The 95,839-nt window shown below is 62.8% G+C and carries 84 protein-coding genes and 5 pseudogenes; 33 read left to right on the top strand and 56 right to left on the bottom strand.

All coding sequences use genetic code 11. The annotated features are described in order from the left end of the window. Nucleotides 1-185: 185 nt before the first annotated feature. A complete protein-coding gene (locus ACVOLL_RS11125) occupies nucleotides 186-920 on the bottom strand; it encodes an SURF1 family protein (RefSeq protein ID WP_481512961.1) in 735 nt (244 codons plus the stop codon). Between the two features lie 57 nt (nucleotides 921-977). Between ACVOLL_RS11125 and ACVOLL_RS11120 the strand changes: the two genes are divergently transcribed. Then, nucleotides 978-1,196 (top strand): twin transmembrane helix small protein, encoded by a 219-nt coding sequence (locus tag ACVOLL_RS11120; protein ID WP_312916472.1) that lies wholly within the window; start codon nucleotides 978-980, stop codon nucleotides 1,194-1,196. A 46-nt stretch (nucleotides 1,197-1,242) separates the two neighbouring features. On the opposite strand, the gene ACVOLL_RS11115 is transcribed toward ACVOLL_RS11120, so the two are convergent. From ACVOLL_RS11115 to ACVOLL_RS11090, 6 genes are all read right to left on the bottom strand, one after another. Then, complete coding sequence (locus ACVOLL_RS11115) at nucleotides 1,243-2,118, bottom strand: cytochrome c oxidase subunit 3 (protein ID WP_481512960.1); 876 nt, start codon at nucleotides 2,116-2,118, stop codon at nucleotides 1,243-1,245. Between the two features lie 22 nt (nucleotides 2,119-2,140). Beyond that, on the bottom strand, nucleotides 2,141-2,731 hold the full coding sequence (locus tag ACVOLL_RS11110) for a cytochrome c oxidase assembly protein (RefSeq protein ID WP_481512959.1): 591 nt from the start codon (nucleotides 2,729-2,731) through the stop codon (nucleotides 2,141-2,143). After that, complete coding sequence (locus tag ACVOLL_RS11105; RefSeq protein ID WP_481512958.1) at nucleotides 2,728-2,865, bottom strand: hypothetical protein; 138 nt, start codon at nucleotides 2,863-2,865, stop codon at nucleotides 2,728-2,730. Before ACVOLL_RS11105 ends, ACVOLL_RS11110 begins: the two co-directional genes overlap by 4 nt. 11 nt (nucleotides 2,866-2,876) lie before the next feature. Further along, nucleotides 2,877-4,487: a cytochrome c oxidase subunit I gene (gene ctaD / locus ACVOLL_RS11100; protein ID WP_481512957.1), complete on the bottom strand. Its 1,611-nt coding sequence runs from the start codon at nucleotides 4,485-4,487 to the stop codon at nucleotides 2,877-2,879. A gap of 62 nt (nucleotides 4,488-4,549) precedes the next feature. Next, on the bottom strand, nucleotides 4,550-5,491 hold the full coding sequence (gene coxB / locus ACVOLL_RS11095) for a cytochrome c oxidase subunit II (RefSeq protein WP_481512956.1): 942 nt from the start codon (nucleotides 5,489-5,491) through the stop codon (nucleotides 4,550-4,552). A gap of 17 nt (nucleotides 5,492-5,508) precedes the next feature. Further along, nucleotides 5,509-5,982, bottom strand: a complete 474-nt coding sequence (locus ACVOLL_RS11090) for a DUF2244 domain-containing protein (RefSeq protein WP_481512965.1) — start codon at nucleotides 5,980-5,982, stop codon at nucleotides 5,509-5,511. 292 nt (nucleotides 5,983-6,274) lie between these two features. Between ACVOLL_RS11090 and putA the strand changes: the two genes are divergently transcribed. Next, nucleotides 6,275-9,493 (top strand): bifunctional proline dehydrogenase/L-glutamate gamma-semialdehyde dehydrogenase PutA, encoded by a 3,219-nt coding sequence (putA, locus tag ACVOLL_RS11085; protein ID WP_481512955.1) that lies wholly within the window; start codon nucleotides 6,275-6,277, stop codon nucleotides 9,491-9,493. A gap of 352 nt (nucleotides 9,494-9,845) precedes the next feature. On the opposite strand, the gene ACVOLL_RS11080 is transcribed toward putA, so the two are convergent. Then, nucleotides 9,846-11,294 carry an outer membrane protein transport protein gene (locus ACVOLL_RS11080; RefSeq protein ID WP_481512954.1) on the bottom strand — a complete coding sequence of 483 codons (1,449 nt, stop codon included), beginning with the start codon at nucleotides 11,292-11,294 and terminating at the stop codon, nucleotides 9,846-9,848. 200 nt (nucleotides 11,295-11,494) lie between these two features. On the opposite strand from ACVOLL_RS11080, the gene ACVOLL_RS11075 reads away from it, so the two are divergent. Further along, entirely contained in the window at nucleotides 11,495-12,187 is a 693-nt protein-coding gene (locus tag ACVOLL_RS11075) for a rhomboid family intramembrane serine protease (protein ID WP_481512953.1), read from the top strand. A 151-nt stretch (nucleotides 12,188-12,338) separates the two neighbouring features. On the opposite strand, the gene ACVOLL_RS11070 is transcribed toward ACVOLL_RS11075, so the two are convergent. Beyond that, nucleotides 12,339-13,751: a S41 family peptidase gene (locus ACVOLL_RS11070; protein WP_481512952.1), complete on the bottom strand. Its 1,413-nt coding sequence runs from the start codon at nucleotides 13,749-13,751 to the stop codon at nucleotides 12,339-12,341. Between the two features lie 116 nt (nucleotides 13,752-13,867). Further along, nucleotides 13,868-15,094: a murein hydrolase activator EnvC family protein gene (locus ACVOLL_RS11065; RefSeq protein ID WP_481512951.1), complete on the bottom strand. Its 1,227-nt coding sequence runs from the start codon at nucleotides 15,092-15,094 to the stop codon at nucleotides 13,868-13,870. Between the two features lie 166 nt (nucleotides 15,095-15,260). Between ACVOLL_RS11065 and ACVOLL_RS11060 the strand changes: the two genes are divergently transcribed. Both ACVOLL_RS11060 and ACVOLL_RS11055 read left to right on the top strand, forming a co-directional pair. Next, complete coding sequence (locus tag ACVOLL_RS11060; protein ID WP_481512950.1) at nucleotides 15,261-15,914, top strand: DUF4097 family beta strand repeat-containing protein; 654 nt, start codon at nucleotides 15,261-15,263, stop codon at nucleotides 15,912-15,914. A gap of 61 nt (nucleotides 15,915-15,975) precedes the next feature. Next, entirely contained in the window at nucleotides 15,976-17,685 is a 1,710-nt protein-coding gene (locus tag ACVOLL_RS11055; RefSeq protein ID WP_481512949.1) for a M28 family metallopeptidase, read from the top strand. Between the two features lie 66 nt (nucleotides 17,686-17,751). Here ACVOLL_RS11055 and rarD read toward each other — a convergent pair whose 3' ends face one another. Together rarD and yedA are read right to left on the bottom strand one after the other, a co-directional pair. After that, the gene (gene rarD, locus ACVOLL_RS11050) at nucleotides 17,752-18,663 is read right to left on the bottom strand and encodes an EamA family transporter RarD (RefSeq protein WP_481512948.1); all 912 of its coding nucleotides are present in this window, start codon (nucleotides 18,661-18,663) and stop codon (nucleotides 17,752-17,754) included. After that, entirely contained in the window at nucleotides 18,660-19,562 is a 903-nt protein-coding gene (gene yedA, locus ACVOLL_RS11045) for a drug/metabolite exporter YedA (RefSeq protein ID WP_481512947.1), read from the bottom strand. The genes rarD and yedA overlap by 4 nt, the downstream gene beginning before the upstream one ends. A gap of 199 nt (nucleotides 19,563-19,761) precedes the next feature. Here yedA and ACVOLL_RS11040 point away from each other — a divergent pair, with 199 nt between their 5' ends. Next, nucleotides 19,762-21,096 carry an MFS transporter gene (locus ACVOLL_RS11040; protein ID WP_481512946.1) on the top strand — a complete coding sequence of 445 codons (1,335 nt, stop codon included), beginning with the start codon at nucleotides 19,762-19,764 and terminating at the stop codon, nucleotides 21,094-21,096. A gap of 274 nt (nucleotides 21,097-21,370) precedes the next feature. On the opposite strand, the gene ACVOLL_RS11035 is transcribed toward ACVOLL_RS11040, so the two are convergent. The 4 genes from ACVOLL_RS11035 to ACVOLL_RS11020 all read right to left on the bottom strand — a co-directional run bounded on the left by ACVOLL_RS11035 (nucleotide 21,371) and on the right by ACVOLL_RS11020 (nucleotide 25,953). Then, nucleotides 21,371-23,023 (bottom strand): M28 family metallopeptidase, encoded by a 1,653-nt coding sequence (locus ACVOLL_RS11035; protein WP_481512964.1) that lies wholly within the window; start codon nucleotides 23,021-23,023, stop codon nucleotides 21,371-21,373. Nucleotides 23,024-23,316: 293 nt separating this feature from the next. Further along, on the bottom strand, nucleotides 23,317-24,249 hold the full coding sequence (locus ACVOLL_RS11030; protein ID WP_481512945.1) for an MBL fold metallo-hydrolase: 933 nt from the start codon (nucleotides 24,247-24,249) through the stop codon (nucleotides 23,317-23,319). Nucleotides 24,250-24,334: 85 nt separating this feature from the next. Then, nucleotides 24,335-24,628 carry a hypothetical protein gene (locus tag ACVOLL_RS11025; RefSeq protein ID WP_282273156.1) on the bottom strand — a complete coding sequence of 98 codons (294 nt, stop codon included), beginning with the start codon at nucleotides 24,626-24,628 and terminating at the stop codon, nucleotides 24,335-24,337. Between the two features lie 23 nt (nucleotides 24,629-24,651). Further along, nucleotides 24,652-25,953 carry a tryptophan--tRNA ligase gene (locus ACVOLL_RS11020; RefSeq protein WP_481512944.1) on the bottom strand — a complete coding sequence of 434 codons (1,302 nt, stop codon included), beginning with the start codon at nucleotides 25,951-25,953 and terminating at the stop codon, nucleotides 24,652-24,654. 121 nt (nucleotides 25,954-26,074) lie between these two features. Between ACVOLL_RS11020 and ACVOLL_RS11015 the strand changes: the two genes are divergently transcribed. After that, on the top strand, nucleotides 26,075-26,902 hold the full coding sequence (locus ACVOLL_RS11015) for a hypothetical protein (protein WP_481512943.1): 828 nt from the start codon (nucleotides 26,075-26,077) through the stop codon (nucleotides 26,900-26,902). Between the two features lie 213 nt (nucleotides 26,903-27,115). Here the strand turns inward: ACVOLL_RS11015 and ACVOLL_RS11010 are convergent, their stop codons facing one another. The 5 genes from ACVOLL_RS11010 to ACVOLL_RS10990 form a co-directional block, all read right to left on the bottom strand. Continuing rightward, nucleotides 27,116-27,337 carry a CsbD family protein gene (locus tag ACVOLL_RS11010; RefSeq protein WP_282269033.1) on the bottom strand — a complete coding sequence of 74 codons (222 nt, stop codon included), beginning with the start codon at nucleotides 27,335-27,337 and terminating at the stop codon, nucleotides 27,116-27,118. Nucleotides 27,338-27,525: 188 nt separating this feature from the next. Continuing rightward, the gene (locus tag ACVOLL_RS11005) at nucleotides 27,526-27,663 is read right to left on the bottom strand and encodes an entericidin A/B family lipoprotein (RefSeq protein ID WP_481510314.1); all 138 of its coding nucleotides are present in this window, start codon (nucleotides 27,661-27,663) and stop codon (nucleotides 27,526-27,528) included. A gap of 54 nt (nucleotides 27,664-27,717) precedes the next feature. Beyond that, nucleotides 27,718-27,870, bottom strand: coding sequence for an entericidin A/B family lipoprotein (locus tag ACVOLL_RS11000; protein ID WP_481512942.1), 153 nt, complete (start codon nucleotides 27,868-27,870; stop codon nucleotides 27,718-27,720). Between the two features lie 144 nt (nucleotides 27,871-28,014). Beyond that, nucleotides 28,015-28,935, bottom strand: coding sequence for an arginase (gene rocF / locus ACVOLL_RS10995; protein ID WP_481512941.1), 921 nt, complete (start codon nucleotides 28,933-28,935; stop codon nucleotides 28,015-28,017). Nucleotides 28,936-29,117: 182 nt separating this feature from the next. Continuing rightward, the gene (locus ACVOLL_RS10990; protein ID WP_481512940.1) at nucleotides 29,118-30,746 is read right to left on the bottom strand and encodes a mechanosensitive ion channel family protein; all 1,629 of its coding nucleotides are present in this window, start codon (nucleotides 30,744-30,746) and stop codon (nucleotides 29,118-29,120) included. Between the two features lie 206 nt (nucleotides 30,747-30,952). Here ACVOLL_RS10990 and ACVOLL_RS10985 point away from each other — a divergent pair, with 206 nt between their 5' ends. Then, entirely contained in the window at nucleotides 30,953-32,161 is a 1,209-nt protein-coding gene (locus tag ACVOLL_RS10985) for an NnrS family protein (protein ID WP_481512939.1), read from the top strand. Here ACVOLL_RS10985 and ACVOLL_RS10980 read toward each other — a convergent pair. The 22 genes and pseudogenes from ACVOLL_RS10980 to moaA form a co-directional block, all read right to left on the bottom strand. Next, nucleotides 32,158-32,351, bottom strand: a pseudogene (locus ACVOLL_RS10980) (transposase); the annotation flags it as partial. The gene ACVOLL_RS10985 and the pseudogene ACVOLL_RS10980 sit on opposite strands and share 4 nt — an antisense overlap. A gap of 165 nt (nucleotides 32,352-32,516) precedes the next feature. Continuing rightward, the gene (locus tag ACVOLL_RS10975) at nucleotides 32,517-33,371 is read right to left on the bottom strand and encodes a hypothetical protein (protein WP_481512938.1); all 855 of its coding nucleotides are present in this window, start codon (nucleotides 33,369-33,371) and stop codon (nucleotides 32,517-32,519) included. Nucleotides 33,372-33,562: 191 nt separating this feature from the next. Beyond that, a pseudogene (locus ACVOLL_RS10970) lies at nucleotides 33,563-34,024 on the bottom strand (IS5 family transposase); the annotation flags it as partial. Between the two features lie 157 nt (nucleotides 34,025-34,181). Continuing rightward, nucleotides 34,182-34,847, bottom strand: coding sequence for a sulfate/molybdate ABC transporter ATP-binding protein (locus ACVOLL_RS10965; protein WP_481512937.1), 666 nt, complete (start codon nucleotides 34,845-34,847; stop codon nucleotides 34,182-34,184). Continuing rightward, the gene (gene modB / locus ACVOLL_RS10960; protein WP_481512963.1) at nucleotides 34,837-35,520 is read right to left on the bottom strand and encodes a molybdate ABC transporter permease subunit; all 684 of its coding nucleotides are present in this window, start codon (nucleotides 35,518-35,520) and stop codon (nucleotides 34,837-34,839) included. The genes ACVOLL_RS10965 and modB overlap by 11 nt, the downstream gene beginning before the upstream one ends. A gap of 2 nt (nucleotides 35,521-35,522) precedes the next feature. Further along, a complete protein-coding gene (gene modA, locus ACVOLL_RS10955; protein ID WP_481512936.1) occupies nucleotides 35,523-36,263 on the bottom strand; it encodes a molybdate ABC transporter substrate-binding protein in 741 nt (246 codons plus the stop codon). Between the two features lie 21 nt (nucleotides 36,264-36,284). After that, nucleotides 36,285-37,061 (bottom strand): helix-turn-helix domain-containing protein, encoded by a 777-nt coding sequence (locus tag ACVOLL_RS10950; protein WP_481512935.1) that lies wholly within the window; start codon nucleotides 37,059-37,061, stop codon nucleotides 36,285-36,287. Between the two features lie 7 nt (nucleotides 37,062-37,068). Continuing rightward, a complete protein-coding gene (locus ACVOLL_RS10945) occupies nucleotides 37,069-38,280 on the bottom strand; it encodes an oxygen-independent coproporphyrinogen III oxidase (RefSeq protein ID WP_481512934.1) in 1,212 nt (403 codons plus the stop codon). 44 nt (nucleotides 38,281-38,324) lie between these two features. Beyond that, nucleotides 38,325-39,656, bottom strand: coding sequence for an MFS transporter (locus tag ACVOLL_RS10940; RefSeq protein ID WP_481512933.1), 1,332 nt, complete (start codon nucleotides 39,654-39,656; stop codon nucleotides 38,325-38,327). Nucleotides 39,657-39,679: 23 nt separating this feature from the next. After that, nucleotides 39,680-40,570, bottom strand: coding sequence for a peptidylprolyl isomerase (locus tag ACVOLL_RS10935; protein WP_481512932.1), 891 nt, complete (start codon nucleotides 40,568-40,570; stop codon nucleotides 39,680-39,682). A 3-nt stretch (nucleotides 40,571-40,573) separates the two neighbouring features. Then, nucleotides 40,574-41,268: pseudogene (gene narI, locus ACVOLL_RS10930) on the bottom strand (respiratory nitrate reductase subunit gamma). Then, nucleotides 41,265-41,945, bottom strand: coding sequence for a nitrate reductase molybdenum cofactor assembly chaperone (gene narJ, locus ACVOLL_RS10925; RefSeq protein ID WP_481512931.1), 681 nt, complete (start codon nucleotides 41,943-41,945; stop codon nucleotides 41,265-41,267). The pseudogene narI and the gene narJ overlap by 4 nt, the downstream one beginning before the upstream one ends. Then, entirely contained in the window at nucleotides 41,942-43,486 is a 1,545-nt protein-coding gene (gene narH, locus ACVOLL_RS10920; RefSeq protein WP_481512930.1) for a nitrate reductase subunit beta, read from the bottom strand. The genes narJ and narH overlap by 4 nt, the downstream gene beginning before the upstream one ends. Further along, nucleotides 43,486-47,241, bottom strand: a complete 3,756-nt coding sequence (locus tag ACVOLL_RS10915; RefSeq protein ID WP_481512929.1) for a nitrate reductase subunit alpha — start codon at nucleotides 47,239-47,241, stop codon at nucleotides 43,486-43,488. Before ACVOLL_RS10915 ends, narH begins: the two co-directional genes overlap by 1 nt. A gap of 69 nt (nucleotides 47,242-47,310) precedes the next feature. Further along, on the bottom strand, nucleotides 47,311-48,729 hold the full coding sequence (locus ACVOLL_RS10910; RefSeq protein WP_481512928.1) for a NarK family nitrate/nitrite MFS transporter: 1,419 nt from the start codon (nucleotides 48,727-48,729) through the stop codon (nucleotides 47,311-47,313). A gap of 148 nt (nucleotides 48,730-48,877) precedes the next feature. Continuing rightward, nucleotides 48,878-49,249 (bottom strand): DUF7009 family protein, encoded by a 372-nt coding sequence (locus ACVOLL_RS10905; protein ID WP_481512927.1) that lies wholly within the window; start codon nucleotides 49,247-49,249, stop codon nucleotides 48,878-48,880. Further along, nucleotides 49,246-49,812: a molybdenum cofactor guanylyltransferase gene (mobA, locus tag ACVOLL_RS10900; RefSeq protein WP_481512926.1), complete on the bottom strand. Its 567-nt coding sequence runs from the start codon at nucleotides 49,810-49,812 to the stop codon at nucleotides 49,246-49,248. Before mobA ends, ACVOLL_RS10905 begins: the two co-directional genes overlap by 4 nt. Beyond that, on the bottom strand, nucleotides 49,790-50,290 hold the full coding sequence (locus tag ACVOLL_RS10895; RefSeq protein WP_481512925.1) for a molybdenum cofactor biosynthesis protein MoaE: 501 nt from the start codon (nucleotides 50,288-50,290) through the stop codon (nucleotides 49,790-49,792). The genes mobA and ACVOLL_RS10895 overlap by 23 nt, the downstream gene beginning before the upstream one ends. Nucleotide 50,291: 1 nt before the next feature. Then, nucleotides 50,292-50,552, bottom strand: a complete 261-nt coding sequence (locus ACVOLL_RS10890) for a MoaD/ThiS family protein (protein WP_313171153.1) — start codon at nucleotides 50,550-50,552, stop codon at nucleotides 50,292-50,294. After that, the gene (locus tag ACVOLL_RS10885) at nucleotides 50,549-51,811 is read right to left on the bottom strand and encodes a molybdopterin molybdotransferase MoeA (RefSeq protein WP_481512924.1); all 1,263 of its coding nucleotides are present in this window, start codon (nucleotides 51,809-51,811) and stop codon (nucleotides 50,549-50,551) included. Before ACVOLL_RS10885 ends, ACVOLL_RS10890 begins: the two co-directional genes overlap by 4 nt. Continuing rightward, on the bottom strand, nucleotides 51,808-52,806 hold the full coding sequence (moaCB, locus tag ACVOLL_RS10880) for a bifunctional molybdenum cofactor biosynthesis protein MoaC/MoaB (RefSeq protein ID WP_481512923.1): 999 nt from the start codon (nucleotides 52,804-52,806) through the stop codon (nucleotides 51,808-51,810). Before moaCB ends, ACVOLL_RS10885 begins: the two co-directional genes overlap by 4 nt. A gap of 8 nt (nucleotides 52,807-52,814) precedes the next feature. Next, on the bottom strand, nucleotides 52,815-53,795 hold the full coding sequence (moaA, locus tag ACVOLL_RS10875) for a GTP 3',8-cyclase MoaA (protein ID WP_481512922.1): 981 nt from the start codon (nucleotides 53,793-53,795) through the stop codon (nucleotides 52,815-52,817). A 195-nt stretch (nucleotides 53,796-53,990) separates the two neighbouring features. On the opposite strand from moaA, the gene ACVOLL_RS10870 reads away from it, so the two are divergent. After that, nucleotides 53,991-54,395 carry a ribonucleotide reductase subunit alpha gene (locus ACVOLL_RS10870; protein WP_481512921.1) on the top strand — a complete coding sequence of 135 codons (405 nt, stop codon included), beginning with the start codon at nucleotides 53,991-53,993 and terminating at the stop codon, nucleotides 54,393-54,395. Nucleotides 54,396-54,439: 44 nt separating this feature from the next. Here the strand turns inward: ACVOLL_RS10870 and ACVOLL_RS10865 are convergent, their stop codons facing one another. Beyond that, on the bottom strand, nucleotides 54,440-54,766 hold the full coding sequence (locus tag ACVOLL_RS10865) for a hypothetical protein (protein WP_481512920.1): 327 nt from the start codon (nucleotides 54,764-54,766) through the stop codon (nucleotides 54,440-54,442). Nucleotides 54,767-55,381: 615 nt separating this feature from the next. Here ACVOLL_RS10865 and ACVOLL_RS10860 point away from each other — a divergent pair. Next, the gene (locus ACVOLL_RS10860; protein ID WP_481512919.1) at nucleotides 55,382-56,821 is read left to right on the top strand and encodes an aldehyde dehydrogenase family protein; all 1,440 of its coding nucleotides are present in this window, start codon (nucleotides 55,382-55,384) and stop codon (nucleotides 56,819-56,821) included. Nucleotides 56,822-56,885: 64 nt separating this feature from the next. Here the strand turns inward: ACVOLL_RS10860 and ACVOLL_RS10855 are convergent, their stop codons facing one another. Continuing rightward, nucleotides 56,886-57,509, bottom strand: a complete 624-nt coding sequence (locus tag ACVOLL_RS10855; RefSeq protein WP_481512918.1) for a TetR/AcrR family transcriptional regulator — start codon at nucleotides 57,507-57,509, stop codon at nucleotides 56,886-56,888. 150 nt (nucleotides 57,510-57,659) lie between these two features. Between ACVOLL_RS10855 and ACVOLL_RS10850 the strand changes: the two genes are divergently transcribed. Together ACVOLL_RS10850 and ACVOLL_RS10845 are read left to right on the top strand one after the other, a co-directional pair. Beyond that, on the top strand, nucleotides 57,660-58,505 hold the full coding sequence (locus tag ACVOLL_RS10850; protein WP_481512917.1) for a universal stress protein: 846 nt from the start codon (nucleotides 57,660-57,662) through the stop codon (nucleotides 58,503-58,505). Nucleotides 58,506-59,095: 590 nt separating this feature from the next. Next, nucleotides 59,096-59,527, top strand: coding sequence for a CBS domain-containing protein (locus tag ACVOLL_RS10845; protein WP_481512916.1), 432 nt, complete (start codon nucleotides 59,096-59,098; stop codon nucleotides 59,525-59,527). A 204-nt stretch (nucleotides 59,528-59,731) separates the two neighbouring features. Here ACVOLL_RS10845 and ACVOLL_RS10840 read toward each other — a convergent pair whose 3' ends face one another. Beyond that, a complete protein-coding gene (locus ACVOLL_RS10840; protein WP_481512915.1) occupies nucleotides 59,732-60,997 on the bottom strand; it encodes a glutamate carboxypeptidase in 1,266 nt (421 codons plus the stop codon). A gap of 440 nt (nucleotides 60,998-61,437) precedes the next feature. Here ACVOLL_RS10840 and ACVOLL_RS10835 point away from each other — a divergent pair, with 440 nt between their 5' ends. Further along, entirely contained in the window at nucleotides 61,438-62,973 is a 1,536-nt protein-coding gene (locus tag ACVOLL_RS10835; RefSeq protein WP_481512914.1) for a TerC family protein, read from the top strand. Nucleotides 62,974-63,181: 208 nt separating this feature from the next. Next, nucleotides 63,182-63,667 carry a TspO/MBR family protein gene (locus ACVOLL_RS10830; RefSeq protein ID WP_481512913.1) on the top strand — a complete coding sequence of 162 codons (486 nt, stop codon included), beginning with the start codon at nucleotides 63,182-63,184 and terminating at the stop codon, nucleotides 63,665-63,667. A 41-nt stretch (nucleotides 63,668-63,708) separates the two neighbouring features. On the opposite strand, the gene ACVOLL_RS10825 is transcribed toward ACVOLL_RS10830, so the two are convergent. From ACVOLL_RS10825 to ACVOLL_RS10815, 3 genes are read right to left on the bottom strand one after another with little or no spacing between them, the layout of a single operon-like run. Continuing rightward, the gene (locus ACVOLL_RS10825) at nucleotides 63,709-64,392 is read right to left on the bottom strand and encodes a Rossmann-fold NAD(P)-binding domain-containing protein (protein ID WP_481512912.1); all 684 of its coding nucleotides are present in this window, start codon (nucleotides 64,390-64,392) and stop codon (nucleotides 63,709-63,711) included. Nucleotides 64,393-64,412: 20 nt separating this feature from the next. Beyond that, nucleotides 64,413-65,087 (bottom strand): ChrR family anti-sigma-E factor, encoded by a 675-nt coding sequence (locus tag ACVOLL_RS10820; RefSeq protein WP_481512911.1) that lies wholly within the window; start codon nucleotides 65,085-65,087, stop codon nucleotides 64,413-64,415. Continuing rightward, nucleotides 65,084-65,707 (bottom strand): sigma-70 family RNA polymerase sigma factor, encoded by a 624-nt coding sequence (locus ACVOLL_RS10815; protein ID WP_481512910.1) that lies wholly within the window; start codon nucleotides 65,705-65,707, stop codon nucleotides 65,084-65,086. Before ACVOLL_RS10815 ends, ACVOLL_RS10820 begins: the two co-directional genes overlap by 4 nt. Before the next feature lie 132 nt (nucleotides 65,708-65,839). On the opposite strand from ACVOLL_RS10815, the gene ACVOLL_RS10810 reads away from it, so the two are divergent. The 9 genes from ACVOLL_RS10810 to ACVOLL_RS10770 all read left to right on the top strand — a co-directional run bounded on the left by ACVOLL_RS10810 (nucleotide 65,840) and on the right by ACVOLL_RS10770 (nucleotide 73,899). Beyond that, the gene (locus tag ACVOLL_RS10810) at nucleotides 65,840-66,613 is read left to right on the top strand and encodes a hypothetical protein (protein ID WP_481512909.1); all 774 of its coding nucleotides are present in this window, start codon (nucleotides 65,840-65,842) and stop codon (nucleotides 66,611-66,613) included. A gap of 77 nt (nucleotides 66,614-66,690) precedes the next feature. After that, entirely contained in the window at nucleotides 66,691-67,647 is a 957-nt protein-coding gene (locus ACVOLL_RS10805) for an acyl-CoA desaturase (RefSeq protein ID WP_481512908.1), read from the top strand. A gap of 1 nt (nucleotide 67,648) precedes the next feature. Further along, nucleotides 67,649-68,926 (top strand): NAD(P)/FAD-dependent oxidoreductase, encoded by a 1,278-nt coding sequence (locus ACVOLL_RS10800; protein WP_481512907.1) that lies wholly within the window; start codon nucleotides 67,649-67,651, stop codon nucleotides 68,924-68,926. Next, on the top strand, nucleotides 68,923-69,690 hold the full coding sequence (locus ACVOLL_RS10795; RefSeq protein ID WP_481512906.1) for a DUF1365 domain-containing protein: 768 nt from the start codon (nucleotides 68,923-68,925) through the stop codon (nucleotides 69,688-69,690). The genes ACVOLL_RS10800 and ACVOLL_RS10795 overlap by 4 nt, the downstream gene beginning before the upstream one ends. Continuing rightward, on the top strand, nucleotides 69,687-70,946 hold the full coding sequence (locus ACVOLL_RS10790; RefSeq protein ID WP_481512905.1) for a class I SAM-dependent methyltransferase: 1,260 nt from the start codon (nucleotides 69,687-69,689) through the stop codon (nucleotides 70,944-70,946). The genes ACVOLL_RS10795 and ACVOLL_RS10790 overlap by 4 nt, the downstream gene beginning before the upstream one ends. A 1-nt stretch (nucleotide 70,947) precedes the next feature. Then, nucleotides 70,948-71,496: a DUF2878 domain-containing protein gene (locus ACVOLL_RS10785; protein ID WP_481512904.1), complete on the top strand. Its 549-nt coding sequence runs from the start codon at nucleotides 70,948-70,950 to the stop codon at nucleotides 71,494-71,496. Continuing rightward, complete coding sequence (locus ACVOLL_RS10780; RefSeq protein WP_481512903.1) at nucleotides 71,493-72,278, top strand: DUF1295 domain-containing protein; 786 nt, start codon at nucleotides 71,493-71,495, stop codon at nucleotides 72,276-72,278. The genes ACVOLL_RS10785 and ACVOLL_RS10780 overlap by 4 nt, the downstream gene beginning before the upstream one ends. Then, complete coding sequence (locus ACVOLL_RS10775; RefSeq protein ID WP_481512902.1) at nucleotides 72,275-73,351, top strand: SAM-dependent methyltransferase; 1,077 nt, start codon at nucleotides 72,275-72,277, stop codon at nucleotides 73,349-73,351. The genes ACVOLL_RS10780 and ACVOLL_RS10775 overlap by 4 nt, the downstream gene beginning before the upstream one ends. 38 nt (nucleotides 73,352-73,389) lie before the next feature. After that, nucleotides 73,390-73,899 carry a lipocalin family protein gene (locus ACVOLL_RS10770; RefSeq protein WP_481512962.1) on the top strand — a complete coding sequence of 170 codons (510 nt, stop codon included), beginning with the start codon at nucleotides 73,390-73,392 and terminating at the stop codon, nucleotides 73,897-73,899. Between the two features lie 164 nt (nucleotides 73,900-74,063). On the opposite strand, the gene ACVOLL_RS10765 is transcribed toward ACVOLL_RS10770, so the two are convergent. Next, nucleotides 74,064-75,281, bottom strand: a complete 1,218-nt coding sequence (locus tag ACVOLL_RS10765) for an FAD-dependent monooxygenase (protein ID WP_481512901.1) — start codon at nucleotides 75,279-75,281, stop codon at nucleotides 74,064-74,066. 136 nt (nucleotides 75,282-75,417) lie between these two features. Between ACVOLL_RS10765 and ACVOLL_RS10760 the strand changes: the two genes are divergently transcribed. Further along, the gene (locus ACVOLL_RS10760; RefSeq protein WP_481512900.1) at nucleotides 75,418-76,335 is read left to right on the top strand and encodes a LysR family transcriptional regulator; all 918 of its coding nucleotides are present in this window, start codon (nucleotides 75,418-75,420) and stop codon (nucleotides 76,333-76,335) included. On the opposite strand, the pseudogene ACVOLL_RS10755 reads toward ACVOLL_RS10760, so the two are convergent. The 6 genes and pseudogenes from ACVOLL_RS10755 to ACVOLL_RS10730 form a co-directional block, all read right to left on the bottom strand. Continuing rightward, nucleotides 76,254-76,559 (bottom strand): annotated as a pseudogene (locus ACVOLL_RS10755) (Arm DNA-binding domain-containing protein); the annotation flags it as partial. The gene ACVOLL_RS10760 and the pseudogene ACVOLL_RS10755 sit on opposite strands and share 82 nt — an antisense overlap. A 1,116-nt stretch (nucleotides 76,560-77,675) precedes the next feature. Continuing rightward, nucleotides 77,676-77,830, bottom strand: a pseudogene (locus tag ACVOLL_RS10750) (transposase); the annotation flags it as partial. A gap of 253 nt (nucleotides 77,831-78,083) precedes the next feature. Then, the gene (locus tag ACVOLL_RS10745) at nucleotides 78,084-79,013 is read right to left on the bottom strand and encodes a trypsin-like serine protease (RefSeq protein WP_481512899.1); all 930 of its coding nucleotides are present in this window, start codon (nucleotides 79,011-79,013) and stop codon (nucleotides 78,084-78,086) included. A 17-nt stretch (nucleotides 79,014-79,030) separates the two neighbouring features. After that, nucleotides 79,031-80,407, bottom strand: coding sequence for a hypothetical protein (locus ACVOLL_RS10740; RefSeq protein ID WP_481512898.1), 1,377 nt, complete (start codon nucleotides 80,405-80,407; stop codon nucleotides 79,031-79,033). A 1,291-nt stretch (nucleotides 80,408-81,698) separates the two neighbouring features. After that, nucleotides 81,699-82,664 (bottom strand): arsenic resistance protein, encoded by a 966-nt coding sequence (locus ACVOLL_RS10735; RefSeq protein ID WP_296248033.1) that lies wholly within the window; start codon nucleotides 82,662-82,664, stop codon nucleotides 81,699-81,701. A gap of 138 nt (nucleotides 82,665-82,802) precedes the next feature. Then, entirely contained in the window at nucleotides 82,803-83,168 is a 366-nt protein-coding gene (locus ACVOLL_RS10730; protein ID WP_296248031.1) for an ArsR/SmtB family transcription factor, read from the bottom strand. Nucleotides 83,169-83,302: 134 nt separating this feature from the next. On the opposite strand from ACVOLL_RS10730, the gene ACVOLL_RS10725 reads away from it, so the two are divergent. The 9 genes from ACVOLL_RS10725 to ACVOLL_RS10685 all read left to right on the top strand — a co-directional run bounded on the left by ACVOLL_RS10725 (nucleotide 83,303) and on the right by ACVOLL_RS10685 (nucleotide 95,475). Continuing rightward, the gene (locus ACVOLL_RS10725) at nucleotides 83,303-83,494 is read left to right on the top strand and encodes a DsbA family protein (protein ID WP_296248029.1); all 192 of its coding nucleotides are present in this window, start codon (nucleotides 83,303-83,305) and stop codon (nucleotides 83,492-83,494) included. 820 nt (nucleotides 83,495-84,314) lie between these two features. Beyond that, nucleotides 84,315-85,970 (top strand): phosphoethanolamine transferase, encoded by a 1,656-nt coding sequence (locus ACVOLL_RS10720; RefSeq protein WP_296248027.1) that lies wholly within the window; start codon nucleotides 84,315-84,317, stop codon nucleotides 85,968-85,970. A gap of 60 nt (nucleotides 85,971-86,030) precedes the next feature. Further along, nucleotides 86,031-86,402, top strand: a complete 372-nt coding sequence (locus ACVOLL_RS10715; RefSeq protein WP_296248024.1) for a diacylglycerol kinase — start codon at nucleotides 86,031-86,033, stop codon at nucleotides 86,400-86,402. A gap of 138 nt (nucleotides 86,403-86,540) precedes the next feature. Beyond that, on the top strand, nucleotides 86,541-86,879 hold the full coding sequence (locus tag ACVOLL_RS10710; protein WP_296248022.1) for a hypothetical protein: 339 nt from the start codon (nucleotides 86,541-86,543) through the stop codon (nucleotides 86,877-86,879). A 59-nt stretch (nucleotides 86,880-86,938) separates the two neighbouring features. Further along, complete coding sequence (locus ACVOLL_RS10705; protein WP_296248020.1) at nucleotides 86,939-88,192, top strand: TolC family protein; 1,254 nt, start codon at nucleotides 86,939-86,941, stop codon at nucleotides 88,190-88,192. Continuing rightward, on the top strand, nucleotides 88,189-89,436 hold the full coding sequence (locus ACVOLL_RS10700) for an efflux RND transporter periplasmic adaptor subunit (protein ID WP_296248018.1): 1,248 nt from the start codon (nucleotides 88,189-88,191) through the stop codon (nucleotides 89,434-89,436). The genes ACVOLL_RS10705 and ACVOLL_RS10700 overlap by 4 nt, the downstream gene beginning before the upstream one ends. An 11-nt stretch (nucleotides 89,437-89,447) precedes the next feature. Then, nucleotides 89,448-92,675 carry an efflux RND transporter permease subunit gene (locus tag ACVOLL_RS10695; protein WP_296248016.1) on the top strand — a complete coding sequence of 1,076 codons (3,228 nt, stop codon included), beginning with the start codon at nucleotides 89,448-89,450 and terminating at the stop codon, nucleotides 92,673-92,675. A gap of 77 nt (nucleotides 92,676-92,752) precedes the next feature. Further along, nucleotides 92,753-94,747 (top strand): heavy metal translocating P-type ATPase, encoded by a 1,995-nt coding sequence (locus ACVOLL_RS10690; protein WP_481512897.1) that lies wholly within the window; start codon nucleotides 92,753-92,755, stop codon nucleotides 94,745-94,747. Between the two features lie 2 nt (nucleotides 94,748-94,749). Then, nucleotides 94,750-95,475 (top strand): response regulator transcription factor, encoded by a 726-nt coding sequence (locus ACVOLL_RS10685; protein ID WP_296248012.1) that lies wholly within the window; start codon nucleotides 94,750-94,752, stop codon nucleotides 95,473-95,475. Nucleotides 95,476-95,839 lie beyond the last annotated feature (364 nt).

Genomic DNA, 95,839 nt, shown 5'->3' with positions numbered 1-95,839 from the left:
CTCCAAGTCCCACCCCTTCACCTTAGGTGAAATTGAGGGGGAAATTAACCGGCAAAAGCAGAACCCACATCGTTGCAAACTGCCCCAACCCTTGCGCGAATCGCAGGCGAGGGATCGCGTGGGGTGCTTTGGCTTTGGCTTTGGCTTTCGCGTTGGCTTTGGCTTTGGCTCGAACCAGCTCCAACCTACCCCCCATTCCCAACTCCCGCCTTCCGCCGCTTCTTGAACTGCAACACCAGCGCAATCAACAACACTGCCAAGGCCATCGCGAACCATTGCACCGCATAACCAAGATGCCGCGAAGGCGGCAAGGTATTGGGCAGCAGGTCCAGATCACGCGCATAGCCCAGCGGCAACGCCGGGTCCAACCGAAGTACCTTCGGCGCCAACACAGCACCACCCAGCCCGAGCTGCGCGGCAATGGCAGGCAGATCGATCCGCGTCGCCAGCCAGGTCTGCGGTTGCGTCGCTGCGGTCAATGCAGGGCCCAAGGCGATACCGGTTGCTGGTGCAGGCGCCCACAATCCCTGCAGTGCCTGCGTGCCCTGCTCCGCGCGAATCCTCGGCATGCTGCGGTCAGCAGGCAGCGGCAACCAGCCAAGATCGACCAGCACGACGGCTCCATCGGCAGCGCGCGCAGGCTGGTAGACCTTGATGCCGGCGCGGCCTTCTCGCAGCTGGTTGTCCAGCAGCACACTGCCGGGCAGGAACTGCAGCTGGTCGCGCACCCAATGCAGGGAATCCGGCGTGGCCGCCGCCCGGGCAAGGCTGAGCGCAGCATCGCGGCTGGGCGGCAACTGCGCAAGCAGGGCTTCTTTTTCGTGTTTGCGCTGCAGCTGCCAGCCGCCCAAGGCGCAGAACACGACCGCCACCAGCACCGCTACCAGCCAACCAAAAATCGCCGTGTGCTGTCGCGTCATGACAAGCTGCCGCCAAGCAGGTGATATAGCACTGCCTTCCCACTGAACGAGCCACGCATGAATGATTCGTTGAAGACCCTGTTGGTGATCGCGTTCTTGATCGTCATCGTCTGGAATCTTGGAGCCGGCCTCTATTACCTGATGATCGATCGCGGCCAGACCAAACGGACGGTCAATGCGTTGACACGGCGTATCGCGCTGTCAGTGGTGCTGATTCTTCTTGTCGCGCTTGGCATCTATACGGGTTGGATCAAGCCGCATGGTGTTGGCGGCTGAACATCGCAACAGCCGCACTGTTGTGCAGTGCGGCCGCGGAGCCGCGTTACAGCACGTATACGAACAGGAACAGCATCAGCCACACCACGTCGACGAAGTGCCAGTACCACGCGGCGGCTTCGAAGCCGAAGTGGTTGTCGCGGCTGAAGTGGCCCTTGGCTGAGCGGAACCACATCACCAGCAGCATGATGGTTCCCAGCAGCACGTGTGCGCCGTGGAAGCCGGTCAGCATGAAGAAGGTGGAACCGTAGATGCCCGAGCCCAGGGTCAGGTTCAATTCCTTGTAGGCGTGGATGTATTCCTCGGCCTGGAAGAACAGGAACACGCAGCCCAACACCACCGTCGCACCCAGCCAGATCAGCAGCTGCTTGCGGTTGCCCGCCTTCAGCGCGTGATGGGCGATGGTCAGGGTCACGCCCGACGTCAGCAGGATCAAGGTATTGAGCAGCGGCAGGCCCCAGGCCGGAATGGTCTGGAAGGCGCCACCGATATCGGCCGGGCCATTGGTCGGCCACGCCGCCGAATAGCCATCCCACAGGTACTCATTGGTGAGCACGCCATGGCCTTCACCACCGAGCCAGGGCAGGCCCATGTTGCGGGTGTAGAACAGCGCGCCGAAGAAGGCGGCGAAGAACATCACCTCGGAGAAGATGAACCAGATCATCCCCATCCGGAATGAGCCGTCGACCTGGTGGTTGTAGTTGCCACCCACCGATTCGCGGATGACATCACCGAACCACAGGAAGAGGGTGAACACCAGCATCGCCACGCCGGTGAAGAAGGTCCAGCGGCCCCAGCTGGCGTCGTTGAGCCAACTGGCTACCCCGACCATCATCACCAGCATCGCGATCGATCCTACAAACGGCCATTTGCTGCTGCTTGGCACGAAGTAGACGTTGGGATCAGGCGTGTTATGGGCCATGGCGTTGCTTCCGGGTCCGTGATCAGGGAGCTGCGTGTGCGGCGGCCGCGGTGTTTGCCGGGGCCAGCCGTTCGGTCAGCGCATCATTCTTGTAGAAGGTGTAGGACAGGGTGATCGTGTTGACGTCGGCCGGCAGATCCGGGTCGACGATGAAGCGCACTGGCATCTCGCGCTGCTCGCCGGCCTGCAGGGTCTGCGCGGTGAAGCAGAAACATTCGGTCTTGTTGAAGTAACCCGATGCGCGTGCTGGCGCCACCGACGGCACCGCGCTGCCAACCAGTGCGCGCTCGCTGTCGTTGCGGGCAAAGTACAGGGCTTCGTTCAACTCGCCCGGCACCACGTCCATCGTCAGTTTTTCCGGATGGAAGGCCCACGGCAGTTTGGAATTGACGCCGCCGTCGAACTCCACCCGCACCGTGCGCTTGCCATTGGCCGCATGCGCGTTGGTTTCGTGCGTGGTCGCGCCGCGCTCCAGGCGTACGCCGAACACTTTTTCGCAGGCGATGCGGTATAGCGGCACCAGCGAGAAGGTCAGCACGAATACCGCGAACGCCACACCGATCAGCCGGCCAAGACCGGCGTTCGGCTTGGGTGCGGGCGCCGGCGTGGTCAACTCGCCAGCACCCCGGACAGGATGAAGCCGACATAGACCGCTACCGCGATCAGGCCAACGATCAACGCGGTGCGCCGCGAACGGCGCCTGCGCAGGGCCATTTCTTCAGCCTGGAAATGTTCGTTGCTGCTCATTGCCAGCCTCCTCAGTGCGTCACGTCGTCATGCGCCAGATCGCCCGGCTTGATCACCGGCGGCACGGTGAAGGTATGCGCAGGTGCCGGTGACGGAATGGTCCACTCCAGGCCGCGTGCGCTTTCCCAGGCACGTGCTTCGGCGCGCTTGCCGTTGCGCAGCGAGGCAAGAAGGATCGCCGCCATCATGAACGGCGTGGCGAACATGCCGAACGCGCCGATCGAGCTGATCAGGTTCCAGTCGGCGAACACCGGGTTGTAGTCGGGGATACGCCGCGGCATGCCAGCCAGACCGAGGAAGTGCTGCGGGAAGAACAGCAGGTTGACGAACACCATCGTCCACCAGAAATGAAACTTGCCCCAGAACTCGTTGTACATGCGGCCGGTCCACTTCGGCCACCAGTAATACACCGCGGCGATCAGCGCCAATACCGCGCCGGTCACCAGCACGTAGTGGAAGTGCGCCACCACGAAGTAAGTGTCGTGGTACTGGTAGTCGGCCGGCACGATCGCCAGCATCAGGCCGGAGAAACCACCGATGGTGAACAGGATCACGAACGAGATGGAGAACAGCATCGGCGTCTCAAACGTCAGCGAGCCCTCCCACATCGTGCTGACCCAGTTGAATACCTTCACCCCGGTCGGAATGGAGATCAGCATCGTGGCGAACATGAAGTAGATCTCGCCACCCAGCGGCATGCCCACCGTGAACATGTGGTGCGCCCACACGATGAACGACAGGAAGGCGATGGCGGCGGTGGCGTAGACCATTGCCTGGTAGCCGAACAGCGGCTTGCGGCTGAAGGTCGGCAGGATCTCGCTGACCACGCCGAACGCCGGCAGGATCATGATGTAGACCTCGGGGTGACCGAAGAACCAGAAGATGTGCTGGTACATCACCGGGTCACCGCCACCGGCGGCGTTGAAGAAGCTGGTGCCGAAGAACTTGTCGGTCAGCAGCATGGTCACCGCACCGGCCAATACCGGCATCACCGCGATCAGCAGGAAGGCGGTGATCAGCCAGGTCCAGCAGAAGATCGGCATCTTCAACAGGTCGATACCCGGTGCGCGCATGTTGAGCACGGTGGCGATGATGTTGATCGCACCCATGATCGAGCTGACACCGGCCACGTGGATGGCGAACACGCTGAAGGCGACGTTGTAGCCGCCCTGCAGCGACAGCGGCGGATACAGGGTCCAACCACCAGCCGGTGCACCGCCGGGCAGGAACAGGGTCACCAGCAACATGCCGAAGGCCACCGGCAGCAGCCAGAACGACCAGTTGTTCATGCGTGGCAGCGCCATGTCCGGCGCGCCGATCTGCAGCGGGATCATCCAGTTGGCGAGGCCGACGAAGGCCGGCATCACCCCACCGAAGATCATCACCAGTGCATGCACGGTGGTCATCTGGTTGAAGAATTCAGGCTTGACGAACTGCAGGCCGGGTTGCGCCAGCTCCAGCCGGATCACCACGCTCATCGCCGCACCGACGATGAACATCGTGAAGCTGAAAAGCAGGTAGAGCGTGCCGATGTCTTTGTGATTGGTGGAGAAGAACCAGCGCTCGAAGAAGCCCTGTTGGTGCCCGTGGTGATCGGAGTGGTCCACTGCGGTATTCGCCATTGCAACTACACCTCGTTATGCGTTTTCAGGCATCGCGCCGGCAGCACCGGCACGCAGTGGTATCAGGCACCGGCCGCCGCAGGCGCGGCGGGTGTAGCGACAGTCGGGCTTGCTTCGGGAGCCGCTGCAGGCGCCGGTTCGGCAGCAGGTGTGGGTGCCGCCTCGGCAGGTGCAGCCGGTGCCGGCTTGCGTGAGGCCAGCCAGGACTTGAACTCGTCCTTGGACACGGCCTTGACCACGATCGGCATGAAGCCATGGTCCTTGCCACACAGCTCCGCGCATTGGCCGCGGTACACGCCTTCGGTTTCGATATTGGTCCAGCGCTCGTTGATGAAGCCCGGCACGGCATCCTGCTTCCAACCCAGCGCCGGTACCCACCACGCGTGAATCACGTCGTCGGAGGTGATGACGAAACGGACCTTGGTATCTACCGGCAGCACCAACGGGTTGTCCACGTCCAGCAGGTAGTGCGGGTCGCTGGCCATGGTCGGCACGCTGCCGCTCTGCCGCACTTCGTCGGACTTGCGGTCCAGGCGGCTGGTGAAGACCACGTCCTCACCGAGGTATTCGTACTTCCACATCCACTGATAGCCGGTGATCTTCACCGTCATCTCGGAATCGCGGGTGTCATACATGGCGATCAGCTTGGCCGTGGCCGGCCAGGCCATCACTACCAGGATGATGATGGGGATGACGGTCCAGATGATTTCCGCCTTGGTGTTGTGGCTGAACTGCTTGGCCACCGCGCCCTTGGACCTGCGGAACTTGAACATCGCGTAGGCCATCGCGCCGAACACCAGCACGCCGATGACGGTACACACCCACAACGCCACCATATGTGCGTCCCACGCCATACGCGAGGTATGGGTGACGCCCTTGCCCATATTGAGCTGCCATTCCTTGGGATCGGCGGTCTGCGCCCATGCTGCCTGCGCCGACAGCATCATCGCTGCCGCTGCCAAACCGTGTTTCAACTTCGCGCCCCACACGCTGCTTTGCTTCATTGCCTAGACCCTTGACGTCATCGGTTGCTGCCATTGCTGGCTGCGAGCAAGCCTTCAAGTGTCACCGCAAGTTCCCGACGTTCCACGGGCGCGAGGAAACTCCCCACTTCCACCCATTTGCCGCTGGAAACCAGCAGGACCCGTTCCTTCCCGGTCACCACCCGCACCCAATACGGGTGTGCGCGGAATACCGGCGAAACTCCGGCTGCGGGAATCACTTCCACGCAGTCCGGTCCTACCCGGATCTCTTCCCGGCGATTGCTGCTGCGCCAACACGCGCGCAGGGCAGCGGCCACCAGGAAGCCATGCAACAACGCGAAGACAGGGGCCAGTACGTTCCCGGACAGCCAAGCCAGGCCGGCCGCGAACACCATCAATCCTGCCAACGCCGCAAACAACTGGACGAACTGCCGAGCACTGAGTGCCCGTGGGGGGTGCAGTAACAACTGCGTCCCTGAGCCATCGGAATCTTGCCGAAGCACCTGGATCATCGCAGCCGCGTCCATACCGCGGAAATCGAGTTCGATGGTAGCCCTGCCCGCACACGCCCGGCAAGCTTCCATTCATCATCGTCATCAATGCTGCAGTGCACATCAAAACTGTGCCCATATCGTCCCAGCACGTCGATTTAATTGCCGGAATCGGCACAATTAAAACCAACTCGTTAAGTATTGCGAAAGTGCCCACACACCAGTGCTTTCAAGCTGCCAACAGATGCCCGCCGGGGACTAGGAAATCCGCCACCGAAGATTAAAATGGCCGAATCCAACTGTGGCCGAGCGCATGAACGCAACACCTTCTCCTGATGTCGCCTCCCCTACGTCGCCGGCCCCGCCGCTGCTGACGCCTGAGCTTCCGCCGGCGCCGCCCGCGCTGCGCCAGGCCATCACTGATGCCTGGTTGAAAGACGAAGCCAGCCACGTGCGCGAACTGCTGGAGCAGGCGCGCCTGCCGGCCGCCGAACAGGCGCAGGTACAGGCCACCGCTGCCGACCTGGTGCGCCGCGTGCGCGCCCGCGCCAAGAACCAGGGCGCGATCGAAGCCTTCATGCGCCAATACGACCTGGGCAGCGAGGAAGGCGTGCTGCTGATGTGCGTGGCCGAAGCCCTGCTGCGCATTCCGGACCAGGAAACCGCCGACAAGCTGATCCGCGACAAGCTGGGCGAGGCCGACTGGAAGCGCCACATGGGCCAGTCAGACTCGGTGCTGGTCAACGCCTCGACCTGGGGCCTGATGCTGACCGGTCACCTGGTTGATCTGGCCGATGCCACCAAGCGCGATGTGCATGGCGCGTTCAAGCGTCTGATCGGCCGCGTTGGCGAACCGGTGATCCGCCTGGCCGTGCGTCAGGCCATGAAGATCATGGGCCACCAGTTCGTCATGGGCCGCACCATCGACGAAGCGCTGTCGCGTTCGCACAAGGGCGACAACAGCAACTACCGCTACTCCTTCGACATGCTCGGCGAAGGCGCGCTGACCATGAAGGACGCGCTGCGCTATCTGGAAGACTACCGCCGCGCCATCCACGCCATCGGCAGCGACAACATCGCCCGTGGTGGCAAGGCCGACGGTGACGTCACCACCTCGCACGGCATCTCGATCAAACTGTCGGCGCTGTACCCGCGTTACGAGCACGCCAAGCGCGAGCGCGTACTGAAGGATCTGGTGCCGGGCGTGCTGGAACTGGCGCAGCTGGCCAAGTCCTACGGCATCGGATGTACCGTCGACGCCGAAGAAACCGACCGCCTGGAACTGTCGCTGGACATCATCGAGCGCGTGGTCAGCGATGCCTCGTTGAAGGGCTGGGAAGGCTTCGGCATCGTCGTGCAGTCCTACCAGAAGCGCACGCCGTACACGATTGATTACCTCGCTGACCTGGCCCGTCGCATCGGCCACAAGCTGCAGGTGCGTCTGGTCAAGGGCGCGTACTGGGATGCGGAAATCAAGCGTGCGCAGATCGAAGGCCTGCCCGCCTACCCGGTGTTCACCCGCAAGCAGAACACCGACGTGTCCTACATCGCCTGCGCCAAGCGCCTGTTTGGCCATAGCGACGCGATCTACCCGATGTTCGCCACCCACAACGCGGCCACCATCGCCACGATCAAGCAGATCGCCAAGGGCGGCGTGTACGAACACCAGAAGCTGCACGGCATGGGTGATGACCTGTACGCCGAAGTGATTCCGGCTGACCGCTTGAACGTGCCCTGCCGCGTGTACGCACCGGTGGGCTCGCACGAAGACCTGCTGCCGTATCTGGTGCGGCGCCTGCTGGAGAACGGCGCCAACTCCAGCTTCGTCAACCGCATCACCGATGAAGACGTGTCGATAGACGACCTGATCCGCGATCCGGTCGAAGCCGTGTCTTCGTTTGCTTCCATCCCGCACCCCAAGATCCCGCTGCCGGTTGATTTGCTGCGCAGCCAGAACCACGACAGGACCAACTCCATGGGCATCAACCTCGCCAACGACAACGAACTGCGCGCCCTGGCCGAGCAGCTCAACGCCGCCATCAAGCCGTGGCAGGCGACCCCGCTGGTGCAGGGCGTGGCCCCGGGCACGCCGTCGCAGCCGGTGGTCAACCCGGCCGACAACCGCCAGGTCGTCGGTCACTGGCAGGCTGCCGACGCCGCCACCGTGCAGAAGGCACTGGCCAATGCCGTGGCCGCACAGCCGGCCTGGAACCGCACCCCGGCCGCCAGCCGCGCCGCCATCCTCGAGCACGCCGCCGATCAGCTTGAAGCGCGCATCGCCGAGTTCATGGCACTGTGCGTGAAGGAAGCCGGCAAGAGCCTGCCCGACGGCGTCGCCGAAGTGCGCGAAGCAGTCGACTTCCTGCGTTACTACGCCAAGCAGGCACGCGAGCAGTTCGGCGCCGCCGAAAAACTGCCGAGCCCGACCGGCGAAAGCAACGAACTGCAGCTTCACGGCCGTGGCGTCTTCGTCTGCATCAGCCCGTGGAACTTCCCGCTGGCGATCTTCCTCGGCCAGATCAGCGCCGCACTGGCCGCCGGCAACAGCGTCATCGCCAAGCCGGCCGAGCAGACCAACCTGATCGGCTATTACGCAGTGAAGCTGCTGCTCGACGCAGGCGTGCCGGAAGGCGTGCTGCAGTTCCTACCGGGCGACGGTGCCACCGTCGGTGCCGCGCTGACCGCCGACCCGCGCGTGGCCGGCGTGGCCTTCACCGGATCCACCGAGACCGCCCGCGCCATCAACCGCGCCATGGCTGCACGCGATGCCGCCATCGGCGTGCTGATCGCCGAGACCGGCGGCCAGAATGCCTTCATCGCCGACTCCTCGGCACTGCCGGAACAGCTGGTCAAGGACGCGATCGGTTCGGCCTTCACCTCCGCCGGCCAGCGTTGCTCGGCAGCGCGCGTGCTGTTCGTGCAGGATGACATCGCCGACAAGGTGATGGGCATGCTGTCCGGTGCGATGGCCGAACTGAAGGTAGCCGATCCGGGCGAGCTGTCCACCGACGTCGGTCCGGTCATCGACGCCGATGCCCTGCAGATCCTCAAGGATCACGCCTTGCGCATGGACGCCGAAGCGCGCCTGATCGCAGCCGCACCGCTGTCCGATGCGGCCGCGCACGGCACCTTCTTCGCCCCGCGTGCGTACGAGCTGAAGGATCTGAATCAGCTGCACAAGGAGATCTTCGGGCCAGTACTGCACGTGATCCGCTGGAAGGCCGATCAGCTGGATGCGGTGATCGACCAGATCAACGCCACCGGCTACGGCCTGACCCTGGGCGTGCATTCGCGCATCGACGAAACCGTTGATCGCATTGCAGCGCGCGTCAACGTCGGCAATGTCTACGTCAACCGCAACCAGATCGGCGCGGTGGTCGGCGTGCAGCCGTTCGGCGGCCAGGGCCTGTCCGGCACCGGCCCCAAGGCCGGCGGCCCGCACTACCTGCTGCGCTTCGCCACCGAGAAGACGGTAACGGTGAACACCACCGCCGCCGGTGGCAACGCCTCGCTGCTGACCCTGGGCGACTGATTCCAGTTGTATTGTGATCAAGAAAAACCCCGCGCAAGCGGGGTTTTTCTTTGTCCTGCGAAAAGCCTACCCCTCCCCACCCCTCCCCTTCGCTGCGCGAAAGGGAGGGGGCTGTAGTGCCGAGCCATGCTCGGCAGAGGCTTTTTCCCGGCAACGCGTCAACCTTGCAGGAGCGGCGGAAGCCGCGAAGCAGATGGTCTATCTGATTGCAGCGGCATCGGTGATTTCATTGATGCCAGCTTCGCGGCTTACGCCGCTCCTACAAATGCACGATCGCCTGCAGTGCAATCGGCGCCCAAACAAAAAGCCCCGCTTGCGCGGGGCTTTCTGCATGCATCAATTACAGGTCCGCTTAGAACTTGTAGTTGATCGAAGCAGCGAGGATGTCGCCGCCCACGTCGTACTTGCCCTTGACCACGTTGCCAGTGGCCGAGGTCACGTTGATGCCCGGCTCATTGGTGAACAGGTGGGTGTAACCGAAGTTGAACTCGGTCTTCTCCGACGGGGTCCAGCCCAGACCGAACGACAGCCACTTGCGGGTCACGTCCGGCACGCGCACGTCGCGGTGCGAGATGCTGGTCGGCGACTCGTCATAGGCCACACCGCCGCGCAGGGTGATGGTTTCCGACAGCTTGTACTCGGTACCGATCGAGCCAAAGGTGGTGTCGTTGTAATGGAAGCCCAGAACGCTGTCCGGCTGGTTCGAAGCGAAGTCGACGGTCACCTGGTCGAACGCGGTCTTCCATGCGGTGCGCGACACGTCGCCCATCACGGTCCAACGGTCGTTGATGCGGTGGGTCACGCTCATCGAGATCGAGGCCGGCAGGGTCACCGTGGCCTTGCCCGAGGTGTCCACGAACAGGCCGCTACCCGGCTGACCGAGGGCAACCGAAACATTCTGCGGAACGGTGAAGTTGGCCTTGCCACCGGTGATCTTGTGCTCGACCTTGGAGCGGTACGTGAAGGCAATGTTGGTGTCTTCAGTCGGGCTCAGGGTGGTGCCGAGCAGGTAACCGACGGCATTGTTGTCGCCTTCGATGGTGACGAAACCATCGGCGCTGCCCGGCGAGAAACCACCGAGAGCAGCCTGCTGACCAGCAGCGGCGGCGGCGGCGGCGATCTGCGCCGGGGTGCGGCCAGCGGCAGCTGCAGCTGCGGCGGCGCGCTGCTGGGCGGCACCGTTGACCACAGCACCCATGTCCAGTGCATTGGACAGTTCGATGGTCAGGTGCTCAACGAACACCGACGCGCCGAACGACACATACGGGTTGACGTCGTAAGAGAACGCGGCACCCAGGTCGATGGCCTTCAGGTCGGTGGTCACGCCGCTGTAGCGGCCCACCCAGTTCTTGTCGTAATCGGTCTTGAAGCCGAACGGTGCAGTCAGCGACAGGCCGAAATGCATGTTGTCGTTCTCACCGAACGGCAGGTGGAAATACGCTGCCGGGACCGGCGCGATCATGCCTGCATCGCCGCCGTTACCGCCGGTGATGTTGGTGCCGGTGCCCGGGCCACCCGGGCCGGAGTTACGGCCGGAGGCCTTCTCGAACTTCGCCGAGAAGCTGATGGCGCTCAGGTCAGCCTGGAACTGGCGACCGTCGAGCAGGCGCATCGAAGCGGGGTTGGTGGCGACAACCGAAGCGTCGTCCCATGCGCTGGTGGAACCAGCAAAAGCGCGGCCGAGGCCCTTGGCGCTGTTTTCCTTCAGCTGGAAGGCAGCAGCATCGGCGTGGCTGAAAGCCAGGGCGCCGGCAATACCGACGGCAAGGGCAGTTACGCGAGCAATAGCAGAAGCGGTCATAGTGGAAGCTCTCTCCGTAAACGGTAATGGTCGTTTTGCGCCTGCACTCCCAAGTAGCAAGCTACTTGACAGTGCGCCGGAGTCCCCTCCCGACATACGACGCCGTATGCAGTATCACCCACGCTGGTTAACTAAACAATAACGACGAAAGACATATTCCCAGCCCGCCCCGGGCGGTCCCGGGTTAGGCTTCCGCACTCATGTTCGTCTCCATTCCTTCCAGAAATAAGTCAGGCCTGCGCTGGGCTGTGCCTTTGCTGTGCCTGACCTTGCTGGCCGCCTTCCTCTGGTCGATCTCACGGCCAGATGAGGCGCGGCGCTCGTTGTGGCTGGACTGGGGCGCGCTGGCCACTGGCCTGGGCAGTGGCCATGACTGGTGGGCAGCCTTGCGCGACGGCAGCGTATTAAGGCTGTTCACCGCACTGTTCCTGCATGCCGACTGGTCGCACCTGCTCGGCAACCTGGTGTTCCTGCTGATCTTCGGCCTGCCCGCAGAACGCGTACTGGGACCGTGGCGCCTGCTACTGCTGTTCCTGTTTGGCGGTGCCATCGCCAACCTGGCCGCGCTGTATGTGATCGGCTCACCGGAACGCACCATCATCGGTGCCAGTGGCGCGGTGTCGGCGCTGATGGGGGCTTATCTGACCCTGTTCCCACGCGCCAAGCTGGGCGTGGTGCTGCCGTTGGGCTTGTTCCTGGAATTCGTGCGTGCGCCAGCCTTTCTGCTGATCGGCGTGTGGGCGGCCCTGCAGGTGGTGTTCGCCTATATCGGCCCCAGCTTCGGCATGGTGGCCTGGTCGGCGCATGTGGCTGGTTTTTTGTTTGGCGTGGCGTACGGGCTGTATGTGCGTGCGGCGATTGCCCGACGGCTGCGCAAGCGCAAGGGCTTCTAGCTTTCTTGTAGGAGCGGCGTCAGCCGCGAAGCCGGTGACCCATCAGATCACCGGCTTGTCTGCAATTTCATTGATGTCGGCTTCGCGGCTGACGCCGCTCCTACAAGAGCGCCGACATGGCCCGGCTAAAGCTGCCGAGCATGGCTCGGCACTACAGGGGCTTTTCTGCGGCGGCGGGCTTTTCTGTGGCTTCCGGCTTTGCAGCCGCCGCCGGGGCTGGCGGCTTCGCTGCGGTGTTGGCGGGCTTGGCTTTCGCCGCTGCGGCCTGTGCCGCTGCTACCGAGCCGGGGTGCTTGAGTTCCTGCAGCGCCGACTGGATCGGGGCATCGCCCGGCAACACCACGCCGGCCTTGCTGCCCACCGCTTCGTCATCGCCACGCAGATGGCCGGGCAGCTTGGCTTCACTGTAGTCGCTCAGACTGGGCGGCAGGTCGTTGACCGCATCGGCCGGATCCGGGGTCAGCTCCACATCCGGCAGGATGCCGGTGGCCTGGATCGAGCGGCCGCTGGGCGTGTAGTAACGGGCGGTGGTCAGCTTGACCGAGTCGCCGTTGTCCAGCGGCAGCACGGTCTGTACCGAACCCTTGCCGAAAGTGCGGCTGCCGACCACGCGGGCGCGGCCATTGTCACGCAAAGCACCAGCCAGCACTTCCGATGCGCTGGCCGAGCCAGCGTCGGCCAACACCACCATCGGTGCGCCCTTGAGCAGGTCGCCCGGGGTGGCGTCGAACTTGGCGTCGCTGATCGAGATGCGGCCGCGGGTACTGACGATGCCGCCCCTCTCCAGCAGATCATCCGCTACCTGCACGGCGGCCGTGAGCAGGCCGCCCGGATTGCTGCGCAGGTCCAGCACCAGGCCCTTCAACTTGCCACCAGCCTGCGCCTGCAGTTGGTTCAACTGCTTCTGGAAATCGGCGCCGGTATCGGCCTGGAAGGTGCTGATGCGGATATAGCCGTAACCCGGCTCCAGCATCTTGCTGCGCACGCTGGTGACGCGGATGGTCTCGCGCATCACGGTGACATCGAAGGGCTTCTGTTCGCCACGGGCGATGGTCAGCACCACGCTGCTGCCTGCCTTGCCACGCAGCGGTTCGCTGGCATCGATGGCGTTGATCGGGGTGCCATCGATGGCCACGATCAGGTCACCGGCCTTCAGACCTGCTCGCGCGGCCGGGGTGTCGTCGATCGGCGACACCACCTTCAAGGTGTTTTCCTGCTGCAGTACCTCCACGCCGATGCCTTCGTAGGCACCGTTGGTCTGCTCGTCGAAGGCCTCGGCATCTTCTTTGTTGAAGTAGGTGCTGTGCGGGTCCAGCTCCAGCAACAAGCCGCGTACGGCCGACTGCATCAGCTTCTTGTCATCCACCGGATCAACGTAAGCCGCACGCACGGCGTTGTAGACACCTACGAAGCGGCGGATCTCATCCAGCGGTACGCGCGAGGTCACCGATTCCTTGGCGTCGGGATCGTCCGCCTTGGACACCTTGTCCGGGGCGCTCTGGGCCAATGCAACAGCCGGTGACAGGGCCAACAGCAGGGCAGCAGCAAGACGGGCTACACGCATGAACCACTCCATGAGAAAACGGATGCGCAATAACCGCGCTGGACCCGATTATGCGCGAAGCCCAGCTAAATTCTTGTTGAATCGGCGCCGCCGCCTGTACCAGCGCTCAGCCGGCGTTACTGCCGCTGCAGCCAGGTCGATGGATCCACCGGCTGGCCGTTGCGACGCAGTTCAAAGTACAGGGCGGTCACGCCCTGGCCACCGGAGTTGCCGACCTTGGCCACCGCATCGCCACGCTTGATGCTGGCGCCAGCATCCTTGAGCAAGGCGTCGTTATGCGCGTACAGGCTCATATAGCCGTTGCCGTGATCGACGATCAGGATCATGCCGTAACCGGTCATCCAGTCGGAGAACACCACGGTGCCGTCAGCGACTGCGGTCACCGTGCTACCGGCCGGGGCGCCGATCAGCACGCCGGCGCTGTTGCGGCCATCCGGCAGGCGACCACCGTAACGGGCCAGCAGATTGCCCGACAACGGCCAACCCAAGCCACCAACCCGCGGCGCCGGCGCATTGGCGACCACCCGCGGTGGCACCTTGCCCGGCGCGGCCCGGGCCGGGCTCCGCGTTGAGCCGCCATTGGCAGCTGCAGCCTGCCGCGCCTGCTCGGCGGCACGACGGGCGGCCGCACGGCGCTCGGCTTCGGCGCGCGCAGCAGCGGCACGCAAGCTGGCCAGCACCTGCTCCAGCGCGCGTGCGTCCTTGCCCAAGGCCTTCTCGCGCTCGCTGCGATCCTGATAGCGGGTATCCAGTTCGCTCAGCACGCTGGCGCGCTGGCGACGGTCCTGGGCCAACGCGGTAGCCTGCTGGCGCTGTTGTTCGCGGGCCTGCTCCAGTTCTTTGCTGCGCGCGACGATCTGCTGCTCGGTGCTGGTCAGCGCCTGCAGATCGGTGGTCAGGCCGGTGATTGCCTTGGCCCGCTCACGCTGCAGATAGCGGTGATAGGCCAGTTCGCGATTGGCATCGGCCACGCTGTCCTGCGACAGCAGCAGCTTCAATGGCGCGTGGTTGCCCAGCTGGTAGGCGCCGCGCAGCAGCGTTGCCAGCTGCTGGCGCTGCTGGGCCAGGCCGCTTTCCAGCGTGGTCCGGCGTTGCTGCAGGGCAGCCAATGATTGTTGCTCGCGCTGCACTGCGGCTTCGGCCTCGGCTACCGCCCGGCCGCTGCGGGCGACCTTCTGGTCGGCCTCGCGCAGGCGCTGGCTGGCTTCACCACGCTGCCCTTCCAGCTGGCGCCGTTCCTGCGCAACACCTTTGATCTCGCCGCGCAGCTGCTGCAGCTTCTTTTCGGTGTCACGCGAACTGTTCTGTGCCGATAATGGACCAACCAACAGCACCCCCAGCATCAACAGGCAAGCACCGCGCCATGGCGGCAGGGCCGCAGGTCGTTGTGAACGAGGCTGGTGACTGGGCTGGCGCAAAGAGGTTCCAGTGACTTCAGGCAGATGCGGATTGTACCCAAGCGTGGTGCCATGCCGCCCAGTCCATCGGCATTTCCACAGTGGAGATCTCATGAAACGTCTATTTCTACTTCTGCTGCTGAGCGCGAATGCCCCGCTGGCGCTGGCCGCCGACGACATCAGCAAGGTCAATGGCAGCATCCAGACCCAGGCCGGCAACACCTACGGCGATCTGGAAACCGTCAATGGCGGCATCCAGTTGGCCGCAGGAGTGCAGGCCAACAGCGTCGAGACCGTGAACGGCAGCGTGCGCATCGAAGACAATGTGCAGGCGCACAGCATCGAAACCGTCAACGGTGGCATCCGCGGCGGCCGCAACCTGGTGATTACCCACGGCCTGGATACGGTCAACGGCGGCATCTACGTTGATCGCGGCAGCCGCATTGGCGGCAGCATTGAAACCGTCAACGGCAGCATCGGCCTGGTCGCCGTGCAGTTGGCTGGCGACATCGAAACCGTCAATGGCGACATCACCGTTGGTATCGATTCAGTTGTCAGAGGCGGCATCAAGGTCAATCGTCCCTCGTTCGGCATCTCGCTGACCGCACCGCGCAAGCCGCGTATCGTCATCGGCCCGAACGCCGTGGTCGAAGGCCCGCTGGTGTTCGAGCGCGAGGTCGTGCTGCTGGTGCACGACTCGGCGAAGATCGGTCCTGTGACCGGCGCCACGCCGCAACGCTTCGACAGCGAAACCGCGCCACGCTGAACGCGCATTGCAGGCCAATCCTGCCTAGAATCCGGGTTCGATCTTGCAACCCGGAGTTCTCATGCATCGCAAACTGTTGTTGTGCCTGGCCGCGACCGCGGCACTGGCCGCCTGCAAGCAGGAGGCACCGGCACCGGCGGCCTCCGCGCCCGCCCCAGCCCCGGCTCCGGCCCACACCTTTGCCGGCGGCATCAACGCTGCCGACTTCGGCGAACTGGTAAAGACCCTGGCCTCGGATGAGTTCGAAGGCCGCGCCCCCGGCAGCAACGGCGAAGAGCTGACGGTCAACTACATCCGCGACCAGATGCAGCGCATCGGCCTGCAGCCGGGCAACGGCGACAGCTGGTTCCAGGAAGTGCCGATGACCGAAACCACGGCCAACCCGGCTACCGTGCTGAAGATCCAGCAGGGCCAGGCCAGCCGTGACCTGGTATTCGGCACCGACATGGTGATCGGCACCCGCAGCGGCCAGCCGGAAATCAAGATCGACAACAGCGAGCTGGTGTTTGTCGGTTACGGCGTGGACGCACCCGAGCAGAACTGGAACGACTACACCGGCCAGGATTGGAAGGGCAAGACGGTGGTGATGTTCGTCAACGACCCGGGCTTCCACACCGACGATGCCAAGTTGTTCGATGGCAAGCGCATGACCTATTACGGGCGCTGGACCTACAAGTTCGAGGAAGCCGCCCGCAAGGGCGCTGCTGCCGCGCTGATCGTGCATGACAGCGCCGGCGCGTCCTATGGCTGGGATGTGGTGAAGAACTCCTGGGGCGGTGCGCAGTACGACCTGCCCGCCGCCGAAGACAGCCAGCCGCGCCTGCAGGCACAGGGCTGGCTCAGCGCCGAGGCCGCACGCAAGCTGTTTGCCGACGCCGGGCTGGACCTGGACAAGGCCTACAAGGACGCCAGCAAGCGTGGCTTCAAGCCGGCACCGTTGAATGCCAGCCTGTCGCTGGACCTGAAGAGCACCATCGCGCAGAAGAAGTCACGTAACGTGGTCGGCGTGCTTCCGGGCAGCAAGCGTGCCGACGAAGCCGTGCTGTACATGGCGCACTGGGATCACCTCGGCAAGCACGAAGGTGAAACCGGCGACAACATCTACAACGGTGCGGTCGACAACGCGACCGGCGTGGCCGGCATTCTTGAAGTGGCCGATGCGATGGCCCACCAGCAGACTCCGCCGGAGCGCTCGGTGGTGTTCCTGGCGGTGACGCTGGAGGAATCGGGCCTGCTCGGTTCGCAGTACTACGTGAACCACCCGACCTTCCCGCTGGACAAGATTGCCGGCGTGATCAACATCGATGCGATGTCGGTCAATGGTCGCGCGCGTGACCTCACCGTAACGGGCTTCGGCAGCTCCGAGCTGGAAGACCTGCTCAAGCCGCTGGCCGCCAAGCAGGGCCGTACCCTGCATGCGGAAAGCTCGGTGCAGAGCGGCTTCTACTTCCGCTCCGATCACTTCAACTTCGCCAAGGCCGGCGTGCCGGCACTGTATGCCGATGGCGGCGAAGACCTGATCGATGGCGGTGTCGAGGCCGGCAAGCGTGCGGCCGAAGCCTATGGCAAGGACCGTTATCACGGTCCGAAGGACGAGTACGACCCGGCCACCTGGAAGCTCGACGGCATCGTCGAAGACCTGGAACTGTTGTACGGCGTTGGCCAGCAGCTGGCCGGCGGCGATGCCTGGCCGAACTGGTATGAAGGCAACCCGTTCAAGGCCAACCGCGACGCGATGATGAAGAACAAGGACAGCAACACGGGCAAATAAGCCACTGCTGATCGCTAGAGAACGGCGCCGTTGGGCGCCGTTCTTGTTTGTGTATGGCTACGTTGCTTAGGTCGTCGGCGAAGCCGCACTCGCCATCCGCGCCTTCCGCACACCGGCCACCGCAAACACCACCAGCCCGGCCCAGATCAGGCAGAAGCCAACCAGCTGATTGGCACTGAACGCCTCGCGGAACACCAGCACACCGACCAGGAACTGCAGGGTCGGCGCGATGTACTGCAGCAGGCCAACCACGGTCAGCGGCACCCGCCGCACACCGAAGGCGAAGGCAATCAGCGGGATCGCACTGACCGCACCGGCCAGTACCAGCAGCGCGTCGATGCCAACGCCCCAGCCGGAGATGAAACCGCCACCATGGCCGCTCTCGGCCCAGAGCACATAGGCCAGCGCCGGCGCCACCATGAACAGACTTTCCACGCCCAGCCCGCTCACCGCGTCCACCACCACCAGCTTGCGCAGCAGGCCGTACAGGCCAAAGGTGATGGACAGGCCAATCGCAATCCACGGCGGGCGCCCGCTCTGCCAGGTCAGCCAGGCCACGCCCAGCGCTGCCAGCGCCACCGCCAGCCATTGCAGCTTGCCCAGGCGTTCGCCCAACACCATCACCCCGAGCAGCACGCTCAGCAGCGGGTTGATGAAATAACCCAGGCTGGTTTCGACCACGTGGCCGGCGTTCACCGCCCAGATGTACAGGCTCCAGTTCAGCGCGATCAGCAGGCTGGACAGACCCAGCAGCCAGAACCGCCGCGGCGTTGCCCAAACCTCCGTCAGCCAGCCCCAGCCGCGCACGATGCTCAGGCCGCCAACCAGCAGCACCGCACTCCAGACAATACGATGGGCAATGATCAGGAACGACGGCACCTCCTTGAGCAGGTGCCAGTACAGCGGGAACAGGCCCCAGATGACGAAGGCCAGAGTGATGGCCCAGAGGCCGTTGCGGTGTTCGCTGTTGCTGTTCATGCGCGACGCAGCCTGGCAAGAGTGATGACCACGACGCCGGCCAGAATCACCGCCATCGCACCGAGATCGGAAACACTGAAACGCTCATGTGCGATCCACACGCCAAGGGCGACGGCGATCACCGGATTGACGTAGGCATAGCTGCTGGCCAGCACCGGGCGCACGTTGTGCAGCAGCCACACGTAAGCGGTGAAGGCGATGATCGAGCCGAATACGGTCAGATAGCTCACCGACAGCAGGCCCTGCAGGTTGGGCCAGGTGCTGATCCGCTCACCGCGCAGCAGGCCGGCGCAGACCAGGATCACGCCACCGCACAGCATCTGCCCGGCGGCGGTCATGAACGGCGATGGCAGGTCACGGCCGCGCGACCAGATCGAACCGAACGCCCAGCCCAGCGGTGCGATCAGCAGCAGGATCAAGCCGGTAGGCGTTGCAGTCAGGCTGCTGCCGGCGTTGAGCCAGACCACGCCGACGAAGCCAACGGCAATACCCAGCCATTCACCGCGGGTGACTTTCTCGCCACGGATGGCCGAGAACAAGGCCATCCACAACGGCACCGAGGCCACCGCCACCGCCGCCAGACCCGACGACACATCACGCTCGGCCAGCACCACCATGCCGTTGCCGAGGAACAGCAGACACAGGCCCATCACCGCCAGCGTCTTCCATTGCGCGCGGGTCGGCGCGGCCACACCACGCCAACGCAGCAGGGCATAGAGCACGCTGCCAGCAATGACGAAGCGGGTACCGGAGATCACCGTCAGCGGCGGCAATCCGCTTTCCAACGCCAGATGGATGCCGAGATAGGTCGACCCCCACACCACGTAGACCAGCAACAAGGCCAAAACGACAAGGCCACCCCTGGGAGGAGCAGCCGGCGTGGAATCGGGGGAGGACATGAGGCGGTGCCACCATTCGGGGGAAGGTGAATTCTAGGGCACAGCGGCGCCGAGATCAGTCTGAAAAACGGCATGCTGTATTCGTTTGGCAGGTCACCTACATCATCCATACATGGTCTGCGCTAGGGTTGGACCGACCGCCGCGCCACAGCTGCGCGCATCGCCCGGCCATTGGCCATCAAGCGAGGACCGCTTCTGCATGAACACCTCCAGCGCCAGCGCACCGGCAGCCTCCGACCGCGCCGCCCTGCGTCGCTCCATCTCCAACACCTTGAAAGGTTCGGCCGGCAATCTGGTCGAGTGGTATGACGTCTATGTGTACTCGGTGTTCGCCGTGTACTTCGAGTCGCAGTTCTTCTCGGCCGCCGACAAGAACTCCACCATCTACGTGTGGGCGATTTTCGCGGCGACCTTCCTGATGCGTCCGATCGGTGCCTGGTACTTCGGCCGCTTCGCCGACCGCTACGGCCGCCGCCGCGCACTGACGGTTTCAGTGACGGTGATGGCGGCCTGCTCGTTCCTGATCGCGATCACCCCGACCGCCGCGCAGATTGGCGGTGCCGCAGCATTGATCCTGCTGCTGGCCCGGCTGGCGCAGGGCTTTGCCACCGGTGGCGAATACGGCACCAGTGCGACCTATATGTCCGAGGCGGCGATTCCCGGCCGGCGCGGCTTTCTGTCCTCGTTCCACTACGTCACCCTGGTTGGCGGCCACGTGCTGGCGCAGCTGACCCTGCTCGGCATGTTGCTGCTGTGGGACAAACCCGAGATCTCCGCCTGGGGCTGGCGCATCGCCTTCGGCATCGGCGGCATCGCCGCCATCGTGGTGTTCTGGCTGCGCCGGAGCATGGACGAATCGCTGACATCCGATTCCATCGAAGCGGCGAAGGATGGCCGCGCAAAGACCTCCGGCTCCATGTACGAGCTGTTCGTGCATCAATGGCGACCGTTGCTGCTGTGTTTCCTGATCACCGCTGGCGGCACGGTGGCGTTCTACACCTACTCGGTGAACGGGCCGAAGATGATCCAGAGCGCTTTCGCCGGCAATGACGTGATGACCGGCACCGTGATCAACCTGGGCGTACTGACGTTTTTGATGCTGCTGCAACCGGTCGGCGGTTGGCTGTCGGACATCGTCGGGCGCAAGAGCCTGCTGGTGTTCTTCGGCGTAGGCGGCGTGCTCTACAGCTGGTACATGATCACCCAGCTGCCGCAGCAGCATGACCCGCTGATGGCCTTCCTGGTGCTGGCAGTCGGCTTCGTCATCCTCACCGGCTACACCTCGATCAACGCGGTGGTGAAGGCCGAGCTGTTCCCCACGCATGTGCGTGCGCTGGGCGTGGGCTTTGGCTATGCGATGGCCAATTCATTGTTTGGCGGTACGGCGCCGTTGCTCTATCAGGGTGCGCTGAAGACCGGGCATGTGGATACGTTTGCGATCTATGTCACCGCGGTGATTGCGGTATCGCTGGTGGTGTATGTGTTCTTTCTGAAGAACAAAGGGCCGAACTGGTTGGATGGTACGCGGCGGTAAAGGCTTTGGCTTTGGCTTTGGCTTTGGCTTTGCTTTCAAGCCGTCATTCCCGCGCAGGCGGGAATCGCTCTATGCCTTTGCCTTTGCCTTTGCCTTTGCCTTTGCCTTTTGCACTTGCCCTTTTCCCTGCCTTCGTCCTGTCAAATGCAAACAGCAAAGGCCAGAGCGATTCCCGCCTGCGCGGGAATGACGGCATAAGAAGCAAAGAGCAAAAACAAAAAACGGCGGACTCAGTCCGCCGGTCTTCGCATCACTCAACGCCACGCAATATCACTCAACGTCTCGCAGCATCACTCGCTTCACGCGCAGCCTCGAACTCCGCGCCCTTCTGCCACGTTGGCCACTGTCGACTATTGGCCAACTCCAGGCCCATGTCGTAAACCAGCAAGGTATCGGCAGCCAAACCACGCGCATCCCACTGCGGCGTCCACGCATCGCAGGCCTGGTGGTAGCACTTGGCGAAATAGGCATCACGCAGCGCGCGGCCGGCGGCAACACCACCGTCCAGCTTGTCCAGACCAGCACCTACGGTGATCGCCGGCACACCCTTGCGGGCAAAGGCAAAGTGATCAGCGCGATAGAAGAAGCCGGCTTCCAGGTTCGGGTCCGGCGACCAGCGACGGCCACGTGCCTGTGCAACACGCTGCACATCGTCTTCCAGCGAAACCCGGCCATTGCCCCAGGTCGCGATGTCGGCGGTTTCGCCGTCCGGGCTGAACATCTCGATGTTCAATACCGCTGCCGTGGTTTCCAGCGGTGCCAGCGGGTGCGCGGCGTAGTAGCTGGCACCGAGCAGGCCCTTCTCTTCGGCCGTCAACGCGATGAAATACAGCGAACGCTGCGGCCGCGGGCCGGCGGCGAACACGCGGCCCAGCTCCAACACCGAGGCCACGCCGGTGGCGTTGTCAATGGCGCCATGACGCACAGTCTGGCCGCTTGCGTCCGGCTGGCCGATGCCGAAGGCGTCCCAGTGTGCGGAGAAGATCACCGACTCCTGCGGATGGCTGCTGCCTTCCAGCTTGGCCACCACATTACGAGTGACCACGCGCTCACGCTTGACCCAGAAGCTGGTGGTGAGACTGGCGTCGCCGAGCTCGACAGGACGGAAGTCAGCCTTCATCGCCTTGCGCTTCTCGGTCTCGAAATCGAGGCCAGCGGCACTGAAGATGCGTTCGGCCAGGGCACGCTGCATCCAGCCACGTACCGGCGTATGCGCGGCCAGTGCCTCATCGTTGCTGCGTTCGATATCGAACAGCGGCGAAGTACCCGACGCCTTCACCGTCGCCCACGGATAGGCGGCCGGAGCGGTCTCGTGCACGATCAGCACGCCCTCGGCGCCGCGGCGTGCGGCTTCCTCGAACTTGTAGGTCCAGCGGCCGTAGTAGGTGACGGCCTTGCCGTCGAACGCGCCCGGTGCATCGGTCTCGAAGTCGGCGTCATTGATCAGCACGACGGCGATCTTGCCGCTCAGGTCCAGATCCTTGTAATCGTCCCAATGCCGTTCCGGCGCGGAGATACCGTAGCCGATGAACACCAGCGGCGTGTCCTGCTGGTCGACCACACCGAACGGGCTAAGGCTCTGCAGGGTGATGTCCTCACCGTTGACCAGCGGTTGCGACTTGCCGTTCAAGCTCAGGCTGGCCTGTACCGGGCCGTCCACCGTGGCGCGGACCAGCGGCACTTCCTGCACCCAGCTGCCGTCCTTGCCGCCCGGCTGCAGGCCGGCCTTGCGGAATTCGTTGACCAGATAGTCCACGGTGCGCTGCTCACCGGCCGAGGCCGGAGCACGACCTTCGAACTCGTCCGAGGCGAGGATGCGCACATGCCGCGACAGTGCTTCCGGATCGATGCCACCGCCGGGCAGGTCATTGGCCGCCGAGGCGATGCCGCCGACAAACAGGCAGGAGGACAGCAGCAGGATGCGCATCGGATTCACGGCAACTACCAACGACAGAATGAATGGCAGATTCTAACCGGCCTTGCCTTGGTAGTGCCGGGCCATGCTCGGCAGAAGCGTTGCCGGGAAAGCCCCTGCCGAGCATGGCTCGGCACTACACCCCTTCCCTTTCGCGCAGCGAAGGGGAGGGGTGGGGAGGGGTGGGCTTCACCGCTTCTGTTCTGATCGTGGCTTCGCGGTTTACACCGCTCCCACATAGAGCTGATGCATCACTGGGAAAGCCTCTGCCGAGCATGGCTCGGCACTACCAACCCCGCCGCCCCTCAGCGCTTCTCGCGGTCCAGCCAACAGGCCAGGCCCTGCGCGTTGAGCTCGATATCCATTGCCAGAACCCGCAGCACTTCAGATGCATCCAGCGGGCTGCCCTGCAATCTCAATCGCGCTACATACAGCGCACCGAGCGCATCCACCAGCAGGCGATGGCGCTCCGGCTCGCCGCTGCAGCGCTGTGCGATCGCAACCATCGCGTCGATCTGCTCGTGCAGTTCCTGCGCCAATCGCGCCGTGCCTTCGACGCGGCCGTAATGGGTCAGGTACATGCCTTCCGGTGCTTCCTGCATCAAGCGCAGGATCGAGGCATGCATTGCCTCCGGCTCGAACTGCACTGGCGACGAGGTGGGGATGATGAACGCACCGCCGGCATGATCCAGCTCGCGGTACGACAGGCCAAACGTGTCGCCGGTGAACCAGCTGCGACTGGCCGCATCCCACACGCAGAAGTGATGCCGTGCATGTCCCGGCGTATCCACGCAGACCAGCTCGCGACCCGCCAGCAGAACGCGATGCCCGTCCTCGGCAACCACCACGCGCTCGGCCGGCACCGGCACGATCTGGCCGTAGCTGCGCGCGATCTCGGCTTCGCCATACACCGCTGTTGCGCCGGCGATCAGCCGGGTCGGATCGATCATGTGCTGGGCACCACGCGGGTGCACGACCAACCGCGCATTGGGCAGCTGCTGCATCAGCGCACCGGCGCCGCCGGCATGATCCAGGTGCACATGGGTGACGATCAGCCAGTCGATATCCGCAGGCGTCAGGCCCGCCTGCGCAATGCAGGCCAGCAGATTGGGCAGCGAGTGGGTGGTACCGCAATCGACGAACGCGCCACGTCCGTCCTGCACGATCAGGTAGGCCGCATCGAAGTGATCGCGCTGGAACGCGGTATCGATGGTGTGGATGCCATGGGCAAGAGACATGCGGCAACTCCGGCAGAAACTGGCTTCGATCCTGCCAGCCACCCTGCCCGCACTCAACCCGGACTTTTGTCGCAGCCGCGTCGGCTCAGTGCTGCAGTACGCGTGGGCGCAGCAACAATGCCAGCACCATTACCGCCAGGAAGCCGCCGTAGGCATACAGCACGGCGAGGATCTGCTTCCACAGGCCTTCGGCCACCTCGGTTGCGCCCACGTGGTAACCCCACAACATGAAACCGATGCTGGCCACCAGGGCCAGCACCAGCATCGATGCATCAAACACGCTGCGCCGGCGATTGCGCGGCTGGCGCGGGAACCACCAGTACAGCGCTCCCATCACGCAGAACCAGGGGAGAAACAACAACAACGACAACCAGGCCATCGACGTGCTCCTCCACAGGGTGATTACTCCTTCGCCGCAGCCTCGCGCAGTTCGCGCAATGCCGCCAGCACCGGCTCCACTTCCACTTCGACCTTGAACAGCTCGCTCTGCAGTGCATCGCCCTGCTCGGCCTGCTTGAGTACGGCGATCAGCTGGCCGGCATCGCGCGGCGAGTCAAAGCCTTCGCTCTGGATCAGCAGCGCGCCTTCGCCATCGAGCAGCTTGAAGTAGAAGCGGCCGTCCTTCTCGCGGTACTGCTTGAACAGCGGCAGCGCCGCCTTGGCAGCGACCGCGGCCTTGGGCTTGTCGCCGGCGGCGGATAGGTCACGCAGGCCGACGGCGTGGCGCAGTTCCTTCAGCAGCGGGATAGCGAACTGCTCGCGCAGCTGCTGGCCGCGCTTGCGCAGGATGGCTTCGATCTTCTCAGGCTCGGCCATCAAGGCGTTGTAGCGCTCGCGCAGCGGCGACAGCTCGGCGTCGATGCGCTCGAACAGCTGCTGCTTGGCATCGCCCCAGCTGATGCCCTCGGCAAAGGCCTTGGCAAAGGCCGCAGTCTGCTGCGGGCTGGCGAAGGCCTGGTACATCTGGAACAGCGCCGAGCCCTCGGTGTCCTTGGGCTCGCCCGGCAGGCGCGAGTCGGTGAGGATGGAGAACACCAGCTTCTTCAGCTCCTCGCGTGGCACGAACAGCGGGATGGTGTTGCTATAGCTCTTGCTCATCTTGCGGCCGTCCAGGCCGGCCAGGGTGGCCACCTGTTCGTCGATGATCACTTCCGGCAGGGCGAAGTACTCCTTACCGTAGACGTGGTTGAAGCGCTGGGCGAAATCGCGGGCCATCTCGATGTGCTGGATCTGGTCACGACCCACCGGCACCTTGTTGGCGTTGAAGATCAGGATATCGGCGGCCATCAATACCGGGTACATGAACAGGCCGGCGCTGACACCTGCGTCATCGTCGAGCTGCTCCTCGCGGTTCTTGTCCACCGCCGCCTTGTAGGCATGGGCGCGATTGAGGATGCCCTTGCTGGCGACCACGGTGAGGAACCACATCAGCTCGGTGGTTTCCGGGATGTCGCTCTGCCGGTAGAACCACACCTTGTCCGGGTCCAGGCCGCAGGCCAGCCAGCTGGCCGCGATCTCCAGGGTCGAACGCTGGGTGCGCTCGGGCTCCTGCGCCTTGATCAGGCTGTGCAGGTCGGCCAGGAAGAAGAAGCTCTCGATATCCGAGGCCTGGCTGGCGGCAATGGCCGGGCGGATCGCGCCGACGTAGTTGCCGAGATGGGGAGTGCCGGAGGGGGTGATGCCGGTGAGGACGCGGGTAGTCATGTAAACCAAGCTGACGAGCGGATGAACCGGGCCAGTGTAACCGCCCCAGCCTGTCCCCGCCCTCAACCCCATTGCCCGCGCCCGGCCGTTTCAAGCCACGTACCCCGCCAAGGAGCCTGCCATGTACCGTTTTCTAGCCAGTGTGTTGTCGGTTGTCGCGCTATGTGGGTTCAGCCCGGTACGGCCGACAGATGAGGGCCCGGTGCAGCTGTCGGTGATCGACCGCGACGACGGGCAGGAGCTGGACCTGCACCCGCACCGGGGCCAGCAATGGGTGGCCGGCAGCCCCGGCCACCGCTACAGCGTGCGCATGCAGAACCGCAGCGGCCAGCGCGTGCTGGTGGTGCTGTCGGTGGACGGAGTGAATGCCATCACCGGCCAGACTGCCTCACCCAGCCAGTCCGGCTATGTACTGGAGCCGTGGCAGAGCAGCGAGATCACCGGCTGGCGCAAATCCAATGCCGAAGTGGCGCAGTTCGTGTTCACCAGCTCCAGCGACAGCTACGCCAGCCGCACCGGCCGCCCGGCCAATGTCGGGGTGATCGGCATCGCGGTGTTCAACGAGGCGCGCCGGCCGGTGTATGACGTGCGCCCACTGCCGATGCCCAGGCCCACGCCGCGGCCGATGCCACAGTACGAGGACCGTGCCGAGGCCAGCGCCAGTGCAAGTGGGCGCGCCGCCGAAGCCGCTGCGCCCAGCGCGATGGCCAAGAGCGAATCGCGGCAGCGACTGGGCACCGGTCATGGTGAGCGTGAGTGGTCGAGTTCGTCATTGACCAGTTTCGAGCGTGCCAGCCGCAACCCGGTGCAGGTCAGCGAGGTGCGCTATGACTCGCGGCAGCGTTTGGTTGCGATGGGCATCCTGCCGCGCGGCTATCGTCACGTGGACAACTCGCCACAGGCGTTCCCCAGCGGCTTCGTGCCGGATCCGCCGGCGCGTTGGCGCTGAGTTGGTTGGTCGCAGCGCGGGGCCGCAGCTTGTCTGTAGGAGCGGCGTAAGCCGCGAAGCTGACCTTGCCAAAGCCCTTACCCCCCATGCCATCTGATGATCCCCCGGCTTCGCGGCTTACGCCGCTCCTACAAAAAAGCAAAAAGAAACCGATGCCAGAGGACTGGCATCGGTTTCTTTTTTAGGCAAACGAATTTCCTCAGTCACGCTGCATCAGTGGTAATCGGGATAGTCCTTGTGCAGCGCCTTCTGGAAGTCGCGCACCTCGGTTTCGGCGCGGTCCTTGGCCCAGCCGTAGCGTTCCTGCAGGCGACCTGCGAGGTATTCGGCGTTGCCTTCGGCCACCTTCATGTCGTCGTCGGTGATGTCGCCCCACTTGGCCTGTACCTTGCCCTTGAGCTGGGTCCACTTGCCGGAAATGATGTCTTTGTTCATTACGCTGCTCCTTCGGGGGATACGCGGTTGATTCGCGTGGGACCACCTTCGCTGCAGCGCTGTTGGAATGAGGTCCATGATTCCTTGTGTGCTGCTGACCTTGGTGAACATCGCTTCAGCTAACAAACCCGCGCATGAAAAAGGCCGGCAATGCCGGCCTCTTCGTTCATCTGGATGGCGCTGCGGGATCAATGCCCCTTGGCAGCACCTTCAACTTTCTCGCCCACCTTCTGCACATCTTTGCCGGCACCGGCAACCGTGTTGCAGCCCGACAGCACCGCGACCGAGAACAGCGACAACAACATCAGGGCGACCAAACGCTTCATGTGATTCTCCTGTGGTGGTTCCATCGGTGCGGTCCGCAAGGGACCGCGCGTTCATCAGCACTTGCCGTCTTTGCAATCTTGCGCCTTGTCTTCGACCTTTTCGCCCGCCTTCTGCATGTCCTTGCCAGCGCCGGCCATGGTGTTGCAGCCGCTGAGCATGCCAACCGAGAACGCACCCACCAGGGCCAACATCAGTAATCGCTTCATCGTTGATCGTCTCCTCACTGATAAGGCGGAAGCCGTGCCGACGAACCGGCGACAGGCTTTCCGCGTGTGAAGACGAATCTGGCGGCTGGGCTGTGTGCTCTGCGTGAAGTCGCGCAGCACACGTTCAGCGATGTCTCTTAAACGTTAATCGCGCATCAGTGTGGATTTACCGAACAGGCTCTCCACCAGGTCCACGGCCAGCTCGGCGGTGCGGTTCTGGTGATCGAGCAGCGGATTCAGTTCGACGATGTCCAGCGAGCCCATCAGCCCGGTGTCAGCGATCATCTCCATCACCAGCTGCGCCTCGCGGTAATTGACGCCACCGGGAACCGTGGTACCAACGCCCGGCGCGATGCTGGGGTCGAGGAAGTCCACATCGAAACTGACGTGCAGATGGGTATTGGCATCGATGCCATGCAGCGCGGCTTCCATTGTCCGCTTCATCCCTGCTTCGTCGATGTAGCGCATGTCGTAGACATCCACGCGGTGCTGCTTGATCAGGCGCTTCTCTTCCGGGTCAACCGAGCGGATGCCGATCTGGTGGACCTGCCATGGTGCGATCGCCGGGGCGTTGCCGCCCAGATGGGTCAGGCCTTGCGGGCCGAGGCCACACAGACAGGCCACCGGCATGCCGTGGATGTTGCCTGACGGAGTGACATCGGAGGTGTTGAAGTCCGAGTGCGCGTCCAGCCACAGCACGCGCAGCTGCTTGCCCTGCTCACGGCACCAGCGCGCGACCGCGGTAATCGACCCCACGCCCAGGCAATGGTCGCCGCCAAGCATGATCGGCATGCGGCCTTGCTTCAGCTCGGCGTAACTCGCCTCCATCAGCGCGTGGTTCCAGGCGACTACTTCGTCGAGGTGACGGTAGCCCTGCACCGGGCCGGTCCATGGATTGCGCGGACCATCGAGGTTGCCGATGTCGCGCACGTCCACGCCGCGTTCGACCAGCGCCTCAGGCAAGCCTGCAATGCGCAGCGCCTCCGGGCCAAGCCGCGCGCCGCGCGCACCTGCACCCACATCGGTAGGCACGCCAATCAGCGACACCGGACGAAAACCAGCCATACGACCTCCGTTGCAAATGAAATCAGTTTAACGAGCCACCGCGCAAAGGCCTTGCGGCAGCGCGGCAAACCGAGGCAGGGCAAGCCTTCGAGCGGCTGCGGAGCAGGTTTTGGCAAGCTTACGCCGCTTACATGTCAGCCGTTCGCGACGGGTTGGTCAGGCAACGGATACCTGCATGGCGATCACGCCGCCGGGCCTTGCGGATCCCAATCGGCGGGCGCCACGATCTTTGGCTGCTCAGGGTCGGCAATGTAGTTGGGCGACATGATCTGCACCCCGGCTGCGTTGAACGCGTCCTGGATGTTGGCGTGCAGCGCGCTGAGGATCTCCGCGCGCAGCGGGAACTCAACGATATGCACGCGCAGCACATAGGCGACATAGAAGTCATTGAGCGCGGTCTGCAGTACATAGGCGGCAGGCGCGCTCTGCACATGCGCGGTGTTGCCGGCCGCATCCAGCAGCAGCCGCTGCACCTGCCGCCACGGCGTGTCATAGCCGATGGTGACGCCGGTCTCCAGCCACATGCCCGTGGCCTGTGGATCGCGCGAGTAATTCAACAATTTGCCACTGAGCACGTGCATGTTGGGAAGACTGACTTCCACCCCGGTCAGGGTGCGGATGCGGGTGGTGAACAAGCCGATCTGGATCACCTGCCCCTCGACATCGGCCACCTTGACCAGGTCGCCAATCGACATCGTCCGCGCATAGAGCAGGGTGAAACCTGCCGCTGCCTGGCCAACGATGCTGGAGCCGCCCAGCGATATCATCACGCCCAGCAGTACGCTCAGACCCTTGAAGGCGTCGCTGCCTGAGCCGGGCAGATAGGGATAGGCCATCACCAGCGCAAACAGCCAGATACCCCCCACGGTCAGCTTGCGGCTGGGTTCGGCCAGTTGGCGGTCGATGCCAAACAACTGGAAGCGCCCGTTCTGCACGCCCCGGAACAACATGCCGACAATCTGGCTGCACAGGCGCGCCAACAGAAAGATGATGACCGCGGTGACCAACCCCGGGATTGCCGCCACACCTGCCCACAGCCAGGCCTTGGCCTGGGCGGTAACCCAAGCCGTCATCGCCTTGGCCCAGGGCTGGGTGTAGTCAAACTGATGGAATACGTAGCGCAGCCATTCCTCTGCCAGCAACAACACCGCCAACAGCAGCACCGCGCGCGACAGCCAATCGGCCAGCGCGTTTGCCCCATGCAACATCTGCCGGACCGGCGCACTGCGCAGCGTCCCCGCCCTTTGACCGACCCAGGCCAGCATTGCCGCACGCAGCCTGCGCGCTGCCCAAGCCATCAACCAGATCAACAACCCTGCAAACAGCGTGGCGACAAGACAATGCAAAACGCCGCGGAGCATACGGCCCGGTGCCCGCTCAGCCGCGACGACCGCGTCGTCGAGCCGACTGCGCACCTCCTCACGCACCTGGCCCAGCGTTTCGCCCTGTGCGCTATCCACATCGGCAGGCGTGATGAGGGTGACCACCTCGCCCCCAAGCAGCAGGATCGCGCCATCGGCGGTGTCGTTGAAGGTGACCCTGGGCACGCCGGGCTCATCGACGATGCGCTTGATGTTGAACTCGGTGACCGCGGCACGCTGCGATGGCGAGCGGCCCATGAACGCACTGCGGAAGGTCAGGATGTCACGGTTGTAGAAGCGCACCGTCGCCGGAACCGACCCCTCAACCTGCGCCTGCTCATTGGCGGCTGCCTCCGTGGCCGGCAGCACCAGCGCAGCCAGCGGGACGAGCGCGACCGCCAGCACGAACCGACGTACCACCGACCAGACTGCGACGCTGCTTCCGAACATCGTTGCGCTTCCCCGCGGGAACGGATGACCGACCGGTGCAGTGTTGCCCCAAGAGCAGCACAAAGGGAAGCCCACGCTACAGGCAAGAGACGGCGGATGACCGCCGCGGCCGGATACTGCCAACAAGTGCTCGCCAAACTTCCATAGCGCAGCCCCGCTTGATATTGGTCAGTACCCCCGACCAGCCCTGCTCGGATACTCATGCAATGAACAGCAGCGCCTCCACCCTGACCGTCCTCAACGCGCCACATCGGCTGCTGTTCTTCATTGGTGTCTGCAACCTCGGGCTCGCGATGGGCTGGTGGGCGCTGTGGCTGGGCGGGCTGCAGCTGGGCACTCCCCTGCCCGCTCCCGCTTTGCCGCCGACCTGGCTGCATGGCCTGTGGATGCAATACCTGGTGCTGCCCAGTTTCATCTTCGGCTTTCTGTTGACCGTGTTCCCGCGCTGGATGGGATTGCCGGCGCTGCCGCGGTGGCAATACGCAGGCGTTGGCGGCGGTCTGTTCGGCGCGCAGATCGCACTGCTCGCAGCCAGCATCGGCTGGCAGCCGGGCATTTGGCTCGCCCTGCTGTTGGCGCTGTTCGGTTGGACCTTCGGGCTTGTCGCGCTCGGCCGTTTGCTGCTGCGGGAGAAAGGTCGCACCTGGCATGCATGGTCGTGCTGGTCCGCCTTGCTATTGGGCTGGATCGGCCTGCTGTGCTTCGCCATCGCTGCGGCAGGCAGCGATGCCCGCTGGCAGGCACTGAGCGTGTCGATCGGTACCTTCGGACTGTTGCTGCCGATCTACGTCAGCGTCGCCCACCGCATGTTTCCGTTCTTCGCCGGCAATGTGGTGCCGGGCTACCAGGCATGGCGGCCACCGCAATGGTTGGCGATCCTGTGGGGGCTGTGCCTGCTGCATCTGGCCGGGGAACAGCTGCAGCAGCCGTTGGCGACACTGCTGGCCGATGCCGGCTTGCTGCTGTTGTCGCTGTACTCGCTATGGCGCTGGTGGCCACGCGGCCCCAAACCGGCCTTGCTGGCGGTGTTGTTCTACGGGCTGGCGTGGTGGCCGCTGGCGATACTGCTGTATCTGCTGCAGGACGTCGCCGCGGTGGCCGGCCATCCCGGCTGGCTGGAACGCGCGCCACTGCATGCCTTGGTCATTGGCCTGTTCGGCAGCCTGCTGGTGGCGATGGTCACCCGCGTGACCCAGGGCCATTCCGGGCGTGCGCTGGTGATGCCGGTGGTCGCCTGGATCGCCCTCCTTGGTCTGCAACTAGTTGCACTGCTGCGCATCCTCGCACCGCTGCTGGACGATCCCTGGCGTTGGCATGCCGTCGCCGCCGCAGGCTGGCTGCTGGTGCTTGCACCGTGGTTGCTGCGGTTGGGGTGGATCTACTGGCACCCGCGTGCGGATGGGAAACCAGACTAAGAACGGCTAACAAAACCGCAAAAAAAACATATGCAGATCACAGCACATGTCAGGCGCAGCAAGGCCAAGCGGTGTCCAGACGACGCTCGAAACGGATCCGTAGCTTGCCGAAGCCCGCCAGCCACGCATGCGTTCGCTCCACCACCCAGCGATGCCGTCCCAATCGCTCGCCGCTTTCCACTCCCCGCCGGACCTCTGGAACTAGCAGCGCAAGTTCATCTTCTGACCGATCAATGCACGTCTAATCGTGCATGGCATCGCTCTTTGGTGGTTTTGTTAGAAGCTCCAAACCGGCAGGCTCACTTGCCGGTTTGGAATGGCGCGTTTGAAGGTCGATGGGCGGGGCGGTTACCTGCTAGCGGAAATACTCGCCGGCGCCGTAGTTGTTCGACAGCAATTGGAAGTGCGAATTCCACTCCCGGTGCAGAAATACAGCGATCACATCCATCCCGTAAGGCGGATTGCCCAGCTCGGATGGATTCTTCTCGTCCCTGTCCGAAAGATTCAGGTCCCATCGGATCCGCTGCATCACCTCCTTGGCGGTTACCCCCGTCGGCACGCCGGGAAGGTCATCTGCAGACGTCGCGAACAGAAATGTCTTGCAAATGAAGTCGTTGAGCGCTGAGGCCCAGGCTTGGTAATCGTTTGTTCCTGAGTGGGCCTGGAAGATGTCACGCAGTTTGTTGTGCCAGTCCGCCTGGAATACGGTAAGCGGCTTGGCGACCTTGCCTACGCGGTCCACGCTGAGTCCACCGGAGTGGCCATTGAGGCCGAGCTCGGAGGCGTTGACGACAAAGCCTGTCCCTCCCGAAGAGGCGTGTGCAGCGGCTTTCTGGATCAATGCCAGGTAGGCCTGATAGTCCGCGTGGTGCGCCGCAGGGTTGAGCACCGGCAGCCAGGTGGGGCAGCGCATGACGTTGAAGTAGAACATCCATCGCTGGCTGCCGGAACTGATCACATTGCCGATCTTGTCGGTCGGGATCCACTCATGTGCTCCGGAGGATGCCTCGAACTTGCTCAGTTCCAGTGCCTTGAGATCCTTAGGCTTGGTCGGCGTGGCCCGGGTGGCGTCCTTGCTGCGCTGCGCTTCTGCGGCCAGTGCGACCGGATCGGCGCCTGCGTAGAACTGCTTGGTGATATTCCGCAGCTTCGAACTGTACTGGTACGAGCCATGGCTCGTAGGCCTTTCGTCGAAGTCTTCGTCGGCCATGGCGGTATCGAGACGCTGTCGCCGGTCCAGGTATTTCTGGTCATGCAGGTCGTCAACAAGCGAGAACTTGAAGGGATTTCCACACATGAACAATCTCCTGGAAGATGCCGCTGTATGGCGATGCGGCGCGACTTCTGAGTCTGGAACGCCAGGCAGGCACGTTCCCGACATTTCGTCTCTACTAAGAACGGTTAACAAAACCGCTCAACAAAGCGTATGCCGATCACAGCACATGGCAGGCGCAGCAAGCCCAAGTGGGTGTCCAGACGACGTTCGAAACGGATCCGTAGCTTGCCGAAACCCGCCGGCCACGCTTGCGCTCACTCCACCACCCAGCGATGCCGTCCCGATCGCTGGCCGCCTTCCACTCCCTGCCGGGCGATTCGTGCGGCAATGCCGCGTTGACGCAGTTGCCAGCGACATCGCTTGAAGTCGTACCCCTTGTCGGCGTGCAGCTTGTCCGGTCTGCGGCGTGGACGCCCTTGCTGGCCAGCAATCGCCGGCAATGCATCGACCAATGGCCCGAACATCATCGAATCATGTTGGTTCGCACCCGATACCATCAACGCCAAAGGCACCCCACGACGGTCAACAATCAGATGCCGCTTGCTACCCGATTTGCCGCGACCGGTAGGGTTCGGGCCGGTTTCCTGACGCGACACCTCTGGAACCAGCGGCGCAGGTTCACCCCCACAACTTCTGACCGATCAATGCACGTCTCATCGTGCATTGCATCGCTCTTTGGTGGTTTTGTTGGAAGTTCCAAGCAAACCGCATCCAACAAGCCGCGCAGATCGCGCAGCACGGCGCTCAGGCCTGCACGCGGCCATCAGCCAGATGCACCACCTGTTGGCCGAACATGTCCACGTCTTCCGGATCATGGCTGATCAGCAGCAGCGGGATGCCGGTCTGGTCCAGCACGGTCTCGAGCTCCTGACGCAGATGCGCGCGCAGGGCGTGGTCCAGCGCTGCGAATGGCTCATCCAGCAGCAACGCCTGCGGCTTGGTCACCAGTGCCCGTGCCAAGGCCGTGCGCTGACGTTGGCCGCCGGAGATCTGCGCCGGCAGCAGGTCACCGAGGTGATCGATGCGGAATGCCTGCAGCCATTGTTCCACCGCGTCGATGCGACGACCGCGCGGTGGGTTCAACAGACCTTGCTGCAGGCCGAAACCGACGTTCTGCCGCACCGTCAGGTGCGGGAACAAGGCGTAGTCCTGGAACACATAGCCGATGCGGCGCCGCTGCGGTGACAGGTTGGTACCTGCCGCCGCATCAAACAGTGCCTGCCTGTGCATGCGGATCACACCGGCATCCGGCCGCAACAGCCCGGCCACCGCCTTCAAGGTCAAACTCTTGCCGGCGCCGGATGGGCCGAACAACACAACATTGGGCTGCGTGCAACGCAGCGCCGCCTGCAACTGGAACTGCTGGCCTGCCGCCTGCAGCTGGCGCCGGATATCCAGTTCAAGCCACATTGCGTGCCCCCTCCTGTCGCCGTCCCACCAGTCGCGCAGCAAGCAGCAACACGCTGATGCAGACCAGCGAGGACAGCAGCACCAAGGCGTTGGCCCGACCGTCATTGCCGGCCTGCACCGCCTCGTAGATGGCGATGGACAAGGTCTGGGTGCGGCCGGGAATACTGCCGGCGACCATGATGGTGGCGCCGAACTCGCCCATCGCGCGGGCAAATGCCAGCAGCAGGCCGGCAAGAATGCCGCGCCATGCCAGCGGCAAGGTCACACGGAAGAACAGCGCCAGCTCGGACACGCCCAAGGTACGCGCGGCCTGTTCCAGCTGCCCATCCACATCCTCGAAGGCCGCACGCGCCGGCTTGAACACCAACGGAAACGAAGCGATTGCGGCAGCGATCACCGCTGCCTGCCAGGTAAACACAAGATTGATGCCAAAGCTGTTTTCCAGCCATGCACCAAGCGCGCCCTTGCTGCCGATCAGCACCAGCAGGTAATAGCCCAGCACCGTCGGCGGCAACACCATCGGCAGGGTGAATATCGTGTCCAGCAACTCACGGCCTGGGAAGCGCCGCCGCGCCAGCAAGGCACCAAATCCAACACCGAGCACGAGGTTGATCGCGGTCGCCCAGCCGGCCACCTTCAGCGACAACCACAGCGCGCTCCAGTCCAGATCCACCATCAAGGACTGCCGAAGCCGTGCCTGTGCAGGATGGCCTGGCCCGGCGCCGAGCGCACGAAGGCGATGAAGCGCTTGGCTTCGGCGGCGTTGCGACTGGTCTTCACCATTGCCAGCGGATACGCGATACCACCGGCAACCGGCACCTGGAAGGCGCGCTGCACGCGCTCGCTCATCGCCTGCGCGTCGGTGGCGTAGACGAAGCCTGCATCCACTTCACCCCGCGCGACATAGTCCAGTGACTGACGCACATTCTGGGTGCTGATCATCTTGGCCTGCACCGCCGGCCACACACCGGCCTGCTGCAGCGCGCCGCGTGCATAGCGACCCACCGGCACGCTGTCGGGGTTGCCAATGGCAACGCGCTTCACATCAGCCTTGGCCAGCGCCGCCAACGTGGTCGGCTTGTTGCTGGCCTGCGGCGGCACCACCACCCACAGGCTGTTCTGTGCGAACACGTGCTGTGTCGCTGGATCAATCAGGCCTTCGGTACTGGCCTGCGTCATCGTGGTCTGGTCGGCCGAGGCCAGCACATCGACCGGCGCGCCGCGCGCGATCTGCTGCAGCAGCGTCCCGGACGCGGCAAAGTTCAGATCAACCTTCGTGCCCGGGTTGGCCTTCTCATACGCAGCGGAAATCTCGCGAAAGCTTTCAGTCAGGCTGGAAGCAGCGGAGACAGTCAGTTCAGCCGCGCTTGCCGGTAGCGTGGCAGCCAGCAACAACAACGCCCACAGTTTGTTCATGCACGCATCCTCGGTTGGGCATCATTCGCTTGCGTCATCGGTGGCCGCCATCAGCGCCAGACGCTCCGGTTGCAGCAGGATGATCTCGCGCTGCTTCACCGCGATGACTTCCTCGTCACTCAACCGGCGCAGTACCCGGCTGGCGGTTTCCGGTGCCATGCGCAGATAGTTGGCGATCTCGGTGCGGGTCATGGTCAGGTTGAAGCGGTGCGCCGAAAATCCTCGCCGCGCATAGCGGCTGGAGATATCCAGCAGGAACGCGGCCATGCGCTCCTCGGTACGGTAATTGGCAGCCAGCAGCGCCGCCTTGCCGATCTCGGCACTGAGCAGGCTGAACAGCTTGGCCTGCAGGCCGGGCATGCGGCTGGCCAACATGCTGATACGCGGAAACGAGATACGGCACAGATGCACGGTATCCAACGCCACCGCATTGCAGGGGTAGCGCGAGCCGTGGATGGCGTTCAAGCCGATGACTTCGCCGGGCAAGGCGAAGCCCAGCACCTGCTCGTTGCCCAGGCTGTCGTCGACGAAGGTCTTGACCATGCCGGCACGCACCGCAGCGATCGAGTCGAAGGGCTCACCCGCACGGAAGATGTAGTCACCGGCGTGGTACGGCCCAACGTGGTCGACCATCACGTGCAGCTCGTTCAGCGCCGTTTTGTCATAGCCCTGCGAGCTGCAGGCATCGGAGAACGCACAGGTCGTGCAGAAATGCAGCGCGTCACCGTCGCCGGCAGCGGCTGGATTCGGCGTCGCGGTGCCCAGGGGGCCGCGCGGTGGGGGTGTAGGTGACGTCATTCCGTTTTCAAGCAACAGCGGCCAAGGGGCGGAAGCACGCTGCGATCATACGCCACAGCAGCTCACCTTCGTTCTGGATCAACAGCATGTCGCCGTCACGGCGCAGCCAGCCGCGCTCGATGAACATGGCGACGCGGCTCCACGCGTGCTCGAAACAGGCGTCGAATGGCTGTGCGTTGCGCCATTCGAAGGCGCGCATGTCCAATGCGTGGTCGCAGGCCAGGCTCTGCACCACCTCATCGGTCATGCGTTCATGCTCGGAAAGAATAAGCCCGGACGATATGCCCGGCTGCCCGACCACCAGGCAGGCGCGCCAATTGCGCGGCTCCGGCTCGATGCGGCAGATGACATCGCCTATCTGGCTGCAGGCGCCCACACCAATGCCGAGCAGGTCATGGCGCTCGCGCCGCGGCACCCCGAGCAGGTCGCAATGACGCTGGCCATCGCCGTTGCGCAGCGGCATCGGCAGGTCCGGCCGCTGGTAGTGATCGCCGCCCAGCGGCAGGTAGCCGCCTGCACGCAGCAACCGCCAGGCCTGCAGCCAGTCTGTTGGCAACGGGTACTCGGGCAGCAAGGCGGGCGATGGCAGGATGATGCGTTCGGGCGCCAGCTCCAGCACACGCTGCAGCCGCTGCAGGAACGACACATCGGCGTAGCACGGCACGCGCAGCTGGTAGTAACAGGTGGTGAACCCGGCCTGCTGGGCTTGCGCCAGCATCACAGGGCCATCGACGCCGGCATGGTCGATCACCGTCATCCGGGTACAGCCGACCTCACGCAATGCAGCCGGTGCGACATCGCTTGCAGCATCCAGGCGCACCTCGACCTGCGGCCGGGCGATGGTGCACAGCTGCTCCGGCACCGCGTCCAACAGGCGGCCCAGCAGGGCGGGTGGCAGGTGCTCGACGATGCCGGGCTGCAACACCATGGCCGCCACTTCGCGATCGCTGGCCAGCATGTCGGCGTGCAGACGCAGGCATACCAGCAGCGCATCGAGGACGTTCTCGGCGCGCTCCAGGTCATGCGGCGGCGCACAGAAGCCCAAGGTCAGCGCACGTGGAATCAGATGCTCGTTGCTGGCCTGCATGGCTGCACGCCAGCCGGCTTCGGCGAAGCCCGGGCTCAGCTCCGCCGGCGCTGGGAACAACACGTGCGCGGGTTGCTGCAGCAGTGCAACATGCAATGTGGCGTCATCCATCCCGGCGGTCTCTACTGACATGCAAGCATCCTCGCGTAGCGACCGCCGGTTTTCACTGATCTGGATCAAGCGCGGCGCTGTTTCTCCGCTGCTCCGGCATCAATTGCTTCGGGCAGATCGGTCTCGCGATCGAGCTGCGGGAAGTTGCGACGCTCCATCCGCCGGATGGCGAAGTGCATCCAGGCCAGGGAGATGCTGACCAGCACGAACAGCAGCATGAAGCAGCTGCTCCAGATGCCCAGCGCATCATTGAGCGCGCCGAAAACGATTGGCAGGATGAAGCCGCCAAGGCCGCCAATCATGCCAACCACGCCGCCGACTGAGCCCACATGCTGCGGGTAGTACACCGGGATGTGCTTGTAGACCGCAGCCTTGCCCAGCGACATGAAGAAGCCGAGCACGAACACCAGCACGGTGAACAGGGTCACGCTGATCGCCAGGTGGAAGCTGATCTCGCCGTGTATCCCCTGCACGATGTAGCGGGTATCCGGATAGGCCAGGATGAAGGTACAGATCGACGACACACCCAGCGTCCAGTACATCACCCGGCGCGCACCGATGCGGTCGGACATCCAGCCGCCCACCACCCGGAACAGGCTGGCCGGGATCGAGTAGCACGCGGCCAGCACGCCGGCCGTGCCCACGTCCATGCCGTAGGCGCCGACCAGGTAGTGCGGCAACCACAGTGCCAGCGCGACGAAGCCGCCGAACACGAAGAAGTAGTACAGCGAGAAGCGCCACACCTGCAGGTTCTTCAGCGGCGCCATCTGCTCGGCGAAGGACATCGGCTTGACGCCGCTGCGGCGGCGGTCTTCCAGCGAGGGATCTTCCTTGCTGAACAGATAGAACAGGATGGCGGTGACCGCCAGGCCGACGGCCCACAGCTTGGCCACCATCATCCAGCCCGAGGCCACCATCACCAGCGGCGCCAGCAGCTTGGTTACTGCCGAGCCGATGTTGCCGGCACCGAAGATGCCCAAGGCGGTGCCCTGCTTCTCCGGCGGGAACCACTTGGACACATAGGTGACGCCGACCGAGAAGTTGCCGCCGGCGATGCCGACGAACAACGCCGCCAACAGGAACTGCGGATAGGTATGCGCGTAGGTCAGCAGCCAGGTCGCGACTGCACCGCACAGCATCACCAGGGTCATCACCTTGCGGCCGCCGAACTGGTCGGACCAGATGCCGAGGAAGACACGGATCACCGAGCCGGTCAGCACCGGGGTGGCGATCAACAGGCCGAACTGGGTGTCGTTCAAGCCCAGTTGCTCGCTGATCTGGATACCGATGATGGCGAAGATCATCCACACCGCGAAACACACGGTGAAGGCGAAGGTACTCAGCCACAACGCACGCTGTTGCTCGCCGCTGCTGATGTTCTGCAAATTCTGGCTCATTGCCGCTCCTGGGGGATTACGTCTTACTCAGCCTGTGCTTCGATGTCTTCCAGCCCGCGCACCGGGTAACGCTCGCGCAGTTCAAGCAGGAACTGCTGCACGTCGCGCTGGCGCACCTGCAATTCGAGGTAATCGCTGATCTGTGGCTGCACCTGTTCGTAGCTGAGTGCTACACCGGCTTCCAGCACATCGATATTGACCACGTGGTAGCCCCAGCGCGATTCCACCGGAAAACCCGCCAAGCCCTGCCGCAGGCGGAATATCTGGCGGTCGAACTCGGGCGTGGTCTGGCCGCGTTGCAGCCAGCCCAGATCGCCGCCTTCGCTGCTGGACGGGCACTGCGAGTGGCGCGCGGCCAGATCGGCGAACAGATGCGGTTGTTCCAGCAGTTCGGCGATCAGCTTCTCGGCCTGGGTGCGGGCCTTCAACCGGCCGGCGATGTCGTCGGCAGGTGCCGCCAGCAGGATGTGGCGAACCCGGATACGGTCGGGCGAGCGGAAGCGCTCGGGGTTCTGCGCGAAGTAGCGTTGGCAGTCGTCTTCGGTCGGCACGCGGTCTTCCAGCGTCTGTTCGATCAGTTGCTGGATGCGTGCTTCCTCGCTGGTCTCCTGACCGACGCCAGGGGCGTCGGCCAGGCCGAGCCGCTCGGCTTCCAGCCGCAGTAGTTCGCGTACCACCAGCGCACGCGCCGCATCGGCACGTGACTGCTCCGGACGCATTGCCCGGTGGTATTGCATCTCGCGGGCGATATCGGCCTCGCTGATCGGCGTGTCCTGCACGTACAGGCTGCACGGTGCCGGTTGGCCGAGGCTGCGCGGACCGTCATCGGCATCGTGATGGTGGCCGGCCTCGGCCGGTACCGGTGTCTGCGAGTCGATGACGGTGATGGGGAGAATGCGTGGCAGGCTGCCCATGAATTACTCCCGCGGACCGTAGCGCAGCGTGGCCTGGCGACGACGCACCACCTGGTACGGGCGCCACAGGTAGCTGATCGGCACGCTCCACACATGCACCAGACGGGTGAACGGGGCGATCAACACCAGCGTCAGGCCGAGGAAGATGTGCGCCTTGTAAACCCAATGCACGCCTTCGACATAATCGGCCGCACCGGCACGGAAGGTGACGATGTGCTGCGCCCACTCGGCCAGCATCACCATCACGCCGCCGTCCAGGTGTCCGGCGGAGACCTTGATGCTGTACAGGCCAAGGCAGAGCTGGGCGAACAGCAGCACCAGCACCAGCGTGTCACCGAAGCTGCCGATCGCGCGCACCCGCGCATTGGTCAGCCGCCGCACCAGCAGGATGGTGATGCCGACGAAGCACAGCGCGCCGAAAAAGCCGCCAACCACCATCGCCAGCAACTGCTTCTGCGAGGAGGTGATGAAGGGCTCGTACAGCGCGTGCGGGGTCAGCAGTGGCCGCCGAGGATGGCGATGATGCCGATGTGGAAGCAGTTGCTGCCGAAGCGCATGCCGCGGTCGGACAGCAACTGGGTGGAGCCGGTACGCCAGCTGTACATGGCCTTGTCATAGCGCGCCCAGCTGCCGATCAACAGCACCGCCACCGCGATGTAGGGATAGAACTGGAAGGCGAACTGATTGAGGTAATTCATGGCTGGATCTCCCGCGGCTGCGCGCGTGCCGGTGAACGATGGGGTGGATCGCAATCCTGCGAAGGTGCATCGGCGCCAAAGCGCACCGCTTCCTCTTCCCACAGGCGGTCCATGGCTTCGACGGTGTCGTCGCGCACTTCTTCGCTTGCCCGCTGGCGCAGCACGGCCAGGTTGACCTTGCCCTCGCCTACCTCGACCAGGATTTCCAGCAGCACCGCATGCGGCAGCTGCCGCTCGGCGGCACGCGCGGCGAGCATGCCGGCGATGTGGCCGATATGGTGCAGCCAGTCCTTGGCCTCGGCCTGCGGCCGATGCGAGAGGTATTCCAGCAACAGCGGCAGATAGTCCGGCAGCTCACGCGCATCCAGCTCGAAACCGTTCTTGCGATAAGCATCGATCAGGTCGACCATGGCCTGGCCACGATCACGCGACTCGCCGTGGATATGTTCGAACACCAGCAGGCTCATGGAGCGGCCACGGTCGAAGGTGGCCAGCCAGCGGTCCTGCGCGTCCAGCGGGTCCGTTGCAAGCAGGTCACGGACGAAGGCCTGCAACTGCCTGCGACGGGCCGGCGACAGCGCCGGATCGTCGCAGGCCTCAAGCAGCTCCTCGCCATGCTGCCAAAGCTCGTCACGCGGATAGTCCAGCAATACGCCAATCAGCTTGAGCACACTCATTTCACCACCTCATGCCGGTGCTGGCGGTTGGGATGCACCGCGAAGGTGGTGCTCTTGCGCTGGGTGAACAGATCCGCCGGACTGTCGCCGTTGCAACCATTGCCGAAGGTGAAGCCGCAGCCGCCACGTTCGCCGAAGGCATCGTTGGCGTACTCCCGGTGCGCGCTCGGAATGACGAAGCGGTCCTCGTAGTTAGCGATGGCCAGGTAGCGGTACATCTCTTCCACCTGCGCCGGGGTCAAACCAACCTGTTCGAGCACGCGCATGTCTTCCACGCCGTCCACGTTCTTGCCACGGCGCCAGGCGCGCATCGCCATCAACCGTTCCAAGGCACGGATAACCGGCGCTTCATCACCGGCCGTCAGCAGATTGGCCAGGTAACGCACCGGGATGCGCAGCGAGGCGATGTCCGGCAGCTCGCCGCTCATGCCGACGTGGCCACGCTCGGCCGCTGACTGGATCGGCGACAACGGCGGCACGTACCAGACCATCGGCAAGGTGCGGTATTCCGGGTGCAGCGGCAGCGCCAGCTTCCAGTCGATGGCCAGCTTGTAGACCGGCGACTGCTTGGCCGATTCCAGCCAGCTGTCGGGAATGCCTTCGGCACGCGCAGCCTCGATCACCGCCGGGTCGAACGGGTCCAGGAAGATGTCCAGATGCGACTGGTACAGGTCCTTCTCCGCTGCCACCGATGCGGCCTCGGCGATGCGGTCGGCGTCGTAGAGCATCACCCCGAGGTAGCGGATGCGGCCCACGCAGGTTTCCGAACACACGGTGGGCTCGCCCATCTCGATGCGCGGGTAGCAGAAGATGCACTTCTCGGACTTGCCGCTCTTCCAGTTGTAATAGATCTTCTTGTACGGGCAGGCCGACACGCACATGCGCCAGCCGCGGCACTTGTCCTGGTCGATCAGCACGATCCCGTCTTCCTCGCGCTTGTAGATCGCGCCCGAAGGACAGGCCGAGACGCAGGCCGGGTTGAGGCAGTGCTCGCACAGGCGCGGCAGATACATCATGAAGGTCTTTTCGAAGGCGCCGTAGATCTCCTTCTGCACCTTGTCGAAGTTGTAGTCACGCGAACGCTTGGAGAACTCGCTGCCGAGGATTTCCTCCCAGTTGGGGCCCCACTCGATCTTCTCCATGCGCTGGCCGGTCAGCAGCGAGCGTGGACGCGCGGTCGGCTGATGCTTCAGCTCGGGCGCGTCATGCAGGTGCTGGTAATCGAAGTCGAACGGCTCGTAGTAGTCGTCGATCTGCGGCAGGTCGGGGTTGGAGAAGATCTTGGCCAGCATGCGCCAGCGGCCACCGGCGCGTGGCACCAGCTTGCCGCTGCCGTTGCGCACCCAACCGCCGTTCCACTTCTCCTGGTTTTCCCATTCCTTGGGATAACCGATGCCGGGCTTGGTCTCGACATTGTTGAACCAGGCGTACTCCACGCCTTCGCGCGAGGTCCACACGTTCTTGCAGGTGATCGAGCAGGTATGGCAACCGATGCACTTGTCCAGGTTCAACACCATCGCAATCTGGGCACGTACTTTCATCACACCACCTCCCGTGCGGCGCCCGAGGCATTCGAGTTTGATTGCTCGTCATCCAGCCAATCGATCTTGTCCATCTTGCGCACGATCACGAACTCATCGCGGTTGGTACCGCAGGTACCGTAGTAGTTGAAGCCCCAGGCCAGCTGCGCGTAGCCGCCGATCATGTGGGTGGGCTTGAGCACGATGCGGGTCACCGAGTTGTGGATGCCGCCGCGGGTGCCGGAAATCTCCGAGCCCGGCACATTGATGATGCGTTCCTGGGCGTGGTACATCATCGCCATGCCCGGCATCACGCGCTGGCTGACCACCGCGCGCGCGGCAATCGCACCGTTGACGTTGAACAGCTCGATCCAGTCGTTGTCCTCGATGCCGGCATTGCGAGCGTCGTCCTCGCTCAGCCAGACGATGGGGCCGCCACGCGACAAGGTCTGCATGATCAGGTTGTCGCTGTAGGTGCTGTGGATGCCCCACTTCTGGTGCGGGGTGATCCAGTTCAGCACGATCTCCTTGTTGCCGTTCTGGCGCTTGTTGAGCAGCGGCTCCACCGTGCGTGTATTGACCGGCGGCCGGTAGCTCATGAAGGCCTCACCGAAGTCGATCATCCACTCGTGGTCCTGGTAGAACTGCTGGCGGCCGGTGACGGTGCGCCACGGGATCAGCTCGTGCACATTGGTGTAGCCGGCGTTGTAGCTGACGTTGTCGTCTTCCAGCCCGGACCAGATCGGCGAGGAAATGATCTTGCGCGGCTGTGCCTGGATGTCACGGAAGCGGATCGCCTCGTGCTCCTTGCCCACCGCAAGATGCGTGTGCTCGCGGCCGGTGAAGGTACCCAGCGACTCCCAGGCCTTGACCGCGACATGGCCATTGGTTTCCGGTGCCAGGTGCAGGATCACTTCGCAGGCGTCGATGGCGGTATCGATCGCCGGCCGGCCCTGGCTGATGCCTTCGTCCAGCACGGTGTGGTTGAGCTTGCCGAGGAATTCCACCTCGTGCTTGGTATCCCAGCTCATGCCCTTGCCGCCGTTGCCGAGCTTGTCCAGCAGCGGGCCCAGCGAGGTGAACTTGCGGTAGAGGTTGGGGTAGTCGCGCTCGACCACCGCCATGCTCGGCATGGTCTTGCCGGGGATGGCCTCGCACTGCCCCTTCTTCCAGTCGGCGACGCCGAACGGCATGCCCAGTTCATTGGGCGTGTCGTGCAGGGTCGGCACCAGCACCAGATCCTTCTCGACACCGAGCACGCCCGGTGCCATGTCGCTGAGCGTGCGCGCGACACCCTTGAAGATCTCCCAGTCGCTGCGCGATTCCCAGGCCGGGTCCACCGCCTTGGACAGCGGATGGATGAAGGGATGCATGTCCGAGGTGTTGAGGTCGTCCTTCTCGTACCAGGTGGCGGTCGGCAGCACGATGTCCGAGTACAGCGCGGTGGTGCACATGCGGAAATCCAGCGTCACCAGCAGGTCGAGCTTGCCTTCCGGCGCTTCGTCACGCCACTTCACGTCCTCGGGCTTGACCGCGCCCATCTCGCCCAGGTCCTTGCCCTGCAGGCCGTGCCGCGTGCCGAGCAGATGCCGCAGCATGTACTCGTGGCCCTTGCCGGAAGAACCAAGCAGGTTGGAGCGCCAGATGAACATCATGCGCGGGTGGTTCTGCGCCGCATCCGGATCGGCGAAGGCGAAGTCCAGCGAGCCGTCCTTGAACTTGGACAGCGCGTAGTCGGCCGGCGCGATGCCGGCCTGTTCGGCCTCGCGCACCAGCTGCAGCGGATTGCGGTCCAGCTGCGGTGCACTCGGCAGCCAGCCCATGCGCACTGCGCGCAGGTTGAGGTCGGCCAGGCTGCCGCTGTACTTGGAGGCATCCGCCAGCGGCGACAGCAGCTCGTCCACCTGCAGCTTCTCGTAGCGCCATTGCCCGGTATTGAAATAGAAGAACGAGGTGCCGTTCATCTGCCGCGGCGGACGGCTCCAGTCCAGACCGAAGGCCAGCGGCTGCCAGCCGGTCTGCGGGCGCAGCTTTTCCTGACCCACGTAATGCGCCCAGCCACCGCCGGTCTGACCCACGCAGCCGCACATGACCAGCATGTTGATCAGGCCGCGGTAGTTCATGTCGTTGTGGAACCAGTGGTTCATGCCGGCGCCGACGATGATCATGCTGCGACCATGGGTCTTGTCGGCGGTGCGGGCGAACTCGCGGGCGATCTCGATCACCTCGGCGCGTGACACGCCGGTGATGCGCTCCTGCCATGCCGGCGTACCCGGCACATTGTCATCGAAGCTCTTGGCAACATTGCCGCCGCCGAAGCCGCGATCAACGCCGTACTGCGCCAGCAGCAGGTCGTAGACCGTGGCCACCAGCGCTTCGCCACCATCGGCCAACGGCAGGCGGCGCAGCGGGATGTTGCGCTCCAGTACTTCTTCGGCCGGTGCAGCGGTCCAGCCATCGCTCTCGATGCCGCCGAAGTACGGGAAGCTCACCGCCTCGATGCCATCGTGGATATCGGCCAGGCTCAGGCGCAGGCGCGTGTCATGGCCATCGCTGGCCTTTTCCTCGATGTTCCACTTGCCCTTCTCGCCCCAGCGGAAGCCGACCGAGCCATTCGGCACGGTGATGTCGCCGCTGTTCTCGTCGAACGCCAGCGTCTTCCACTCGGGGTTGTTGCTCTCGCCCAGCCCGCCCAGCTCACTGGCACGCAGGAAGTGACTCGGCACCAGGCGGCCATCGGCGCGGCGCTCGACGCGCACCAGCATCGGCATGTCCGAGTATTGGCGGCAGTAGTCCTGGAAGTATTGCGAGGGCGTATCGACGTGGAACTCGCGCAGGATCACGTGGCCGAAGGCGAATGCCAGCGCAGCGTCGGTGCCCTGCTTGGGATGCAGCCAATGGTCGGTGAGCTTGGCGAGCTCGGAATAGTCGGGGCAGATCGACACCGTCTTGGTGCCGTTGTAACGCGCCTCGGTGAAGAAGTGCGCGTCGGGCGTGCGCGTCTGCGGCACGTTCGAGCCCCAGGCGATGATGTAGCGGCTGTTGTACCAGTCGGCCGATTCCGGCACATCGGTCTGCTCGCCCCATACCTGCGGCGAGGCCGGCGGCAGATCGCAATACCAGTCGTAGAAGGACAGGCAGGCGCCACCGAGCAGCGACAGATAGCGCGCACCAGCGGCGTAGGACACCATCGACATTGCCGGAATAGGCGAGAAGCCGACGATGCGGTCGGGACCGTATTCCTTGGTGGTGTAGAGGTTGGAGGCGGCGATGATCTCGTTGGCCTCGTCCCAGTTCAAGCGCACGAAACCACCCATGCCGCGGCGACGCTTGTACTCGCGCGACTTGGCCGGGTCCTGCACGATGCTGCCCCAGGCCTCGACCGGTGACATGGTCTTGCGTGCCTGCCGCCACATGCGCAGCAAGGTGCCGCGGATCAGCGGGTACTTGAGCCGGTTGGCGCTGTACAGGTACCAGGAATAGCTGGCACCACGCGGACAGCCGCGTGGCTCGTGATTGGGCAGGTCCGGGCGGGTGCGCGGGTAGTCGGTCTGTTGGGTTTCCCAGGTGACCAGGCCGTTCTTGACGTAGATCTTCCAGCTGCAGGAGCCCGTGCAGTTCACACCGTGGGTGGAACGTACGATCTTGTCGTACTGCCAGCGGGCGCGATAACTGTTTTCCCAGTCCCGCCCTTCGCTCTTGCTGAACCCATGGCCATCGGCAAAGGGTTGTGGGTCCCGCTTGAAGAACTGCAAGCGATCAAGGAAATAGCTCATGGTGAATCTCCGTTCGCAAACTGCTGCATCGTGGCTATGTGTGGAATCTGGCTGCGGTGCGTGTGTTACTCAGCAGGGGGTTTCAGCCCCGCGCCGGTAGTACCACCACCAGGTCACGACCAGGCAGGTGATGTAGAACGCAATGAAGCCGTACAGCGCCATATCCGGGCTGCCGGTCAAGGTGATGGACGAGCCGTAACTCTTGGGGATGAAGAAGCCGCCGTAGGCACCGATGGCACCCGAGAAGCCGACGACGGCGGCGGATTCGATGCTGGCTTGATGGGCAGCGGCCTTCTTGCCTTCGGCACCTTCATTGGCCGACAGGCGATCGTGCAGGGTGCGGAAGATCACCGGGATCATCCGGAAGGTGGTGCCGTTGCCGATGCCGCTGAGCACGAACAAGGCCATGAACGAGAGCAGGAAGCCGACGAAGTTTCCGCCCTGGCCATTGCTGGGCAGGAAATGCAGTACGCCGAATACGGCGGCGATCATCAGCGCGAATACCCAGAAGGTCAGGCGTGCGCCACCCCAGCGGTCGGCCATGCTGCCGCCCACCGAGCGCATCAGCGCGCCCAGCAGCGGGCCGATGAAGGCATAGGCCAGCGGATTCACATCCGGGAACTGGCTCTTGACCAGCATCGGGAAACCGGCAGAGAAGCCGATGTAGGAACCGAAGGTGCCGATGTACAACCAGCACATCAGCCAGTTGTGCTTGCGGCGGAAGATCACCGCCTGCTCGGAGAACGACGAGCGGGCGCTGGTCAGGTCATTCATGCCGAACCAGGCGGCAATCGCGAAGAAGGCGATGAAGGGCACCCAGATGAAGCCGGCGTTCTGTACGAACAGCGGCGCACCGCCGTCGGCCACGGCCTGTGGAGCGCCACCCATGGCACCAAACACACCAACGCTGATCACCAGCGGCACCACCGCCTGCGATACCGACACGCCGACGTTGCCCAGGCCCGCGTTCAAGCCCAGCGCCATGCCCTGGCGCTGCTTGGGATAGAAGAAGGAGATGTTGGACATCGACGAGGAGAAGTTGGCGCCGCCGAAGCCACAGAGGATGGCGATCAGCACGAATACCCAGTACGGCGTGGCCGGGTTCTGCACCGCGAAGCCCAGCCACAGGGTCGGCAGCAGCAAGGAAGCGGTCGACAACGCGGTCCAGCGACGGCCGCCGAAGATCGGGATGACGAAGGAGTAGAAGATGCGCAGTGTCGCGCCGGACAGGCTGGGCAGGGCCACCAGCCAGAACAGCTGATCAGTGGTGAAGGCGAAACCGATCTTGGGCAGGCTGATGGTTACCGCCGAGAACAGCACCCATACCGAGAACGCCAGCAGCAGTGACGGTATCGATATGACCAGATTGCGGGTGGCGACCTTCTTGCCGGTGCGTTCCCAGTAATCGGGGTCCTCTGGCCTCCAATCGCTGATCACCCGACCGGGACCGGAACTGCTCTGCTTTGCTACATCGCGACTGGCACTCATGCATCGCTCCAAGGCTGTTTGATACGGCGCTGGCTTGCTGTGCGGTTGCTTGCCCAGTCGCCACGGCGTCATTAGGCCCGGCGCCCCCTGGGGCAGTCTTGATCTTGATCAATCCAACGGCGCTCTCGCGCCGACTACCTGACAAATATCAACTGATGCTTACGGCGTCGGCCGGATTGCGGCGCTGCACGCCGCGTTGACGCACGCTGTCACGTACATCCACATCGAACTGGAGTTGCAATGGTTGCGCCTGCGTTTGCAGGGTGAAGCTCAAGCCGTCACGGCATGGCAGACGTGCCTGCAGCGCCAGCACGTCTTCACGCGGCAGCTTGATCATCAATGCGTGGGTATCGCCATCCAGCAGCGCCTCTGCCGTGTCGTGCAGCTGCAAGCGCTGCGACAGGGCTCCGGGCGTGCCAAGCCAGGTCTGGTTTTCCAGCACCTCGCCAGCGAGCAGGCGTGCCAGCTCGCTTTCATCAATGCGCAGCCGTAGCGACTGCGACTGGATCTGGACTTTCATGACGCAACTTCCTCCCATTGGCGGGGGGTATTGCAGTTCACAAGGCGGGCTTCGGCACCGGCTGGCAGCGGCAGCTCCAGACCGCCAAGGCGGCGCTGGAACATCCGTAGCGAGCGTGGCCCGTCTGTACCCGTGACCATTTCAAACAGCAGCCTGCGGCATGTGCCGTTGATGTTCAAGTACATTGGCACCGGTTCCCCTGAATACGTCACACAAGAAGCTGCGCCATCACACAGCTGTCGCAGCAGTGACACATCCAGCAGGGGCATATCCACCGCCACCACCCAAGCAGGTCCATCACCCAAAGTCTCCACCACGCTGTACAGCCCGCCCAGCGGGCCACATCGCGGCACCGCGTCGGGCACCGAATCGAAGCCGGGATAATCACCACTTACGCGAACTGGACTGGCACCAAGCGACTCGAGCAGCGTGCAGCTGTGTTCGAGCAGGGTCCGCCCGCGCCAGTGCAGCAAGGCCTTGTCCTGGCCCATGCGACTGGACAGCCCGCCGGCCAGCACGATGCCGGCAGCCGGTACCGGCTCAATGTGAGTGGTCGTGGACATGTCCGTCGATATGCGCGTGCTCGGTGTCGGGTTGGCACAGACTGCAGCCTTCGCTCCACTCGCTGTCGCCATCCTGGTAATGCTCCTGCTTCCAGATCGGCGAACGGTGCTTCACGCCCTCGATCAACTGCCGGCAGGCGCGGAAGGCCTCGTCGCGGTGCGGGCTGCCAGCGGCGACCACCACGGCGACATCGCCTACTGCCAGTCTGCCTTTGGCATGTGCCACGTACAGTTTGATGCGCGGGCCGAAGTCGGCGGTGATCTCGGCAATCTGTCGCTGAAACTCATTCAAGACCAGCGGCTCGAACAAGTCATAGGTGATGCCCAGCACCGGCCTGCCCTGGTTCAGATCACGGACCTTGCCGATGAAGACATCAATGCCACCGAAGCCCGGATCGGACACGGCGGCGATGCCTTCGCTCGGATCAATCGCGGCATCGGCACGATCCACCACTTTCCATACACTCTCGAAGCTCATTTCAGCCTCCACTTACCGGTGGCAGGATGGCCACCCGCCCGTCGCCGGGCAGCACATCGTTGTCGCGCAGAACACGTTGTTCATCGGCGAATGCCGAGTAGTCGACCAAGCCAGCCCGGAACTGCGGGTAGCGCTGCTGCAGCAATGCACGCAGCGCCCTGCGCAGGTCGATGACCTGCCCGCCCTCGACCGGCACGCTGATCTCGCGCTGCGGGTCCAGCTCGGAGAACGCGCCAAACAACTGCACCACTATCTCTTTCATGACATCTCCTGCGGGCTGAGCTGCACCGGCTCGCGGTGGCCCCAGCCCTGTACACGTACCAAACTGCCGGCCGTGGCCAGATCATCGCCGCCCTCCAGCACCACCCACGCATTGGCGCGCAGCATGGTCTTGAGCCGAAATGATTCCTGCCCGGCCAGCACACGCACGCTCAGCTGCCCACTTGCATCCGCCTGCACGCGCGCGCGCGCATGGAAACGCAGGCCCGGTGGCTTACGCACGTCGGCCTGCAGTGGCAACTTCAGAACGGCCTCTTCGGCCAAGCCCAGCATCTTTCGCAGCACCGGCTCGACGAAGAAACGCAGACCTACCGCAGCGGAAATCGGATTGCCCGGCAGGCCGAAGTACAAAGCTCCATCGGCCAGCCGCGCGAACAGCAGCGGCTTGCCCGGACGAATGGCGACCTTGTGGAAAATGATCTCGGCACCGCGCGCTCGCAGCGCATCGGGAATGAAATCGTAGCGGCCCTGCGATACCGCGCCGGTACTCAGCACTACCCGCGCACCCGCAGCCAGCGCTGAATCCAGAGCGGCATCAAAGGCGGCAACGTCATCACTGACCACGCCGTTCCAGACCACGTCCGCACCTGCAGCACGCAGGCGGCTGACCAGGAACGGGCGATTGCTGTCGCGTATCTGCCCGGACTGCAGTTCCGCAGTCGCATCGCTGATCAACTCCTTGCCGGTACTGATCACCGCAACCTGCGGCTGATGCCGTACCTGCACGGTGGCAACGCCGAGTGCATGCAGCAAGGTCATCGCATTGACGTCCAGCAACGCTCCCGCTGCCAGCACGGTTTCGCGCAGTTCCACATCCTGACCGCGCAGTCGCACATGCTGCCCAGGCTTCACCGTTGCCTGCAGGCGCACGCGGGTGGGACGGCCCTCCACTGCATCCAGCACTTCGACCTGCTCAATCGGCACCACGCTGTCCAAGCCCGATGGCATCCGCGCGCCGGTCATGATTTCCCAGGCCTGCGCGGAATCGCCGTCCGCAGCAGCGGTATCGCCTGCGGCCTGCCAGCCCTGCACCTGCAGCACGCTGCCCGCCGCCACCGGTTGCCCGTTCGCGCACAGCGCGAAGCCATCCATCGCAGCGTTGTCGAACGGCGGCAGGTCCTGTGCGCTGTCTATCGGCGCAGCCAGTATCCGTTCGGCGGCAGCATCGATGGAAACCTGTTCGCTGCGTGCCGCCGGTGCGGCCGCCAGCAGCTGCTGCAAGGCCTGCGCATAACTGATCATGCGTGCGTACCCCCATCCATCATCGCCAAGGCGTGGCCGAGCACCGGGGTAAGAATATTCATGCACTGTGCGGCGGCGCGCGGGCTGCCTGGAAGCGCGATGACCAGCAGGTCATCCAGCTGCACCACTTCCGCGCGGCTCAACCAGGCCATCGGCGTGTGCTGGGCACTGAGTCCGCGCAGCATCTGCGCCAGTCCAGGCACCGGCCGCCCGCCCAAAGCCTGCAAGGCCTCCGGAGTCAGATCACGCGGTCCCAGTCCGGTACCGCCAGTGCACAGGCAAAGACGCACACCATCGCCGGCCAGCGCGCGCAGACGCGCGACAAGGGGTTCGATACCGTCTGCCAATACGTCATTGCTGACCACGTCACCGCCCAGCGCCTGCAAACCCTGGACCAACACCGGCCCGGATTCGTCGACATAGTCGCCGCGGCTTGCCCGATCGCTGAGGGTGATCACCGCGCAGCGCGCTGCGCCCAAGGTCCTGGGTGGACGCGGGCGGAAGCGTTCAAGTTCGCCGGCATCCATGCCTTGCGGGTGTGTCCACACGCCGCTCTTGCCGCCTTCCTTGAACAGCAGGCGGATGCCACTGATTTCCAGTGCCGGCTCGACCGGCTTGCTCAGGTCGTACAAAGTCAGCAGCGCCGCGTTGACGCCGGCCAGCGCTTCCATTTCCACGCCGGTGCGCGCTTCGCTGGCGCACTCGCACCAGACCCGGATCGCCTGCCGTTCCGGCACCGGCGCGCAGTACACGCGCACCAGCTCCAGCGGCAGCGGGTGGCACATCGGCATCAATGCCGAGGCCATCTTGGCGCCCTGCAGACCAGCGATCTCGGCCATCACCAACGCATCGCCCTTGGGCAGGCGGCGCTCGACGATCAACGGGTAGGCAATCGGCCCGGCGATCAGTTCACCGACCGCCACCGCGCGGCGACGGGTGATGCGTTTGTCGCGTACATCGGCCATGTGGAATGCCGCACTTATCTGCCCACTCATTGCTTGTTTCATCCTCCAATCGAGGCCAGGTGCGGGGTAAGCCCGGTCTGGCCAAAGTGCAGTCCATGCCCGGCCGCCTTGAGCCCAAGCTGGGTGGTGATGCGCGCCAGCAGCGCATCCTGGTCCTCGTCGGACTGCAGCAGCGGCCGTAGCGCCACGCCGAAGTCGCCGAACAGGCACAGGCGCAGATCGCCGCGCGCGGTGACCCGCAGGCGATTGCAGCCTTTGCAGAAATCCTTTGAGTACGGGGCGATGATGCCAACGCTGCCGCGATGCTCAGGATGGCTGAACTCACGTGCCGGGCCGGCATCGGCGGCGCGTTTGCGCTCACTCCAACCGGCAGCCAGCAGCTGTTCGATGACCACATCGGCACGCAGGTGATGGCGCTCGTAATACTCGCGGTTGTCACCGGTGCGCATCAGCTCGATGAAACGCACGCTGATCGGGCGCTCGCGCAGGAATTCCATCCACGCCGGCAGCTCGTCATCGTTGAGGCCGCGCAGCAGCACCGCATTGAGCTTGATCGACTGCAGGCCCAAGGCCTGCGCCAGGTTGAGGCCGTCCATGATTTCGGGCAGGCGGTCGTGGCCGGTGATGGCATGGAAGCGCTCACGCTGCAGGCTGTCCATGCTGACGTTGAGCGCGGTCAGGCCGGCGCGGTGCCAGCCCGGCAGGTGCCGTGGCAGCAGGCAGCCGTTGGTGGTGATGGCCACTTTGCGGATGCCCGGCACCTTCGCCACGGTGGCGATGATCTGCGGCAGGTCCTTGCGCAGGCTGGGCTCGCCGCCGGTCAGGCGGATCTTGTGCATGCCCAGTGCGGCAAACCCGCGCACCAGCCGCTCGATCTCATCCACCGCCAGGAACTGCGGGCGGCCATCTGCCTGGTAACCATCGGGCAGGCAATAGCTGCAACGGAAGTTGCAGGCCTCGGTCAGCGACAGACGCAGGTATGGAAAGCTGCGACCGAAGCCGTCGGTGAGTTGGCTCATGGCTGTTTCACCTTCTGACTCCACGTTTGCACGCTCGCCCGGCATGCCGGGATGCCCTCGCCTTTGTTGACAGGCTGCCAGCCTACGCGGGGCATTGCGTCGATGGCATGACTTAAATCAATCCGGACCTCCGCCGGACCCGACCCAGCTGTGGCAGCATGACCACCCGATGGCTTCCTCCTTGTGAAAACGACCATGATGCTGAGTGATTTCGACGACCTGTTGCGTGCCGCACTGGAGCAGACCGAGCCACAACGCCTGTTGTTCGTCTTCGTCAAAGCCGACCTGCCTGAATCCCCAACCGCCGATCAACATGCGCGCCATGACAGCGGCGAAGGCGGCACCCTGAGCCCGGTGCTGTGCGTGGACAAGGCGCCGCAGGAAATCGCCTCCTTCGCTGCACTGGCTGCCGAGTCGGCCAACACCGGCCTGGCCTGGGACCTGGTGTTCGTGGCCTCGCTGGATGGCCGCGCTGGCATTGCTCCCTCCAATGATGAAGCTGCGCAACCACTACGTTTGATGGTCAACGCCATCAACGATGGCCAGATCAGCCGCTTCGCCGCGTTTGACCGCGACGGCGCGCCGGTGCAGTTCTACTAGCCCGCGGTTCCGGCAGCACGCAGCGTCGCCAGCCTGCAGCCGGCTCAGGTCGCAAGCTGCAGCAACAGGAAGAAGATCACCAGCACGGTGTTCAGGCCCCATGCCACGGTCAGGCCGCGTGCGGCCATGCCGTAACCGGGGGTGTGCGCGCTCGGCGCGGCCCGCCACACCGTGGGGATGATCCAACCGGTGTAGAGCAGCAATACGGCGAACAGGCCGAGCAGCAAGCTGGTCTTGCCTTGCATCAGCGCCCATAGCGCCGCAGCCCACAACAGATTGCTGGGAATAACCCCCTGCAGCCAGAACACACGCCATAAATGTGAAGGCGGCGACTTGTCGCCCGGGGTACTCATCGAACCAACAGCAGTCATGATCGGGACTCCTGAGTTGCGCAGCACTGTACCTGAGCTTGCGCCTGCCGAGCTGGCGGGTCAAATCCGCTGGCAGCGCAGGGGCACGGCAGCGCACCGAGCACAGCACGACCCTGGTCACGGACTGGGTGCCGGGGCCAGATCCAGCCAACACCTTCCGGCGGCAATATCGGCTTGCAACAAAAACTGTGCCGACTTTGTTGGCACATGTCGCCGCCCCCGTGCGCAGTACGGGGACTACGCGATGCCTTGCTTGCACAGCGGTGAAAGCGATGATGGCCTCGATGGAGTCCGGGCGCACTACGCACACCACGTGCGGCTTGCATCTGCAACTTCCTGCCCGGACTGACAAGACCGATTGCAGCTGCCAGCGTCCTTTAACCTCGCTGCACGAAACTTCCGACGCAACGCACGTACCCATGAATGGATACCGCTGACCCATGACTGCAAGCAATACGCTGCATTCAATGGGTTGGCGACATCCAGCCGGCCAGAATCCGCCCTCCCAAAGGCCGTCATGGAAACGCTGCAAAACCGTCGTCATCCGCGACCGCCATGTTCATCCCGGACATGCGCTTGATAAAGATCCAGCAAACACAGTGACGGAGATGAAACATGTACGAAAAGAGTGAGCTGGAACGGGTACTCGACCTGCAACGCGCGGCTTTCCTCAAGCAGGGTGATGCCAGCCTGCAGACGCGCCGCGAGCGCGCAAGCAGGATGGCCCTGGCATTGCTGGAGCACATCGACGCCTTGTCCGAGACCCTGTCTGCCGACTACGGATGGCGCCCGGGAGCGGTATCCAAGGCCTTCGAAGGGCTCAGCTGGGTGCACGACATCGAGCAGTCGCTGGCCGATGTCGCGCACTGGATGACGCCACGCGAGGTACCCGGCGGCTTCGTGCAGGCCAAGCCGAAGGGGGTGGTCGGCATAATCGGCGCGTGGAATTTCCCGTTGACGCTGACCTTTCAGCCGGCAATGGCGGCCTTGGTGGCCGGCAACCGGGTCATGCTGAATTTCCCGGAGCAGCACCCACGTACCGGCGCCTTGCTGCGGGAGATCTTCAGTGCACGCTTCGATGAAAATGAAGTCGCCGTCTTCAATGGCGACCTTGGCACCGCGCAGCAGTTCTCGACGCTGCGCTTTGACCATCTGTTCTTCACTGGTTCTCCGGAAGTAGGTTCGCTGGTTTCGCAGGCGGCGGCGAAAAATCTGGTACCAGTGACCCTGGAACTTGGCGGCAAGAATCCAGTGGTGGTGGCGCACGATGCTGATCTGCTGCTGGCCGCGACCAGAATCACCTCGACACGGTTGGTCAATGGCGGCCAGGTTTGCCTGTGCCCTGATTATGTGTTCATTCCCGACGAACACTACGAGGAATTTGTTGGTCACCTGAAGACGCAGATCCGCAGCGTGGCCGGCGATTACCTGAGCAACCCGGCGGTCGTGCCCATCATCAACGACCGCAATTTCGGTCGTGTGCTCGCCCTGGTGGACGACGCGGTTGCACTGGGTGCGCAGAAGGTGGAACCGCTGCCGGAGAACCAGCTGCAGCGGCTGCCTGATCGCGCATCACGCCGGATCGCCCCAACCTTGCTGATCGACGTGCCAGAGAACGCGCAGATCAACCACCACGAGATCTTTGGCCCGGTGCTGGTATTGAAGCGCTACAGCGATGTGCAACAGGCGATCGACTACATCGCAGGCCATCCGGCTCCGCTCGCCGCCTACTGGTACGGCCAGGACAGTGCCGACTTCCGCCGTTTTCTCAGCCACACCACCAGCGGCGGTGTCACCCGCAACGACGGCTTCCTTCACGGCTTGCTGCCCGACGCTCCGTTTGGTGGCGTGGGCAACTCCGGATCCGGCGCTTACCACGGCCGCGCCGGCTTCGACACTTTCAGCCACTACCGCGCTGTCGCCAACGGCGCAGGCGAACAAGGTGCTGCGGATGCCCTCGTAAACGGCGCAATGCTTGATCCCGCTGCATTGGCCGGGGTGGATGCAGGCATAGCGGCAGCGATTGCGAGATTCAGGAAATCAGCCGGCCTGTGAGCAACGCTGAGGTTTTCGCGCTCCCCGTCCAGGCTCTGCTGCGCCGGAGCCCGGGCGAAGGGTGTCAATCCGGATCATCAAGCAGACAGCGCACCAGCTTCTCAACCAGACGACTCACCTGCTTGCGGTCAACATCCGCACCCACGGCACTGCGCACCATCACGCCATTGAAGATCGCCGAGATCATGTTCATCCGCAGCTCCACCTCGGCCGCGTCCAGCCCCTCCGGCAGCCCAACGCGGCTGGACAGCGCCATGAACTCGGCGGCCACCACTTTGTCGGATTGCCGCAGGATGCGCTGGATAGCCGGGTTGCGCGCAGCTTCCGCCGCCAGCTCCAGTTGCAGTTCCAGATAGGCAGGGTCCAGGCAGCGGTCCACCGAATCGGCCACCTGCCGCGTCACCCGGGTTGCCAGGCTGCCGCCGCTCTCGTCTTCCTGCAGCTTGCGGGCAAGCTCGGAGATGTTCTGCTCCTCGCGCTTGGCAATGGCCTCGACGATGGCTTCCTTGTTTTCGAAGTAGTGGTAGATGTGCCCAGGGCTCATACCGGCCAGCTTGGAAATTTTGGCGATGCTGGTGCCGTGGAAGCCGTTGCGACGGAAACACGTGGTGGCGGCGTCCAGCACCTGCTGGCGGCGCGCCTCACCCTTTTCCTGAGCTGACGCAGCGCTGCTGTTGCTCGCATTCATGAAGTGCACCTCGAGATAACTGGGTCGGATTGGCGCATGACCACGGCGGCATTGTGTAGTACGATCATTCTAACTAGAACGATCATTCTAATTCTGGTTGGACGCCTGGATGGCCCCCCGCCGCCGAGCCGAGCACAACGGAGCATGCCCATGACCACCCTGCTGAAAGACATTGCGGTGCTGTTCGACGCCAGCGAGTCCGGCCAACAGATCCTGGATACGGCAACCCGGCTTGCCGGCCGCCATGCCTCGCATCTGATCGGTATCACCGCCCTTGCCCAGCAGCCCGCAACCCTGCAGGCAGGATTTGCCAAGAGCGAGGCACTGCATGAAGTGATCGTCCGCCACCAGTCGGTGATGGCCGCGCGTGCGCTTCAACTCGGGCAAAGCTTGAACGATGCCTTGAATCGGCATGAGGTCAGCGGCGAGTTGCGGGTGATATCGCATGCCGAATCCAGCAGTGAGTCCTCATTGCATGCGTTGTATTGCGATCTGCTGGTGGTGAGCCACCCGAACATTCCGGCCTCGCCCCTGACCTGGTCCGCGCCGCAGATCCTGCAGCAATCCGGCATCCCGATCCTGATCGTGCCGAGAGACTGGGGCGATAAGCCGATCGGACAGATGGTACTGGTGGCGTGGAACGGCAGCCGGCAATCACGCCGTGCCATCGCCGATGCGATGCCAATGCTCATCAAAGCCGAAGAAGTCACGTTGCTGGTCATCGATGCGGAGCGCAAGGCCGAATTGCACGGCGACGAACCCGGTGCAGACATGGCGGCCTATCTCGCCCGGCATCACGTGAAAGTCAATCTGCAGCGGGTCAGCTCGGAAGGTGTTCCGGTTGCTGAAGTGATCGTCACTCACGCAAACGCCGCGCACTGCGACATGGTGGTGTTTGGTGCCTATAGCCGGCCCAAGTTGAGTGAGGCGCTATTTGGCGGCGTGACCCGGACGCTGCTGACGGATGTGCCGGTACCGCTATTCGTCTCCCAGTAGCAACACCTCAAGTTCTTCGGCATCAATCCACGGCTTGGCGCACGCGGTGACCGATGTGCGTCAAGCCAGACGAATCTCCTGCTGACTCTCCTTCAGCAGAGATACCTCCCGGTCTCTCCCCCGACCGTGGAGCCTGCAGTCCCATGGACTGCGCGAATGTCGCGATGACGTCCGCGCCGGGAGGCGGTAGAGCCCCGCCTCCCGGCTTTTCGCAGATGCCTGTGGAGAGGCCGAAGCGCTTTTTGCAGGCGCCACACTTCAGTCACGCCTGTATCCAATCTGCACCATGACGCGCGTCCTGGTGACACCTGGACATGCGCGGACAAACCTCCGAATCGAAGCAGGCGAGCACATTGCTACAGGCACAAGATAACTGCACCCGCACAGTGTCATACGTAACCTTCCCGCCTAAACCAACACGGAATGAATCACCCGTAAATCCGCGACAAACCGTCTCATCTACGCAAACACATCACGGCTTTTCCACTCGTAGAATCGAAAGTGCCGAGGACATCGCGGCAGTACCGCTACCACCACACAGGTAGCAAGGCGAACTATCCCGTTTGAGTAACCTGCAACAGGAAACATCAATGAACGTCCGCGAACTCCTGCAGTCCAAGAAACAAACCGTAGTTACCATCGATCTGGAAGACACCATTGGCGCCGCCGCGCACAAGATGAGCGCGAACAAGATCGCCGCGTTGGTGGTGATGAAAGACGACGCACCGGTGAGCATCATTTCCGAGAAAGACATCGTCCGCACTTTGGCCGATGATGGCCCGCAAGCGGGACGCCGTGTCATATCCAGTCTGTCGTCAACCGGCCTGGAAGGCATCGCGCCCGAGGCAAGCCTCAAGCAGGCCATGGCATTGATGACCTACTCGCGCCACCGCCACCTGATGGTGACCGAAGGTTCGAAACTGGTCGGCATCCTCAGCCTCGGCGATATCGTCAAAAACCTGCTCAGCGAACTGGAACTTGAGAAAGCAGTACTGCAGGACATCTACACCGCTGCACACTGAGCCGCACAGGCGCGCTCAAGCTGAGCCTGTGCATCAATCACAGGCATCGGCTCAACGCTTACGCAACGTCAGTGGCAGGCAGCCCGCATACGCACATTTCAATGTGCTTGTGCGGCACCTGTGGCATCACACTTGCATCCTCCGCACGCTTCAATCGTGGCGAGCTTGTGGCCTCTGCAGGAGGCCACTTGATACAGCGCCACCTCAGCGCGATGCGCGCTTCGATAGCTCGATCAGCATCCGCGATGCCAGGTATAGACGCGGCGGGATCGAATCGACCTCGATGTACTCGTTGCGTGCGTGGTAACCCCAACCTGCAAGTCCCAGCCCCTCAAGCACCGCTGCATGGCCCGAGCGTCCGGCGAAACCGGCATCGGTGCCGCCGTTGGTGGTGGGGTGCATCAGCAGTTTGCGTCCGTCCAATTCGGCATAGATCTGCTGCGCCAGATCCGCCAACGCTTGGCCACGCTCACCGGCAACGTAGATCGGACGCAGCGGCTCCAGCGTTATCGTGGTGGTGGTATCCGGCACCACGTGGCTCTGCTTGACCTTGGCCTGCAGCGCCGCCAACAAGTTGGCATTGCTGTCGGCCTGCATCACCCGTGCATCGCCACCGACTTCCGCACGCTCTGGAATCTGGTTGCGCGCGGTGCCGGCATTGGCCGTGGTCCAGTTGAGCTGCGCACCAGGCACTCCAGCGGCCACGTCCTTGGTCTGGATGATCTGATGGGCCAGCTCGACGAGTGCGTTGCGGCCCTGTTCCGGTGCCGCACCTGCGTGTGCGGACAGACCCTGCACTGTCATCCGCACCTGCGAGGTGCCGGCGGCACTGAGCAGCACGCCTTCGCTTTCGATCACCGCCTTGGCCGGCGACGGCTCGAAGGACAGCACCACATCGTGCTCATCCGCCAGTTTGGCAATGGTTTCGCCCGAGCCCGGCGAGCCGATCTCTTCGTCCGGATTGAACAACACGGTGACCGTCGCGTAATCGTTCCAACCACGCGCCTTGAGCAGGGCCAGCGAATGCAGGATCACCGCGATGCCGCCTTTGTCGTCGGCGATACCGGGGCCGTACAGCAGGTTGCCCTTCTGGAGAAAGGGTTCTTTCTCAAGGATGCCGCGGTCGTAGACGGTATCGGCATGTGCGATCAGCATCACCTTCAACTTGCCGGTGCCGCTGAAGCTGCCGCGGATCAGATCCGGCCCGCCGGTTGCGGAAGCAACCCGCTCGACCTTGGCATCCAAGGCGCGCAGTCGCTTGTCCAGATAGTCCATCAGTTTGGCGACGCCCTCATGATCGGTAGAGCCCGACTCCACCGCCACCAGCTCGCGCAGTGTCTCGATCACGGCCGGCTGCTGCGCGGTGGCTGCTGCCTGCAGCTGCGCATCAAGCTGCGCTGCCTGCGCGTGAACTCCCAATGTCCCTGCCAGCACAAATCCGCTGAGAACCGCTGTACGTGCAATCCGCATGTGCCACTCCTTTGATCACGATCCCGGCGGGACAAGCCCCGCCACCATTATCTTTCCGGTCAGATCGCGCTCTGCAGCGCTGGGTCAGGGCGGTTGCCAGTGCGCCCGAACCGGCCAGCAAAGCACGACGTTCTACAGTGACCAGCGCGTCGTTGACTGCAGCCCTAGCCTATCAGCAGCAGGTGAATACCTGGTGGCGTCGCCAAGCGCAGCCTGGAGCCGGTCCAAGAACGGCCGGAGCCCGTGACAACCGCACGCGAAGCGAGCTGGCAGGTGGTGATCGACTGCCTGCGGCTGGTTTGGTCGCTCTCTCCGTGACAAAGCAGTGGCCCATGCACGCATGAACACGAAAATGAACATCAGCAGGAATCAGCACGTTCGGGTGAAGCAGGAAGTCGCAGCGTGCGATGATCGAAGTCCCTCCGCTACCCCAACATTGCATGGAATGGTTATCCGACCCAACAATCTGGATGGGTCTTTCCACACTTGTCGTTCTCGAAATCATCCTCGGCATCGACAATCTCGTCTTCATCGCGATCCTTGCGGACAAGCTTCCTCCCCACCAGCGTGACAAGGCCCGCCTCATCGGCTTGAGCCTGGCGCTGCTGATGCGACTGGGCCTGCTGGCCACGCTGTCCTGGATCATGCGGCTCACCGCGCCGCTGTTCTCCGTGTTCGACCACGCGTTCTCCGGCCGCGACCTGATCCTGCTGGTCGGCGGCCTGTTCCTGTTGTTCAAGGCGACGATGGAACTGCACGAGCGGCTTGAAGGGCGCTCACATGAAGCCGGCGACAACAAGGTGTACGCCAGCTTCGGCCTGGTGGTGACGCAGATCGTCATCCTCGATGCGGTGTTCTCGCTGGACTCGGTGATCACCGCGGTCGGCATGGTCGACAACCTCGGCGTGATGTTCGCCGCAGTGACCATCGCGATGGCCGTGATGATGCTGGCCAGCAAGCCGCTGACCAGTTTCGTCAACCGTCATCCGACGGTGGTGATCCTGTGCCTTGGCTTCCTGTTGATGATCGGCTTCAGCCTGGTCGCCGAAGGCCTGGGCTTCAAGATCCCGAAGGGCTATCTGTATGCAGCAATCGCCTTCTCGATCCTGATCGAGGGCTTCAACCAGTGGACGCAGTTCAACCGCGAGAAGCACGCACAGAACCTGTCCTTCCGGCAACGCACCTCCAATGCGGTGCTCAAGCTGCTGGGCTCGCGCCCGACGCAGGCCGTTGCCGGTGAGACCCACGAGCCAGCGGATCAGCTGCCATCAGGTCTTGCCGCATCCGAGCACGACATGATCCGCGGCGTGCTGGCCCTGGCCGACCGCTCGGTGGCAAGCGTGATGACGGTGCGCGCCGATATCCAATGGATCGATCTGGGCAAGGGACCGGAGCACACCAGCGCGCAGTTGATGGCCTCGCCACACACCCGCCTGCTGGTGGCTGATGGCGAGCTGGATAACCTGCAAGGCGTGGTGCAGAGCCGCGACCTGCTGGCGGGCGTGCTCGCCGGCAAGCCCTTGGTGTTGGCCGACTACCTGCGCGAGCCGCTGACCCTGCCCGAAGGCGCGACCGCGCTGCGTGCGCTGGAGCGTATCAAGCAGCATCCGATTCCATTGGCGGTGGTGGTCGACGAATACGGCAGCGTGCAGGGCCTGGTCACCGCCAATGACTTGCTGGCAGCGATTGCAGGCGATCTTGCCGATACCCGCGATGCCGACTTCGGCGCCAAACAGATAGACGGCAGCTGGATCGTGGATGCCTCCATGTCGATCGAGGACGTGGAGCGCATCACCGGCATTCCCCTGGAAAGAAGCCCGCTGTATGTCAGCCTGTCGGGCTTGCTGCTGCATGCATTGGAGCGGCTTCCGGTGGCTGGCGATACCGTTGAGTCGGCCGGCTGGCGCCTGCAGGTGATTGACCTGGAAGGCAGGAGAATCGGCAAGACGCGGATATCGGCGATCGACAAGCAGTAATCACTGCGGTTGGCGTCACGGCTGCCACGTGCAGCCGTGACGCGTGCTGACAACCGTCCCGGTTCAAGCCAGGCGCAACGCAGGCGGATCGACCTGCTGGGCTGATCCCGGCACCAATCAGCATCACTGGTTGCCGTCACTGCATCCAAACCCTGCACTGCTGCGTACAAGCGTCATCTGACCACGCTGGAAAGGACGAGCAAGCCCCATGCAGATACGTAGACAGCTCCTTGGTTTCTCCGGCTGGTTCCTGATCACCTTCCTCGCCGCTGCGCTTGGTGCCCGCGCCTCCATCTCCGCCTCCAGTTTCTACGCCGACCTTGTACTACCCGCATGGGCACCGCCGGCGAGCCTGTTTGGGCCGGTGTGGACTGCCCTGTATGCGCTGATGGCGCTGGCGGCGTTCCTTGTCTGGCGAGAGCGCGGCTGGCGCGCAGCGGCACCTGCGTTGACCCTTTACCTGCTGCAGCTTGGCATCAACGCGCTGTGGAGCTGGCTGTTCTTCGGCTGGAAGCTGGGTGCCCTGGCCTTTGCCGACATCCTGCTGTTGCTGGTGTTGATCGTTGCCACGCTGGTTGCGTTCTGGCGCGTCCACAAGCTCGCGGCCTGCATGTTGCTGCCCTATCTGGCCTGGGTGAGCTTTGCCAGTGTGCTCAACTACGCGGTCTGGCAGGCGAATCCCGGGCTGCTGTAAACACACCAAGCCGTTGCCTCCGCGGTGCTGCGGCAGCAGGCTTACGCCGCGTCGGCACTCCCGAGCTGGTTGATCTGCGCGCATTCCACCTCGGCGGGCGGCTCGCGCATGCGTGCCAGCGCGATCATCGCGCGACCCAGAACCAGGTTACTGGTGAACATCGACGGCAAGGCAGCAGCGGCCAACTGCATCATTGGCCCGCCAAGCACATACAACGGCTTCAGCAGCGCATGCCGGCTGCCGGTGCCAGCGACCGGGCGCACGCCACCCGGCCGCAGCATCACCGTACGCCCCGGCAGTTGGGCCAGTGCCTGCTCGGTTTCGCCTTTGATGCGCAGGGGCATGAAGTGGCTTTCAGGATTGGCGTGCGCACCCGATACATACAGGAACATTCCTTGTGGATTGGCTGCGAACCAGGTCTGCGCAACTGCCAGTGTGGTGTCCAGCGTGACCCGCCGGTACTCACCTTCCGCTGTGCCCAACGGCGGTGCGCCCGCGCAATAGAAACAGGCATCGAAGCCCACCAGGTCGGCCTGGCGACGATGGGCCTGCAGGAAATCTTCCAGCACCAACTCCTCTGTTGCCGTCAGCAGGCCGCCGGCGCGTCGTACCAGCGCCACCGTGCGTTTGACGTGCGCGGAGCCCGCGCAGGCGAGTGCAACACCTTGCCCGACCAGTCCACTGGCCCCTGTCAGCACGATCTTCAGGCGTCCAACGTCGTTCATCATCGGCCTCCTCGTGCGAACTAGAGTTTGACGAAGCGCTGCACTTTGCGTGCCAACCAGCCACTGAATACCAGCGGCGCATCCAGCGCCGAAACACAGATGCAAGGCACACCGGGTGCGGTCACCGGCTGGTGTTCCACTTCGGCATCCAGGTCAGCTACATCGCCGGGAGCGAACAATCCCAGCGCGTCGTTGTACGAGCCGCGCAGGACCTGGGTGAGCTCACTGCGGCCATGGCTGTGCATGGGCAGGCACTTGCCCGGCGCGATCTTCAGCATGATCAGCGACGGCATCTGCCGTGCACGGATGCAATGCACGCCCGGCGCCATCCAGCGCCAGCGCAGGCTCGCCAGCGAGTCGCCGAAATACGGATGCAGCGATGCCGGTAGATACTCCGGGTCGGCCTGTGGTCGCTCCGGCGGTGCCTGCCGCGCTGGTGCCGGCATCGCTACCGTGCCCGCGTCCATCAGCTGCGCCAGCATGGCGGCGCGCAGTGTTTCGCGCCGCGCGTCCTCGAGCACCGGCTGGGTCTGCTCCAGCAACGCCGAGCCGACCGCCTCGGCATCACGCAGGCGCTGGCGACAGTGCGGGCACTGCTCAAGGTGCGCACCGACAACAATGCTCAACGGCGCCTGCAGCGCGCCGGCGGCATAACTCATCAAGGTGGATTCGTGCAGGTGGTGGTGCGGATTCACGACGCACCTCCGACCTTGGACTGCAGCAACAGGAAGGCCCGCCGCAGATGTGATTTGACCGTACCCAAGGGCATTCCCAACGCCTGCGCAATCTCGCCGTGGCTCTTTGCTTCGAAGTAAGACATCCGCACCAGCCGCGCCTGCACCGCCGACAACTCGTTGATGCGCTGGCGCAACCTCGCATGATCGGCGAACTGCTCGGCGCTGCTGCGATCAAGCACATCGGCCGTGGCCGCGTTCTCCACCGCCGCCTGCACCAGTGTCCAGCTGCGCTCGTGGCGGACACGATCGATGTGCAGGTTGCGCGCGATGCGGTACAGCCAGGTACTCAGCGCACCCTGTGCCGGATCGAATTCCGCGGCCCGCAGCCACAAGCGCAGCAGGCATTCCTGCGCCAGTTCCTCGGCCACCGCCTCCGGAGCACCCAGGCCACGCAGGTATACGCACAGGCGCGGCATGAAGTGGTCGTAGATGCGCATGAAGCAGTCGCGATCACGCAGCCGCGCCACACCGTCCATGTCACCGGCCCAGTTCATTGGCTCTTTGCTCAGCTGCTGTGAACTGGACACGATCCGGGCGGTGTCTAAGGGGGAAGGGAGGTTGCGGGGATCAGGGTACATCTGCGTGGGCAGGGCTGCAGTGAATGTGTTGTCCTTCCTACGCGCGGTGGCAGCGTTTGGATGCAGCGCCGTGCCTGCATCCAGCGGCCGGCCTCGCCCGTAGGCAGGGAGAGCTCATTCCGGGATGTCCCCATGCGCATGGCCTGCCTGTTGCTGTTCCTGCCCTTCATGGCGTCGGCAGCGCCATTGCTGCGCGGTGAAGGCGTTGCCACGACCCGCGACGGGGCGGTGGCCTACCGCGAGGTGCATTGGCAACGCGGAGCCGGCGATGCCGCGGAGCGCTGGGTGCAATACCTGTGCCCCGACGGCCAGCCCTTCGCGCGCAAGCACATGCAGGTCAACGGTTCCGCCCAGGCCCCCAGCTACCGCTGGGAGGATCGTCGTAGTGGCCAGGCCGCCAGCGTTGCAGTGACGGGAGGCGCCGTACAACTGAACTGGAAAGAGGACGCGACAGCGAAAACGCGGGCGCAGCGGCTTCCGCTTCCGGCCGATGCGGTGATCGATGCCGGGTTCGACGCCGCCGTGCGCGCGCACTGGCAGCAATTGATGCAGGGCGAGCGGCTCAGCCTGCAGTTCCTGGTGCCCAGCCGCCAACGCTACTACCCGGTTCAGGTGCAGCGTGTCGGCAGCATCCGCTGGCAGGGGCTGGATGCCCAGTCGATCCAGGTGCAGCTGGATGCGTGGTACGGGGTGGTCGCGCCGCGTCTGGCGCTGGTCTATGCCGACGCTGATCGGCGCCTGCTGGAGTTCCACGGCACCAGCAACCTGCGCGATACCCGCGGTGACTACCCGGTGGTGACGGTGCGCTTCGCGCAGAAGGCTGTGGAACGTCCGCCGGCGCATTGGCAGGCCGAGCTGCAGCAGGCGCTGGTACCGCGCTGTGCCGCCACGCGGGGCGGATCCTGATGGAATCTTCATTACGCTGCATCCAATCAGCGCCGCGCGTCGTAGAGAAGGGTAGAAAACCTCTCGAGATACGCGCCATGGCATCCGCAGCGCCCCTTTCCCGCCGACGCGTGGCCCTGCTGCGTACGATCCAGCGTTGGTTCGATACCGCCGATAGCGCTGACGTCGCTGGCGAGGCGCAGCCAGATGATCGCATCGATTGGATGCGTGCCCTGCCCTTCGCGCTGCTGCACATCGGCTGCCTGGGGGTGATCTGGGTCGGTATGTCGTGGACGGCGGCTGGCATCGCGCTGGCCCTGTATGCCGTGCGGATGTTCGCGATCACCGCGTTCTATCACCGCTACTTTTCCCACCGCACCTTCCAGACATCGCGCGCGGTGCAGTTCCTGTTCGCCCTTGTCGGCGCCTCCAGTGTGCAACGCGGGCCACTGTGGTGGGCGGCGCATCACCGGCATCACCATCGCCACGCCGACCAGCCGCTGGACCCGCACTCTCCGCAGCAGAAAGGCTTCTGGCGCAGCCACGTCGGTTGGCTCCTGACCCGCGAAGCCTTCGCCACCGACCTGCAGCGCGTTCCGGATCTCGCCCGCTTCCCGGAACTACGTTGGCTGGACCGCTTCGACACCGTGGTACCGCTGCTGCTCGCCGCCGCCCTGTACGCACTGGGCGCTGCGCTTGAACGCTGGGCCCCGGGCCTGCAGACCTCCGGCATGCAATTGCTGGTGTGGGGGTTCTTCATCTCCACGGTGGTCTTGTTCCACGCCACCGTCACCATCAATTCGCTGGCACACCGTGTTGGCCGCCGTCGCTTCGACACCCGCGACGACAGCCGCAACAACTTCTGGCTGGCACTGCTCACCTTTGGCGAGGGCTGGCACAACAACCACCATTTCTTCCCCGGCACGGTACGCCAGGGATTCCGCTGGTGGGAGATCGACCTGACCTGGTATGGCCTGCGGTTGATGGCGATGCTGGGCCTGGTCAAGGAGCTCAAGCCAATCCCGGCCTGGGTGCTGGCCAAGGCGAGGAACTGACATGCGTATCGCCGTCATTGGTTCGGGAATTGCCGGCCTGGCCAGCGCCTGGTGGCTGGATGGCGCGCATGACGTCACCTTGTTCGAGGCCAATGACTACCTCGGCGGCCACACCCACACCCATGCGTTGCAGGTGGATGGGATACCGATGGCCGTGGATACCGGCTTCATCGTCTTCAACCAGCAGCACTACCCGCTGCTCAGCGCGCTGTTCGATGAGCTTGGGGTGGAATCGCAGCCGACCACGATGAGTTTTTCCATGCGCAGCGAGCGCAGCGGCGTGGAGTACAACGCGACCTCGCTCGATGGCCTGTTCTGCCAGCGTCGCAACCTGCTGTCGCCACGCTTCTGGGGCATGTTGCGCGACCTGCGCCGCTTCTACCGTGAGGCACCGGCGCTGCTCGAAGGCGGCGACGGCCCCACGCTCGGCGAGTACCTATGCAGCCAGCGCTACGGCGAAGCCTTCGTCGAGGAACACCTGCTGCCGATGGCGTCGGCGCTGTGGTCGTCGCCGACTGCCACCGTTCGCGATTTCCCGGCCCGCTACCTGGTGCAGTTCATGGCCAACCATCAGATGCTGCAGGTGAGCGGGCGCGCGCCGTGGCGTGTGGTGAAAGGCGGCTCGGCACGCTATATCGACGCATTGCGGGCGCGCTGGCGCGTGCACGAGCGACTCGCATGCCCGGTATTGAAGGTTGAGCGAACACCTTGGGAGGTACGGGTTCACAGTACCGCAGGCATCGAGAGCTTCGATGAGGTGATCATGGCCTGTCACAGCGACCAGGCGCTGAAGCTGCTCTGCGATGCCAGCCCACTCGAACACGACGTGCTGGACGCCATCGGCTACCAGCGCAATGAAGTGGTACTGCATACCGATGCATCACTGCTGCCACGCAACCGCAAGGCATGGGCGGCATGGAACGCGCATGTTCCACTGGACCCAAGCGCGCCATGCACGGTCAGCTACTGCATGAACCTGCTGCAGGGCCTGCCTGGCGACACGCCGCTGGTGGTGACACTCAACAACAGCGCACAGATCGATCCGGACAAGGTGCTGCGCCGCCTGCAGTACGCACACCCGGTACACAACCACGCCGCCATCGCCGCGCAACAGCGCTGGGCCGAAGTGCAGGGCCGGCGCCGCACCTGGTTCGTTGGTGCCTATTGGGGTTGGGGCTTCCACGAAGATGGCATACGAAGCGCCCGCCGCGTGGTGGATGCGTTGACTGAGCGCAGGCCGACAGCTTCCCGGCGGCCACAGGCGGAGCTGGCAACATGAGCGCCAGCGCCATCTATATCGGCCAGGTGCTGCATCGCCGCCACCTGCCGCATCCGCATGCGTTCCGCTACCCAATTGCCCAGCTGCTTCTGGATCTGGACGAGCTGGACCAGGTCTTTGCCGGACGCTGGCTGTGGTCGGTGAACCGTCGCAACCTCGCCGAGTTCCGCCGTAGCGACTATTTCGGCGACCCGGCGCAGCCACTGGCAGACGCAGTGCGGGACCACGCCGCACCTGTGCTCGGTCACCGGCCGCAGGGACCGGTTCGACTGCTGACCCATCTGCGTGTTGCCGGCCACGTATTCAATCCGGTCAGCTTTTACTACTGCTACCAGCCCGATGGCATCACCCTGGATTGCATCGTGGCAGAGATCACCAACACGCCATGGAAAGAACGCCACGCCTATGTGCTGCCGGCTGCAACCGCTCACAGCAGCGGCCGGGCGCTGCGCTGGCAGTTCGACAAGTGCTTCCACGTTTCGCCGTTCATGGCGATGGATTGCCGCTATGACTGGCGCCTCACCGCACCTGGCGAAGACCTGCAGGTACATATGCAGGTCTGGCGCGAAGGCCTGCGCCAGTTCGACGCCACCCAGTCCATGCAACGTCACCCACTTGATGGTGCTGGCTTGGCGCGGGTGCTCGCCTGTTACCCGCTGATGACACTGCAGGTTGTCGCCGCCATCCATTGGCAGGCATTGCGTCTGTGGCTGAAGCGCAACCCGGTCCACGATCACCCTTCCCTCGCCGAGAAAACGCGATGAACCAGATGACTTCCTCGGTCGCCCTGCCGCAACCCGGCGCACTGGATGCGTTGTTGCGGCGCCGGCTGCTGGCCGAACTCGAACCATTGCGCGATGGCTGCCTGCGTGTACGCGACGCGCTCGGCGAGGTGCTGCTGGGCGATGCTTCAGCGCAACTGCAGACCACGGTGACCATCGACGACCCCGCGTTCTACCGCAAGGTGGCCGCACAAGGCAGCGTCGGCGCTGGCGAAAGCTACATCAATGGCGACTGGCGTTGCGATGACCTGGTCACGCTGGTACGCATCCTCGTGCGCAACCGCGATCTGCTGGATGGCATGGAACGCGGCCCCGCGCGTATTGGCGGCTGGCTGCTGCGTGGCTGGAACCGGCTGCGCCGCAACAGCCGCGAAGGTAGCCGCCGCAACATCGCCGCACACTATGACCTCGGCAACGATTTCTTCTCGCTGTTCCTGTCGCCGGACCTGATGTATTCGTCCGCCTTGTTTACCGACGAAAACACATCGCTTGAGCAAGCCTCGCAGCGCAAGCTCGACCGCATCTGCCAGCAGCTGCAGTTGCAAGCCGGTGATCGTGTGATCGAAATCGGTACCGGCTGGGGTGGTTTCGCCCTGCACGCCGCGCGGCACTACGGCTGCCATGTCACCACCACCACGATTTCGGCGGAGCAGCACGCGCTGGCAGCACAGCGTGTGAGTGAAGCCGGGCTGCAGGATCGGATCACCCTGCTGATGCAGGACTACCGTGATCTTGAGGGCCAGTTCGACAAACTGGTCTCGATCGAGATGATCGAGGCCATTGGCGCCGAATACCTGGACACCTACATGGCCACCCTGCGACGCCTGCTCAAGCCCGATGGCGTGGCGCTGCTGCAGGCGATCACCATCGAAGACCATCGCTACGAGCAGGCCCGGCGCAGTGTGGACTACATCAAGCGCTTCGTATTCCCCGGCAGCTTCATCCCCTCGATCAACGCCATCATGGCGGCGAAGACGCGCGCCAGCGATCTGCAGCTGGTGGCCCAGCACGACTTCGGCTACTCCTATGCATTGACTCTGCGCGCCTGGCGCCAGCGCTTCATGGCACAGCTGCCTGCAGTGCATGCACAGGGCTTCGATGCGCGCTTCTGCAGACTCTGGGAGTTCTATCTTGCGTACTGCGAGGGCGGTTTCCTGGAGCGCTCGATCGGCGTCTCACACCTGTTGCTGGCCCGGTCCGGCTATCAGCCGGCAGCCAACGCCGGGCAGATCAGCTGACATGCGCCGGACCCTGCTCAACCTGCTGGGCAACCAACTGGTCTGGCTGTGCGCCGTGGCCGGTGCCGGGCGCGGCTGGCAGTGGCCTGCCTTGCTTGCTTCGGGACTCTACATCGTCAGTCAGCTTTACAGCGCCGCCCAACCTAGGATCGAGCTGCGCTTGCTGCTGCTAGCGCTGATATGCGCTTGGTTGGTTGACGGGCTGGCGGCGGCGAGCGGTCGTGTCGGCTACGCCGCTGCTCCGTTCGGCTGGGCACCGCCGCCGTGGATCATGGCGCTATGGGCCGCGTTTGCGATGACGCTGACCTCGTCGATGGCCTTCCTCCAACGGCATTGGGCACTGCCGGTGACGTTCGGGCTGCTGTTGGCACCGCTGGCCTACCTGTCCGCCGCACGCGGGTTTGACGCTGTGCATTTTTTTGTACCCGTATGGCAAGGATTGCTGCTGCTTGGCATCGGCTGGAGCGTTGCGTTGACGCTACTGGTCACGAGCGCGCGCCGCTGGACCCGCAGTCCCGCCCAAGATCCACTGACAGGTGCTTCCACATGAGCAATCTGAGCTGGGTGCTGTTGTACGCGGTCGCGATCATGCTCTGGGGCTGGGCCTGGCAGCGCCGCCATCGCAACATCGGCATCGTCGATGTGCTCTGGGCCAAGGGCCTGGCTGCTGCCACCCTGTTGCTTGCCTGGCTGGGCGACGGTGCAGCGTTGCCGCGCATCAGCTTGGCCGTGCTTGGCGGATTGTGGGGAAGCCGTCTCGCCCTGCATCTATGGCAGCGCGTGCGGCACGAGTCCGAGGACGGTCGCTACAAGTATCTGCGCGACCATTGGCAAGGCGATCAAAGCAAGATCTTCGGCTTCTTCATTGCCCAGGCGTTGCTGATAGTTCTGTTCGCCCTGCCGTTTGTCGCGGTGGCCAGCAATCCGCGCACCGATGGCTATGGTTGGGTGATCGCAGCGGCCGTGGTTTGGTTGCTGAGCGTGCTCGGTGAGCACGTAGCGGACCGTCAGCTTGCACGCTTCCGTGCAGCCCCAGCCAACAAGGGCCGCACTTGTCGTCAGGGCCTGTGGCGTTACTCGCGACACCCCAACTATTTCTTCGAATGGCTGCACTGGTTCAGCTACGTGCTGCTGGCCGTTGGTTCGCCGCTGTGGTGGCTGGCATGGACCGGACCGGTACTGATGTACCTGTTCCTCCGCTACCTGAGCGGCGTGCCCTTCACCGAGCAGCAGGCGCTGCGCAGCCGCGGCGAAGACTACCGCGCATACCAGCGCAGCACGCCGATGTTCTTCCCCTGGTTTCCTCGCACTGCCAAGGAGCAATCATCATGAATGCAGCCACGCAACTGGATTCCGCCATCCATGCCGAGCCCGGCCTGACCGGCTGGGCCGAGCGCGGCTGGCTGCCGGATGCCGCCCTGCGCTGGGGGATCCGCCGCCTGTGCGCACAGCGACTGGAAGAAGAATCGGAAGAAGGCCTGCAAGCGCAGTCGGACCGCTTCAGCCGGCGCATTGCCGAATTGTCCAGCAGCCCGTTGGCCCTGCATGTGGATGCCGCCAACCGCCAGCACTACGAAGTACCCGCTGCATTCTTTCAGGCCTGCCTTGGCCACCGCTTGAAGTACAGCAGCTGCTACTACCGCACCGGCACCGAAACCCTGGACCAGGCCGAGGATGCGATGCTGGAGCTGTACGGGCAGCGCGCCGGGCTCGCCAACGGCCAGCACATCCTTGAGCTGGGTTGCGGCTGGGGCTCGCTGACCTTGTGGATGGCCGAACGCTATCCGGGCGCGCACATCACTGCAGTCTCCAACTCGCATAGCCAGCGCCAGCACATCCTGGCCCAGTGCAAGGCGCGCGGCTTCGCCAACGTCGAGGTACTGACCATCGACGTCAATCAGCTGCAGCTGCCGAGCGCCACCTTCGACCGTTGTGTATCGGTGGAGATGTTCGAACACATACGCAACTACGAGCGCCTGCTCGGTCGCATTTCGCGCTGGCTGAAGCCGGATGGCGCCTTGTTCGTGCATATCTTTGCCCATCGCACGTATATGTACCCGTTCGACACGATGGGCGAGGACAACTGGATGGGCCGCCATTTCTTCACCGGCGGCCTGATGCCGGCGGCCGATACCCTGCTGCATTTCCAGCGCGACATGCAGCTGCAGCAGCGTTGGCTGCTGGATGGCCGCCACTACCAACGCACCGCCAACCATTGGCTGCAGCGCCAGGACGCCGCACGCGAGCAGGTCATGCCACTGCTGGCGCAGACCTACGGCAGTGACGCCGCCGCGCGCATCTGGTGGCAGCGCTGGCGCATGTTCTGGATGGCCTGCGCGGAGCTGTTCGGCTATGACGACGGCCAGCAATGGCTGGTAGCGCATTACCTCTTCCGTCCCCGCTGAAGGCAGGCCCGACCATGCGAACCCTTCCGATTCTGTCGATGCTGTCCATCGCCTTGTTCGGCGCTGGTTGCAGCAATCTGGATACCCGCCCGATACCGCGCCCGGCGTCGGTGGATGTACCGCGCTTCATGGGCGACTGGTATGTGATCGCACATATTCCATCCCGGCCCGAGCGCGAAGCCTTCGATGCAGTGGAAAGTTATGCACCGCGGCCAGACGGACGTATCCAGACCACGTTCACTTATCGCAAAGGCAGCTTTCAGGCGCCGCTGAAATCAATGCATCCCATCGGCAAGGTCGAAGCTGAAGGCAAGGGCGCGGTCTGGGGCATGCAGTTCATCTGGCCGATCCAGGCCGAATACATCATCGCCTGGGTGGACGAGGGCTACACCCAGACCATCGTCGCCCGCAACAAGCGCGACTACGTCTGGTATATGGCGCGTACCCCGCAGGTTTCGGCGGCGGAGTACCAAGGCGCGGTGGAGCGCATCAAGGCAATGGGCTATGACGTGAGCAAGCTGCGGCGGGTGCCGCAGTCAGTCCGGTGATCACGCAGGGGCTTTCATCAGGAAATACTTAAAAAGCGATTGCTTCACCGCAACGCTGGAAACCCCAATTCCCACCCTATATGGGCGCAGCTCACACCCGGATAGCTCGCCTGCTCATCCACACCACGCTTGAACTCTGCAGCAGTTTCCTGCGGTTGGCACCCTCACAGCCGATACAGACTATCAACGCCGTTCACCGGCACGCTGCCAGCGCAACTTCCCATCGGCAAACCCTGCGACCACCCTGCCGCCATTGCCTGCGCATCACGCACTGCATCCGATGCCTTGGCGCGTTCATTGCGAACGCGGCAGGCCTCGGGGTCTTGTGCGAAAAGGCCGCGCGCGAACATCCGGCCCTGCTCTGCCAACTTCTTGGTCTTGGGTCCGCGAACTGCAGCGAATCGCAGCAATGCTTCATCAAGGGTACCGTCGCTCCCTTCCAGGCACCGCGCCAGATGCCAGGCATCTTCCAATGCCTGACAGGCGCCCTGGCCCGAGGTAGGCAGCGGCGCGTGCGCCGCGTCTCCGACAAGCAGTACATTTGCTCGGCTCCATGTCTGCAGCGGCTCAAGGTCGTGCACGGCAATCAGTTGGATGGAGTGCGCCGGCGTGGCCTCGATGAGGCGGGCAACAGGCTCGGGCCATCCTGCAAAAATATCCATGACCTCTTTGCGCATATCCGTCGCGGGCGCCGCCTGAGGCAATGACCGCGCCTGCGCGGCCGCCCAGTACACCAGATTTTTCCGGATCGCGACGCAACCGAATCGATCGCCAGAACCCCAGTAATCCTGGATCCCGATCTCGCTCACCAGCGCCTCATTCCCCTGCGCAACGCCAATCCAGTTCACGAACCCCTGATAGATTGGCGCGTTGTCGCCTGCTACGAACCTGCGCGCCACCGAATCCATACGGCCATCGGCGCCGATCAGCAGATCTGGACGGATACTCTTCCCGTTCTCGAACCACGCCACGGCCCTCCCGCTGCCATCCAGCTCAATCGCTGCCGCTCGATACCCAAACTCCACCGGGATACCTGCCCGCGCGACATGCTCCAGCAGTACCGCCTGCAAATCCCGCCGCAGGATCGTATGGGTCGGGTATCCCATGATCTGGTCCAGCACCGTGATATCCAGGCCCCCCAGCGAGTCACCAGCGGGGTCTTTGCGGTGCACTGACAACGGCCGACCGCCCAAGGCCCCGACATCCTCCAACAGCCCCAACTCCTGCAGCACGAAGCCAGCGTTGGGCCAAAGTGTCACCCCAGCTCCCATCGTCGCCGGCCCGGACCGCCGCTCATATACGCGGAGGGTGTGTCCCTGCTTATGCAGGGCGAGCGCCACGCTCAATCCTGCGATTCCGCCACCAAGTATTCCAATTTCCATTCCGCTCACTCCTGTTCAATTCGCCCAGGCACGCCGTTGAAGGGCATCCATCGGACGGGAGTGCATCCTAGACCCTGCCAATTTTGCGAACTAGCATGCCTGCGTGAGCAACTTTCATACCCACAACGGGATAATCATGCGCAGTACCCTCGACCTGAATACCGTACGCGTCTACGTGGCCGTAGTAGATGAGCAGAGCTTTTCCGGCGCAGCGCGCCTGCTGGCCCTGCCATCGTCCAACGTCAGTCGTCACGTCGCCTCGTTGGAGCGAAGACTGGGAGTTCGCTTGCTGGAACGCAGCACCCGCCATCTGCGCATGACCGAAGCCGGGAGGCTGCTTTACGAACGCGCCAAACCGCTACTCGACACTTTGCTCTCCACGGAGGAGGAACTCGGCGCAGTACAGCGCGAATTGAAGGGGCCTCTCAGGATGTGCATGCCAAATGAAGCGCCACGGCTGCTGGCTCCGATCCTTGCCGAGTTCTGCAGTCTTCATCCCGGCATTGAGCTGGAATGCGACACGCGTCCAACCGGCCTGGAAGTGTTGCGGGAAGACATGGACCTCTCCATCGTCTTCCACCGCGGTCGTCAGGACGACAGCGCGTTTATCACCCGCGAACTGGCGACCTTGCCCAGCATTGTGGTTGCAGCGCCCGCACTACTTGCGCAGACAGGGATGCCGCGCCACGTGCGCGAACTCAAGTCCCTGCCTTGTATCACCACCTTGAGCGCTCTGAAGGGCCAGCCATGGCAGTTTCTCGACACTGCGGGCGAAATCGTGAAGGTGCCTGTCCGTAGCCGCTATCGCGTCAACAGTGGGGAACTAGCGGTGGCGGCCGCGCGTCAGGGTCTCGGCTTCGCAATCGTTGCCGCCTACCCATGCCAGGAAGATATTGCCGCGGGCCGATTGCAGGAAGTGCAGCTGGATCTGAACCCTGCTCCGCTGCAGTTGCTTGGCGCCTACAGTCACCGTCATTCGGTCACCGCGCGAGTTCGGGCGTTGCTGGAGTTCATGCAGGCTCGTTTGCAAGGGATCGGAGGCAATTCAAGTTGAATGGCAGATAGGTAGTGGAACATGAGCTCGCTCGGTTGCTTGTGCTCGGACGGATCATCTTCAGCACGAAGCTTCGCTCGAGCCTCATCCCGGGCCTCGCCAGCTTCTCTCAACGAGACCTCGGGGAGCACCGCGATCGCCAGCAGCTTCCCCTTTCCATACCAGCGGCACTTCATCCGCCAGTACCTGGCGCGGTTCGGCATCACGTACAGGCAACGGCCTGCCCCTGCCGCAAGCTTTTACGGCTTGCCCTTAGCCTTCACCCAAAAGAAGGCCACGCAGGAAGCCGAGCGGGAATGTCAGCGTCTGCTCCAGGCGAAGAAGGATCCCGATGACCGGCCGCGACCACTCCAAGTCTCCTGAGTGTGGGGCAACCATAGTTCGGTACGGCTTCTTTGGTTCCCGCTTCCATCTTGGTCTTTGCGGAGCTTCCTGTATCCACGTCGCTCGGAGCCAACTCTGGGGCAGCTTCATTACTACTGATACTGTCAATGACGACGAGTATGGAAAGTGGGTCCTTGCGCAGACCACGTCCGGCTAAGGTTTAGCCTCTCCAAGCGCGGCTTCGACCTTGAGAACGTACATATGGCCAACGAGTCCGCTGCCTTCCTCAAGGACATAGAGAACGCCCTGGTCGCCATGCACTGAGCCAATCCAGTCGACAGATCGGATGGTGGTGTCAGAGTTCAGTAGCACCAACCGGTTAACAGCACCAGGGCTTGCGGTGGTAACGATGGAGACTTCTGAGTGGCCATCGCTGCTCGAAAAAAAAGGTCGACCGACCTGCCATCGCGTGCAGCGGCGATTCCCTTTTCGCTGGAATAGATGCGTCTATCTTCGATTTTTTGCAATGCTCGTCCATGTGGGACTTCTACCCTTCTGGCTTCAAGGCCATTTGAAGCACGGTTCGGCCCGATTACTACGCCTGTCGAGAATCTATAGGTGGAGCCTCGGAAGCTCGTCAGATACTGGCCGCATGAGCTCGATATCTCCAGTGCCGATACTGGTGAAACGTAGTCGCTCACAATGCGAAAACTGCTTTTCACAGTTGAGGGCAACTCATCTTTACGAAAGATTTCAAGAATAAAGGTCGGATTGGCGCATTGCGCCGACGATGCCTGTTACACCGCCTCCGTCGGTGAGGCAGGCGCTATCAACAGAATGCAGGCTAAGAAAGCGTGGTATTTAGATCGAGCGGTGGGCAGAAGAGCCCATGGCGCCCAACTTTTCCACTTTGTCATCGCTCACACCCCTGGAAAATGGGCTTGCCGGGTTTGTCTGACTTGGGAGAGATTCATGGGAGTCTGCACCGCCTCTACCAGTATTGCCGCCGCTGGCCGGTCCAAAGCACCCATGCTGCCGTGCCTGGACTTCCATACGTAGTAAGTCGCATCGGAATTCCCAGCTCATGGCAGATATCCTCGACCTGCCTTCCAGCCTCAACCTGCTTCAACGTCGCAACGATCTTGCTCTCGGTGAACCTGCTCTTGCGCATCGGTGGTCTCCTTGGAGCTAGCTTGCCCGGAGACCTCTAAGAATGCTTGAATCAAATTTACGGGCAGGCGACAACCCAGGTGCACGGGGAGCGCAATCTGCACATCAATGCATTTCCACTTTCCATACGAATTTCAACACACTGCGCGTGGCTAGCGTCTCCGATCCTCGCCGCTTCGGCACGGCTAAGAGAGATCGGAGGTTTCACAGTGTTCAAGCAAGGTGGAGTTGCCATAGTTCGCGCATCTGCGGCCTCACTGAATACCTGTAATGCTGGCTCGCGAATAGATTGTCCCCGCACCGCATCGCTCGCCAAGACCCCGCGATACGACACCTACAATTTGATAGTCAGGCTGAAGCAACTCTCGGAGCTCGGATGCGCGGCCTTTTCCAGCATCCACCTTGATCTTTCGCCAACTAAACGGAACCAACGCAGGGCCGCCGCTATCACCATTGCAAGCATCGACACGACCGCTCATGTCCGCAGCTACAAACTCATTGAAGGGCAGACAACGATATCTCGACTGCTCCGAGGGACTCCCACAGTTTCGACTAGCAATCGTCACCACAGCAGCATCCCTGCGCCCGGAACTTCCGTCCTTCCTCAACCCGTAACCGATCACCGTCACCGCTGGCAGATCGTCCGGTAGTTGCTCCAGTATCCGTGGATAGTGGATAGCCACGTCGATCGCGGGAGGGCGCTGTAGCGTCAACCATGCCACATCAACTTTGGTTCGGTCCCTTGGACACTGCCCAGGTTCGCCCTGTAAAACAGAAATTCTGTCCATTGGCGCACGCCCCAGCGCGCCAATCCGGACCTCCGTTGGCGGAGCCCACCGCACAGGGGACGTTGAACTACATAAGCAATGCCTCGCAGTAAGAACTTTCGTTGGCTGCAGAAGCGATCCAGTGCATACCATCTCTTTGCCCCTCCACAGAGAGACAACGAAGTTCATTTCCACTTCGAACTCACCACCCACAATGGCCGGATCAAACGACTCGAGAGCAATTTTTGTATCGGCCAGCGGGTCTCCGAGGTTCTTCTCTCGCGACTCACGAATAGCCGCATTTTTCTTATACTCAGCCGATGAGAGAGCAGCATCTTCCGGCGAACCTCGCGCACCGGATTGATCGCCTGACGGAGGATCACCCTGACACCCGATAGAGAGCAGTGCCAAAGCCATCCATAGCAAGCACCGCCTCATGTAGGACTACACGCTCTGTTCGCACTCACCGCCGTTTGTAATCGCTGCAGTTCCTGGTCAGAGTACGGCACCTGCCTTGGATCCAGCTTATCTCCTGCCAGATTCGCAGTGTCCATCTGTTCAAGGAGCTTTGCCGCCTGCGTCCTGACTTCCATTGCCGCTTGCGTAGCTTCCGGCGACTCTGGGCCGGTGGTGTCGTTGGCACCAGCCAGCTTCCTGCATGCGGTCTTCAAGGCCGCCTCTACATTTTGGGCGGTGGTCAGCGCTGCGAAGTACTCTTTGTACTCAGTTGCCATTGTGGCTGCGGCACTACGCTCTGCAGCCTCGCTCTTACTTGGAATTATTGCCGTGCCCAAGGTCGTTGCCACCTCACTCTTGCGCGCAGCTAGGGCTTGGCCCAGCTTCGCCAAAGCAACGTTGCCATCGCGCGCCTCAGTGACATTCGCCCAGACAACGATTGCCTGATCGTCCTTTGTCGAAGGAAATGGCGCCCACGCGCTTGCCGTTGGTGGCAGCGACAAGAACACACCACCTTGCTGCTCCTCAGACCCTGCCGGTGTCGTTGCTCCCGAGGTCTCGCCTCCTGCATTAGTCCCTTTTGCTTCGGCCGAAGCAGCGCTTGTACCTCGAACTGTCATCGTGCGACCTGCAAATACAGTATCTATTCCATCGGGCCTTCCTGCTGCCAGCCGATACCAGGATAGGCGCGCTACGGACGCCGAACTATTCGTGAATCCAGTGGTCGCCTCATTGGCGGCAGAGGTAGGCGGCGCTACGTTGATGAACACAAGAAGATCACGCTGGGAAGCCGGCCTTCCATTGACTATCGATCGGTTCCAGCTCATTCGTGTGGGAACCAAAGCGTATGCAGTGGGCGGTTGATATTGATTCTGTGCAGCGCTTGGCTGTGGGAAGTAGCGGACCTCCACCTCTATCCACAAATGAGGTGCCTTCCCGTCTACTGTTTTCAATAACCCCTGCTTCTCAATCTGCCCCCAGAGTGCAGAACTGGAAATATCCGCAGGCGGACCTTTAGGGATACTGTTCCCGTTGAAGGCGAAATCCCCATATACCAGCTGCAGGCACGCAGGAAGTCGATAGTTGGGGCCCGCGCCGATAGCGGAGGCGCCATATCGCGAAACTACTTTCCGCTCACCTGCCTGCTTCAGCATCTCGCCGATCCAAGCGATTCCGGTATCTATCAAACCAGGTGCTAGTGCCTCAAATAGCGCTGTTCCCATTCCCCGGTCTGTTCCTTGCCGTTCTTCGACGCTGTAGTCCGACCAAAGGCACTGTTCCGTCGGCACGACACGCAACTCTGTAGTGCCGGGGATAGCATCGTTCTGCGCCGCCTGCGCAGAAGCAGAGGCCATCGCCAAAGCTATCGTTACGTATAGGTGTGAAAGACGCTTGCACATCGCCCATTTCCCCTTAAGTGTGCTTTCAGTAGTGAGAACCCGTTTTCAAACTAAGGACCACTCGATGTTCGACAGCGCGATGGAAGCACTTTCGCCCGCTGACTGCGGCGATCGTTTTTATCGTCTCTACCAAGCGAGGATATATTACTTAAACCGTTCCCCGCCCAGCTATGAGGCCTTAACACGACCGCCATGAAATCTTTATTTCAGAATTAGCATCTAAGGCCCGCCACCCGAGAGCAATAACGCTGCGCCCTATAGCTAAAATCGGAAATATATTTGGCAAAATCATCCAAATCTCGCTGCGCGTGCTTCGCCAACACTTGTATCTATCTACGAATCCAGCGCACATTCTTTTACGATTTTTAGCAAATTGTCGGCTTGAGGCGTCCTCGTTTCTTCAAATTAATCAGAAGTAGAGATCTTTTTATTGTGCCATTGCGAAGCCGACGGGGAAGAGGCCGCCCAGTGATCGATGTGACCATAAGTGGTTGCGACGTTGACTCCAGTCTTCAGTCATTCGACAAGTCCCGTCTGATGAGGTGAGTACGTATGAGTCCAGCACTACCGTCCGGAAGGTACAGCAGAAACGAGCGATTAAGGCGCCCCTCGTCTCCTTCCCGGCTGAATATGGCTCAACGCTACATCTGTCAATTGCTTAGCACCCATTGTGGGTACATCCTCCCTGCTGAACTCCATTTTCCGAAATGTACCCCCGCTTGTACCCCCAACGTCGCTGGATGTACGTGGACAAGCTCGAACCAAAACACACAAAAAACCCACATTTCTGCGGGCTTGATATGAATTCTGGGCTTGCCTGGACGCCATGGAGTCAGGCGATGGTGCTTATCTGACCCAAATAGTCGATACAACCATATGTTTTAAATACAATAAAAATAGATATCACATTCAAAATACCCCCATTTGTACCCCTTGATTGGTTGGATGCGGTCGGACTTACCTGGACAGCAGTGCCGTTTGTCGACGCTCACCTTAGTTGTAGATTTCCTGCTACATGGAACTGTCGCCCGGAGTCACGGGTGACTTCCGCTGCCGGCCAGAAGCGGACATCCGGCAGCCCTCAATAAACATCCATGATCTACTGCCAATCCGCTTTATCTCCGCTCAAACCGAGACCCTCGCGCGGATAGAGGATGAGCGCGGACTTCGCAGAAGGTACGCTTGGCGGAGTCTTGTTCTACCTAGGTGCAACTGCAAGATTGGGTTGTTGAAGCGTTGACCTACATCATGGCGCTTTCGCCAGTCGCGGGATCAAAGGGATGTAAACCAACGTGGCGACAAGCTCTACCAAGGTCTGAGTAACAATCACGGCGGGAATGATTGGCAAAGCTCCGGGCACAACTAGAGCCAGAGGCAACACCACCAGCGAGTTGCGGGTAGCTGCCGAGAACGCGATGGCCCTCTGGGCAGCGGCTGGTATGTTGAAACTTCTTGCTACGGCCAGGCCGACTAGGGGGGCGATAGCTGCGTAAATGAGATAGACCGGAAGCGCCGCAGCCACGGCTTGCAGTGCAGCCTCCAGCTGAGGAGTTACCGCGGCTATGACGATCAACAGGACTGCAGCTGTGGCTGGTACCGGAAGGGCGCCAGCAATTCGCTCGACCTCTTCCATACAGACGGATCTTCGGCCCAATCCCTGCAGAGTAGCAGCCAGCAATATTGGGATGACGATAAGAAAGCCAAAGGCATGCAGGAATGGACCTGGCCGAACCAGATCTGCGGCAGCCTGACCAAGAAAGATCTTAAGGTAGAGTGGCAGCAGAATCATCTGGACAATCAAGAGGATTGGAGTTGTTGCCAGCAACAGTGGAGCGTCCGACTTGCCAAGATGCGAGAAAGTAACCACATAGTCGATGCACGGACATAGAAGTACAAAGAGCATGGCGATGGCGATCAGCGGCTGCTCCGGGAACATCGGTACCATCAATGCAACTAGCAACGGGATTGCTATGAAATTGGTGACTAGCAAGGCAGCGACGAATCGCAAATTCCTCAAGGACGCTGCTATAGATGACAGCGGCACCTGCAGGAACGTCACGAAGAGCATCGCCCCCAAGGCCGGCGTGATGAGCACCTCCAGCCGTCCCGTCCCAGGGACCTTGAGAGCCAGAAGAAAACCCATGGCCATGGCGGCGAAGTAGATCGCCGTCTGGTGCCTTTCCATTTGCTCGCGCAGGTGATGCAGCTTCACTTATAAACCCCAGATCGTTCAGTCATTCGGCCACACCTGAGCATCTCGCCGTCATCGCTTTATCCGTTTCCCAGCTCGGGCAGAAGCGTGGGTTCTTGCACGCTTTACTCTTGCGGGCCGCGTATTCACTGCGTTTTCTCACGGATCAACGACTGATCGAGCAGGCCGGCCAGTGCACTGGGCAAAGAGTTTGATCGCTCTATCGCAGTGGATGCAGTGGCCGTTGCAGCAGTCACGCATCAGGAACGCAACTAGGTCGGACAGGGCTGCGAAGCTAGCACTGTAGATGATTGACCTGCCCGCACGGCGGCCCGCAACAAGGCCGCCATGCTCCAGTTCTTTGAGATGAAAGGACACCCTAGACGGGCTTGCATTTCCCAACTCGTGCGAAATAGATCCGGCGGACATTCCAGCCGGCCCGGCCACCACGAGCATTCGTATGATGCGCAGACGGTCTTGATGTGCAATTGCGCCAAATCCTCGCAGCGCTTCCGCCTCATTCATTTCAACTATTCATGTAATGATTAAATGTAAGGGTATCCACGCGCAAAATTGGTGTCAAACGCACTTCCTCTGACATCGTCAGATCGTCTGATCTGATCTCGTTGGTTGCGTGCTGTGCCGAGCTGGACGTTGGAATGGCACTGAAGTTCCTACAGGACAAGCCTGTCGAGATGCTCATCGCCCAGGACTATGCAGACGCCAAGGTGGCTGCCATCTGGGGTACAGCAACGTTCTACATCAACGGGAAGTCGCTGATGGCACTATCACCCACCGCGCTGCGCGCAGCGGTATCGAGCTGCGTGACCAATTCCGCGTGCCGATTCTAGATTGTCGGAAAAACGTTGTAGTTGATCCTGCATCACCCCGCAGCCAAAGGCATCGCGGAAAAGCAAACGTCTGAGGAATGTCGGAATGCGGCGATGAGGGCGGTTGTATCATCTAAATTCGCCTTGAATTCAGGTGTTTTTTCCATTCTTATCGTAGACAATGCAGCCACGGACGCCCTATGGAGCAGCGTTCATTTTCCGCCAGCATCTGGTCATTTCGCTCAATGCATCGAGGCACCTCCCCAGCCATCCGTCTTCTGCTCGCACTACTTATGGCGGTGTTTCTTGCCGTGCCATCGATCGAAACCATGGTGTGTGGTGATCAAGGGGAGGTGCATGCATTGCAGGAATCGTCGAAGCTATCTGACCCAAGAAAAGATAGCGTTTCCACGCACGGACACTGTCATCACGGTGGCGTGTGCCAAGTGCCCGTTGCGTTGACTATGGAAGATGTTGCGGCTGCATCTGAATCCCTTGCCTTGGTCTCCGCAGGCAACCTCCCATCGGACAGGCGCGACGGCTTGATCCGGCCTCCCAGGGGCTGACAGAACCCGTGTCGCTCGCCTGCTGAGCGACTGAACGGCGGCATCACCGCTGCACCCTCGGTAGTTCCCCAAGCTGTGCGAATGACACAGCGCAGCGATTCACGTCGTTGTGATGGGGAATTGTGGATGCGGAACCGCGTGTGCTTGTCGCCCCCATCGCACGCTTTCCTCCTGGGTATATCCATGGCCATCTTCCTGCTTTGGACGCATTACGCGCTCCGGGCCGCACTATCTGTTTTTCTGATTTATTCAGTCCCACCACGGCGAGTCTTGGCATGACCGGCTTACCGCGTTGGCGCAATCGTCCGGAAGTCGGTCAGATAGCGCTGATTCTCATTTCGTCGCTCTACTTCACGGCGGTGTTCAACAACGCATTCGCTCGATTCGTCATCGGTGCGGCAAACCAAGAGGGAGTTGCGCAGGCACTGGTTCTGGGCGCGGCACTGATCTTCATCACCGGCATTCATGTGGTGCTGTTCGCCGTTATCGGCTGGCGCTGGTCACTGAAGCCTATCCTTTTCGTATTGGTGCCTGCGTCCGCCGCGACGGCCTACTACGCAGACAACTACGGCATCGTTTTTGACGCCAGCATGCTGCGCAACGTGTTCAGGACAGACACGGCGGAAGCCAGTGAGCTGATGACGCTAGGCTTTGCGGGCGCGATGCTCCTGAAGAGTGCGCCTCCGTTGCTTGCGTTGCTATGGGTTCGCATTCGTCCTGCCCGCAGTCTGAAGCGATTATTGGCCGCGCGTCTGCTGCTGCTGATCGTAACCGTTGGCATCAGCGGCGGTGCGGTCCTCTCACAGTTCGATGATCTGTCCTCGCTCATGCGCAACAACAAATCCGCGCGTTACCTGATCACACCCGAGAACTACATCGTGTCCAGCATCCGCGTGCTCCAACAGGATCGCCGCGCTCAGCCCGGCCCCCTGGCCAAGGTGGCCGAGGATGCACAGATCGAGATGCATCCGGTAGGTTCGAAGCCCCATCTTTTAGTGATCGTGGTAGGTGAGACCGTCCGCGCGCAGAACTGGGGGCTGAACGGCTACGCACGGCAGACAACGCCGCAGCTGGCTAGGCGCAATGTGGTCAACTACGAAGACGTGACCGCCTGTGGATCTAACACAGAGGTCTCCGTGCCCTGCATGTTCTCCGTGTATGGAAGGCGAAATTATGACCGGGATAGGATCAGGCGCTCTGAGTCGCTACTGCATGTGCTGGAGCGTGCGGGCGTCAAGACGCTATGGCGCGATAACCAGTCTGGATGCAAAGGCGTCTGCGCAGACCTTGCGTTTGAATCCTACAGGGTCCCCCCCACGCATCCGCTGTGTACGGACCAGGCCTGCCGAGACGAAGTGATGCTCAGCGGACTACACGATGCCATTGACGACAATCCTGGGGACGTCGTGGTGGTTCTGCATCAGCTTGGAAACCACGGTCCGGCCTACTTCAAACGTTACGGTGAGGAATTTAGGACGTTCGTGCCGGACTGTCGCAGCGCTGATCTTGGAAAGTGCGTTAGAGAGGAGATCGTCAACGCCTACGACAACGCAATTGTCGCAACTGACGACTTTCTTGCAAAAACCGTTGACATGCTAGCGGCGGATTCGTCGCACGACACCGCCATGATCTACCTGTCGGATCACGGCGAGTCGCTAGGGGAAGCAAACCTCTACCTCCACGGACTTCCCTATGCGATCGCCCCATCCACACAGGTCAAGGTGCCAATGGTTGTGTGGCTGTCGGATGGCCTCCAGAAGAGCCGTGGAATCGATGCTGCATGTCTTCGGGAGCAGGCAACTAAACCCCTAAGTCATGACAACCTGTTTCATTCGGTGCTCGGGCTCATGCAAGTGCAGACCAGATCCAGGGACGAAGCATTGAATCTGTTTGGCCGATGCGAGAAGTCGCTTGACCGCGCCGAGAGATGAGTGGGAAGAGATCCCCACTGGCTGCAACCTTCACACATGACGGAAGAACAAGGAATAGACATGGCTGACACCTATGGACACCGACCTCGCGGCCCGCTCGGCGTGCTGAAGGCATTTCGATGGTCCATGCTGGGGATTCGCGCGGCTTGGCTGCACGAGTCCTCATTCCGCCTCGAGGCGGTTGTTCTGTTGTTGCTTACCCCCACAGCCTTCTGGGTAGCCGAAACTCCGGTCGAGTTCGTGCTGCTGCTGGGCTCGTTGCTGCTGGTCTTGGCGGCGGAACTGCTCAACTCCGCTGTTGAGGCTGTTATAGAGAGGTACGGGCCTGAACGCCACGAATTGGCCGGACGGGCCAAGGACATGGGCTCGGCCGCTGTGTTCATGATGCTCGTCAATGCGGTGTTGGCATGGGGTGTTATCGGGCTCATGTGAAGTGCATGTTCCAATCATTACGCTAGCTGGGGGCTGGTGGGTTCTGTAGCTGTCCAACGGGCGCTTAGATCTGAACCCGTGTCGCAACGGCCTCTATTGTTATTGTATCCATGCCCAAGCCATTGATAGCCTTCCCGAATGCGTAAAACTTCCCGGAAAATTGGGCTCTACCTGATGATGCTGCTGATGGCGGCGTTTGTGGTCGTGCCCATTTCCGACACACTGGCTTGCGCGCTTGAGTCGCACGCAACGGTGAGTGCTGCACAGGATGTTGCGAGTGATCCGGATGGGAAGGCAGGCCACGAGGTCCCAGCAGCCGGTTGCAGTCATGGCCACTGCCATCATTCCAATGCCAGTCTTCCTTTGGAAGCTGTGAGCCCTCCGCCGCAGGTGGTGTCGGCGGCATGGGACGCGTTTACTGACATCAACGCCTATGCCGTTGTACTTGATGGATTGACGCGTCCGCCCCAGGGCTGATCTGAGCTTGACCCGCGTAGTGCGGGATCTCGTTTCTTTTCACCTCTGGAAAACTCTAAATGTCGACCTCCACACGTCGGCCGCTTCAGGCGGCCGGGCTGTTCGTGGCTGTCCTGCTGGCGCTCGCGCCTGCGGGGCCTGCGTCAGCGCAAGCTTCGCCCTCCTATGACGACCTGCTGGTTCGTCTTGATCAGCTGTCGGGCACCATTCAAGGCGTTGCATTGTCTGAAGCCGCCGATGCCCGTGTTCAACAGGCTCGTGCGCTCAAGAATCCGACGCTCTCCTACGACCTCGAGAACACGCAGGGCACCGGCGCATATCGCGGCACCAGCAACGCCGATTCGATCATCACCTTGTCCCAACCGCTGGAGCTGTTCGGTCAGCGAGGTGCGCGTGTGCGTGCAGCGCAGAGCGAAGCCCAGGCCGCAGGGCTGCGTAGCGAATTGAGCCGGAGCGAAGTGGCCGCGCTCCTAGCAACGACCTATGCACAGGCCGAGAGCGCACTGAGACGCTATGAGCTCGCTAATGAAGCACTCCAGCTCATTCAGGACGACGCGGACGCCACCAGTGCCATGGTCCAACAGGGGCGGGAGCCCCAGCTCCGTGCCTTGCAAGCGCAGAGTGAAGTGTCCAATGCAAAGGCCGCGCTCGACGAAGCCCTGGCATCCAGGGATGCAGCCTTTGCGCGACTGGCAGGAGCAGCGCAGCTGGATGCATCCGTAAACGCCATCGGTGAAAGCCTGCTGGATCGTGCACCCCCGCTGCCCATGGGCGATACCCGTGCAGCATTGGCGGTCCGGATCGCCGAGGCCGAAGCGGCGACGGCGGGCAGGCTCGTGGACGTGGAACGCAAGCGCGCGCTTCCCGACCTGAGCGCAACCGTGGCACAGACAAACTTCCGCCTCGCAAACGAGCGTGCCTACAACATCGGAGTGAGTCTCTCGATCCCGCTCTTCGACCGGAACAGCGGCGGGATTCGCGCAGCATATGCCGAGCAGCGTGCTGCCGATGCTCGGCTCGAGCAACAGAAGCGCGAGAGTGAAGCCAATCGCCTTTCCGCGATCGCATCACTGAAGGCTTCCAACAGCAGAACGCGGGCTGCGGACGATAGCGTCACGGCCGGCGAGGAGGCCTACCGACTCGCCCGCATCGGGTTTGAAACAGGCCGCATCTCCCAGTTGGAGCTACGCAGCACCCGCTCGACCCTGATCGCTGCGCGCGCCTCTGCCGTAGACGCAAGACTGGCACGCGTCGCCGCCGAAATTGAACTTGCCCGTCTCGAAGGACGCGTCCCCTTTCTGGAGCAGAAATGAACAAGCCCCGTAACCCCATTCTCGTCGGCGCGCTGCTGCTGTCGGCCCTGGTTCTCACTGGTGGATTGACCGCCTGCAAGGGTTCCAGCGAAGCCCCCGCGACCGAAAAGGAAGCATCGGGAAAAGATGACGGCCATGGCCACCAGGAGGATAAAGGCGAAGGTGAGGGCAATACCAAGCCCGCCGACGCCCATGCCGGTGAGGAAGCTGGCGCACATGCAGAAGAAGAGGCCCCAGAGGGCGTGGTCAAGCTCACCGCAGACCAGATCAAGGCGTCTGGCGTGGGCGTGATGGCCGTAGGGCGGGGCGGTGGTGCTTCCACGCGCATTGCAGGACGCGTAGAGCCCTCCATTGGCGCGCGTGCATCGGTCGCGGCAACCGTCACCGGTCGCGTTGAACGTGTCCTGGTGGCACCGGGCTCCCAAGTGAAGGCCAACCAGACGCTTGCTGTCGTGGTTAGCGGTGACGCGGCTACATTCCGTGCAGCGGCAGTCTCGGCGGGAGCCGAGGCCGAAGTCGCCCGATTGGTGTATGGGCGCGATAAGGCGCTGGTGGAACAAGGCGTCGTTGCCCGCCAGGAGATGGAAACCTCGCGTGCGCGCTCGATCGCCGCTGAAGCGGCGGCTGCGGCGGCACGCGCCCAGGCGGCGGCCAATGGCTCGCCCGACAGTTCCGGCCGCGTGAGCATTACCAGCCCGGTGTCGGGCGTCGTCGGCAACGTGCAGGTTACGCCGGGCGGGGTTGTATCAGCGGGCAGTGTGGTCGCCGACGTTTCGAATCCCGACATGAACGAGCTGGTCTTCACTGCACCACCTGCACTGGCCTCACAGGTCGCCGCCGGTATGAAGCTGGAGGTGACCGCTCCGACGGGCGCGTTCCAGGCAGAGGTCACCGGTGTGGCCGCCGACATCCGTCAGCAGGGTGGCACCACGGTGATTCGTGCGAAGCCGCTGACCGCAGCGTTGCCGCCTGCAGGCTCACCGATTTCGGCGCTGGTGGTGGCCGACGGAGACGCCGATTCGCTCAGCGTACCGGCCGATGCCGTGCAGACAGTGAACGGTGCCAGCGTGGTGTTTATCGAAACCCCGGAAGGCTTCAAAGCCACGCCAGTGATGGTGGGACGTCGTGCCGGCGGCAGCGTCGAGATCGTCAACGGCCTCAAAGGCGACGAGCGCATCGTAGGCACCAATGCCTTTCTACTCAAGGCCGAACTGGCTAAGGGTGAAGCCGAGCACGGCCACTAAGGAATCCATACATGTTCACTATCATCATTGAATCAGCGGTCCGCTTCCGCTGGTTGGTGGTATTCCTCGCCGCAATGGTGGCCAGTTGGGGCCTCTTTCAGCTGAGCAAGCTGCCCATTGACGCGGTCCCGGACATCACCAACAGACAGGTGCAAATCAATTCGATCGCGCCCGCACTGACACCGGAGCAGATCGAGCGTCAGGTGACGTATCCACTTGAGACGGCATTGGCCGGCATTCCGGGCCTGAACACCACCCGCTCGCTGTCGCGCAACGGTTTCTCGCAGGTCACGGCGATCTTCACCGACCAGACCGACATCTATTTCGCGCGACAACAGGTTGCCGAGCGCATGCGCGAAGCAGCGGAAGACTTGCCGGAAGGTGTATCCCCGGTCCTTTCACCGGTGACTACCGGTCTGGGCGAGGTGCTGATGTGGACGGTCGACTTCACCGACTACGACCCGAAGAACCTGGCACCGAAGGGGCAAGCCGGCTGGCAGGAGGGCGAGGTTTACCTAACGCCAGAAGGCAACCGACTCACAACTGCAGAAGAGCGTGCCACCTACTTGCGCACCGTGCAGGATTGGATAATCGCCCCCCAAATGCGCTCCAGTCCAGGCCTTGCCGGCGTGGATACGGTGGGCGGCTATGTGAAGGAGTACGGCGTCCATCCGGATAGCGCACGTTTGGCTGCATACGGACTGGGATTGTCCGACCTCGTCCAAGCGCTTGAGCGGTCGAATGTGCAAGCTGGCGCAGGCTTTGTCCAACGCGCTGGCGAGGGCCTCGTGGTTCGTGCCGACGGTCTGGCGCTGACCACGGGCGACCTGGCGCAGGCCCCGGTGGCTACCAAGGACGGCGTGGTGATCCGTGTCGCCGACGTTGCCGATGTCGAGCTCAGTCGCGCTCCGCGTCTCGGTGCCGCCAGCCGCAACGGACACGAGGCCGTGCTGGGTACGGCGCTGATGATCGCTGGCGGCAACAGCCGCACCGTCGCTCAATCTGCTGCGGACCGGCTGATCGAGGTGAACAAGTCGCTTCCGCCAAACATTTTTGCCGTGCCCGTGCTGGACCGAAGCCAGCTCGTCAACTCAACCATCAAGACGGTTGCCAAGAACCTGACCGAGGGCGCACTGCTGGTCGTGGTGGTGTTGTTCCTGCTGCTGGGCAACCTGCGTGCCGCAACCATTACGGCATTGGTGATTCCGCTGTCGTTCCTGTTTGCCGTGATCGGCATGAACCGGTTCGGGATCAGCGGAAACCTGATGAGCCTGGGTGCGTTGGACTTCGGCATCCTTGTGGACGGTGCGGTCATCGTCATTGAATCCACGCTGTTGATGCTGGGTCAGCGCCGCGCCGAACTGGGCAGGCCACTGACTACCACGGAGCGGATGAAGGTGGCAACGGAATCGGCCAAAAAGATGGCGCGCCCTGCGGCTTTCGGCCAGTTGATTATTCTGCTGGTCTTCCTGCCGATCATGACGTTGGAAGGTGTCGAAGGAAAAACCTTCCAGCCAATGGCAGCTACCTTCATGCTGGCGCTGCTGGGCGCGTTCATTTTCTCCTTTACCCTGGTGCCGGCACTGACCGCCCTCTGGGTGCGCGAGCCGAAGATGAAGCCGGGCGAGGAGCTCCATCACGGCGAGCACGAGACCAAACTCATCAAGGTGCTGCGCACTCGGATCGAGCCTGTGATTGAGCGGGCTGTCGCCATGCCGCGCGTCGTGTTGGGTGGCGCCGTGCTCACCCTGGCTGTGGGTGTGACCTCCTTCATGATGTTGGGCCGTGAATTCATGCCTACGCTGGATGAGGGCAACCTGGCCATGCAGGCGCTGCGAGTTCCTTCGACCTCGTTGGAGCAGTCACTGGCCATGCAGTTGGCACTGGAGAAAGCCATTGCCAAGGAGCCGGAAGTGGAGACGGTGTTCTCCCGGACAGGTACCGCGGAGGCGGCCATCGACCCGATGCCCACCAACATATCCGACAGCGTGATCGTGCTAAAGCCCAGAAGCGCATGGCCGGATCCGAAACTTTCGAAGGATGAGCTCGTCGGTCGGTTCGAGTCCGTGGCCTCGAAGCAGCTCGGCAACAGCTTCGAATTCAGCCAACCCATTGAACTGCGCTTCAACGAGCTCATCTCTGGTGTGCGCACCGACCTTGCCGTGATGATTTACGGTGATGACTTCGGTGAGCTGCAGAAGGTTGCAGACCAGGTGGCGCTCAAGCTGCGTAGCGTCCAAGGCTCGGCGGATGTACGGGTCGAGCAGATCTCCGGCCTGCCAACCCTGAACGTCAAGATCGACCATCTTGCAGCTGCGCAGTACGGGTTGACGGCGGCCGATGTGAGCGACGCTCTGTCGACTGGCATCGGCGGCACTGCTGCCGGAAAGATCTTCGAGGGTGACCGCCGCTTTGACGTGGTGGTGCGCTTGGATGACGCCGCCCGCAATAATCCGGATCAGCTCAGCTCGTTGCCCATTGCCACACCCTCCGGTGCGGTAATACCGCTTTCGTCAGTCGCCCGGATCACCATAAGCGAAGGCCCCAATCAGATCAGTCGCAACAACGGCAGCCGTCGCGTCGTGGTGCAAGCAAACGTCCGTGGGCGTGACCTAGGCGGGTTTGTTGGCGAAGCGCAGACGGCGGTAGCGGACGTGAAGCTGCCTGCAGGTTCCTATCTCACTTGGGGCGGGCAGTTCGAGAACCTGCAGCGGGCAGAGAAGCGACTGGCGGCGGTGGTTCCGGTTGTCTTCCTGTTGATTGGTGCACTGCTGTTCATGGCGCTCCGTAGCGCCAAGGAAGCCATTCTAGTGTTCAGCTGCGTACCGCTGGCGTTGGTGGGCGGCATCCTGGCTTTGTTGCTGAGGGGGATGCCGTTCTCGGTGTCTGCCGCCGTGGGGTTCATTGCGGTGTCCGGCGTTGCCACGCTGAACGGCCTGGTGCTGATGCAGGCCATCCGGGAACGGCTTGATGCAGGTGATGCACCACTGGTGGCGTCTCTCAACGGGGCAGCGAGTCGTATCCGCGCCGTCCTCACCACTGCGCTGGTGGCCATTGTCGGCTTCATTCCCATGGCCATCGCCAGCGGTTCGGGTGCAGAGGTCCAAAAGCCGCTCGCTACCGTCGTTATTGGTGGCTTGCTTACCGCGACCATTCTCACGTTGCTGGTGCTTCCCACCTTTGCTGGCCGCATAGCCAAGCCAAGCACCGCTGTCGTAGGAAAGGACAAAGATCACTGATTAGCTGACACCGTGCTCGGGCGCAGAATCTGCTGCGCCCGAGCCTTGAATGCTCAGATCACAATCGGAGAATAGAGATGAGCCAAGCAACAGAAAGTGGCGCATCCCCGAATAAGGGAGACGCCCATTCCCACGATGGCCTGCTTGGAGCCAATGCAGAGCTGATGTTCGCCATAATCTGCGGGCTACTGCTCGTGACCGGCTTCATAATTGAGAAATCGGGTGCGTTCAGGATCGCATGGATCCCTACGGCGTTGTACATGCTTGCCTACGTGTTCGGTGGATGGTTCACCCTGCGCGAAGCAATAGAGAACATTCGACAGAAGCGTTTCGAGATCGATACGCTCATGTTGGTGGCAGCAGCAGGTGCCGCCACCCTCGGAGCCTGGGCAGAGGGCGCATTGCTGCTATTCCTCTTCAGCCTGGGTCATTCGCTGGAGAACTACGCTATGGGGCGCGCCAAGCGCGCCATCGAGGCCCTCGCCAAACTGGCACCGGAGACCGCCCTGGTGGTGAAGGAGGGCGGACCTGTGGAGGTGCCGGTCGCCGCGCTGCAGATCGGTGACATCGTGCTGGTAAGAGCGAATGATCGGTTGCCTGCTGATGGCTTCGTGGTCAAGGGATCCAGCAACGTCAACCAGGCACCGGTGACAGGTGAGAGCATCCCGGTGGACAAACATCCCGTATCTGACGCCGAAGAAGCGAGGCGCCGTCCCGACGCAGTCGACATGGCGTCGAGAGCGTTTGCCGGAACCATCAACGGCTCCGGATCGTTGGAGGTAGAGGTTACCCGGCGCTCTACGGAATCCGCGCTTGCACGCGTGGTCAAGATGGTCAGCGAGGCTGAGACACGAAAATCACCCACTCAACGCCTTACGGACAAGTTTGAGCGCATCTTCGTTCCCTGCGTTCTGGTGCTTGCCAGCGTTCTACTGTTCTCTTGGGTGGTGATAGATGAGCCGTTCCGTGACAGCTTCTACCGGTCCATGGCGGTGCTGGTTGCTGCCAGCCCGTGCGCACTGGCCATTGCCACCCCCAGTGCTGTTTTAGCCGGCATTGCACGCGCGGCGCGTAGCGGGGTGCTGATCAAGGGCGGTGCGCCGCTTGAGGAGCTTGGCATGGTCACGACAATCGCCTTCGACAAGACCGGCACCCTGACCGAGGGCAAGCCCCGCGTGACCGACATTGTTGTGACAGAGGGCGTAACCGAGAGAGAGTTACTAGAGGTCAGCGTCGCTGTGGAGGCGCTGAGTGACCATCCGTTGGCGGCCGCCATCGTAGCTGATGGGAAGACACGTCTTTCCGAGTCGGTCACGTTGGTGGCCAATGCATTCGAGAATCTCGCCGGACGAGGAGTGCGTGCGGATGTTGGTGGGCAGACTGCCTGGATCGGGAAGATGGAAATGTTTGGGGCTGACGGGGTTCCGGCTTTGGGCCCGTCCGCCAAAGAAGGCATCGATGTGCTGCGCAGTCGCGGGCGAACGACGATGGCGGTGCGGCTCGGCGATAGGGATCTGGGCGTCATCGGCTTAATGGACACTCCGCGGGCAGAGGCACGCCAAGCGCTGGACAAGTTGCGTGGTCTGGGCGTGAGCCAGATGATCATGATCTCCGGTGATCACCAACTCGTCGCGCAGTCCGTAGGCAGAGACGTCGGGGTAGATGAAGCGTGGGGCAACCTCATGCCGGACGACAAGGTCTCCGCCATACGGAAGATAAAGGCAAGTCAGAGGATTGCAATGGTTGGCGATGGCGTCAATGACGCACCCGCCATGGCCAGCGCCAATGTGGGTATCGCGATGGGCGCGGCTTCGTCCGATGTCGCCCTGGAAACGGCGGATGTTGCTCTCATGTCAGAGGACCTGCGGCAGGTCGCTTTTTCCGTGGCGCTCAGTCGACGTACCAAAAATGTTATTCGCCAGAATCTTTACGTGAGCCTAGGCGTGGTGGCTTTGCTCGTGCCTGCCACGGTCATGGGTTTGGGCATAGGCCCCGCCGTTGCGGTGCATGAGGGGACCACGCTGTTGGTGGTAGTCAATGCACTTAGGTTGCTTGGATTCCGGGAATCCTAATCGTGGAAATTCTGTTGATTGACAGTGACCGACAAGTCGTCCGGAACGTACTTGCCGAGATCGAAGCGAAGCATCACAGCGTGGACGTTGCGCTGGATGGTGTGACAGGCCTGCACTTAGCCTTGTCCAACAACTACGACGTTGTCGTCGTGGGATGGGAACTCCCTCGCGTCAGCGGGCTGGACGTGGTGAGAAGTCTGCGGAGGGAGCACAACTCGTCTGTTCCGGTACTCATGCTGGCGAGTAGGTCCGATCTCGCTAGCAAGATCAATGCATTTCGGTCAGGCACGGATGACTACCTCACCAAACCCTTCGAACTGCTTGAGCTTGAGGTTCGCTTGGAGGCATTGGTCGCCCGCTCTCGCGGAAGAGTGGGGATGCGTCAACTCACGGTGGGCAACTTGACCATGGACCTGACGACGCTAGAGGTGTTCCGTGCAGGGAGGCGACTTCATCTCTACCCGGCCTCCTGGAAGCTTCTGCAAGTTCTGATGCGGGAGAGTCCAGGAGCAGTGTCTAGGGAGCAACTCGAATACGCAGTCTGGGGTCACCAGCCGCCTGACCGTGACCTGCTCCGTTCGCAAATATCGAGTCTGCGTAAGATTGTTGACGGGCCATGCGAAGAGAAGTTGATCCATACGTTGCCGCGTTTTGGCTACAGGCTCTCCATCCAGTCCTCAATCGAGGCACGAGCTGTGCTGATGGAGGGGCTCAGTCGAAGTGAATAAGCGGATTCTCGTCACCCCTGAAGGTGGGATCCAGTCGCCAGCTGTTCGCACTCGAGGGCGGTCATGAAGGGCAGTTACCGAGCGGGCGTCCCATTGGCTGCATTCGTCGCCGCATCTGTGTGGGGCATGCTGGCAATGCAGCCATTAGCACCCAATCCGCACGAATCGATGATGTGGATTCCTGCCACTGTCGCAGGCGGGAGCTTGGTCATGGCGTGGGTCGCTGCAGTCATTGTAGACCGTGCGGCGGCTTCGACGTCCCCCCGGTTTTGAGTAGCACGGCGAATTGGAGTCCAATCCCACCTGACCAGGAGATTGGACGTGAAGAAACGCTTTTCCGAAGAACAGATCATCGGTTTCCTGC

Source organism: Stenotrophomonas sp. STEN035 (assembly GCF_056759935.1).
Note: the sequence above shows the minus strand (reverse complement) of the source record. Positions and strands in the feature narration are given on the sequence as shown.

Bases quoted from the DNA above. Each gene is read 5' to 3' on its own strand.
- ACVOLL_RS11035 (WP_481512964.1), bottom strand. From the start codon at position 23,023: ATGCGCATCCTGCTGCTGTCCTCCTGCCTGTTTGTCGGCGGCATCGCC.
- ACVOLL_RS10845 (WP_481512916.1), top strand. From the start codon at position 59,096: ATGAACGTCCGCGAACTCCTGCAGTCCAAGAAACAAACCGTAGTTACC.
- ACVOLL_RS10740 (WP_481512898.1), bottom strand. From the start codon at position 80,407: ATGGCCTCTGCTTCTGCGCAGGCGGCGCAGAACGATGCTATCCCCGGC.
- putA (WP_481512955.1), top strand. From the start codon at position 6,275: ATGAACGCAACACCTTCTCCTGATGTCGCCTCCCCTACGTCGCCGGCC.
- ACVOLL_RS10850 (WP_481512917.1), top strand. From the start codon at position 57,660: ATGACCACCCTGCTGAAAGACATTGCGGTGCTGTTCGACGCCAGCGAG.
- ACVOLL_RS10760 (WP_481512900.1), top strand. From the start codon at position 75,418: ATGCGCAGTACCCTCGACCTGAATACCGTACGCGTCTACGTGGCCGTA.
- moaA (WP_481512922.1), bottom strand. From the start codon at position 53,795: ATGAGCCAACTCACCGACGGCTTCGGTCGCAGCTTTCCATACCTGCGT.
- ACVOLL_RS10705 (WP_296248020.1), top strand. From the start codon at position 86,939: ATGTCGACCTCCACACGTCGGCCGCTTCAGGCGGCCGGGCTGTTCGTG.
- ACVOLL_RS10965 (WP_481512937.1), bottom strand. From the start codon at position 34,847: ATGTGGCTTGAACTGGATATCCGGCGCCAGCTGCAGGCGGCAGGCCAG.
- ACVOLL_RS10895 (WP_481512925.1), bottom strand. From the start codon at position 50,290: ATGAGCTTCGAGAGTGTATGGAAAGTGGTGGATCGTGCCGATGCCGCG.
- ACVOLL_RS11075 (WP_481512953.1), top strand. From the start codon at position 11,495: ATGTTCGTCTCCATTCCTTCCAGAAATAAGTCAGGCCTGCGCTGGGCT.
- ctaD (WP_481512957.1), bottom strand. From the start codon at position 4,487: ATGGCGAATACCGCAGTGGACCACTCCGATCACCACGGGCACCAACAG.
- ACVOLL_RS10915 (WP_481512929.1), bottom strand. From the start codon at position 47,241: ATGAGCTATTTCCTTGATCGCTTGCAGTTCTTCAAGCGGGACCCACAA.
- ACVOLL_RS11080 (WP_481512954.1), bottom strand. From the start codon at position 11,294: ATGACCGCTTCTGCTATTGCTCGCGTAACTGCCCTTGCCGTCGGTATT.
- ACVOLL_RS10715 (WP_296248024.1), top strand. From the start codon at position 86,031: ATGGCTGACACCTATGGACACCGACCTCGCGGCCCGCTCGGCGTGCTG.
- ACVOLL_RS10935 (WP_481512932.1), bottom strand. From the start codon at position 40,570: ATGGGCAGCCTGCCACGCATTCTCCCCATCACCGTCATCGACTCGCAG.
- ACVOLL_RS11105 (WP_481512958.1), bottom strand. From the start codon at position 2,865: ATGAGCAGCAACGAACATTTCCAGGCTGAAGAAATGGCCCTGCGCAGG.
- ACVOLL_RS10780 (WP_481512903.1), top strand. From the start codon at position 71,493: ATGAGCAATCTGAGCTGGGTGCTGTTGTACGCGGTCGCGATCATGCTC.
- ACVOLL_RS11010 (WP_282269033.1), bottom strand. From the start codon at position 27,337: ATGAACAAAGACATCATTTCCGGCAAGTGGACCCAGCTCAAGGGCAAG.
- ACVOLL_RS10795 (WP_481512906.1), top strand. From the start codon at position 68,923: ATGAGCGCCAGCGCCATCTATATCGGCCAGGTGCTGCATCGCCGCCAC.
- ACVOLL_RS11055 (WP_481512949.1), top strand. From the start codon at position 15,976: ATGCATCGCAAACTGTTGTTGTGCCTGGCCGCGACCGCGGCACTGGCC.
- ACVOLL_RS10870 (WP_481512921.1), top strand. From the start codon at position 53,991: ATGATGCTGAGTGATTTCGACGACCTGTTGCGTGCCGCACTGGAGCAG.
- ACVOLL_RS11040 (WP_481512946.1), top strand. From the start codon at position 19,762: ATGAACACCTCCAGCGCCAGCGCACCGGCAGCCTCCGACCGCGCCGCC.
- ACVOLL_RS10975 (WP_481512938.1), bottom strand. From the start codon at position 33,371: ATGGCCGACGAAGACTTCGACGAAAGGCCTACGAGCCATGGCTCGTAC.
- coxB (WP_481512956.1), bottom strand. From the start codon at position 5,491: ATGAAGCAAAGCAGCGTGTGGGGCGCGAAGTTGAAACACGGTTTGGCA.
- ACVOLL_RS10950 (WP_481512935.1), bottom strand. From the start codon at position 37,061: ATGACGTCACCTACACCCCCACCGCGCGGCCCCCTGGGCACCGCGACG.
- ACVOLL_RS10990 (WP_481512940.1), bottom strand. From the start codon at position 30,746: ATGTTCGGAAGCAGCGTCGCAGTCTGGTCGGTGGTACGTCGGTTCGTG.
- ACVOLL_RS11070 (WP_481512952.1), bottom strand. From the start codon at position 13,751: ATGCGTGTAGCCCGTCTTGCTGCTGCCCTGCTGTTGGCCCTGTCACCG.
- moaCB (WP_481512923.1), bottom strand. From the start codon at position 52,806: ATGAGTGGGCAGATAAGTGCGGCATTCCACATGGCCGATGTACGCGAC.
- ACVOLL_RS10825 (WP_481512912.1), bottom strand. From the start codon at position 64,392: ATGAACGACGTTGGACGCCTGAAGATCGTGCTGACAGGGGCCAGTGGA.
- ACVOLL_RS10840 (WP_481512915.1), bottom strand. From the start codon at position 60,997: ATGCGGATTGCACGTACAGCGGTTCTCAGCGGATTTGTGCTGGCAGGG.
- narJ (WP_481512931.1), bottom strand. From the start codon at position 41,945: ATGAGTGTGCTCAAGCTGATTGGCGTATTGCTGGACTATCCGCGTGAC.
- ACVOLL_RS10730 (WP_296248031.1), bottom strand. From the start codon at position 83,168: ATGAATGAGGCGGAAGCGCTGCGAGGATTTGGCGCAATTGCACATCAA.
- ACVOLL_RS10905 (WP_481512927.1), bottom strand. From the start codon at position 49,249: ATGAAAGTCCAGATCCAGTCGCAGTCGCTACGGCTGCGCATTGATGAA.
- ACVOLL_RS11115 (WP_481512960.1), bottom strand. From the start codon at position 2,118: ATGGCCCATAACACGCCTGATCCCAACGTCTACTTCGTGCCAAGCAGC.
- ACVOLL_RS10695 (WP_296248016.1), top strand. From the start codon at position 89,448: ATGTTCACTATCATCATTGAATCAGCGGTCCGCTTCCGCTGGTTGGTG.
- ACVOLL_RS11005 (WP_481510314.1), bottom strand. From the start codon at position 27,663: ATGAAGCGTTTGGTCGCCCTGATGTTGTTGTCGCTGTTCTCGGTCGCG.
- ACVOLL_RS10835 (WP_481512914.1), top strand. From the start codon at position 61,438: ATGGAATGGTTATCCGACCCAACAATCTGGATGGGTCTTTCCACACTT.
- ACVOLL_RS10690 (WP_481512897.1), top strand. From the start codon at position 92,753: ATGAGCCAAGCAACAGAAAGTGGCGCATCCCCGAATAAGGGAGACGCC.
- ACVOLL_RS10805 (WP_481512908.1), top strand. From the start codon at position 66,691: ATGGCATCCGCAGCGCCCCTTTCCCGCCGACGCGTGGCCCTGCTGCGT.
- ACVOLL_RS11030 (WP_481512945.1), bottom strand. From the start codon at position 24,249: ATGTCTCTTGCCCATGGCATCCACACCATCGATACCGCGTTCCAGCGC.
- ACVOLL_RS10815 (WP_481512910.1), bottom strand. From the start codon at position 65,707: ATGTACCCTGATCCCCGCAACCTCCCTTCCCCCTTAGACACCGCCCGG.
- ACVOLL_RS10720 (WP_296248027.1), top strand. From the start codon at position 84,315: ATGACCGGCTTACCGCGTTGGCGCAATCGTCCGGAAGTCGGTCAGATA.
- ACVOLL_RS11020 (WP_481512944.1), bottom strand. From the start codon at position 25,953: ATGACTACCCGCGTCCTCACCGGCATCACCCCCTCCGGCACTCCCCAT.
- ACVOLL_RS10725 (WP_296248029.1), top strand. From the start codon at position 83,303: ATGGCACTGAAGTTCCTACAGGACAAGCCTGTCGAGATGCTCATCGCC.
- ACVOLL_RS10775 (WP_481512902.1), top strand. From the start codon at position 72,275: ATGAATGCAGCCACGCAACTGGATTCCGCCATCCATGCCGAGCCCGGC.
- ACVOLL_RS10790 (WP_481512905.1), top strand. From the start codon at position 69,687: ATGAACCAGATGACTTCCTCGGTCGCCCTGCCGCAACCCGGCGCACTG.
- ACVOLL_RS10865 (WP_481512920.1), bottom strand. From the start codon at position 54,766: ATGACTGCTGTTGGTTCGATGAGTACCCCGGGCGACAAGTCGCCGCCT.
- ACVOLL_RS10985 (WP_481512939.1), top strand. From the start codon at position 30,953: ATGAACAGCAGCGCCTCCACCCTGACCGTCCTCAACGCGCCACATCGG.
- ACVOLL_RS11025 (WP_282273156.1), bottom strand. From the start codon at position 24,628: ATGGCCTGGTTGTCGTTGTTGTTGTTTCTCCCCTGGTTCTGCGTGATG.
- ACVOLL_RS10800 (WP_481512907.1), top strand. From the start codon at position 67,649: ATGCGTATCGCCGTCATTGGTTCGGGAATTGCCGGCCTGGCCAGCGCC.
- ACVOLL_RS10890 (WP_313171153.1), bottom strand. From the start codon at position 50,552: ATGAAAGAGATAGTGGTGCAGTTGTTTGGCGCGTTCTCCGAGCTGGAC.
- ACVOLL_RS10710 (WP_296248022.1), top strand. From the start codon at position 86,541: ATGCGTAAAACTTCCCGGAAAATTGGGCTCTACCTGATGATGCTGCTG.
- ACVOLL_RS10855 (WP_481512918.1), bottom strand. From the start codon at position 57,509: ATGAATGCGAGCAACAGCAGCGCTGCGTCAGCTCAGGAAAAGGGTGAG.
- ACVOLL_RS10830 (WP_481512913.1), top strand. From the start codon at position 63,182: ATGCAGATACGTAGACAGCTCCTTGGTTTCTCCGGCTGGTTCCTGATC.
- yedA (WP_481512947.1), bottom strand. From the start codon at position 19,562: ATGTCCTCCCCCGATTCCACGCCGGCTGCTCCTCCCAGGGGTGGCCTT.
- ACVOLL_RS11065 (WP_481512951.1), bottom strand. From the start codon at position 15,094: ATGCTGGGGGTGCTGTTGGTTGGTCCATTATCGGCACAGAACAGTTCG.
- ACVOLL_RS11015 (WP_481512943.1), top strand. From the start codon at position 26,075: ATGTACCGTTTTCTAGCCAGTGTGTTGTCGGTTGTCGCGCTATGTGGG.
- ACVOLL_RS10770 (WP_481512962.1), top strand. From the start codon at position 73,390: ATGCTGTCCATCGCCTTGTTCGGCGCTGGTTGCAGCAATCTGGATACC.
- ACVOLL_RS11060 (WP_481512950.1), top strand. From the start codon at position 15,261: ATGAAACGTCTATTTCTACTTCTGCTGCTGAGCGCGAATGCCCCGCTG.
- ACVOLL_RS10700 (WP_296248018.1), top strand. From the start codon at position 88,189: ATGAACAAGCCCCGTAACCCCATTCTCGTCGGCGCGCTGCTGCTGTCG.
- modA (WP_481512936.1), bottom strand. From the start codon at position 36,263: ATGAACAAACTGTGGGCGTTGTTGTTGCTGGCTGCCACGCTACCGGCA.
- narH (WP_481512930.1), bottom strand. From the start codon at position 43,486: ATGAAAGTACGTGCCCAGATTGCGATGGTGTTGAACCTGGACAAGTGC.
- rocF (WP_481512941.1), bottom strand. From the start codon at position 28,935: ATGGCTGGTTTTCGTCCGGTGTCGCTGATTGGCGTGCCTACCGATGTG.
- rarD (WP_481512948.1), bottom strand. From the start codon at position 18,663: ATGAACAGCAACAGCGAACACCGCAACGGCCTCTGGGCCATCACTCTG.
- ACVOLL_RS10940 (WP_481512933.1), bottom strand. From the start codon at position 39,656: ATGAGCCAGAATTTGCAGAACATCAGCAGCGGCGAGCAACAGCGTGCG.
- ACVOLL_RS11090 (WP_481512965.1), bottom strand. From the start codon at position 5,982: ATGATCCAGGTGCTTCGGCAAGATTCCGATGGCTCAGGGACGCAGTTG.
- ACVOLL_RS10745 (WP_481512899.1), bottom strand. From the start codon at position 79,013: ATGGCTTTGGCACTGCTCTCTATCGGGTGTCAGGGTGATCCTCCGTCA.
- ACVOLL_RS10860 (WP_481512919.1), top strand. From the start codon at position 55,382: ATGTACGAAAAGAGTGAGCTGGAACGGGTACTCGACCTGCAACGCGCG.
- mobA (WP_481512926.1), bottom strand. From the start codon at position 49,812: ATGTCCACGACCACTCACATTGAGCCGGTACCGGCTGCCGGCATCGTG.
- ACVOLL_RS10910 (WP_481512928.1), bottom strand. From the start codon at position 48,729: ATGAGTGCCAGTCGCGATGTAGCAAAGCAGAGCAGTTCCGGTCCCGGT.
- ACVOLL_RS10810 (WP_481512909.1), top strand. From the start codon at position 65,840: ATGCGCATGGCCTGCCTGTTGCTGTTCCTGCCCTTCATGGCGTCGGCA.
- ACVOLL_RS10765 (WP_481512901.1), bottom strand. From the start codon at position 75,281: ATGGAAATTGGAATACTTGGTGGCGGAATCGCAGGATTGAGCGTGGCG.
- ACVOLL_RS11120 (WP_312916472.1), top strand. From the start codon at position 978: ATGAATGATTCGTTGAAGACCCTGTTGGTGATCGCGTTCTTGATCGTC.
- ACVOLL_RS10785 (WP_481512904.1), top strand. From the start codon at position 70,948: ATGCGCCGGACCCTGCTCAACCTGCTGGGCAACCAACTGGTCTGGCTG.
- ACVOLL_RS10885 (WP_481512924.1), bottom strand. From the start codon at position 51,811: ATGATCAGTTATGCGCAGGCCTTGCAGCAGCTGCTGGCGGCCGCACCG.
- ACVOLL_RS11125 (WP_481512961.1), bottom strand. From the start codon at position 920: ATGACGCGACAGCACACGGCGATTTTTGGTTGGCTGGTAGCGGTGCTG.
- ACVOLL_RS10945 (WP_481512934.1), bottom strand. From the start codon at position 38,280: ATGTCAGTAGAGACCGCCGGGATGGATGACGCCACATTGCATGTTGCA.
- ACVOLL_RS11000 (WP_481512942.1), bottom strand. From the start codon at position 27,870: ATGAAGCGATTACTGATGTTGGCCCTGGTGGGTGCGTTCTCGGTTGGC.